Source organism: Variovorax sp. Root411 (genome assembly GCF_001425205.1).
GTDB lineage: Bacteria > Pseudomonadota > Gammaproteobacteria > Burkholderiales > Burkholderiaceae_C > Variovorax.
The window spans coordinates 303,657-415,122 of sequence record NZ_LMDW01000020.1; the positions used below are offsets into that span (position 1 = coordinate 303,657).

Sequence of the window (111,466 nt, forward strand, 5' to 3'; positions counted from 1 at the left end):
TCGGTGCGCAGATACCAGAAGGCGGACACGATGGCGGCAAGAAACAACAGCACGGCCGCCATCGGCGCGAGCATGGCGACCGCGTCCTGCAGCACCGGCGTCTGCCGGCGCCACCACCTGCGCCACCAGGACAGGGGCGAGGCATTCACGGCACTGCGGGCAACTGCCAGCGGAGAGGAAAAGGGCATGGTCCGAGTTTAGGTGAAGCCCTTCGGAAACGACGGCAAAGCAACCTCGGCCTGGGCTTGCGCGCGGTTTTGCGCAGGGCAAACGCCAACTGAAAATATCACATTAAGAAATCGCAACGCACTATTTGAAATTTCAATGTTTCTATGCGAAACTCCGCCGCGTTCGCTGCACAGCGCACTTAAATTACAGCCACAGCCCTAAAAGGAGAGACAAGCATGTCGGCAAATCCCGAGAACCTGTTCGGCTCGGCCGCAAACGATGCGGACGCCCAGGAGACCCGTGAATGGATGGATGCACTGTCCTCCGTCATCCAGAGCGAGGGTCCGGAGCGGGCCCACTTCCTTCTCGAGCAGCTGCTCGAACATGCCCGCCAGAACACGGTCGACATGCCGTTCTCGGCCAACACAGGCTATGTCAACACCATCGAGCCCTCGCAGGAGGCCCGCAGTCCCGGCAACCTCGAGATCGAACAACGCCTGCGCGCCTACATGCGCTGGAATGCCATGGCGATGGTGGTCAAGGCCAACCGCATCCACCCGCCCGAAGGCGGCGACCTCGGCGGCCACATCGGCTCCTTCGCTTCGCTGGCCAGCATGTTCGGTGCCGGCTTCAACCACTTCTGGCACGCCGAGAGCGAGAACCACGGCGGCGACCTGCTCTACATCCAGGGCCACGTCTCGCCCGGCATCTATGCCCGCGCCTACCTCGAAGGCCGCCTCTCCGAAGAGCAACTGCTCAACTTCCGCCAGGAAGTGGACGGCAAGGGCCTGTCGAGCTACCCGCACCCCAAGCTGATGCCGGAGTTCTGGCAGTTCCCGACCGTCTCGATGGGCCTGGGGCCGCTGATGGCGATCTACCAGGCGCGCTTCCTCAAGTACCTGCATGCACGCGGCATCGCCAACACCGAGAACCGCAAGGTCTGGGTGTTCTGTGGCGACGGTGAAATGGACGAGGTGGAATCGCTGGGCGCCATCGGCCTGGCGGCGCGCGAGAACCTCGACAACCTGATCTTCGTCATCAACTGCAACCTGCAGCGCCTGGACGGCCCGGTGCGCGGCAACGGCAAGATCATCCAGGAACTGGAAGGCGAGTTCCGCGGTGCCAACTGGAACGTCGTCAAGCTGATCTGGGGCAAGGGCTGGGACGCCCTGCTCGAAAAGGACCATGACGGCGCGCTGCGCAAGATCATGATGGAGTGCAACGACGGCGACTACCAGGCCATGAAGGCCAACGACGGCGCCTACGTGCGCAAGAACTTCTTCGGCCGCGATCCGCGCACGCTGAAGATGGTCGAGCACATGACCGACGACGAGGTCTGGAGCCTGCAGCGCGGCGGCCACGACTCGCAGAAGGTGTACGCCGCCTTCCATGCCGCTCAGAACCACAAGGGCCAGCCCACTGTGCTGCTCGTCAAGACCGTCAAGGGCTTCGGCATGGGCAAGATCGGCGAAGGCAAGAACACGGTCCACCAGACCAAGAAGCTCGGCGACGAAGACATCAAGGCCTTCCGCGACCGCTTCAATATTCCGATTCCTGACAGCCAGATCGCCGAGCTGCCGTTCTACAAGCCGGCCGACGACACGCCGGAAATGCGCTACCTGCACGAGCGCCGCAAGGCGCTCGGTGGCTACCTGCCGCATCGCCGCGCCAAGGCCGACGAGAGCTTCACGGTGCCTTCGCTCGACACCTTCAAGTCGGTGATCGAGCCCACGGCCGAAGGCCGCGAGATATCAACCACGCAGGCCTACGTGCGCTTCCTCACGCAGCTGCTGCGCGACAAGGCGCTGGGCCCGCGCGTCGTGCCCATCCTGGTGGACGAGGCCCGCACCTTCGGCATGGAAGGCTTGTTCCGCCAGATCGGCATCTACAACCCGCACGGTCAGCAGTACACCCCGGTCGATAAAGACCAGGTCATGTACTACAAGGAAGACAAGGCCGGCCAGATCCTGCAGGAAGGCATCAACGAAGCTGGCGGCATGTCGAGCTGGATCGCGGCGGCCACGTCATACAGCACGAACAACCGCATCATGGTGCCGTTCTACGTGTACTACTCGATGTTCGGCTTCCAGCGCATCGGCGACCTGGCCTGGGCGGCCGGCGACATGCAGGCGCGCGGCTTCCTGCTGGGCGGCACGTCGGGGCGCACCACGCTGAATGGCGAGGGCCTGCAGCACGAAGATGGTCACAGCCACATCCTGGCCAACACCATCCCGAACTGCGTGAGCTACGACCCGACCTTTGCGCACGAAGTCGGCGTGATCTTGCATCACGGCCTGAAGCGCATGGTAGAGAAGCAGGACAACGTCTACTACTACCTGACGCTGCTCAACGAGAACTACGCGATGCCCGGCCTCCAGCCCGGTACCGAAGAGCAGATCATCAAGGGCATGTACCTGTCGAAGCAGGGCCCCGCGCTCAAGGCCAAGGCACCGACCGTGCAACTGCTGGGCAGCGGCACCATCCTGCGCGAAAGCTTTGCCGCGCAAGAACTGCTCGAAAAGGACTGGGGTGTGTCGGCTTCCGTGTGGAGCTGCCCGAGCTTCAACGAACTCACGCGTGACGGCCAGGACGCCGACCGCTGGAACCTGCTGCACCCGGACCAGACGCCGCGCGTGCCCTTCGTGGCCGAGCAGCTGGCGCCCAGCACCGGCCCGGTGGTCGCCTCGACCGACTACATGAAGGCCTATGCCGAGCAGATCCGCCCCTTTATCCCGAAGGGCCGCACCTACAAGGTGCTGGGCACCGACGGCTTCGGCCGCAGCGACTTCCGCAACAAGCTGCGCGAGCACTTCGAGATCAACCGCCACTACATCGTGGTGGCTGCGCTCAAGGCGCTGAGCGAAGATGGCACCGTGCCGGTGGCCAAGGTGGTGGAGGCGATCAGGAAGTACGGCATCAATGTCGACAAGGTCAACCCGCTCTACGCCTGACCCTCAACAATCAACGAACGAAACGTCGCCTCAGGGCGGGAGACAAACGATATGGCAGCAGTGGAAGTCAAGGTGCCGGACATCGGCGATTTCGATGAAGTCGCGGTGATCGAGGTGCTCGTGAAGGTGGGCGACACGGTCAAGGCCGAGCAGTCGCTCATCACGGTGGAGTCGGACAAGGCATCGATGGAAATTCCGTCGTCGACGGCCGGCGTGGTCAAGGAGCTGAAGGTCGAGGTCGGCAGCAAGGTGAAGGAGGGTTCCGTGGTCCTCGTGCTCGAGGCCGAAGGAGCGGGTGCTGCAGCAGCACCGGCCCCGGCGCCTGCTGCGGCGGCTCCCGCAGCTGCCGCGCCGGCACCTGCTGCAGCGGCACCCGCGCCGGCGGCTGCACCGGCCGCCGCGGGCCCGGTCGAGGTCAAGGTGCCCGACATCGGCGACTTCAAGGACGTCGCCGTCATCGAAGTGCTCGTAAAGGTGGGTGACGCGGTCAAGGCCGAGCAGTCGCTCATCACGGTGGAGTCGGACAAGGCATCGATGGAAATTCCGTCGTCGGCTGCGGGCGTGCTCAAGGAGCTCAAGGTCAAGGTGGGCGACACGGTCAACATCGGTGACCTGATCGCGGTGCTCGAAGGCGCTGCAGGGGCTGCTGCTCCGGCGCCGACCCAGGCAGCGGCTGCCGCAACGGCAACCGCAACCGCCAGTGCACCCGCACCGGTTGCTGCATCGGCGCCTGCAGCCACCGCTGCTCCGGCGCATCAGCCGACGGTCGCTCCCAGCGCCAGCCTGCCGCACGCCTCGCCCTCGGTGCGCAAGTTCGCGCGCGAACTCGGCGTGCCGCTCGAAGAGGTCAAGGGCTCCGGTCCCAAGGGCCGCATCACGCAAGAAGACATCCAGGGCTTCACCAAGGCCGTCATGAGCGGCCAGGCCAGCACCAAGGCCTCGGCGGCCAAGGCGCCGGCCGGTGGTGGCGACGGCGCTGCGCTGGGCCTGATCCCATGGCCCAAGGTCGACTTCACGAAGTTCGGCACGATCGAACGCAAGGACCTGTCGCGCATCAAGAAGCTCAGCGGCGCGAACCTGCACCGCAACTGGGTGATGATCCCGCACGTCACCAACAACGACGAAGCCGACATCACCGAGCTCGAAGCCTTCCGCGTCTCCACCAACAAGGAGAACGAGAAGTCGGGCGTGAAGGTCACGATGCTGGCCTTCGTCATCAAGGCGGTGGTTGCAGCGCTGAAGAAATTCCCCGAGTTCAACACCAGCCTGGACGGCGACCAGCTCGTCTACAAGCAGTACTACAACATCGGCTTCGCGGCGGACACGCCCAACGGCCTCGTGGTGCCGGTGCTGAAGGATGCCGACAAGAAGGGCATCCTGCAGATCAGCGCCGAGATGGGCGAACTCGCCAAGAAGGCGCGCGACGGCAAGCTCGGCTCGGCCGACATGCAGGGCGGCTGCTTCTCGATCAGTTCGCTGGGCGGCATCGGGGGCACGCACTTCACGCCGATCATCAACGCTCCCGAAGTGGCCATCCTCGGCCTCTCGAAGGGCCAGATGAAGCCGGTGTGGGACGGCAAGCAATTCGTGCCGCGCCTGACGCTGCCGATGTCGCTGTCGTACGACCACCGCGTGATCGACGGCGCCCTGGCTGCGCGTTTCAACGCCTACCTGGGCCAGGTGCTCGCGGACTACCGTCGAATCCTGCTATGACCACCGTAGTGGCCGTCCGCAAGGGCGGCCAGGTCACGATGGCAGCCGATTCTCTGGTGACCTTCGGCGATACGCGGCTTTCGCACCGCGCCGAGGCGAACCAGAAGATCTTCACCGTCGAGGACGCGGCAGGGCAGAGCCTGTTCGCCGTGGCCGGCGCTGCCGCGCACTTCCTGGTGCTGCAGCACGCGCTGGCCGCGCAACCGCGCGAGCAGTTGCTGTTCGGCAGCAAGCACGAGATCTTCCGCACCTTCACGATGCTGCATCCGGTGCTGAAGGACATGTTCTTCATGCAGACCAAGGAAGACGAGCACGAGCCCTACGAGTCGAGCCAGTTCACGATGCTGATGGCCAACCAGAGCGGCATCTACGGCATCTACAGCTACCGCGAGGTGTTCGAGTTCAAGGAGTTCTGGGCCATCGGCTCGGGGCGCAGCTTTGCGCTCGGCGCCATGCACGCGGCCTATGACATCAAGTCGCGCAACTCGCGCGACGTGGCGGAGGCGGGCATTGCCGCCGCCTGCGAATTCGATCGCAATTCGGCCCCACCGGTCGACGTTCTCACACTCAAACTGAAAGTGTCCAAATGAGCGAACAACAAATCAAGGTGCCCGACATCGGCGACTTCGACGAAGTGGCAGTGATCGAGGTGCTGGTCAACGTAGGAGACACGGTCAAGGCCGAGCAGTCGCTGATCACGGTCGAATCGGACAAGGCCTCGATGGAGATTCCGTCGTCCGCTGCCGGCGTGGTGAAGGCGCTGGCCGTGAAGGTGGGTGACAAGGTCAAGGAAGGCTCGGTGGTGCTGACGCTGGAGGTGGATGGTGCTGCGGCTGCTGCGCCCGCTCCGGCGCCTGCCGCGGCAGCCCCCGCATCCAAGGCAGCGCCCGCGCCGGCCCCCGCTTCGGCGGCCGCGGCCGTGTCGAGCTACGGCGGCAAGGTCGATGTCGAATGCGACGTGATCGTGCTCGGCGCCGGCCCCGGCGGTTACTCGGCCGCCTTCCGTGCCGCTGACCTGGGCCTGAAGGTCGTGCTGATCGAGCGCTACGCCACCCTCGGCGGTGTGTGCCTGAATGTCGGCTGCATCCCGTCGAAGGCGCTGCTGCACGTGGCTTCCGTGATAGACGAGGTGAAGCATTTCGCCGACCTCGGCGTGAGCTTCGCCGCCCCGACGGTCGACCGCGCCAAGCTGCTCGGCCACAAGAACAAGGTGGTGGGCAAGCTCACTGGCGGCCTCACGGCCATGGCCAAGATGCGCAAGGTGACGGTGCTGCGCGGTGTCGGCAATTTCATCGACCCGTACCACCTCGAGGTGGAAGAAACCTCTGGCACGAGCTGGGACACCACCGGCAAGAAGCAGACGGTCAAGTTCCGCAACGCGATCATCGCGGCCGGCTCGCAGTCGGTGAGCCTGCCGTTCATGCCGAAGGATCCGCGCGTGGTCGATTCCACCGGCGCGCTCGAGATGGGAACCGACCCCAAGCGCATGCTGATCCTGGGCGGCGGCATCATCGGCCTCGAAATGGGCACGGTGTATTCCACGCTCGGCGCGAGACTGGACGTGGTCGAGATGCTCGACGGCCTGATGCAGGGCGCTGACCGCGACCTCGTGAAGGTTTGGCAGAAGATGAACACGCCGCGCTTCGACAACATCATGCTCAAGACCAAGACGGTCGGTGCCGAAGCCACGAAGGAGGGCATCAAGATCACCTTCGAGGGCGAGAACGCGCCGAAGGAACCGCAGGTCTACGACCTCGTGCTGCAGGCCGTGGGCCGCAGCCCGAACGGCAAGAAGATCGGCGCCGACAAGGCCGGTGTCACGGTGAGCGATCGCGGCTTCATTCCGGTCGACATCCAGATGCGCACCAACGTGCCCCACATCTTCGCCATCGGCGACATCGTGGGCCAGCCCATGCTGGCGCACAAGGCGGTGCACGAGGCGCACGTGGCGGCCGAAGTCATCGCCGGCGAGCAGAAGGGCGACAAGGAGTTGTCCAGCGCCGCCTTCAATGCCCGCGTGATCCCCAGCGTCGCCTACACCGACCCCGAAGTGGCGTGGGTCGGCCTCACAGAGGACCAGGCGAAGGCCGAGGGCATCAAGGTCAAGAAGGGGCACTTCCCATGGACGGCCTCGGGCCGCGCCATTGCCAACGGCCGCGACGAGGGCATCACCAAGCTGCTGTTCGATGCCGAAACGCACCGCATCCTCGGCGGCGGCATCGTCGGCACGCATGCCGGCGACATGATCGGCGAGATCGCGCTGGCCATCGAGATGGGCGCGGACGAGATCGACATCGGCAAGACCATCCACCCGCACCCGACGCTGGGCGAAAGCATCGGCATGGCGGCGGAAGTGGCGCACGGCACCTGCACGGACCTGCCGCCGGCGAAGAAGGCCGCATGAGCCAGGGCGCTATCGAGCGCCCATGAAAAAATCCCGCCGAGGCGGGATTTTTTTCGTCCTGAGTTTGGGAGGGCTCAGTTGCCGGTATTGGCGACAGCCGCAGCCTTGACTTCTTCCGTCGATCCGGCGAGCACGCGGCGGGCACCGTCGAAGCGGTGTTGCCAATAGCTTCCGTTCATGTCTTCCACGCGGACTTGGGCGCCGGAGCGGGGCGAGTGGATGAACTTGCCTTCGCCGACGTAGATGCCGACATGGCTGAAGGCGCGGCGCATGGTGTTGAAGAACACGAGGTCGCCGGGCTTGAGCTGGCTGCGATCGATCTTCTCGGTGGCGGCGGCTTGCTCTTCGGCGCGGCGCGGGAGCATGTGGCCCACGGTCTGGTTGTACATGGCGCGAACGAAGCCGCTGCAATCGAAACCCGATTCCGCGGTGTTGCCGCCGCGGCGGTATGGAACGCCGAGGAAGCCGATGGCGGTCACCACCAGATCCGAAGTGCGTTCGGTGACGGTCTGGCGAACTTGCTTGAGCTGTCCGATGATGCCCTTGTCGGCGAGCATTCGTGCCAACTCGTCATCGGTCTTGTCCTGTTGAGGGGCCGCATGAACGGCGACGGCAAAAAGAAGGGACACGGGTAGGACGAAAAAACGCATGGCGCGTAGGATATTGATGACGCGCGGTTATGTCAATTTAAACAGAATTAGCGAATGCCTTTGTAAGTTATTGATTTACATGAAAAATTTCAATCCAGGCAAAGAAAAAATGTAACGGCGAACGTTTATGGCCCATAAGCGGTTGACCGCGAACGAGCCCTCGGACTTCAGGCTGATCGACGCTCTCGCTGGAATCAGTCGTTATTTATCGTCAAGATCGCGCTAACTTCACGGAAAAGCCATGAATTTGTCGCGCTTATCACTTTCGGCTTCTCTTCGTCTCTGGACTTTTGTCACGGTAATCGGTTTCTGCGCCACCGCCGCGGCGCAGATGAGGCCTGAAACAGTGGCTACCGGTCTTGAAAACCCGTGGGGCGTCGCCTTCCTTCCGGGTGGCCGTTTCGTGGTGACGGAGCGGCCCGGCCGCCTCCGGCTGGTCGGCGCCGACGGGAAGATCGCGGCGCCCATCGCGGGCTTGCCTCCCATCGCGGCGGGTGGGCAGGGCGGCTTGCTCGACGTGCTGGCCGACTCCGACTTCGAGAAAAACCGCACTCTGTACTTCTGCTTCTCCGAACCCGATGCCGGCGGTTCGGCCAACAGCACCGCGCTGGCCCGCGCCACTCTGTCGGCCGACGGCACGAAGCTCGAGGAACTGAAGATCATCTTCAGCCAGCAGCCCCAGGTCGCGAGCCGCAACCACTTCGGCTGCCGCATCGTAGAGGCGCGCGATGGCACGCTGTTCCTTACGCTGGGCGACCGCTTCAGCCGCAAGGAAGACGCGCAGAAGCTGGACAACCACCTGGGCAAGATCGTGCGCATCGGCAAGGACGGCATGGTGCCGAAGGACAACCCCTTCGTCGGCAAGGCGGGCGCGCTGCCCGAGATATGGAGCTACGGCCACCGCAACGGGCAGGGCGCCACGCTCGCGCCCGACGGCCGCCTCTGGATGACCGAGCACGGGCCGCAGGGCGGCGACGAAATCAACGTTCCGCAGGCCGGCCGCAACTACGGCTGGCCCGTCATCACCTACGGCGAGAACTACGGCGGCGGAAAGATCGGCGATGGCACCACGGCCAAGGAGGGAATGGAGCAGCCGCTGCACTACTGGGTGCCGTCGATCGCGCCGGCCGGCATGGCGTTCCTGACCAGCGACCGCTACGGCGCGGCGTGGAAGGGCAACCTGTTCGTGGGCTCGCTCAAGTTCGGCTATCTCGACCGCATCGAGCTGAAAGGCGGCAAGGTGGTCGCCGAACACAAGCTGCTGGCCGAGGGCCGCGCCCGCATCCGCGACGTGAAGCAGGGGCCGGATGGATTGCTCTACGTGCTCACCGACGAAGCCGACGGCAAGCTGCTGCGCCTGCGGCCGAACTGAGTTCGGCGCGGATTTTCAGCCGGGGCAGCCCGGCAGCGGCAAGGTCGGCAGCATCCGGCGCCAGAGGCGGTTCCACTCAGGCCAGTCATGGCCGCCTTCTGTCGTGAAGACGCGCTCGGGCGGCAGCACGTTCGCCAGTAGCCGGTTGCTGAAGGCAAAGCGGTCGTCCACGCCGTAGCCCAGATAGAGCGGCGGCCGCGCGCCTGCCGCGTTCGTGAAGCCCGCGTAACCGCGCAGCCATTGCCAGAGCTGCGTCTCGTTGGGCGTTCGCGGAGGGCTCGCGGCCGGGTCGACCAGCGGCCCGTTCCACCTGGCGAGGCCGCCCGCGTTGGCGATGTCTGCGCCGAGCGTGCGCTCGCCGAGGTAGGGCGCGAGCGTCACCAGCCCCGCGAGTTCGCCGGGGTGCGTCTGCGCATAGAGCATTCCGCCGAAACCGCCGAGGGAAATGCCGACGAACCAGATGTGGCGGTAGCCCTGGCTGCGCGCCGGCGCGACCACGTCGGCGCTCAGGCGGTCGAGGATGGTCTTGTCGTTGAAGTAGCCGAGATGCGCGTCGACCAGCATCACGTCCGCCGCGACGCGATTCTCCCGAACGGCGCCGACGAAGCCCTCGCGCGCGAACTCGTCGGGCGCCGAGTAGGCGCCGGGAAGCATGACCAGCAGCGTGTCGACCTCGCCCCGTGCGCAACTGCTCTTTTCGAGCGAAGTCGCCATTGGCGCCACGGCCTTGCGCAGGCCGCCGCAGGCCACGGCGAGCAGCGCGGCACCGAGGCCCAGCGCCGCGAGCCACGCCCGCTTGGAGAACAGCTTCATGCGCCGCAGTTTAGGCGTGCATCGATGCCGGCAGATGGCCCGTGCCGGCGGGCGCACGCTGAGAGAGCCCGATGCGGTGCTTTCAGTGGTACGGTTCAGCCCAACTCAACCGATCCCTGAAAGACACCGCTCATGCTGCTCGACGCCTCGCTCTCCCAGCTCGTTCTGGTCGACTACCAGGCGCGGCTGATGCCGGCGATCTTCGAGGGCGAGGCCGTCGCGCAGAACGCTGTGCGGCTCGGCAAGATGGCGCATCTGTTCCAGGTGCCGGTGTTCGGCACCGAGCACAACCCCTCCAGCCTCGGCGAAAACCTGCCCGACATCCGTGCGCTGTGCCAGCGCACCTTGTCGAAGATGCATTTCAGCGGCGTGGAGGAGGGCTTGGGCGAGTGGCTACGCGTACCGGCCAAGGCGCCGCAGGGCAACGCGCGCAGCCTGCCCAAGCATCTGCAAAAACCCGCGGCTGCGGCCGAGGAGCGCAACAGCATCGTGATCGCCGGCTGCGAAGCCCATGTCTGCCTGCTGCAGACCGCGCTCGACCTGCTGGAAGACGAGTTCGAGGTCTGGGTCGTGACCGACGCCTGCAGCTCGCGCACCGAGCGCAACCGCGACGCGGCCTTCGACCGGTTGGCTGGCGCCGGCGCCGAACTCGTGACGACCGAGATGGTCGGCTTCGAGTGGCTGCGCACGGCGGAGCACCCCGAATTTCCTGAATTGCTTTCGCTCGTCCGGTAGCTGCATCTGCGGCCGGAGGCAGGGCTCGGCCGGATTGTTCCGGCCGTCAGCTTGCTGCAAGATCAATCTCCATAATTATGAATTCAGTTTTGGCGGTGCCGCCAGACCCGAATGAATAACAGGAGCCACGTCCAGATGAGCCGCTACGAAGAGTTCTATCGCCAATCCGTCGACGCGCCCGAGGCCTTCTGGGCCGAACAGGCGAAGCTGATCGACTGGCAGACCCCTGCGCAACAGATCCTGGACGCCAGCCAGCCACCTTTTGCGCGCTGGTTCGTCGGCGGCACGACCAACCTGTGCCACAACGCGGTCGATCGGCATCTGGCCGCGCGGGGCGATCAGCCCGCGCTGGTCTTCGTCTCCTCCGAAATCGGCGTCGAGAAGAGCTACAGCTTCGACGAGTTGCATGCCGAGGTGCAGCGCACCGCCGCCAGCCTGATCGAACTTGGCGTGGGCAAGGGCGATCGCGTGCTCATCTACATGCCGATGATTCCCGAGGCCGCCTTCGCGATGCTGGCCTGCGCGCGCATCGGCGCCATCCACTGCGTGGTGTTCGGCGGATTCGCCAGCGGCTCGCTGGCCACGCGCATCGAGGACGCCGAGCCCAAGGTGATCGTGAGCGCCGATGCGGGCTCGCGTGGCGGCAAGGTCATTGCGTACAAGCCCTTGCTCGACGAGGCGATCCGGTTGTCGAAACACAAGCCCTCGGCGGTGCTGCTTACGGACCGCGGCCTCGCATCCATGGACCTGACTGCCGGCCGTGACCACCTGGCCGCCGAACTCAGGCGCAAGCACCTCGACGCCAAGGTGCCCTGCACATGGCTCGCCTCCACCGACATCAGCTACACCATCTACACCAGCGGCACGACCGGCAAGCCCAAGGGCGTGCAGCGCGACGTGGGCGGCTATGCGGTCGCGCTGGCCGCGAGCATGAAGCACATCTTCGACGGCCGGCCCGGCGAAACCTACTTCTCCACCAGCGACATCGGCTGGGTGGTGGGCCACAGCTACATCGTCTACGGCCCGCTCATCGCGGGCATGGCGACGATCATGTACGAGGGCCTGCCCACGCAAGGCATCGACCGGCAGCCCGACGGCGGCATCTGGTGGCGGCTCGTCGAAAAGTACAAGGTGACGGTGATGTTCAGCGCCCCCACCGCGGTGCGCGTGCTCAAGAAGCAGGACCCGGCGCTGCTGAAGAAGTACGACCTGTCGAGCCTGCGCGCGCTGTTTTTGGCGGGCGAGCCGCTCGACGAGCCCACCGCACGCTGGATCAGCGAAGGCCTGGGCGTGCCGATCATCGACAACTACTGGCAGACCGAATCGGGCTGGCCGATGATCACCATCGCCAACGGCGTCGAGGCCAAGTCCAGCAAGTTCGGCAGCCCGGGCGTGCCGATGTACGGCTACCGCATCAAGATCCTGCACGAATCGACCGGCGAGGAACTGACCGCCCCGAACGAGAAGGGCGTGGTGGTGGTCGAAGGCCCGACGCCGCCCGGCTTCATGCAGACCGTGTGGAAGGACGACGCGCGCTTCGTCAACACCTACTGGAAGAGCGTGCCCGGCAAAATGGTCTATTCGACCTTCGACTGGGGCATCCGCGACGAAGACGGCTACTTCTACATCCTCGGTCGCACCGACGACGTGATCAACGTCGCGGGCCACCGCCTCGGCACGCGCGAGATCGAGGAGAGCATCTCGGGCCATGCCAACGTGGCCGAGGTCGCGGTGGTCGGCGTGGCCGACGCGCTCAAGGGCCAGGTCGCGATGGCCTTCGTCGTTCCCAAGGACGGCAAGGCCGTGGGCGACGCCGATGCGGCTCTCAAGCTCGAGGGCGAGATCATGAAGATGGTGGCCGACCAGCTCGGCGCACTGGCGCGGCCAGCGCGCGTGCGTTTCGTGAGCGGCCTGCCCAAGACCCGCAGCGGCAAGCTGCTGCGCCGTGCCATCCAGGCCGTGTGCGAGCAGCGCGATCCGGGCGACCTGACCACCATCGACGACCCCGCCACGCTGCAGCAAATCAAGCAGTTACTTTCTTCTGACTGAATGAGCAGGCGAGGGGTTGCGAAGCCTCTTTGGGCCGTCATATGGTTGACGTGGCACAATGCCAAGGTACTCAGGCCCTTCCCCAGCCACAGTCGCATCCGCCAATCGGTTCAGCCGTGTCGCGGAAGGTTTCTTAACCAGCTAGTGCTTCCTTCAGGGAAGCGAAGGTCAGCGGATCATGAGCGATTCTTCTACGCCCTCGGCGTACACAGCCTATCAAGGCAACACCTACCTCTTCGGTGGCAATGCGCCCTATGTCGAAGAGATGTACGAGAACTACCTCGCCAACCCAGGCAGCGTGCCCGACAACTGGCGTTCGTATTTCGACGCGTTGCAGAACGTTCCCGCCGTCGACGGCACCAACACCCGCGACGTTCCGCACCTGCCGGTCATCAATGCTTTCGCCGAACGTGCGAAGCAGGGCACGACCAAGGTCGTGCAGGCCAGCGGAGCCGACTCCGAACTCGGCCGCAAGCGCACCGCGGTCCAGCAACTGATCGCCGCCTACCGCAACGTCGGTGCCCGCTGGGCCGACCTCGATCCGCTCAAGCGCGCTGAGCGTCCTTCGATTCCGGAACTCGAACCCTCGTTCTACGGCTTCACCGACGCCGACCTCGAGACGGTGTTCAACACCAGCAACACCTTCTTCGGCAAGGAGACCATGTCGCTGCGCGACCTGCTCAACGCCTTGCGCGAAACGTACTGCGGCACGATGGGCGCCGAGTACATGTACACCACCGACCAGAACCACAAGCGCTGGTGGCAGCAGCGGCTCGAAAGCGCCCGAACCAACCCCAAGCTCAGCGCCGAGCAGAAGAAGCACGTGCTGAACCGCCTCACGGCCGCTGAAGGCCTCGAGCGCTTCCTGCACACCAAGTACGTCGGCCAGAAGCGCTTCTCGCTCGAAGGCGGCGAAAGCTTCATCGTCGCGATGGACGAGCTGATCAACCAGGCCGGCGCCAAGGGCGTGCAGGAAATCGTGATCGGCATGGCCCACCGCGGCCGCCTGAACGTGCTGGTCAACTCGCTCGGCAAGATGCCGGCCGACCTGTTCGCCGAGTTCGACCACACCGCCCCCGAAGACCTGCCCAGCGGCGACGTCAAGTACCACCAGGGCTTCAGCTCGGACGTGACCACCCCCGGCGGCCCGGTGCACCTGAGCCTTGCGTTCAATCCCTCGCACCTCGAGATCGTGAATCCCGTGGTCGAAGGCTCGGTGCGCGCCCGCATGGACCGCCGCGGCGACCCGCTGGGCAAGCAGGTGCTGCCCGTGATCGTGCACGGCGACGCCGCCTTCGCAGGCCAGGGCGTCGTGATGGAAACGCTGGCGCTGGCCGAGACCCGCGGCTACTCCACCGGCGGCACGGTGCACATCGTCATCAACAACCAGATCGGCTTCACCACCAGCGACCCGCGCGACAGCCGCTCGACGCTGTACTGCTCGGACATCGTCAAGATGATCGAAGCGCCGGTGCTGCACGTGAACGGCGACGACCCCGAAGCCGTGGTGCTCGCCACCCAGATCGCGCTGGACTTCCGCATGGAATTCCAGAAGGACGTGGTTGTCGACATCATCTGCTTCCGCAAGCTGGGTCACAACGAGCAGGACACCCCGTCGCTCACCCAGCCGCTCATGTACAAGAAGATCGCAGTCCACCCCGGCACGCGCAAGCTGTACGCTGAAAAGCTGGCTGCCCAAGGCCTGGGCGACACGCTCGGCGACGACATGGTCAAGGCGCAGCGCGCCGCCTTCGACGAAGGCAAGAACACCGTCGACCCGGTGCTCACCAACTTCAAGAGCAAGTACGCCGTCGACTGGAGCCCGTACCTCAACAAGAAGTGGACCGACGCCGGCGATACCGCCATTCCCTCGAGCGAATGGAAGCGCCTGGCCGAGAAGATCACCGCCGTGCCGCAAGGCTTCACGGTGCACCCGCTCGTGAAGAAGGTGCTGGACGACCGCGCAGCCATGGGCCGCGGCGACGTGAACGTCGACTGGGGCATGGGCGAGCACATGGCCTTCGCATCGCTGGTGGCCAGCGGCTACCCGATCCGCCTGTCGGGTGAAGACTCTGGCCGCGGCACGTTCACGCACCGCCACGCCGTGCTGCACGACCAGAACCGCGAGAAGTTCGACACCGGCACCTACACGCCGCTGGAGAACGTGGCCGACAACCAGGCCCCGTTCGTCGTGATCGACTCGATCCTGTCGGAAGAAGCCGTGCTTGCATTCGAATACGGCTACGCGTCTAACGACCCCAACACGCTCGTGATCTGGGAAGCCCAGTTCGGCGACTTCGTGAACGGCGCGCAGGTCGTGATCGACCAGTTCATCGCTTCCGGCGAAGTGAAGTGGGGCCGCGTCAATGGCCTCACGATGATGCTGCCGCACGGCTACGAAGGCCAGGGCCCCGAGCACAGCTCGGCTCGCCTGGAGCGCTTCATGCAACTGAGCGCCGACACCAACATGCAGGTGGTGCAGCCGACCACGGCCAGCCAGATCTTCCACGTGCTGCGCCGCCAGATGGTGCGCAACCTGCGCAAGCCGCTGATCATCCTCACGCCCAAGTCGCTGCTGCGCAACAAGGACGCGACCTCGCCGCTGTCCGAGTTCACCAAGGGCAGCTTCCAGACCGTCATTCCCGACAGCAAGGGCCTGAAGGCGGAGAAGGTCAAGCGCCTGATCGCCTGCTCGGGCAAGGTCTACTACGACCTGGCCAAGAAGCGCGAAGAGCAGGGCACCGAAGACGTGGCGATCATCCGCGTCGAGCAGCTCTACCCCTTCCCGCACAAGGCCTTCGCTGCCGAGATCAAGAAGTACCCGAACCTCGTCGACGTGGTGTGGTGCCAGGACGAGCCGCAGAACCAGGGCGCCTGGTTCTTCGTGCAGCACTACATCCACGAAAACATGCAGGACGGCCAGAAGCTCGGCTACTCCGGCCGTGCCGCCTCGGCATCGCCAGCGGTGGGCTACTCGCACCTGCACCAGGAACAGCAGAAGGCGCTCGTCGATGGCGCGTTCGGCAAGCTCAAGGGCTTCGTGCTGACCAAGTAATCAAAAGCCTCTTTTCACACGAACACCCTGAAGAAAAAATCGGAGCTCACTCCAAATGTCTATCGTAGAAGTCAAAGTCCCCCAGCTTTCCGAATCCGTGGCCGAAGCCACCATGCTCACGTGGAAGAAGAAGGCCGGCGAAGCCGTCGCCATCGATGAAATCCTGATCGAGATCGAGACTGACAAGGTCGTGCTGGAAGTGCCCGCGCCCTCGGCTGGCGTGCTGGCCGAAATCGTGCAGCCCGATGGCGCCACCGTGGTGGCCGATCAGCTGATCGCCAAGATCGACACCGATGGCAAGGCTTCGGCCGCCGCACCGGCGGCTGCGCCTGCCGCGGCTCCGGCTGCCGCCGCGCCTGCACCGGCAGCTGCTGCCGCCGCCACCGGCGGTTCGAAGGCCGACGTGGCCATGCCCGCCGCCGCCAAGCTACTGGCCGACAACAACCTGAAGACCAGCGACGTGGCCGGCACCGGCAAGGATGGCCGTGTCACCAAGGGCGACGTGCTCGGCGCGGTCGCTTCGGGCGCCAAGCCCGCGGCCACCATTCCCGCACCGGCTGCCAAGCCCGCACTGCCGCAAGTCGCCGCGCCTACCCGTGCGCCCGACCTGGGCGAGCGCCCCGAGCAGCGCGTGCCGATGAGCCGCCTGCGCGCCCGCATCGCCGAGCGCCTGCTGCAGTCGCAATCGACCAACGCGATCCTGACGACCTTCAATGAAGTGAACATGGCGCCCGTCATGGAACTGCGCAAGCGCTTCCAGGACAGCTTCACCAAGGAACACGGCGTGAAGCTCGGCTTCATGAGCTTCTTCGTGAAGGCCGCGGTGCACGCACTGAAGAAGTACCCGGTGATCAACGCCTCGGTCGACGGCAACGACATCCTGTACCACGGCTACTTCGACATCGGTATCGCCGTCGGTTCGCCGCGCGGCCTGGTGGTGCCGATCCTGCGCAATGCCGACCAGATGAGCTTTGCCGACATCGAGAAGAAGATCGCCGAGTTCGGCAAGAAGGCACAAGACGGCAAGCTGGGCATCGAAGACATGACCGGCGGCACGTTCTCCATCTCGAATGGCGGCACCTTCGGCTCGATGCTCTCGACCCCGATCATCAACCCGCCCCAGTCGGCCATCCTCGGCGTGCACGCCACCAAGGACCGCGCCGTGGTCGAGAACGGCCAGATCGTCGTTCGCCCGATGAACTACCTCGCCATGAGCTACGACCACCGCATCATCGACGGCCGCGAAGCCGTGCTGGGCCTGGTCGCCATGAAGGAAGCGCTGGAAGACCCGTCGCGCCTGCTGTTCGACATCTGATCCGGGAGAAAGAACCAGATGGCAAACAAGCAATTCGACGTCGTCGTCATCGGCGGCGGCCCCGGCGGCTACATCGCGGCGATCCGCGCCGCGCAACTCGGCTTCAACGTGGCCTGCATCGACGAGTGGAAGAACGGCAAGGGCGGCCCCGCACCGGGCGGCACCTGCACCAACGTCGGCTGCATCCCCTCGAAGGCGCTGCTGCAATCGTCGGAACACTTCGAGCAGGCCGGCCACCACTTTGCCGACCACGGCATCAAGGTCGAAGGCCTGGGCCTCGACATCGACAAGATGCTGGCCCGCAAGGACCAGGTCGTGAAGCAGAACAACGACGGCATCCTGTACCTGTTCAAGAAGAACAAGATCACGTTCTTCCATGGTCGCGGCTCGTTCGTGAAGACCGACGAAACCGGCTATGAGATCAAGGTGGCGGGCGCGGCCGAGGAGTCGATCAGCGGCAAGCACGTCATCGTGGCCACGGGCTCCAATGCCCGCGCGCTGCCGGGCACGCCGTTCGACGAGGAGAACATCCTCTCGAACGACGGCGCTCTGCGCATCGGCGCGGTGCCGAAGAAGCTGGGCCTGATCGGCTCGGGCGTCATTGGCCTCGAAATGGGTTCGGTGTGGCGCCGCCTCGGCGCGGAAGTCACGGTGCTCGAAGCACTGCCGACCTTCCTGGGCGCCGTGGACGAGCAGATCGCCAAGGAAGCCAAGAAGGCCTTCGACAAGCAGAAGCTCAAGATCGAACTCGGCGTCAAGGTCGGCGAGATCAAGTCGTCGAAGAAGGGCGTGAGCGTCGCCTGGACCAATGCCAAGGGCGAAGCCCAGACGCTGGAAGTCGACAAGCTGATCGTGTCGATCGGCCGCGTGGCCAACACCATCGGCCTGAATGCCGAAGCCGTGGGCCTGAAGCTCGACGAGCGCGGCGCCATCGCCGTCGATGACGACTGCAAGACCAGCCTGCCCAACGTCTGGGCCATCGGCGACGTGGTGCGCGGCCCGATGCTCGCGCACAAGGCCGAGGAAGAGGGCGTTGCCGTGGCGGAGCGCATCGCGGGCCAGCATGGCCACGTGAACTTCAACACGGTTCCGTGGGTGATCTACACGAACCCCGAGATCGCGTGGGTCGGCCAGACCGAGCAGCAGCTCAAGGCCGCGGGTCGCGCCTACAAGGCCGGCACCTTCCCGTTCCTTGCGAACGGCCGCGCACGCGCGCTGGGCGACACGACCGGCATGGTCAAGTTCCTGGCCGACGCAGCGACCGACGAGATCCTGGGCGTGCACATCGTGGGCCCGCAGGCCAGCGAGCTGATCTCCGAAGCCGTCGTGGCGATGGAGTTCAAGGCGAGCGCCGAGGACATCGCGCGCATCTGCCATGCGCACCCGTCGCTGTCGGAAGCCACGAAGGAAGCGGCACTCGCCGTGGACAAGCGCACGCTGAACTTCTGATCTCCCGGTCTTTCTTTTGACCAGCGTCAAACAGGCCTATGAGGCGGAACTCGCTGCGCGCGGGTTCCGCAGCGATCCCGCGCAACTTCACGCCGTGGAGGCGCTGGATCGCTGTGCCAACGAGTGGGCCGAATACAAGGCCCAGCGGTCGAACGCGCTGAAGAAGTTCATCAACCGGCCTGAGCTTCCGCGCGGCGTCTACATGTACGGTGGCGTCGGACGGGGCAAGAGCTTCCTGATGGACCTGTTCTTCAACGCGGTGCCGCTGCGGCGCAAGACGCGCCTGCACTTTCACGAGTTCATGCGCGAAGTGCACCGCGAGCTGCGCGAGCTGCAGGGCACGGTGAACCCGCTCGACGAGTTGGGGCTGCGCATATCGAAGCGCTACAAGTTGATCTGCTTCGACGAGTTCCACGTGGCGGACATCACCGACGCGATGATCCTTCATCGGCTGCTGGTGTCGCTGTTCGAGAACGGCGTGGGCTTTGTCACTACCTCGAACTTCAAGCCCGACGACCTGTATCCCGGTGGCTTGCACCGCGACCGCATCCTGCCGGCCATCGCGCTCTTGAACGAGAAGCTCGAAGTGCTCAGCGTCGACAACGGCACCGACTACCGGCGCCGCACGCTCGAGCAGCTGCGCATGTACCTCACGCCGAACGATGGCGCCGCCGAGAAGGAGATGCGCAAGGCCTTCGACAAGTTGGCCGAGACGGCCGACGAAAGCCCGATCCTGCACATCGAGCAGCGCGAGATCCGCGCACTGCGCAAGGCCGGCGGCGTGGTCTGGTTCGACTTCAAGACGCTGTGCGGCGGTCCGCGCTCGCAGAACGACTACCTCGAGATCGCCAGCCAGTTCCACACCGTGCTGCTGTCCGACGTGCCGCACATGCCGGTGCGCATGGCCTCGGAAGCACGCCGTTTCACATGGCTGGTCGACGTCTTGTACGACCGGCGCTGCAAGCTCATCATGTCGGCTGAGGTTCCGCCCGAGGCGTTGTACACCGAGGGGCCGCTGTCGCATGAGTTTCCGCGCACGGTCTCGCGGCTCACCGAAATGCAATCGAGCGAGTTCCTTGCCCTTGAACGCCGCATCGTCGACACCCGACTCACATGAAAAAAATCGCTCTTGCCCTGCTGATGACGCTGGCCAGCCTTCCGCTGTGGGCGCAGTCCAACGCCGCCACGGGCAATGCCGACCTCGAGGCCGAAAAGCGACGGCTTTCCAGCGAGCGCGAGGCCATCGAGAAGCGTTTTGTCGGAGAGCGGGCCGCCTGCTACAAGAAGTTCGCGGTGGAAGACTGCCTGCGCGAGAGCCGGGGCCGGCGCCGCAAGGAAACCGACAACATCAAGCGGCAGGAAACCGCGATCAACGACATCCTGCGCCAGCGCAGCGGCGCGGCCGAGTTGCAAAAGCTCGACCAGAAGGCCGGCACCCAGCGCCCGCAGGACACCCGCGAGAAGCAGGAGGAGTCGATCCAGGGCCAGAAGGACCGCGAGCAGCGCGCGGCCGACCACGCGGCCAGCCGCGCCGCCACAGCCGCCGATGCGGCCGAGCGCGAACGCCAGTTCCGGTCCAAGCAGCAGGCCCATTCCGACGAGCAGGCCAAGGCCGCCCAGCGTCAGGCCGAGGCGCCCGCTGCCGTCAAGCGTTTCGAAGACAAACAGAAGCGGGCCGAAGAGCACAGGGCCAGCCGCGAGCGGCAGAACGCCAACCGCAGCAAGCCGCGCGCGGCGCCGCTGCCGCCGCCGCCGGCCGCACCCTGAGCGGGGCAAGAAGGCAGGGCGCCGCTCAGGCGGCTGTCGCCGGCAGCGGATCGAACTTCAGGACGACAATCGAGATGTTGTCGCCCGTGCCCCGGGCTCGGCGGCGCGCTTCACCCACCAGGATTTCGACCGCATCGCGCGGCGGCTGTGCGTACAGCACGCTCGCCAGCTCTTCGGGGCTGAAGTAATGCCACAGTCCGTCGCTGCAGGCCATCAGCAGGTCGCCCGGTTCCATCTTCGGAATGTAGTAGGGGTCGATGGGCGGCGGCGTGGTCGTCATGCCCAGGCAGCCGAGCAGGATGTTGCCCTGCGGATGAACGTTGGCCTGGGCCTCGGTGATCTGGCCTCGGTCGACCAGCACCTGCACGTACGAATGGTCGCGCGTGCGCTTGACGAGCTGCCCGTCGTGGAAGTGATAGATGCGCGAGTCGCCGGCATGGATCCAGGCGCAGTCGCCCTTGGGCGTCATGAGGAAGGCCGCGAGCGTGCTGTGCGGTTCCTGTTCGCTGGAAACCGCGGTGAGCTTGATGACCGTGTGCGAGTCTTCGAGGATCTGCTTCAGCACGGCTTCGGGGTCGTCGCGGCTTGGCAGGTAGCGGGTGAAGAGCTGGCGTGCCGTCATCAGCACCTGGTCGGAGGCCTTGCGCCCGCCGCTGCGCCCGCCCATGCCGTCGGCCACGATGCCCAGCACGCAGCCAGGCACGCGCGGATGGCTCATCATCAGCACCTGGTCTTGTTGGTACGGGCGGTCTCCCTTGTGGAGTCCGGTGGCCGCGGCGAGTCGAAAGCCTTGGGTCATGAGGCATATGCGCCGAAGCGCGTGTTTTCTGTCTTCTCGGAGATTCGTGTCAGGACGTATTATCGAATGAACACGCGCCGCGAAAACCTCGCAGCCGCTCCCCACCGTTGGACTCCAATCTTCACTCCCTTTCCCGCCAACTGATCGAATTGCGCATCGAGCATGCCGATCTCGACGCCACCATCGACCGGCTGGCCGAGGGCTCGCCGCAAGACGAGCTGCTGCTGCGGCGCCTGAAAAAGCGCCGCCTCGCACTGCGCGACCAGATCGCGCGCCTCGAAAACGACCTCGATCCGAAAGAGCCGGCGTGACGGGGGTGCTCGAAGACCAGGTGCGCGACGCCTTCGCGCAGGACGGCGCGCTGTCGCGTGCCGCCGAGCAGTTTCGCGAGCGCTCGGGTCAGACCGAGATGGCGATGGCCGTGGCCCGCACCATCGACCAGGGCGGCGTGCTGGTGGTCGAGGCGGGTACTGGGGTAGGCAAGACTTTTTCGTACCTCGTGCCGGCCCTGCTGAGCGGCGAGCGCGTACTGCTCTCGACCGCCACCAAGACGCTGCAGGACCAGCTGTTCGGCCGCGACCTGCCGCGTCTCGTCGAAGCCTTCGGCCTGCCGGTGCGCACCGCGCTGCTCAAGGGGCGCGGCAGCTATCTGTGCCTGCACCGGCTCGACCTGGCGCGCCACGATGCTTCATTGCCTGAACGCGGCAGCTTGCGCACGCTCGCCAAGATCGAGCAGTGGTCGAAGGCCACGCGCACCGGCGACCTTGCCGAGTTGCCGGGGCTGGACGAGCGCTCGCCGCTGATCCCGCTGATCACCTCCACGCGAGAGAACTGCCTGGGCGCGCAATGCCCGCAGTTCAAGCCCTGCCATGTCAACCTGGCGCGGCGCGAGGCGCTGGCGGCCGACATCGTGGTCATCAACCACCATCTGTTCTTTGCCGACCTCGCGGTGCGCGAGACCGGCATGGCGGAGCTTCTGCCGACCGTGAGCGTGGTGGTGTTCGACGAAGCCCACCAGCTCAACGAAACCGGCGTGCAGTTTCTTGGCGCACAGCTCGGCAGCGGCCAGGCGCTCGACTTCGCGCGCGACATGCTGGGGGCCGGCTTGCAGCATGCGCGCGGCCTGGTCGACTGGCAGCAACTGGTCGCCGCGGTCGAACGGGCCGCGCGCGAACTGCGGCTCGTGGTCGGCAAGCAATGGCCGGGTGCCAAGCTGCGCTGGCTGGGCGCCTCGCCCGAAGGTGTAGCTCCCGATGCGTGGCAGCGCGCGCTGGACGACCTGCTGCAAGCGTTCGAGCTGTCGGCCGAGGGGCTCGCTACTGTCAGCGAAATCTCGCCCGATTTCGTCCGGTTGCACGAGCGGGCCCGCCAACTCGCGAAGCGCATCGCGCGCTTCGCCCTGCCATGCGAGATCGATTCGGTGCGCTGGGTCGATGTGGGCTCGCAGCTGCGGCTCATTGAATCGCCGCTGGACATCGCCGACGCCATGCGCAAGAGGGTGCTCAAGATCGCCGAGGCAAACCCCGATGCGGCCGATGGCGACGACGAGGATCTCGACGGCTATGGCGAGCGGCCGGCGCGCGAGACGGCGGCGCAGCAAGATGGCGGCCGCGCCTGGGTCTTCACCTCCGCAACGCTGGGCGACGAGCCCACGCTGCGCTGGTTCACCGAGCCCTGCGGCCTGCAGGATGCGGAAGTGCTGCGCGTGCAAAGCCCGTTCGACTATGCCTCGCAGGCCGCGCTCTATGTGCCGCGTGCGTTTCCCAAGCCCAACGATCCGTCGCACAGCCAGCGCGTCGCTCAACTGGCCGCGCACGGCGCGACCCAGCTTGGAGGCCGCACGCTGGTGCTGACGACCACGCTGCGCGCACTGCGCACCATCGGCGATGCGATGAAGCAGCAGTTCGAACTGCTCGATGCAGAAGTGCGGCCCGAGGTGCTGGTGCAGGGCGAACTGCCAAAGCGCGTGCTGATGGACCGCTTCCGCGAAGGCGCGAGCGCCGGGCGCGCGGGCTGCGTGTTGGTGGCATCGGCCTCGTTCTGGGAGGGCTTCGACGCACCGGGCGATGTGTTGCAACTGGTGGTGATCGACAAGCTGCCGTTCCCGCCGCCGAACGATCCGCTGGTCGAGGCGCGCTCACAGCGCCTTGAAGCGCAGGGGCGCAGTTCGTTTGCCGACTATTCGCTGCCCGAGGCGGCCGTGGCGCTCAAGCAGGGGGCGGGGAGGTTGATCCGGCGCGAAACCGACAGCGGCGTATTGGCGATCTGCGATACACGGCTGGTGGCCATGGGCTACGGCCGCCGGTTGCTGGCGGCGCTGCCATCGATGCGGCGGCTCGAAAACGAATCGGATTTCGAGGCCGCGCTGGACGCACTCAAGACCTAGGGGTTACCAGAGCTTCCACCAGGGATCGTCCTTGCCCTTGAAGCCGTTCGCGAGGTAGGCGCTCTTCGGATAGTTGGTGGTCAGCACGCGTTGGGTGTCGTCGCGCAGGTCCTTCATGCCGAGAGCGTCGTACGACTTCACCATGATGTACAGGGCTTCTTCGAGCGCCGGCACTTCGCGGTAGTCGGCCAGCGCGACCTGGGCGCGGTTGATGGCCGCCAGGTAGGCGCCGCGCGAATAGTAGTAGCGCGCCACGTGAACCTCGTACTGCGCGAGCGAGTTCACGATGTAGTTCATGCGCTGGCGCGCGTCAGGGGCGTAGCGCGACTCGGGGAAGCGCGTGACGAGGTCCTTGAACGACTCGAAAGATTCCTTGGCGGCCTTCTGGTCGCGCTCGGACAGGTCCTGGCGCGTCATGAACGCGAACATGCCGAGGTCGTCGTTGAAGTTGATAACGCCCTTGAGGTAGAGCGCGTAGTCCAGCGCGGGGCTCGCCGGGTGCAGCTTCATGAAGCGGTCGATGGTGGCGATGGCGTTCGCCTTTTCGCCCGACTTGTACTGTGCGTAGGCCTTTTCCAGTTGCGCCTGCTGAGCGAGCGGCGTGCCGGCGGCGCGGCCTTCGAGCTTCTCGTAGAGCGGCACAGCCTTGTCGTAGGCGCCCGATCCGGCCTCGTCCTTGGCTTCCGAATAGATACGGTTGGGGCTCCAGTTGGCGGTCTTGTCGACGGAGGTCGACGAGCACCCAGCAGCCAGCAGAGCCGCGGCGCTGAGCGCGATCCAGGCGGGGACCGATAATTTGGCGCGAAACATCACATACGGCTTTCGTGAAACAGTTGCCCTCAATTATATCGACCGACCCTTTGGGCAATACCCCTGAGGCGCTGGAGGTGCCCGAGTTCGAGGAGGGCGCCGATCCGATCGAACCCAGCGAGCAGCGGCCCTTCGTCATCGATCCGGCCCAGCACGGCCAGCGGCTCGATCGCGCGCTCGCTGCGCTGGTGCCCGAGTTTTCCCGCAGTTACCTGCAGCAACTGATCGAGGCTGGCGCTGTCGAGCTGCAGGGCCGCATGCTGACCAAGGTCTCGGCCACCGTCAAGGCGGGACAGGCCGGCCGCATCGAGCTTCGTCCCACGCCCCAGAGCCAGGCCTTCCGGCCCGAACCGATGGACATCGTCACCGTGCACGAGGACGAACACCTGCGCATCGTCGACAAGCCCGCCGGCCTGGTCGTGCATCCGGCGCCGGGGCACTGGAGCGGCACGCTGCTCAATGGCTTGCTGGCGCTGGACCCGAAGGCCGTGCTGCTGCCGCGCGCCGGCATCGTGCACCGGCTCGACCGCGACACCAGCGGCCTGATGGTGGTGGCGCGCACCCGGGCCGCCATGGATGCGATGGTGGCGCTGATCGCCGCGCGCGAGGTCAAGCGGCAGTACCTGGCCATCGGCCACAAGCCGTGGGAGGGCGCCGCGGGCCGGCAGGTCGACGCCCCCATCGGGCGCGATCCGCGAAATCGGCTGCGCATGGCCGTGGTCGATCTCGAGCGGCATGCGGGCAAGACGGCGCGCACGCTGATCGAGCGGCTCGACAGCAACACCGAAGGCTGCGCCGTGCGCTGCACCCTCGAAACCGGGCGCACCCACCAGATTCGCGTGCACATGGCGTCGATCGGCCATCCGCTGGTGGGCGATGCGCTCTACGGCGGGGCGCCGGCTGCCGGGCTGTCGCGCCAGGCGCTGCATGCATTCAGGCTGGCCTTCGTGCATCCCGTCACACAAGCGGCGCTGGAGTTCCGCTCGCCGCCGCCCGCCGACCTCGTCGGGGCTTTGCAGTCCTGGGGGCTGGATTACAATCGTGCCTGACGGCCCGAGGGCCGCGCCGGTCACCCGAGGCCGGCCTTGCGTTGCATTTGCCGCGTGCCTGCAGCGCCTACTCCTTTCATCCTTCTGAACAAGCGCCCCGAGGCGCCTTTTCCCGGATAACGCGAACCATGAATACGGCGGATGCCAAGCGCATTCTCGAAACCGCCTTGATCTGTTCGAGCCAGCCGTTGCCGGTGCGCGATATGCGCGTGCTGTTCGACGACGAGCTGGGTGTGGACACCATCAAGGTGCTGTTGCTTGAATTGCAGGAAGACTGGGCGCAGCGCGGCCTGGAGCTGGTGAGCGTGGGCAGCGGCTGGCGTTTCCAGAGCCGACCCGAGATGCGCGACCATCTCGATCGCCTGCACCCCGAGAAGCCGCCGCGCTACACGCGCGCCGCACTCGAGACACTGGCCATCATTGCCTACCGGCAGCCGGCCACGCGCGGCGACATGGAAGACATCCGTGGCGTGACGATCAACTCGCTGATCCTCAAGCAGCTGGAAGACCGCGGCTGGGTCGAGGTCATCGGCCATCGCGAAACGGTCGGCCGCCCGGCGCTGTACGCGACCACGCGCCAGTTCCTCGACGACCTGGGCCTCGCCTCGCTCGACCAGCTGCCCCTGATCGAAACGCCCGCGCAGCAGGCCGCGCTGGTCGATGCGCTCGAGCGGGCGTCCGGCGAGCAGCAAGGGTTGCCCATGGATGCCGCGCCCGAGACCGAGGCGCTGGTAGAGGGCGATGCGGATGCCTCTGGCATGGCCGAACTGGAGTCCGCCGCCGCCGAAACCGCCGAGGCGCAGTTTGCCGAGAACGCCGTAGACGCCGAATCTCCCGCCGAACCCGAGCTCGCGCCAGAACCCGAAGTCATATCCGAGCCCGAGCCCGCCCAGGCGCCGTCGCCAGAACCCGATGCCCCGTCCCAGGACGAGGCCGACCCCCACGCTCCCTCTCCCGGAAAAACCCCATGAGCACAACCGACACCGAAGACGCGGCGATGCTGCCGGCCGAGCCCGAAGTCAAAAAGAAGAAAAGGGCGGCTGCGTCCAAGAAGGCTGCAGGTGGTGCTATTGAATCGGTAGCGCCGGAGGCGGCTGCGCAAGAAAGCGCCGCACCGGTGGAGGCCGAGGCGCCCAAGAAACCGAGAGCGCCTCGCAAGAAGAAGCCGGTCGAACCGTCCGTGGCGGATGACGCGGTGGCATTGCCTGACGCGCAGCCCCCCGAGGCGATCGCGCCGGCGGTCGTCGCCACCGAGGAGGCTCCGGTTGTCGCCTTCGCCGCTGAAGAGGCCCGCAATCCCGCACCGGTCGAAGCCGATCGCCAGAACAGCGATGACGGCGAAGAAGAGCGGGATGAAGACGAGGACGAGGAAGAGCCTGACGAGGAAGAAGACGACCTCGACCGCGCCCGCCGTGCCGCCGAGCGCGAGCAGCGCAACGCGCCGCCGCCCGAGCCGATCCGTTTCTCGGACGTCATCTCCGGCCAGTTCGACGCCGACGAAGAAAGCCCCGAAGTCCCGCCGCTCAAGCGCGTGCTGCTGCCCGAGGCGGATTCGCCCAAGCTGCACAAGGTGCTGGCGCAGGCCGGCCTCGGCTCGCGGCTCGAGATGGAGCAGCTGATTCTCCAGGGCCGCATTTCCGTCAACAACGAGCCGGCCCACATCGGCCAGCGCATCCAGTACGGCGACCAGGTCAAGATCAACGGCAAGCCGATCCGCTACCGCATCGCACCCCCGCCGCCGCGCGTGATCGCGTACCACAAGCCCGTCGGCGAAGTGGTCACGCATGACGATCCGCAGAACCGCCCGACCGTGTTTCGCAAGCTGCCGCGCCTGCAGCAGGGCAAGTGGCAGTCGGTCGGCCGCCTCGACCTGAACACCGAAGGGCTGCTGCTGTTCAGCAGCTCCGGCGATCTGGCCAACCAACTGATGCATCCGCGCTTCGGTCTGGAGCGCGAGTACGCGGTCCGCGTGCTGGGCGCGCTCACCAGCGAAGAAAAGCAGAAGCTGCTCGACGGGGTGCGCCTCGACGACGGCATGGCGCAGTTCGGCACCATCGAGGATGGCGGCGGCGAAGGCTCGAACTGCTGGTATCGCGTGACCATTTCCGAAGGCCGCAATCGCGAGGTGCGCCGCCTGTTCGAGTCGGTGGGCCACGCGGTCAGCCGGTTGATTCGCATCCGCTACGGCGCCATGGTGCTGCCGCGCGGCCTGAAGCGCGGCGCCTGGATGGAACTCGACGAACGCGATATCCGCGCGCTGTTCCAGGCCTCCGGCGGCGCAGTTGCCCGGCCCGGACCGCAGCAGCGCGGCCCGGGGCAGGAGGGCGGTGGCGGCAATGGCCGAAACGGGCGCAACAAGAAGCGCCGGGGCAATCGCAATGGTGGTGGCGGCCAACCCCCGCGCGACATGCGCGATGCTCGCGACGAAGGCAGCCGCGAGGCGCCGATCCCGAATCCGCTGGGCGATGGACGTCCGCCGCGCGGTGACCGGGGTGGCCGTCCCAATCGCAGCGGTGGCAACGGCGGTCCGCCCCAGGGGCAGGGACGCCGCGGCAACAGCGGCAACCGCCAAGGCGGCGGCAATCGCCCGCAGGGCGACGACCGTCAACCGAGCGGCGCCAACCAGCCCGATCCGATGAAGACCTCGCTGGGCTACATCGGCGCCGACAGCTTCTCGCGCCAGCGCAAGGAGCAGCGCGGAGGCCCGCGTCGTGGTGGAGGCGGGGGCGGCGGTGGTGGCGGCTTCGGCGGCCAGGGCGGCCAAGGCGGCGGCCGCCGCCGCGGGCGCTGAAAGCCAGCCGTCGGTGCGCGGCCTTTCGCGGGGTTTTCACCAATCCGAAAGGCTGCGCCGGTTAAAATCAGAGGCTTTGTCGACATGTGATGCAACAAGCGCGTTGCAGCTGTGACAAAACACTTCAAAATCAAAGCTCCAGGAAGCATTTCAATGGCTATCGAACGTACCCTTTCCATCATCAAGCCCGACGCAGTTGCCAAGAATGTCATCGGCAAGATCGTTTCCCGTTTTGAAGCTGCCGGCCTCAAGGTCGTCGCCGCCAAGCTGGTGCACCTGTCGCGCAACGAAGCCGAGCAGTTCTACGCCGTGCACAAGGAACGTCCCTTCTTCAAGGATCTGGTCGAGTTCATGATCTCGGGCCCCGTGTTCGTGCAAGCACTCGAAGGCGACAACGCCATCGCCAAGAATCGCGACCTGATGGGCGCCACCGATCCCAAGAAGGCCGCTGCCGGCACCATCCGCGCCGACTTCGCCGACAGCATCGACGCCAACGCCGTTCACGGTTCGGACGCTCCCGAAACCGCTGCGAACGAAATCGCTTTCTTCTTCGCCGGCCTCAACGTCTACGCACGCTGAAGCTGTCTGCCGATCGATTCCATGACCACGGCCAATCTGCTCGATTTCGATCTCGAGGGGTTGGCTGCGTTTTGCGAAAAACTCGGCGAGAAGAAATTCCGCGCCACGCAACTGTTCCGCTGGATTCACCAGCGTGGCGCCAGCGACTTCACCCAGATGACCGATCTGGCCAAGTCGCTGCGCGAGAAACTCGCGACCACCGCGCGCGTGGAGGCCCTGCCGGTCATCACGCAGCACGAATCCAAGGACGGCACGATCAAGTGGCTGTTCGACGTCGGTGACGGCAATGCCGTCGAGGCCGTATTCATTCCCGAGGACGACCGCGGCACGCTGTGCGTGTCGTCCCAGGCCGGCTGTGCGGTCGGTTGCCGCTTTTGCTCGACAGGGCATCAGGGCTTCAGCCGCAACCTCGGCACGGGCGAAATCGTCGCCCAGCTGTGGTTTGCCGAACACTTCCTGCGCAAGCATTTGAAGCGTACAGAGCGCGTCATCTCCAACGTGGTGATGATGGGCATGGGCGAGCCGCTGCAGAACTACTCGGCACTCGTGCCCGCACTGCGCACCATGCTCGACGACAACGCCTACGGGCTGTCGCGCCGCCGCGTGACGGTGTCGACCTCCGGCGTGGTGCCGATGATCGACCGCCTGGGCGCCGATTGCCCGGTGGCCATGGCCGTCTCGCTGCACGCGCCCAACGACGCGCTGCGCGACGACCTCGTGCCGCTCAATCGCAAGTACCCGATCGCCGAACTGCTCGAGGCCTGCAAGCGCTACCTTGTGCATGCGCCGCGCGACTTCATCACCTTCGAGTACTGCATGCTCGACGGAGTGAACGACCAGCCCGAGCATGCGCGGCAGCTCATCGAACTGGTGCGTACGCACGACATCTCGTGCAAGTTCAACCTGATCCCGTTCAACCCATTTCCGGCGTCGGGCCTGCTGCGCTCGCCGCAGCCGCGTGTACTGGCATTCGCCAGGACGCTGAGCGAAGCCGGCCTCGTGACCACCGTGCGCAAGACGCGCGGCGACGACATCGACGCCGCCTGCGGCCAGCTCGCCGGCGACGTCAAGGACCGCACCCGTGCGGCCGAGCGCATGGCCCAGCGCCGCGCGGCGGAGCGTCCCATTGTTTTTCATCCGGTCCGCAAGACCGCCCCCCAGGAGCACTGAACCGATGAGCATGGCCATTCCGATGACGACCGCGAGCGTGCAGCGGATGCTGACTGTGGGTTTCGCGGGCGTTGCCATGGCGTTCCTGCTTGGGGGATGTGTGAACACGCGCACCACCACCACCAGCCTGGCCGACACCAGCTCGGGCAAGGGCGCCGAGATCGTCACGGAGTCCGACGAAACCAGCCGGCAGCGACGCGCGCGGCTGCGCATGGAACTGGCCTCCGGCTACTTCGAGCACGGCCAGACCACCGTCGCGCTCGACGAGATCAAGCAGGCGCTCGCCGCCGACCCCAACTACGCCGATGCCTACAACCTGCGCGGCCTGGTCTACATGCGGCTCGATGACGCCGCCCTGGCCGAAGACAGCTTCCGCCGCGCCATCGCCATCAATCCGCGCGACCCCAACACGCGTCACAACTACGGCTGGCTGCTGTGCCAGCAGAACCGCTACGGCGATGCGGCCGCGCAGTTCACCGAAGCCCTGGCCGTGCCGAGCTATGCGGACCGTGCCAAGACGCTCATGACGCAGGGCGTGTGCGAGCTCAAGGCCGGCCAGCGGGTCCAGGCGGAGCGCAGCCTCATGCAGGCCTACGAGATCGACGCCGGCAATCCGGTGGTCGGCTTCAACCTGGCTTCGTTGCTGGCGCAGCGCGAAGAATGGTCGCGCGCGCAGTTCTACATTCGCCGCGTCAACAACGGCCCCTCGGCCAGCGCCGAGACGTTCTGGCTCGGCATCAGGATCGAACGAAAGCTGAACAACCGCGAGGCAGTCGCGCAGTTGGGAGGCCAATTGCAACGACGCTTCCCCCAGTCGCGGGAGGCAGCAGCGTACGAGCGCGGGAATTTCAATGACTGATCGGGTTTCGGAGTTCGGCACTTCCGCAGCGCAACCGCTGGAAGAAGGCGACATCACGCACAAGACGGCCGGCGACCTGCTGCGCGAGGCGCGGGAGGCCCATGGCCTGCACATCGAGATGGTGGCTGCCGCACTGAAGGTGCCGCCGCAGAAGCTCATGGCGCTTGAAGCGGACGATATCGCCTCGCTGCCCGATCCGGTCTTCGCTCGTGCGCTGGCGAGCAGCGTCTGCCGCGCGCTGCGCATCGATCCGATGCCCGTGCTCGCGAAGCTGCCCAGTACGCAAAGGGTGTCGCTGGCCGAAGCCGATCGCACTCTCCGAACGAACATCGCCTCGAACACGCCGCGCTGGAACAGCAACGGCCGCTCCAGCGGGCTGCCTTCGCGTGCGCTGCTGATCGTGGTTGTGCTGCTGCTGGTCGGCGCGGGTGCGTTGTTCTGGTTGCCGCAATCGGTGTTCGACCAGATCGGCGCCTCCGTGTCGCGACTGACGGCGCATGGCGAATCCAATGAAGCGCCCGCACCCGCGAACGGGCCGGCTTCGTCGGGCGAGACCGGCGCCGTCGCCGAGAACGTGCCCGTGCAGGCGGTGGCTCCGAGCGGCCCGGTGGGCATGGCTCCAGCCGCCAACCCCGGCGCGCCTGCCGCCCCAGCAGTACCGGCCGCCACTGCCCCCGTCGTTGCGCCTGTGGTGGCTGCCGCCAGCAGCCAGCAACTCGTTTTCGTGGCGCGTGAAGAGTGCTGGGTCACCGTCACCGAAGCCGGCGGCAAGCAACTGCTGCGCCGCAGCCTGCAGGCCGGTGAAACGGTCGGCTTGTCGGGCACGCTGCCGCTGTCCGTCGTGGTCGGTCGCGCGTCGAGCGTCGATGTACAGGTGCGCGGCCAGCCCTACGATCTGAAGCCCTTCACCAAGGGCGGTGGCGTGGCGCGCTTCGAGGTGAAATCATGACCGGCGATTGCCTCCCGCTTCCCATCGAATCGGCCGCGCCCAAGGCGCGCCGCTCGCGCCAAGCCAGCGTGGCCTGGGGTCAGCGGGTGGTCACGGTGGGCGGCGACGCTCCCGTGCGCGTGCAGTCCATGACCAACACCGACACCGTCGATGCCGTCGGCACCGCGATCCAGGTGAAGGAGCTGGCCATTGCCGGCTCCGAAATGGTCCGCATCACCGTCAACACGCCCGAGGCCGCTGCGCAGGTGCCCTACATCCGCGAGCAGCTCGACCGCATGGGCATCGACGTGCCGCTGATCGGCGATTTCCACTACAACGGCCACCGCCTGCTGACGGACTATCCAGCTTGCGCCGAGGCGCTGAGCAAGTACCGCATCAACCCCGGCAACGTGGGCAAGGGCGACAAGAAGGACAGGCAGTTCGGCCAGATGATCGACGCGGCCATGCGCTGGAACAAGCCCGTGCGCATCGGCGTGAACTGGGGCAGCCTCGACCAGGAGCTGCTCGCCAGCCTGATGGACACCAACAGCCAGCGCGCCGAGCCCTGGGACGCCAAGCAGGTGATGTATGAGGCGCTGATCACCTCGGCCATCGAGTCCGCGAAGCTGGCCGAGTCGATGGGCATGAGCGGCAACCAGGTCATCCTGTCGTGCAAGGTGAGCGGTGTGCAGGACCTGATCTCGGTCTACCGCGAACTGGCCAGGCGCTGCGACTATCCGCTGCACCTGGGCCTTACCGAGGCTGGCATGGGCACGAAGGGTACGGTGGCTTCGGCCACGGCGCTGTCGATCCTGCTGCAGGAAGGCATCGGCGACACGATTCGCGTGTCGCTCACGCCGCAGCCGGGCGAGTCGCGCACGCAGGAAGTGCTGATCGCCAACGAAATCCTGCAGGCGCTGGGCCTGCGCGTGTTCGTGCCGAGCGTCACCGCCTGCCCGGGCTGCGGCCGTACCACGAGCACCACGTTCCAGGAACTGGCCAAGCAGATCGACGACTACCTGCGCCTGCAGATGCCGGTCTGGCGCAAGAAATATCCGGGCGTCGAGACGCTGAAGGTGGCTGTCATGGGCTGCATCGTCAACGGCCCCGGCGAGAGCAAGCACGCCGACATCGGCATCAGCCTGCCCGGCACCGGTGAGGCGCCTGCCGCGCCGGTCTTCATCGACGGCGAAAAGGCACTCACGCTGCGCGGCGACAATATCGCCAACGAGTTCCACCAGCTCGTCGAAAACTACATCGAAAAGCGCTTTGGCGGCGAACACGCTGCCCTGGCCTGACACCTCCGCAGACCCATGGCTGAAAAACTGAATGCCGTCAAAGGCATGAACGACATATTGCCGCCCGAATCGGCGCGCTGGGAGTGGCTCGAAGCCACCGTGCGCGACCTGATGGGGCGGTTTGCGTATCGCAACGTGCGCACACCGATCCTGGAGCACACGGCGCTGTTCGTGCGCGGCATCGGCGAGGTGACGGACATCGTCGAGAAGGAGATGTACGCCTTCGAAGACCGGTCGGACAAGCACGGGCAGGCCGAGCATCTGGCGATGCGGCCGGAGAACACGGCCGGCCTCGTGCGCGCCGTGATCGAGCACAACATGCTCTACGAGGGCCCCAAGCGCCTCTGGTACACGGGGCCGATGTTCCGCCGCGAAAAGCCGCAGCGTGGGCGTTTCCGCCAGTTCCACCAGATCGGCGCGGAAGCGCTCGGCTTTGCCGGGCCCGACGTCGACGCCGAGCTGATTCTGCTGGCCACCGCGCTGTGGAAGGCCATCGGCCTGACCGATGTGCGCCTGGAGCTCAACAGCCTCGGCCAGCCGGCCGAGCGCGCGGTGCACCGCGCCCAGCTCATCGCTCACTTCGAGCAGCACGCCGACAAGCTCGACGAGGACGGCAAGCGCCGGCTGCACAGCAATCCGCTGCGCATCCTCGACACAAAGAATCCGGCGATGAAAGAGGTGGTCGAATCGGCACCGAAGCTGATCGATTTCCTTGGTGCCGGATCGCTGGCGCACTTCGAGGGGCTGCAAGCCATCCTCAAGGCCAACGACATCGCCTTCACGATCAATCCGCGCCTGGTGCGCGGGCTCGACTACTACAACCTCACGGTGTTCGAGTTCGTGACCGACCGTCTCGGTGCGCAGGGCACGGTGTGCGCCGGTGGCCGCTATGACGACCTGATCGCACAGATCGGCGGCAAGCCCGCGCCTGCGGTCGGGTGGGCCATCGGTGTCGAGCGCGTGCTCGACCTGCTGAAGGAGCAGGGCGCTGAAGTGCCCGCGCCGGTGCCTGATGCCTATGCCATCGTGCCCGACGCCGCATCGATGCCCGCCGTGCTGCGCGCGCTGCAGCAACTGCGCGAAACCGGCGTGCGCGTGCAGATGCACGCCAGTACGGCCGAAGGCCTTGCGAGCTTCAAGGCGCAGATGCGAAAGGCGGACGCCAGCGGTGCCACCTACGCCCTGATCTTCGGCGCCGATGAACTTGCACGCGGCGAAGTGACTCTCAAGGCGCTGCGCGACGGAAGCGGTGCGCAGACCTCCCGGCCACTTGCCGAAGTGGCCGCCTGGGCCGCCACCCTACAATCGCCGGCTCCCAACATCTGACAGCGCATGGCAACCCATCTCGACCTCGAAGAACAAGAACAGCTCGACCAGCTCAAGCATTTCTGGAATACCTACGGCACCCTGATCACCTGGGCCGTGCTGCTCGTCGCCGGCGCCTTCGTGGCCTGGAACGGCTGGCAATGGTATGGACGCAACAAGGCGGCGCAGGCCTCTTCGCTCTACGACGAAATCGAGAAGACCGCGCAGGCCGGCGATCCGGCACGCATCGCGCTCGTGCTCGACGACATGAAGAAGCGCTTCTCGGGCACGACCTACGCGCAGCAGGCCGGCCTGCTGGTCGCCAAGACGCTGTACGAAAAGGGCAATGCCGCGGGCTCTCGCGCCGAACTCGAATGGGTTGCGCAGAACGCCGTCGATCCGGGCTACAAGGCTATTGCCAGGCTGCGGCTGGCGGCCGAACTGCTCGACAGCAAGTCCTACGACGATGCGATCAAACAGCTCGACGGCAGCGTGCCCAAGGAATTCGAACCGCTGGTGGCCGACCGCAAGGGCGACATCTACCTGGCCCAGGGCAAGCGCGCCGAGGCGCAGGCCGAATACCGCAAGGCCTGGACCGGTCTTGGCGCCACCTCCGACTACCGCCGCCTGGTCGAAATCAAGCTCAATGCGGTCGGTGTCGACCCGAAGAGCCTGGCGCCAGTCGTCACCGTCACACCCGCAGCCCCCAAAACTCCCTGACCGCATATGAATTTCAAGCGTTTCATGCCTGAATCGACCGCCCTGCGCGCGGGATCAGCTCTTGTTTTGGTGGCGTTCCTCGCCGCCTGTTCGGGCAGCAGCAAGCCGAAGCCGGAGGAGCTTGCCGCCAATCCGGCCCTGATGGGCGTGCGCCAGGCCTGGACGGTGCGCATCCCCGAGGTCAAGTTCCCTCTCACCACCGACATCAGCGGCGACACCGTCACCGTGGCCGGCAGCGACGGCACGGTGATTGCCATCGACGCCCGCGCCGGCCGCGAAACCTGGCGCGCCAGCGCCGGCGCGCCGCTGGCAGCCGGTGTAGGCAGCGACGGGTCGATGGCCGCGGTCGTGACCACCGGCAACGAACTGGTCGCCATCGAGAATGGCAAGATCCTGTGGAAGCAGAAGCTCTCAGCCCAGGCCTTTACCGCACCACTGGTGGCAGGGCGCCGCGTGTTCGTGCAGACCGCCGACCGCAGCATCAGCGCCTGGGACGGCCAGAGCGGCCGCCGCCTCTGGATCCAGCAGCGCACGGGTGAAAACCTCGTGCTGCGCAAGTCGGGCGTGCTGATCGCCGTGGGTGACACGCTGGTCGCAGGCATCGGCGGCCGCCTGGTGGGCATCAACCCCGCCAACGGCACTTCGCGCTGGGAATCGCCCATTGCGGCACCGCGCGGCACCAACGACGTGGAGCGCCTGGTCGATCTGACCGGCAGCGTGAGCCGCTTCGGCGACACCATCTGCGCCCGTGCGTACTACGCCAGCGTAGGCTGTGTCGAGACCGTGCGCGGCTCGCTGGTCTGGAGCAAGCCCGCCTCGGGCGCCGACGGCGTCAGTGGCGACAGCGGTTTTGTCTACGGTACCGAGTCCGACGGCAGCGTCGTCGCGTGGCGCCGTGCCGACGGCGAGCGCGCCTGGCAGATGAGCCGCTTGAAGAACCGCAACCTCACCGCGCCGCTGGCCGTGGGCCGCTCGCTGATCATTGGCGAAGACACCGGCACGCTGCACTTCGTTTCGCGTGAAGATGGCGCGCTGCTCAATCGCGTCACGCCCGATGGCTCGGCCATCACCGTCACGCCGGTGCTGGCCGGCAACACGGTCGTGGTCGTGACTGCCAAGGGTGGCGTGTTTGGCTATCGCCCTGAATAACTCTTTCTTTTTCCTTTTCTCTTTCCAAGGCCCGACCATGAAAACCGCGCCATCGAAAGGCCGGCCATGAAGCCGGTCGTGGCCCTGGTCGGGCGGCCCAACGTTGGCAAGTCGACCCTCTTCAACCGCCTGACCCAGACGCGCGACGCCATCGTCGCCGACTTCGCCGGCCTCACGCGCGACCGCCACTACGGCAATGGCCGTCTGGGCAAGCACGAGTTCATCGTCATCGACACCGGCGGCTTCGAACCCGACGCGGGCAGCGGCATTTACAAGGAAATGGCCAAGCAGACGCGGCAGGCCGTGGCCGAGGCCGACGTGGTGATCTTCGTCGTCGACGCTCGCGAGGGCCTGTCGGCGCAAGACCACGACATCGCCAACGAATTGCGCCGCCTCGGCAAGCCTTGCGTGCTGGCGGCCAACAAGGCCGAAGGCATGCACGACGGCACCAAGCTGGTCGACTTCTACGAACTCGGCTTCGGCGACGTGCATGGCGTATCTGCTGCGCACGGGCAGGGCATGCGCGACCTCGTCGAACTTGCCCTGGAGCCGCTGAACCTGCCCGATCCCGACGACGAGACGGACGAGGACGAGGTCAATAAGCCGATCAAGCTCGCCGTGGCCGGACGGCCCAACGTGGGCAAGTCGACGCTGATCAACACCTGGCTCGGCGAAGAGCGCCTGGTGGCCTTCGACATGCCGGGCACCACGCGCGACGCGATCTCCGTGCCCTTCGAGCGCAACGGCCAGCGCTTCGAGCTGATCGACACGGCTGGCCTGCGCCGCAAGGGCAAGGTGTTCGAGGCGATCGAGAAGTTCTCGGTGGTCAAGACGCTGCAGGCCATCGAGTCGGCCAACGTGGTGCTGCTGCTGCTCGACGCCACGCAGGGTGTGACCGACCAGGACGCACACATCGCCGGCTACATCCTCGAAAGCGGCCGCGCGGTGGTGATCGCCATCAACAAGTGGGACGCGGTCGACAGCTACCAGCGCGAGCAGATCCAGCGGCAGATCGAGACCCGGCTGCCGTTCCTGAAGTTCGCGGCGCTGCATTTCATCTCGGCCATCAAGCGCCAAGGCCTGGGCCCGGTGTGGCAGGCGATCGCACAGGCCCACAAGTCGGCCACGCGCAAGATGTCGACGCCGGTGCTGACCCGCCTGCTGCTGGAGGCGGTGCAGTTCCAGGCGCCCAAGCGCGGCGGCATGTACCGGCCCAAGCTGCGCTATGCGCACCAGGGGGGCATGAACCCGCCGGTGATCGTGATCCACGGCAATTCGCTGGAGCACGTGACAGAGGCGTACAAGCGCTTCCTCGAGGGGCGTTTCCGCAAGGAGTTCGACCTGGTGGGTACGCCGCTGCGAATCCAGTTCAAAAGCTCGGCGAACCCGTTTGCCGACAAGGATGACTGAGGCGGTGCGGGTCTTGGCGGCCGATGGCGGCCGTTGACTTGCTGCCGTCACTGAAGTTCCGCCTTTTGAGAGACGTTATTTTCTCAAGGCTTTTGAACCCGATTGCTGCGGCGCAGAAACCCTGTGTTAAGGTCATCTCTCCAACAACTACTCTTGAACACGGAGAATATCGTGAGCAATAAAGGGCAACTTCTGCAAGACCCGTTTCTGAACACCCTGCGTCGTGAGCACGTGCCGGTTTCCATTTATTTGGTGAATGGCATCAAGCTGCAGGGCCAGATCGAGTCTTTTGACCAGTACGTCGTGTTGCTTCGCAATACGGTGACGCAAATGGTCTACAAGCACGCCATTTCCACCATCGTGCCGGGTCGTGCCGTCAACTTCTCGGCTAACGAGAACGAAGACGCCGCAGCCTGATCGCGCGGAGCGCGGCAGCCCCTGCTGCCGCGCTTTTTCCCAATTTCTGATCCCGCTTGTCTGAACTGATCCCCCGCCAGGAAGGCGCCGCCGTTCTCGTCGGCGTCGATTTCGGGCTGCCCCATTTCGACAGCGAACTCGAGGAACTCGGCCTGCTCGCGCAGACCGCGGGCCTGACGCCCGTCGCCCGGCTTGCGTGCAAGCGCAAGGCGCCCGACGCGGCCCTGTTCGTTGGCAGCGGCAAGGCCGAAGAAATCAAGGAGCTGGCTGCCCTGTACAGGGCCAGCGAGGTCATCTTCGACCAGGCCCTGAGCCCCGCGCAGCAGCGCAACCTCGAGCGCCAGCTCGATATCGCGGTCTACGACCGGACCTTCCTCATCCTTGAAATCTTCGCCCAGCGTGCGCGTTCGCACGAAGGCAAGCTGCAGGTCGAGTTGGCTCGCCTGCAGTACCTCAGCACGCGGCTGGTGCGCCGCTGGTCCCACCTGGAGCGCCAGACCGGCGGTGCAGGCGTGCGCGGCGGCCCGGGCGAGAAGCAGATCGAACTCGATCGCCGGATGATCGGCGAGTCGATCAAGCGCACGCGCGAGCGCCTTGCCAAGGTGCAGAAGCAGCGCGGCACCCAGCGCCGGCAGCGCGAGCGACGCGACACCTTCAACATCTCGCTGGTGGGCTACACCAACGCGGGCAAGTCGTCGCTGTTCAATGCGCTGGTCAAGGCCCGCGCCTATGCGGCCGACCAACTGTTCGCCACGCTCGACACCACCACGCGCAACCTCTACCTGGGCGACGCCCGGCGGCAGGTGTCGATCTCCGACACCGTGGGTTTTATCCGCGACCTGCCGCACGGGCTGGTCGATGCCTTCAAGGCCACTTTGCAGGAGGCGGTCGATGCCGACCTGCTGCTGCACGTGGTCGATGCCTCCAACCCCCACTACCCCGAGCAGATGGCCGAGGTGCAGACGGTGCTGCGCGAGATCGGCGCCGACACCGTGCCGCAACTGTTGGTATTCAACAAGCTCGACGCTCTTGAAAGCGCGCAGCATCCGCTGCATCTGCAGGACGAGATGGAAATCGACGGCGTTCAGGTCCCCCGCATCTTCCTCAGCGCCAAGAGCGGCGAGGGCGTGCCGCTGCTGCGCGCCGAGCTCGCCCGGCAGTCGGGTTCCGTAGCCGATACGATGACCCCTGAGGCAGACGCTGAATTGCACGATGCAACCGATTGATTGGGCACAATCCCGCCACTGACAAGAGAACGAAGCGAATGAATTCAAAGCCAGCGCGGAGAGGGTTTCTGGGCATGTTCAACCTGAACGACGGTCGATGGGGTCGCGGCGACGAGCCGTCTTCCAGCGGCAGCCGCCCCCCCGACGCCAATCCTCCGGGTGCACCGACCCCGCCGCCTTCGAGCAACGGTGGCAACAACGGCAACAACGACAATCGCCCTCGCGGACAGGGCCCCAACCAGGGCCCTCCCGACCTCGATGAGCTCTGGCGCGACCTCAATCGCAAGCTTGGCGGCTTCTTCGGTGGCAAGGGTGGCGGCAATCGCCCCAACGGCAGTGGCGGTGGTGGCGGCAACGGCTACAGACCCGACATGAAGAACGCAGGATTCGGCCTCGGCCTCGTGGCGGCGGTGGTAGTCCTGATCTGGCTCGGCACCGGCTTCTTCATCGTGAACGAAGGCCAGCAGGCCGTCATCACCCAGTTCGGCCGCTACAAGAGCACCGTGGGCGCCGGTTTCAACTGGCGCCTGCCGTATCCCATCCAGCGCCACGAGGTGGTGGTGACCACGCAGATCCGTTCCGCCGACGTCGGCCGCGACGCCATCGTGCGTTCCACGGGCCTGCGCGAGTCGGCCATGCTGACCGAAGACGAGAACATCGTCGAGATCAAGTTTGCCGTGCAGTACCGCCTGAGCGATCCGCGTGCCTGGCTCTACGAGAGCAAGTCGCCCGCCGACACCGTCGTGCAGGTGGCCGAGACCTCCGTGCGCGAGGTGGTCGGCAAGATGAAGATGGACGCCGCGCTGGCCGAAGAGCGCGATCAGATCGCGCCGCGCGTGCGCACGCTGATGCAGACCATCCTCGACCGCTACAAGATCGGCGTCGAAGTCGTCGGCATCAACCTGCAGCAGGGCGGCGTGCGTCCGCCCGAGCAGGTGCAGGCCGCGTTCGACGACGTGCTCAAGGCTGGCCAGGAGCGCGAGCGCACCAAGAACGATGCGCAGGCCTATGCCAACAACGTGGTACCGCTCGCCACCGGTACGGCTTCGCGCCTGAAGGAAGAATCCGAGGCCTACAAGGCGCGGATCGTGGCGCAGGCGCAGGGTGATGCCGGCCGCTTCAGTGCGGTGCTGGCCGAATACCAGAAGGCCCCGCAGGTGACGCGCGATCGCATGTACACCGATGCCATGCAGCAGATCTACGCCAGCACGACGAAGGTGCTGGTCGACAGCAAGCAAGGCTCCAACCTGCTGTACCTGCCGCTCGACAAGCTCATGCAGCTGAGTGGCAGCAACGCTGCCACGCCGGTCGACGCGGCCAGCCCGAACGTTGCGGGCACAGCACCGGCCCAGTCCTCGGTGATCCCGGTGGCACCTGCGACGAACGACGCGCGCGCCCGCGATGGCCGCTCGCGTGACCGCGACGTGCGTTGAAAAAGGCCCGAAAGAATATGAACAGAATCGGATTCATTGCAACGTCGATCCTCGTGCTGCTGGTGCTGGCAAGCTCGACCCTCTTCGTGGTCGACCAGCGGCAGTTCGGCGTGGTCTATGCGCTTGGCCAGATCAAGCAGGTCATCACGGAGCCCGGCCTCAACTTCAAGCTGCCGCCACCGTTCCAGAACGTGTCGTACATCGACAAGCGCCTGCTGACGCTGTCGAGCGTGGACACCGAGCCGATGCTCACCGCCGAGAAGCAGCGCGTGGTGATCGACTGGTACGTGCGCTGGCGCATCAGCGACCCGCAGGCTTACATCCGCAACGTCGGCCTCGACGAGAACGCCGGTGCGATGCAACTCAACCGCGTGGTGCGCAATGCGTTCCAGGAAAACATCAACAAGCGCACCGTGCGCGACCTGATCTCGGTGCGCCGCGAGGCCTTGATGGCCGACGTGCAGCGCGAGGTGCTGTCGGTGGTGAAGGGCGCCAAGCCCTGGGGCGTGGACGTGGTCGACGTGCGCATCACGCGTGTCGACTACGTGGAAGCCATCACCGAATCGGTCTACCGCCGCATGGAAGCCGAGCGCAAGCGCGTGGCCAACGAGCTGCGTTCGACCGGCACGGCCGAAGGCGAGAAGATCCGCGCCGACGCCGACCGCCAGCGCGAAGTGATCGTGGCGAACGCCTACCGCGACGCCCAGAAGATCAAGGGCGAGGGCGATGCCCAGGCGGCTTCCACGTACAGCGAGGCCTTTGGCCGCGACCCGCAGTTCGCTCAGTTCTACCGAAGCCTCGAAGCCTACAAGCAGAGCTTCAACAAGAAGAGCGACGTGATGGTGCTCGATCCGTCCTCGGACTTCTTCCGCGCCATGCAAGGTTCGGGTTCGAACACCAACGCTTCCCGTCGTTGATTCGCAGCCGCCCTCAGGAGCCGTGAGCGCCGACACTTTCTGGAGCGCGCTGGCGCTCGTCCTGGTGATCGAAGGCATCCTGCCTTTCGTCTCGCCGGGAGGGTGGCGGCGCGGCTTCGGCCAGCTCATGCAGCTGCGCGACGGCCAGCTTCGTTTCTTCGGACTTTGCAGCATCCTGCTGGGTTTGCTACTGCTCTGGATCTTGGGGTAGCGCGGTCCCGGTAGAATTCCGGTTTAACCACGCCCTCGATCCCCATGTCCGCCTGGGTCCTCCCGGATCACATTGCCGATGTGCTGCCCTCAGAGGCGCGCCACATCGAAGAACTTCGACGCCAGCTGCTCGATACCGCCCGTGGCTATGGCTACGAGCTGGTGATGCCGCCGCTGCTCGAGCACCTCGAATCGCTGCTCTCGGGCACCGGCGAGGCGCTCGACCTCCAAACCTTCAAGCTCGTCGACCAGCTCTCCGGCCGCAGCATGGGCCTGCGTGCCGACACCACCCCCCAGGTGGCGCGCATCGATGCCCATCTGCTGAACCGCGACGGCGTGGCCCGCCTGTGCTATTGCGGCCCGGTGCTCCACACTCGGCCCGACCGCCCGCACGCCACCCGTGAGCCGCTGCAGTTCGGCGCCGAGATCTACGGCCATGCCGGGCTCGAGGCCGACACCGAAACCCTGCTGCTGGCGCTCGACTGCCTCGACGCCGCCGGTCTGCGCGAAGGCGTGATCGTCGACCTGGCCGACGCCCGCATCGTGCGTGCGCTGTTCGCCGGCGTGCCGGTCGATGCCGCGTCGCTGGCCCGGGTGCATGCCGCGCTGGCCGCCAAGGACGCGAGCGAGCTCGATTCGCTCACCAAGGACTTCCCCGCCGCCTCACGCGAAGGCCTGCGCGCCCTGGTCCAGCTGTACGGCGACGCGTCGGTGCTCGATGAGGCCACCAAGGCCCTGAAGGGCACGCCTGCCGTGGGCGCCGCGCTGGCCGGCCTGAAGCAGCTCGCTGCCGGCCTTCAGGGCGTGGCCGGCCGCCAGATCAGCTTCGACCTGGCCGACCTGCGCGGCTATGCGTACTACAGCGGCATGCGTTTCGGGATCTACGTGCCCGGCGCGGCCGATTCGCTGGTGCGCGGCGGCCGCTACGACGAAGTGGGAGCCGTGTTCGGCCGCAACCGTCCGGCCGTCGGCTTCAGCCTCGACGTGCGCGAGCTGGTCGGCGTGCTGCCGGCCCGCCCGCTGCGCGCCGCCATCCGCGCGCCCTGGAGCGACGCGGCCGGCCTGCGTCAGGCGATTGCCCAATTGCGCAAGTCCGGTGAAACGGTAGTCTGCGTGCTGCCGGGCCATGGCAGCGAAATCGATGAATTCCACTGCGACCGCGAGCTCGTCGAGCAAGCAGGGCAGTGGAGTGTCCGAGCGATCTGAATTTTTGAAGTAATGGAACGAGCATGAGCGTAACCACCGGAAGAAACGTGGTCGTCGTCGGCACCCAGTGGGGCGACGAAGGCAAAGGCAAGCTGGTCGACTGGCTGACGGAAAGCGCCCAGGGCGTGGTCCGTTTCCAGGGTGGCCACAACGCGGGCCACACGCTGGTCATCAACGGTGTGAAAACCGCGTTGCACCTGATCCCGAGCGGCATCATGCGGCCCGGTGTCAAGTGCTACATCGGCAACGGCGTGGTGCTGTCGGCGGCCAAGCTGTTCGAGGAAATCGAAGGGCTGGAGAAGGCTGGCGTCGAGGTGCGTTCGCGTCTGCGCATCAGCGAGGCTTGCCCGCTGATCCTGCCGTTCCACGCCGCGCTGGACATCGCGCGCGAGGCCTACCGCGAAAAGGGCGGCATCGAGAAGATCGGCACCACCGGCCGCGGCATCGGCCCGGCCTACGAAGACAAGATCGCGCGCCGCGCACTGCGCGTGCAGGACCTGAAGCACCCCGAGCGCTTCGCCACCAAGCTGCGCGTGCTGCTCGACCTGCACAACCACGTGCTGACGCAGGTGCTGAGCGCGCCGGCCATCGATTTCGACGAAGTCTTCAACGAAGCGATGAGGCACGCCGAGCTGCTCAAGCCCATGATGGCCGACGTCTCGCGCGAACTGAACGACGCGAACAAGAACGGCGCCAACCTGCTGTTCGAAGGCGCGCAGGGCACGCTGCTGGACGTCGATCACGGCACCTATCCGTACGTCACCTCCAGCAACTGCGTGGCCGGCAATGCCGCCGCCGGTTCGGGCGTGGGCCCGGGCATGCTGCACTACATCCTCGGCATCACCAAGGCCTACTGCACGCGCGTGGGCGGCGGTCCGTTCCCCACCGAACTCGACTGGGCCACGCCCGGCACCCCGGGCTACCACATGAGCACGGTGGGCGCCGAAAAGGGCGTGACCACCGGCCGCAGCCGCCGTTGCGGCTGGTTCGATGCCGCGCTGCTCAAGCGCTCGGCGCAGGTCAACGGCCTGTCGGGCCTGTGCATCACCAAGCTCGATGTGCTCGACGGCCTTGAAAAGCTCGAGCTGTGCACCGGCTACGAACTCGACGGCGAAATCACCGACATCCTGCCGATGGGCGCGGACGAGATCGAGCGCTGCACGCCGATCTACGAAACCCTCGAAGGCTGGACCGAGAGCACGGTCGGCGTCACGCAGTACGACAAGCTGCCGGTCAATGCGCGCCTGTACCTGCAGCGCATCGAGCAGATCACCGGAGTGCCGATCCACATGGTGTCGACCAGCCCGGATCGCGACCACACGATCATGATGCGCCACCCCTACTTGGCCGACTGAAGAGGAAAAAAGACCCATGTTGACCGAAGACGGCAAGCATCTCTACGTCAGCTACGACGAATACCACAACCTGATCGAGAAGCTCGCGATCAAGGTGCACCAGTCGGACTGGCAGTTCGACACCATCCTGTGCCTGGCGCGCGGCGGCATGCGCCCTGGCGACGTGCTCTCGCGCATCTTCAGCAAGCCGCTGGCCATCATGTCGACCAGCTCGTACCGTGCCGACGCAGGCACGGTGCAGGGCCATCTCGACATCGCACGCTTCATCACGACACCCAAGGGCGAGATCGCTGGCAAGGTGCTGCTGGTCGACGACCTGGCCGACTCGGGCCATACGCTGCACGCTGTGATGGACATGCTGCGCAACAACTACAAGCCGATCACCGAACTGCGCAGCGCGGTGATCTGGACGAAGGCACTGTCGACCTTCACGCCCGACTACTCGGTCGAATACCTGGCGACCAACCCCTGGATCCACCAGCCCTTCGAAGGCTACGACTCGCTCGGCGCCGAGAAGCTGATCGAGAAGTGGTCGGTCTGATCTCTCAGCCGGCGCCGCCGAGCATCTCGGCATAGCGCCGCTGCATTTCTTCCGGCGTCAGCTTCTCGATGCTGTGCCCCACGTTCCAGCGATGGCCGAAGGGGTCGCGAAAAACGCCGGAGCGTTCCCCGTAAAACTGATCCTGCGGTGCCATGTCGAGCGTGGCGCCTGCAGCGACTGCGCGCGCCACCAACGTGTCGGCATCGTCCACATGCAGGTGCAGCGTGACGGCCGTGCCGCCCAGCGTCTTCGCACTGTGGATGTTGAATTCGGCGAATTCGTCCGAGATCATCAGGATCGCGCCGTTGTGGAAGTCCAGCTCCGCGTGGCCGAATGCGCTGCTGACATGCCCGCTGCGCAGCCGCGATAGCATCCACCCATGAGCAAGCCTTCCACGACCCTGATCCACCACCCCTACGTTCCGCCCGCCACCTTCGCCGCGCCGCAGCCCGGCGTGTTCAAGGCATCGACGGTGTTCTTTGCCGACGTGGCCGCCATGCGCGCGCGCGACTGGCGCACCAAGGCCGGCTATACCTACGGCCTGCATGGCACGCCCACCACCTTCACGCTGGAAGAGCGCCTGGCCACGCTCGAAGGCGGCGCCGAGTGCCTGCTCGTGCCCAGCGGGCTGGCGGCCATCTCGCTGGTCTCGTTCGCTTTCCTCAAGACCGGCGACGAGGTGCTGATCCCCGACAACGCCTACGGACCCAACAAGGCGCTTGCCACCGGCGAACTGGCGAACTTCGGCATCACCCATCGCCTGTACGACGCGATGAATCCGGCCGACCTCGCGGCCAAGCTGTCGGACCGCACGCGGCTGGTCTGGGTCGAGGCGGCCGGCTCGGTGACGATGGAGTTTCCCGACCTGCCTGCGCTCGTGAACGTCTGCCGCGCGCGCGGTGTGATGACCGCGCTCGACAACACCTGGGGCGCGGGCCTGGCCTTCGCGCCCTTCGATTTCAACGGCAGCGGGCAGGGCGTCGACATCTCGGTGCACGCGCTCACCAAGTACCCGAGCGGCGGCGGCGACGTGCTCATGGGCAGCGTGACAACGCGCGACGAGCGGCTGCACCGCGCGCTCAAGCTCACGCACATGCGCATGGGTTGGGGCATCGGCGTGGGCGACGTGGAAACGCTGCTGCGCTCGCTGCCCAGCATCGCGCTGCGCTATGCCGCGCACGACCGCGCGGCGCGCGAACTGGCCGGCTGGCTCAATGGCTGCGAGGAGATTGCGCAGGTGCTGCACCCCGCGCTCGAAGACTCGCCGGGCCACACCCACTGGCGTGCGCTGTGCGGCGCCACCGACCTCGCGGCGGGCCTGTTCTCGGTGGTATTCGACGAGCGCTACAGCACCGAGCAGGTCGATCGTTTCTGCGACAGCCTGCGGCTGTTCCGCCTCGGCTATTCGTGGGGCGGACCGATCAGCCTCGTGGTGCCTTATGACATCGGCCTGATGCGCGACGCCGGCGTGGCGCGCTGGCCTTACAAGGGCACGCTCGTTCGTTTTTCCATCGGCCTCGAAGACGTCGAAGACCTGCGCGCCGACCTTCAGCAGGCCTTGGCGCGGATGTAAAAAATCGCTTCCTGATCCTTGGGGGCGCCACGGGGTACCCCATGAGGTACCGTCTCGAGACTGCGGCGTTATCGCTTACAGTAGGCCACGTGCAGTCACCCTGACTGCCTCGCCCAAGGAGAAGCAGTGGCAACACCCAATTACGGCTACGAGAAGCGCCAGAAAGAGCTGGCCAAGAAGAAAAAGAAGGAAGACAAGCTCCGGGAAAAGGCGAACCGCAAACTCAGCCCGAGCAGCGACGGCCTGGCGCCCGGAGACCCGGAAACCGACGTGGCCTCGCTCGAACGCGATCCACCCACGGTGCCCGAGTTGCCCACCAAGAACGGTTGATCCGCTCCTGGAACGTCGATCAAGAAGCCGCCGCAGGCCTGTGCCTGCGGCGGCTTTTTTTCCATTATTTGGGCAGCAGCTTGCGCAGTTCGGGCCAGACGTTGTCGAGCAGTTGCGGCTGTGCCGCGGCGGTCGGATGGATGCGGTCGGACTGGAACAGCGAGAGCGCATCGGGCGCATCGGCCACGCCCTTGAGCAGGAAGGGAACGAGCGCGGACTTGGTGGTGCCCGCCACCTTGGAGAACACTGCCTCGAAGCGCCGCGTGTAGTCGCCGCCATAGTTGGGCGGCACCTGGATGCCGACGATCAGCACCTTCGCGCCCGCAGCCTGCGCGGCCCTGGCGATCTGCAGCAGGTTGCTTTCCGTGTCCGCGAGCGGCAGGCCGCGCAGGGCGTCGTTGGCGCCGAGCTCGATCACCACGTGGCTGGGCTTGTGCTGCGCAAGCAGCGACGCAAAGCGGGCGCGCCCACCGGAGCTGGTGTCGCCGCTGATGCTGGCGTTGACCACCGTGGCCGCGATCTTCTGCTGCGCAAGCCTTTTTTCCAGCAGGGGCACCCAGCCTTCGCCGCGCTTGAGGCCGTACTCTGCGCTCAGCGAATCGCCGAGCACCAGGATCACCGGCTTGCCGGTTGCCACAGCCTGGGCCTGCGCCGCGGCCGTCCATATCCCCGCGCTGCCGAGCGCGGCGGTGGTCAAGATAAAGTCACGTCGATTCAAAACCAGAGCCTTTCCATGTCCCAACCCCCGTCTGATGCCATTGTCGCCGTCGAGCATGTCTTCAAGTCCGTCACCGACTCGACCGGCACGCTGGACATTCTGCAGGACATCGATTTCACCCTCGGCGCGCGGGAAACCGCCGCCATCGTCGGCGCCTCGGGCTCCGGCAAGAGCACCTTGCTGTCGATCATCGCGGGGCTGGACACGCCCACGCGCGGCACGGTGCGCATCGCCGGCGAGGACATCTTCGCCATCGACGAGGACGAGCGCGCAGCGGTCCGGGCGCAGCGCGTGGGCTTCGTGTTCCAGAGCTTCCAACTGCTCGGCAACCTCAGCGCGCTCGAAAACGTGATGCTTCCGCTGGAGCTGGCCAACCGCAAGGACGCCCGCAAGGCAGCCACCGAAATGCTCGGCCGCGTCGGGCTCGGCCAGCGGCTCGGCCACTATCCCAAGGTGCTCTCGGGCGGCGAACAGCAGCGCGTGGCGCTGGCCCGCGCCTTCGTGGTCCAGCCCGCGCTGCTGCTGGCCGACGAGCCCACCGGCAGCCTGGACTTCGCAACGGGCGAGCAGGTGATGCGGCTGATGTTCGACCTCAACCGTGAACTGGGCACCACGCTCGTGCTCGTCACCCACGACCGCGGAATTGCGGCGCGGTGCGAGCGGCGCATCACGATCGAGGCCGGGCACGTCGCGCTTAATGAAAAAGTGGCTCTGGCGCCCGCATGACAAGCGCAATAAGCTATCAAATAAATAGCGAGTCAACTCGAGGAGATAGCCATGGAGGAACTTCCGCCGGACGCCGTCCTGGCGCTGCAGCGCGGCAGGATGATCGAGGCCATCAAGATCGTGCGCAATCGCACGGGCGTGGACCTCAAGTCGGCCAAGGAAGCCGTCGATCGCTACGCCGACCGGCAGGAAGCAGGGGATGGCGATGCTCCGTGCGGCCGCGGTGCGCCCGCTGCCGCAAGGCAGGACCGCGGCTTCGCGGCCATGCCGTCCACCGCGCTCGCGGCGCTGGCGCGGGGCAACAGGATCGAGGCCATCCGCCTCACCCGCGAGGCCACCGGCCTGAGCCTGGCCGCGGCCAAGCGGCTGGTAGACAACCACGAGGATCCGTCGGGCATCGGCTTCGGCCCCTTGACCCGGCACATGCCCCGATGCTCGATGAACGAACCGGGCCGGGTGCATGGCGATGGCTACAAGTGGCTGCCGACGTTGGTCATCGTGATGGCCGCGCTCATGATCTGGCTGTATTTCGGCAGAGGGACTTGAACCGATGATCGTTCCCCAGTTCTGGGCGGAAGGCCGCATCCAGGAGCGTGTCGCGGGCAAGCAGTTCACCGTGCGCCGCTACGGCTGGTCCGACGAGAGCCCGATCGCCGCGCAGGCGCATGCCGACCAGCGCACGCGCGACGCCTTCGACCGCATCGTCCACCAGGGCGAGAAGCTCGAACGCCGCGAACGCAAGGTGCCCTACAACGGCGCCGACGGCATGCCGATCCGCGAGGAAATCGTCGAGCGCCATGGCGACACCGTCATCACGCGCAACACTTACGGCGCGCGCTGCCTCAATACGCCCGATGTGCTGTTCGTCGACATGGATTTCGAGGAGCCCCTGCGCGGCAGCGTGTTCGGCTTTGCGCTGGTGCCGGCGCTGATCGCGGGCGTGGTCGGCGGCTGGGCCGCCAAGACCTGGCTGGGTGGATTGGTCGCGGCTATCGTGGTGTTCGCCGTGGCCTGGGTCATCGGGCAGCGCAAGAAGCGCGGCGAGCCCAGCGGCAACCCCGTGCCGGAGAAGCAGGCGGCCGAGCGCATCGCGCGCTTCATGCAGCAGCACCCCGACTGGAACCTGCGCATCTACCGCACGCCCGCGGGCTTCCGGGTGCTGGCGATGCACGATGTCTTCAGCCCGTCCGACACCGCGGTGGCCGACTGCTTCCAGGCGCTGGGCGTCGACAAGGTCTACGCGCGCATGTGCCGCAACCAGAACTGCTTTCGCGCCCGGGTGAGCGCCAAGCCCTGGCGCATCGGCATCGGCGACCACATGCGGCCCCGGCCGGGCGTGTGGCCGGTGTCGCCCGACAAGCTGCCCGCACGCGACGCCTGGATCGCGCGCTACGAAAAGGCCGCCGAAGGCCATGCCGCCTGCCAGTACCTGGAGAGCGTTGGCAATGGCGGGAAGGTGCATCCGAGTGCGCTGGCGGTGCAGGAGCTGCACGACGAGCGCACTCGCGCGCTCAGCGGTTTGCCGTTGGCCTGACCGAGCCTGGGGTAGGGATAATCAGGGGATGTCTTCTCCCAAAGTGATCTTCGGCTTCCATGCCGTGGGCGTGCGCATCAAGACCGCGCCGAAATCGGTGCTCGAAGTGATGTTCGACGCCAGCCGGCGCGATGCGCGCATGAAACAGTTCATCGCGCGTGCGCAGGAAGCCGGCGTGCGGCTGGTCGAGGCCGACGGCCTGCGGCTGTCCAAGCTCAGCGGCAGCCACGGCCACCAGGGCGTGGTGGCGCGCGTGGAGCCCGCCGCGCAAATCCATTCGCTCGACGAACTGCTCGAAGGCCTCGAAGAGGCCGGCACCGTGCCCCTGCTGCTGGTGCTCGACGGCGTGACCGATCCGCACAACCTCGGCGCCTGCCTGCGCGTGGCCGACGGCGCGGGCGCGCACGCGGTCATCGCCCCCAAGGACCACGCGGCCGGCATCAATGCCACCGTGGCCAAGGTGGCGAGCGGCGCGGCCGAGACGGTGCCGTACTTCATGGTCACCAACCTCGCGCGCACGCTGAACGAACTCAAGGAGCGCAACATCTGGTGCGTGGGCACCAGCGACGACGCGCCGGGCACGATCTACCAGAGCGACTTCAAGCGCCCCCTGGCGCTGGTGCTGGGCGCCGAGGGCGAAGGCATGCGGCAACTTACGCGCAAGACCTGCGACGAACTGGTGAGCATCCCGATGGCCGGCGCGGTCGAGAGCCTGAACGTCTCGGTGGCGAGCGGCGTGTGCCTCTACGAGGCGATGCGCCAGCGCGGCGCCTGAGCGTCTCTCCGGCTAGTTCCTCGGCAGCGGGCCACCCTTGCGGTGGAAGTAGACAAGTTCCGCCACCCGCCGCATCTGCGGCGTACCCAGCAAGTGGTTGAACACCCAGTCGCTCTGGAAATGGTCGAAGGCCCAGCGCAGCGTGCGCTTGAGGCGAAAACCGGGGTAGCTGCGCACGAACCACGTGGCGGGGTCGCCGGCTTCACGGCGCACGAAGCGCGCCACCGCCTCGCCCGCGCGCTGGCCGTGCAGCAGCGCCGTGTGGATGCCGCCTGCCGTCACCGGCGACACCATGCCGGCCGCGTCGCCCACCAGCAGCGCCCGTTCCCGCGCCACCACCGGCAGCACGCCACCGCACGGGATCATGCCCGCGCGCACCGCGACCGGCGGCGCTTCGCCTGGCGTGACCACGGGTGCGATCTTGCGCAGTAGCGGGTCGAGCTTCAGCGCCCCGGCGTCGCTGCGCACCATGCGACGCGCCAGCCCGATCTGGCTCACGCCCACCCCTTCGAGCGCCCAGCCGATGTAGCCGGGCGCGAGCTGGCGATCGACGAAACAATGCAGCAGGCCGGGTGCCATGCGTGCACCCTGGTATTCGTGCTCGACGCCGTAGAGAAAGCGCGTGTTGCGCGACAGGCCCAGTGCCTTGGCAACACGCGAATGCGGGCCGTCGGCGCCCACGAGGTAAGTAGCGGTGATGCATGCGCCCTGTGTCACAGGCACCTCCCACCGGCCGTTGACCCACAGCGCCTGCTCGAGCAGCGTGCCAAGCTGCACGTCCACACCGCAGGAGCGCGTCGAATCCACCATCCAGTCGAGCAGCGCCGGCGCGTCGGTGGCCCAGAACCAGTAGCCCGGCGCATGCAGGTCGACATGGCGCATGTTGGGGGCGTAAAGCCGCACCCCTTCGATGCGTCGCACGAGCGCGGGCGGCACCTCGGCCAGCCATGGAACGCTGTCGACCGCGTCCTTGACGATGATGCCGGTGGTGTGGAGCTTGGCGCCGGCGCTGGTCTTCTTCTCCAGCACCCTCACGCTGAGGCCCGCAAGGGCGGCGGCCCGTGCACAGGCCAGGCCGGCAAAGCTTGCGCCCACGACGAGAAGATCGACCTTGACGCTGCCTGAACCGTTGCCCGCTATGGGCACCGGGGCCGGCTCGGCGGAAGAAGAAGAGGCGGGGGGAGAAAAGAAACAGGAAGAGGTATGCATGGGCTGCTGACTTGAAGCAATGCGCACCGCGTTCTGCGATGCGCATGCGAAGTTAGCAACCCTCTGTGCGTGCGGCGTGAAGCCCGCGTGAACTCAGGAAGGATCCTTGCTGCGCGTGCGGCTCACTGCGCTGAAGATGCCGATGCCCAGCAGGATCACCAAACCGATGCCAATGTAGAGCGAGGGTACGCCGGCAACGGATGCACCCCAGGCGACGCCGCCCAGGAAAATCAAGAAACCGATCAGGTAGAGCGCGAAAGACATGGTCGTTCCTTCGAAGAGCCGAGATGCCTTGAAGTATTCCGAGCGGCGCCGCCCGCTGCACCGGTGCGCGCCTACTGTGCGTGTGGGAGCTTGCCTACCCTGTGGGTGGGACGGTCGACACCGAAATCGCGGCAATCGCCGGGTGCGAGCTGGAAGTGCTCGTCGCCGTAGTTATCCTCATATATCGAACAGCATTCCCGCGAGGAACACCATGCGTCTCATCCCCTGCACCGAAGAAGCCCACGCCACCGCGATCCTGGCCATCCTCAACGAGGCCATCGTTGCCTCCACGGCGCTGTACGACTACAAGCCGCGCACGCCCGAGAACATGGTCGCGTGGTTCGCCACCAAGCGCGCCAACGGATTCCCGGTGGTCGGCGCCGTGGACGATGCAGGCAAGCTGCTGGGCTTCGCAAGCTATGGCGCTTTCCGCGCCTTTCCCGCCTACAAGTACACGGTGGAGCACTCGGTCTACGTCGACAGCGCGCACCGCGGCGAGGGCCTGGGCCGCACGCTGATGGAGGCGATCATTGCCGAGGCGACCGCGCGCGACGTGCACGTGATGGTCGGCGCCATCGATGCCGCCAACGCCGGCAGCATCGGACTGCACGAGCGCCTTGGCTTCGAGCATTCGGGCACCGTGCGGCAGGCCGGCTTCAAGTTCGGCCGCTGGCTCGACGTGGCCTTCTACCAGCGCATTCTTGCGACGCCGCTGAACCCGGTGGACGGCTAGACCAGCGTGTAGAAGCGCATCATCACTTCGGCAGGGTGTCGAATACCGGCGCCGATGAACATGCGCTCGTTGATCCACCGCAGCGAAGGCGACGCGGTCTCGAAGCGCGGGCTGCAGCGGAAGTACACCTGCGACGGATCGACCGGTTCGCCGCGCAGCAGCCTGCCCATCACCTCGGGCGAGGCCGAGCGCACTGCGTGGTTCTGCACGTAGACCAGATCGCCCGCATCGGTCTCGAGGCCGTAGCGCGCATCGAGTTCGGAGTGCGTGTCGCTCACGATCAGCTGGAAGTCGCTGCCGCCCGGCAACACGCGCGCGCGCCAGCCGTGGCCGATGGCCTCGCCCCCAGTGATCGGCACCACGCGGCGCAGCCCGCGCTGGCTGCTGCCCAGCACCTGCGGCAGGCCCACCTCGACGCGCAGGTCGGCGAAGTGCTCGAGCGCAGGGGCTGCGATGGAGTCGAACACGCTCATTGCCGTTGGCCGTTCAGGCTGCGGGTTGGGTTTCGGCGCTGGCGCGGTCGAGCATTTCGACGGTGCCTGCGTCGAGCTTCAGCTGCGTCGCGATCACGAGCTCTTCGAGCTGCCCGATGGAGGTTGCGCTGGCGATGGGCGCCGTCACGCCCGGCCGCGCGATCTGCCACGCAATGGCGACCTGGCCCGGCTTGGCGTTGTACTGCTGGGCCACCTTGTCGAGCGCGTCGAGAATGCGCAGGCCGCGCTCGTTGAGGTATTTCTTGGTGGTGTTGGCGCCGCGCGCGCTCTTGGCCGCATCAGCCTCGGTGCGGTACTTGCCCGTGAGGAAGCCGGCCGCCAACGCGTAGAAGTTGATCACGCCCACCTCGCGCTTCAGGCACAGCGGCTCCAGCGCGTCCTCGAACACGGCGCGGTCGTACAGGTTGTACAGCGGCTGCAGGCTTTCATAGCGCGCGATGCCCAGGCGCTCCGACACGTCGAGCGCCTCGGCCAGCCGCGGTGCGCTGTAGTTCGAAGCGCCGATGGCGCGGACCTTGCCTTCCTTGATCAGCTTGTCGAAGGCGCCGAGCGACTCCTCGAGCGGCGTGTTGGCATCATCGTCGTGCGACTGGTAGAGGTCGATGTAGTCCGTCTGCAAGCGCTTGAGCGAGGCCTCGACGGCTTCGCGGATGTAAGCGGGCGACAAGCCCGACTTGCCTTCGCCCATCGGCTTGCCGACCTTGGTGGCCAGCACCACGCGGTTGCGCTTGCCGCTCTGCTTGAGCCATTTGCCGATGATGGTCTCGGACTCGCCACCGGTGTGGCCCGGCACCCATGCCGAATAGACGTCGGCGGTATCGACGAAGTTGAACCCCGCGTCCAGCCAGGCATCGAGCAGCTTGAACGACGCCGCTTCGTCGACGGTCCAGCCGAACACGTTGCCGCCGAAGGCGAGCGGAGAAACCTGGAGGCCGGAGCGGCCGAGTGGGCGAAGTTGCGACATGTCGAGGTGTTCCTGAGTAAACGAAGGAATGCGAAAGATGAGAGCGGTCAGACGAAGCCCACGGCGCCCAGCACCGCTCCGGCGCCGAGCAGCCAGAGCAGGTGGATGCGCGTGCGCCAGACGATAAGCGCGGTCGCGCCGCTGAGCAGCCACAGGTGCCATGCAGGCGCATTGCCCGCATGGTTACCTGCCGCCAGCACCCAGCCGGTGGCGATCAGCAGGCCCACGACCACGGGGGCCATGCCCTGCTTGAAGGCGCGCACCTCGCGCCGTGTGCGGTTGCGGTGGCCCCAGCGCGTGGCGAAGTAGGTGAGGGTGGTGCTCGGCAGCATGATGCCGACCATGGTGACCATCAGCCCGAAAAAACCCAGCAGCCAAGCCGAGGGCCCGGCCCCGATGCCGCCGCCCGCGTTGAGCCCCACGTTCCAGCCCATCAGCGCCACGAACAGCACGTTGGGTCCGGGCGCAGCCTGCGCGATGGCAACGGAAGAGCTGAACTGCGCATCGGTGAGCCAGCCGTTCTGGGCCACGAGGTAGCGGTGCATGTCAGGCACCGTGGTGATGGCGCCGCTGATCGACAGCAGCGACAGCAGCATGTATTGCCCGAACAGCGCCAGCCAGTCGTGCCATTGCATCGCGATGCTCATGCGGGGATTTTCTTCCAGGTCCACACGCAGGCCACGCCGCCCACCACCAGCAGCACCCAGCCGAGCGGGATCTTGAGCACCACGATGGCCACGAACACCAGCGCCATGAAGGCGAGGCAGGCCGCGAAGCCCAGGGGGTGCTTGCGCAGCTGCGGCACCAGCTTGATGCCGGTCGCGGCGATCAGCCCACCCGACACCGCGCCCATGCCGCGCAGCGCCGCCGCCACCTGCGGGTTGCCGGCGTAGTGCGCGTACAGCACGGCCAGCGCAAGGATGACGACCAGCGGAATGGCCAGCATGCCAGCGACGGCGGCGAGCGCTCCGCGCAGGCCGAAGTAGCGGTCGCCGATCATCAGGCCGAGGTTGATCACGTTGGGCCCAGGCATCACCTGCGCCACGGCCCAGTCTTCGAGAAACTGCTCGGGCGTGAGCCATTTCTTCTTCTCGACCATCTCGCGCTGGACGATGGCGAGCACGCCGCCAAAGCCCTGCAGCGCGAGCCAAGTGAACGAAAGGAACAGGTCGCGTGGCGATCGGGGCTGGGCGGCGGGGGGAGACGGGTGCATGTGGAGCGATTATCGTAGGCAGGCTTTCAACTCGCCGGGCATCGGACTGACACGGCGCCGGGCGGCTTCACGGAGACACTTCCGCATGCTCATGCAACTGCGCGCACTCTTCAGTCTTTGCCAGAGGGCCTTCAATTCCTGGTCGAACGACTATGCGCCAAGCATGGGTGCGGCGCTGGCGTACTACACGGTGTTCTCGATCGCGCCGCTGCTGCTGATCGTGATCTCGGTGGCCGGCCTGGTGTTCGGGGAAGAGGCTGCGCGCGGCGAAATCTTCGCGCAACTCGCCGGGCTCATGGGCGCACAGGGCGCGGCGGCGGTGCAGGGCATGCTGCAGGCCGTCAACAAGCCGGCCGAGGGCATCGTCGCCACGGCGATCGGCCTCGGGCTGGTGGTAGTGGGCGCCACCACCGTCTTCGGTGAGCTGCAGGATGCGCTCGACCGCATCTGGCGCGCGCCGGCCCGCGTCGAGAACAAGGGACTGTTCAACATGCTGCGCGTGCGGATGCTGTCGTTCGGCATGATCATGGGCATCGGCTTCCTGCTCATGGTGTCGCTGGTGGCGAGTGCTGCGCTCGCGGCCCTGGGCAAGTGGTGGTCGCCGGTGTTCGGTGCGTGGGAGACCACGGCCCAGGTCGTCAACTTCGTGTTCAGCTTCGCGATGGTCACGGTGATCTTCGCGATGATCTACAAGATCATGCCGCGTGCCAAGGTCGAGTGGAGCGACGTGTGGGTGGGTGCGGCGGTCACTGCGCTGCTCTTTACCGTGGGCAAGCACCTCATCGGTCTGTACATCGGCAAGAGCAGCGTGGCCTCGGGCTACGGGGCAGCGGGCTCGCTGGTGGTGGTGCTGGTGTGGGTGTACTACTCGGCGCAGATCTTCCTGCTGGGAGCCGAGTTCACCTGGGTCTATGCGCGCACCTACGGCTCGATGAAGGACGCCAAGGGCGCGGGCGACCTGAATCCGTCGCCGACGCGCGAAGCGCCGCTGCCGCACAACGACGCCTGAGCGTCAGCCGGCAAAGCCGCCTTCGTCGAGAAAGCCCTGTTCTTCCGCCGTGCTGCTGCGCCCGAGCATCCCGTTGCGGTGCGGGAAGCGGCCGAAGCGCGCAATGATGTCGCGGTGCAGCACCGCATAGCGCTGCGTGTTGGCGTCGAGCGCCGCGTTGAGTTCGACCGAGCGTTCCTGCTCGGCCAGCATCTCGGAGTGCATGAAGGGCAAGTAGAAGAAGGGGCGCAGCGCCGGCTCGCACTGCCGGTCGAAGCCCGCAGCTACGGCCTGCTTCGCCACGGCCAGCGCCTTGCCGTCGGTGGCCAGCATGTGCGGATTGCCGCGCCAGGTGTTGCGAGGGAACTGGTCGAGCAGCACCAGCAGGGCCAGTGCGCCTTCGGCATCGGAGGTCCAGTGGTCGAGTTCGCCGCGGGCTGCTGCCTGATGGGCTTGCGAGAAGCGGGCGGCGAAGTCGGCGTCGAAGGCGTCGTTCTTGGCAAACCAGCGGCCGGGGCCGGCTTCGCGCCAGAAATCGGCCACGTCGCGGGCGCTGGGGAGGGCATTGGAAGTCATCGCCGCATTCTCTTTCAGCCGCCTGGGAACCATCAAAGTCGGGGTGGTGGCCGACAAGACAAGACGCGCGGCGCTGCCTATGCTGTGGAGGTTTTCATAACTCAGGAGATCAAGCTCATGACCAAATATGGCACCCTTTTGCGCGCAGCCGTCGTCACCGCGGTGGCCAGTGCCGCGCTGGTCGGCTGCGGAATGATGTCGAAGTCGAATGTCGCGAGCTTCAGCGGCGCGATGAACGCAGCCAGCGAAGTCCCGCCCAACATGACGCGCGGCAGCGGCATGGCCGAGGCCTGGCTCAACCGCGACACCAACGTGCTCAAGTACAAGATCACCTACACCGGCCTGAGCGGTCCGGCCACCATGGCGCATTTCCACGGCCCGGCCGCCGCCGGCGCCAATGCCGGCGTGGTACTGCCCTTCGCCAACCCGGCGAGCCCAATCGAAGGCCAGGCCACGCTCACGCCGGCACAGGCCGCCGACCTGGCCGCGGGCAAGTGGTACGCCAACGTGCACACCGCGGCCAACCCGGGTGGCGAGATCCGCGGACAGATGCTGCCGAAGATGTGACATCGTTCCAGGGGCACAACGGCCCCTGGTCAGGTTGGCGTCGCGGGGCTGGTGTCAAATGAACGAATGACGACACCACCCAATAAGAAAATCCGTGCCGCCTCCAAACCCCTCGACCCATTCGCTTCGCGCCGCGAAGACATGCGCACCGCCCGCAAGGCGCTGGTGCTGCAGGGCGGGGGTGCGCTCGGCGCCTACCAGGCCGGCGTGTATGCAGCGCTCAGCGAAACCGAACTGCAGCCGCACTGGATCGCAGGCGTTTCCATTGGCGCCATCAACGCAGCGCTGATCGCGGGCAATGCGCCCGAACGCCGGGTCGACCGGTTGCGCGAGTTCTGGCACCTGGTGTCTTCGGGCCCTTCACAGCGCCTGCCTTCATGGCTCGGCGACCGGGCAACGCAGAACCAGTACAGCGCGACGATGGCCTCGCTGCTCGGCATTCCCGGCTTCTTCGAACCTCGCTACTCGCCGGCCTTCCTGATGGGCGGCGCGGCGCCGCTGCTGAGCTACTACGACACCTCGCCGCTGAAGGCCACGCTCGAGCGGCTGGTGGACTTCGACCGCATCAATGCCTGCGAAGCGCGCTTCAGCGTGGGCGCGGTCAACGTGCGCACCGGCAACTCGGTGTACTTCGACAACACGCGCCAGCGCATCGGGCCCGAGCACATCATGGCCAGCGGCGCGCTGCCGCCGGGCTTCGCGCCGGTGAGCATCGACGGCGACGATTACTGGGACGGCGGCATCGTGTCGAACACGCCGCTGCAGTACGTGCTCGACACGCACCCGCGCTCCGAGTCGCTGGTGGTGCTCCAGGTTGACCTGTTCAATGCGCGCGGCGAGATGCCGCGCACCATGGCGGGCGTGATGGAGCGGCAGAAGGACATCACGTATTCGAGCCGCACCCGCATGAACACCGACGCGCTGGCCGCCAACATGAACCTGCAGCAGGCCATTGCCGACCTGATCTCCAAACTGCCGGCCAGCCTGCGCAACGACCCCAGCGTGCTCGCGGTGCAGTCGCAGCTCACGCACGAACCGATCGACATCTTCCACCTGATCTATCGCGACAAGCCCTACGAGCTGGAGTCGAAGGACTACGAGTTTTCGCGCGCCGCGGTGGAAGAGCATTGGGAATCGGGCGCGCGCGACATGCGCAATACGCTGGCCCATCCCGAGACCCTGCGCGCCGATGCCACGGTCAACGGCGTGACCACCTTCGACCTCGGCGAACACGGTTCGGGGCGCGTCAAGCGGCCGGGCCTGTCGCGATGACGATGAAGATGCCTCGATTCAGCCGCGGCTAAGAAACCGGCGCCAGACTGGCTGCCACTTCAACAGGAGGAATGTCCATGAACATTGAAGACGTGCGGCGAACGGCATTCGCGATGCCGCTGACCAGTCCCGCTTTTCCGCCCGGCCCGTACCGGTTCGTGCGGCGCGAATTTCTCATCGTCACCTACCGCACCGACATGGACGCTCTGCGCGCCGTGGTGCCCGAGCCGCTCGAAGTGGTCGAGCCGCTCGTGAAGTACGAATTCATCCGCATGCCCGACTCCACCGGCTTTGGCGACTACACCGAGTCGGGCCAGGTCATTCCGGTGCAACTGCGCACCGCCAGGGGCGTGGAGAAGGGCGCCTACGTGCACGCGATGTACCTCAACGACCATCCGCCCATTGCGGGCGGGCGCGAGCTCTGGGGTTTTCCGAAGAAGCTGGCCTCGCCGGTGCTCGACTACGAGACCGACGTGGTGGTCGGCACGCTCGACTATGGCAAGGTACGCGTGGCCAAGGCCACGATGGGCTTCAAGCACCGCGCGCTCGAGCCCGGGCCCATCCTCGCGGGCATCGCGCAGCCGAACTTCCTGCTGAAGATCATTCCGCACGTCGACGGCACGGCCCGCATCTGCGAGCTGGTGCGCTATCACATGGTCGACGTGACGCTGCACGGCGCGTGGGCCGGCCCGGCTTCGCTCGAACTGCATCCCCATGCGCTGGCGCCGGTGGCCGACCTGCCGGTGCGCAAGGTTGAATCTGCGGTGCACTACATCGCCGACATGACGCTGGCGCTGGGCACCGTCGAGCACGACTATCTCGCCTGATTCCTGCAGCCTCTTTCCCACCCAACCCTCATTCAAGGAACTCACCATGCAACTCAAGGACAAGGTCGCCTACATCACCGGCTCGGCCAGCGGCATCGGCAAGGAAATCGCCATCCTGTTCGCACAGGAAGGCGCGAAGATCATCATTGCCGACCTCAACAAGGAAGCGGCCGACGCTACCGCGGCCGAGCTCAAGGCCACGGGCGCGCAGGCCATCGGTGTGGCCGTCGACGTGACCAACGAAGACCAGGTCAATGCCTCGGTCGAAGAGGGCGCTGCAGCCTTCGGCGGCATCGACATCCTCATCAGCAACGCCGGCATCCAGATCGTTCACCCGGTGGAAGAATTCAGCTTCGCCGACTGGAAGAAGATGCTCGCCATTCACCTCGACGGCGCCTTTCTCACCACCAAGGCCTGCCTGAAGCACATGTACGCGCAGGGCCGCGGCGGCAGCGTGATCTACATGGGCTCGGTGCATTCGAAGGAAGCCTCTCTGCTGAAAGCGCCTTACGTGACGGCCAAGCACGGTCTCATCGGGCTGGCCAAGACTGTCGCGAAGGAAGGCGCCAAGCACAACGTGCGCGCCAACGTGATCTGCCCCGGCTTCGTGCGCACGCCACTGGTCGAGAAGCAGATTCCCGAGCAGGCCAAGACGCTGGGCATCAGCGAGCAGGAAGTCATCAAGAACGTGATGCTGAAGGAGACGGTGGACGGCGAATTCACGACCACGGAAGACGTGGCGCGCGTGGCGCTGATGTTCGCGGGTTTTCCGACGAATGCGTTGACCGGCCAGTCGCTGGTGGTGAGCCACGGCTGGTTCATGCAGTAAAGGTGTATTTCTCCCTCCCCTCCGGGGGAGGGTTGGGGTGGGGGCACGACGGCCTTCACTTCATCAAGGCGCTCGTTGGGCGCTGCCCCCATCCCAGCCTTCCCCCGGGAGGGGAAGGAGCAAGACCCCAACTTACAGCTTCAGCTCCCAGGTCTCGCCCACCTGCGGCGCGCCGTAGCCCTCGTGCGGCTCCGACTTGGTCAGCCGGAAGCCGCGCTTCGCATAGATGCCGCGCGCGGCCGACAGGCAGCTGTTGGTCCACAGCACCATCTTCCTGTAGCCCTTGCGGCGCGCGAAGGCGATGCATTCGTCCACCAGCTTGCCGCCCAGGCCCAGCCCGCGCGCGGCGGGCGCCAGGATCAGCATGCGCAGCTGCGCCACCGTGGCCGACTTGCGCACCACGAAGATCGCGCCTACGCGCTCGCCGTTGAGCTCGGCGATCCAGCAGCGCTCCCACTCGGGCTGGAACTTGAGCAGGAACTCGCTCGCGATGCCGGCCACCAGAGCCTCGAACTCGCTGTTCCAGCCGTACTCGCGCGCATAGATTTCGCCGTGCTGCTGCACCACCCAGCCGATGTCGCCGGGCGCCGGGTCGCGCAGCACGGCCGCCGGAAGCTTCGCGGGCGGCGCCTCGGAGTCGAGCAGCGACTGCATCGTGCCCATGGCCTGCACCAGCTGCTGGCGCTGGGCCGGCGCCAGCGGGGCGAGCAGGGCGGCGGCTTCTTCGCGCGATTTCTGTTGCAGCGGCGCGAATGCGGCATGGCCGGCGTCGGTCAGGCGCAACACGCTCTGGCGCGCATCGCGCGGATGCGGCTCGCGCGAAAGCCAGCCCTCGTTCTCGAAGCGGCGCAGGATGCGGCTCATGTAGCCCGCATCGAGCCCGAGGTCGCGGCCGATCTCGCTGGCGACGGCCGTTTCACGGTGCGCCAGCTCGTACAGCACGCGCACGTCGGTCAACGACATGGCGCTGCCGAGGTAAGGGTCGAGGGCACCGATGCGGCGCGTGTAGAAGCGGTTGAACTGCCGGATTGCCTTGACGGCAGCAGGGTCGACGGTTGGAGATGGGGTGGACATGATTGACATTGTCATTAAATTATTTGACTTGGGCAATCAATTGAAGGCCTTCCGGCGGCCGGGTCACAGGATGTTTGTCGCGACAGCCAAGGTGGAAAACCCTAAAATCGAGGGTTGCCCACAATGGCGCCCGCATGGCGCTGTCAACTCCCACCGATGAACGCCCCCGTCGACGTCTCCCTTTTTGCGCGCGCCGCCAAGCCGCTGACCAGCTACCGAAAGTACTGGGCGGTCCGTTTCGGCACGGCCAAGTTCCTGCCGACCTCGCGCAAGGAAATGGAAGCGCTCGGCTGGGACAGCTGCGACATCATCGTGGTCACCGGCGACGCCTACGTCGACCACCCCAGTTTCGGCATGTCGGTCATCGGCCGCATGCTGGAGGCGCAGGGCTTTCGCGTCGGCATCATCGCCCAGCCTGACTGGCAGAGCGCGGAGCCCTTCAAGGCACTGGGTAAACCGAACCTGTTCTTCGGCGTGACCGCCGGCAACATGGATTCGATGATCAACCGCTACACCGCGGACCGCAAGATCCGAAGCGATGACGCCTACACGCCCGGCGACGTCGGCGGCTCGCGCCCCGACCGCGCGGCCATCGTGTATTCGCAGCGCTGCAAGGAAGCCTGGAACGACGTGCCGATCATCCTCGGCGGCATCGAAGGTTCGCTGCGCCGCATCGCGCACTACGACTACTGGTCGGACAAGGTGCGCCGCTCGATCGTCGTCGATTCGAAGTGCGACCTGCTGCTCTACGGCAACGCCGAGCGAGCCATCGTCGAGATCGCTCATCGCCTGGCCGCCAAGGAGCCGGTGCAGCAGATCACCGACGTGCGCGGCACCGCGTTCGTGCGGCGCGAAACGCCCGAAGGCTGGTTCGAGATCAATTCCACCAGCGTCGACGAGCCCGGCCGCGTCGAGGCGCATGTCAACCCGTACCTGATGGTGTCCGACCAGGCCAAGGCCAACGGCGCCACCTGCGCGAAGGAAGACGAGGCCGAAGCCGTCGCAAAGGCGGCACAAGCTGCTGGTTCGGTCGTCAACCCCGCCATCAAGCCGCTGAACTTCGTGCCCAACCCGGCGCTGGCCGTGCGGGCAAGAATCAAGGTTCCGCCGCGCGACCATTCGGTGATCCGCCTGCCGTCGTACGAGCAAGTGCGCAGCGACCCGGTGCTCTATGCCCACGCCAACCGCGTGCTGCACCTCGAGACCAACCCCGGCAACGCCCGCGCGCTGGTGCAGGCGCACGGCGAGGGCGCCACGGCGCGCGACGTGTGGATCAACCCGCCGCCCATTCCGCTGACCACGGCGGAAATGGACCATGTGTTCGACCTGCCATACGCGCGCAGCCCGCATCCGCGCTACGCCGACGAGAACGGCAGCCACGACGGCGCGACCAAGATCCCCGCGTGGGAAATGATCCGCTTCAGCGTGAACATCATGCGCGGCTGCTTCGGCGGCTGTACCTTCTGCTCGATCACCGAGCACGAGGGCCGCATCATCCAGAGCCGCTCAGAAGACTCGATCATCAAGGAGGTCGAGGCCATCCGCGACTCGGTCAAGGGCTTCACCGGCACCATCTCCGACCTGGGCGGCCCCACGGCCAACATGTACCGCATCGGCTGCAAGTCGCCCGAGATCGAATCGGCCTGCCGCAAGCCCAGCTGCGTGTACCCGGGCATCTGCCCGAACCTCAACACCAACCACGACCCGCTCATCAAGATCTACCGCCGGGCGCGTGCGCTCAAGGGCATCAAGAAGATCCTCATCGGCTCCGGCCTGCGCTACGACCTGGCCGTGCAGTCGCCCGAGTACGTGAAGGAGCTGGTGCAGCACCACGTCGGCGGCTACCTGAAGATCGCGCCCGAGCACACCGAGCAGGGCCCGCTCACCAAGATGATGAAGCCCGGCATCGGCAGCTACGACAAGTTCAAGCAGATGTTCGAGAAGTACTCGGCCGAGGCTGGCAAGAAGCAGTACCTCATTCCGTACTTCATTGCCGCGCATCCGGGCACCAGCGACGAGGACATGATGAACCTCGCGATCTGGCTCAAGAAGAACGGCTTCCGCGCCGACCAGGTGCAAACGTTCTACCCGAGCCCGATGGCCACGGCGACGACGATGTACCACACCAACAAGAACCCGCTGCGCAAGATCACGCGCGAGAGCGAGACGGTGGACATCGTGCGCGGCGACAAGCGCCGCCGCCTGCACAAGGCCTTCCTGCGGTATCACGACGCCAACAACTGGCCGCTGCTGCGTGAGGCGCTCAAGAGCATGGGCCGCGCCGACCTGATCGGCAATGGCAAGCACCACCTCATTCCAACGTGGCAGCCGCTGACTGACGGCGGCTACACCAGCGCACGGCGCAAGAATTCGACGGCCGCACCGGCCGTGGCCAAGGCTGCGCCGGTCAAGCTGACGCCGGTGAAGCCTTCAAAGGGCCGCATCCTCACCCAACACACCGGCCTGCCGCCGCGCGACAACGGTTCGGGTCCGGCCTCGCGCAAAGCCGCCGGCCCGGTGCGTGGCAGCATCCGCAAGCCGCGCTGAGCAACCTTACAGAGCCGGCACGAGCTTGCCGACCCAGGCTCCCACGGTCGCCATGTGCGCCAGCACCGTGGTCCAATAGACCGCCATGAAGTTCGTCTTGCTCACCTTGTGGCGAAACAGCTTCTGCGCGATCCACGCGCCCGGCCAGCCCCCGATCAGCGAGAGCAGGTGCAAGGTGTTCTCCGCAGTGCGCCAGCGGCCCGCTTCAGCCGCGTTCTTGTCGAAACCGTAGACGAAGAAGGTCAGCAGGCTGAGCAGCAACAACACGCCGAGCGCGATCGGCGGGATTCGCCCAGTCCACACGCCGTAGCCGAGTAGCCCGGCGTAGCCGATCAGCAGCAGTGTCATCGGCAGCGAGGAAGAGACCGAAGAGGAAGAACGGCGTTGCGGTTGCTGCGGCCGCTGTTGTGACCGCTTCTGTTGTGCACCTGCCGCTTGAACCGCCACCGCGCGCGGCCCCTTGCCACCCACATGGATCTCCTCGAAATTCAGCCTCATGCCGATCTGCGGCGCAGCGCTTCGGTCGGTGAAGTCGCGCAGGTGCACGAACACATCGGCGGAAATTTCGGGGCAGCGGATGAAGCCGAAGCCCCGTTCCTTCTCCCATCGAACGAGTGTGCCCTGACGTTTCATCGGCGGGATTCTCGCTGTTATGCGTACTGCATCTCGCCGTTCCCGAACGACCAGTTCTCCTTCGCCACCTCGACGAGGTTGATGAACACGTCTTCGCGCCGGATGCCCAGCTGGCCGTGCAGGTCGTCGGCCACTCGCTTGTAGAAAGCCTTCTTCATCTCCGTCGTGCGACCCTGGTTCAGCGTGACCTGGATCAGCACGAAGCCCGGCGAATACACCACGCCGAGGTAGCTCGCCGGATGCACCAGCTCGTGCGCGGCGTGGCGCGTGATGACCTGGAACTTGTCGTGCTCCGGCACGTTGATGGTGTCCCGCATGGCCTGGTAGACGACATCGCCGATGGCTGGGCCCAGGGCTTCGGGGCTGTTGTTGGAAAGCTCGATCCGAACGAGTGGCATGTGCTGTTCCTCGAAAGAAGTGTGGGGGCCTAAGATACGCGACATGGCTCAGCACCGTTCTCCTCCCTCCGCGACCCGCAGCTGACGCGCGCTTTTCAAGCGCCGCGCTCAGGCCCGCAAGTGGTCGCCGCCGTTCGTGCCCCTTGGGCCGGCCGGTGGCTCGGATGGTCACGCCCGCTCCCCGAATCCGATCCCGAACCGATCGGCCATGGCGGGCGTCATGGAGAAAGAACTTTCACAATGAACGCAAGAACGTCTGCCGCCCTGGCCTGGGGCGGCGTGCTGCTGGCCGGCGCCCTGTGGGGCGCGGGTGCGCTGGTGGCGCAATTCCTTATTGATGGCGGCATCGCGCCGCAGAGCCTGTCGCTGGCGCGCTTCGCCCTCGGGCTGCCGCTGCTCTGGTGGCTGCATTGGCGCACGCCCGCGATGCCCGGTGCCGGCTGGGCCGATCTGAGCAGCCGGGAGCGCCTGCAGATGCTGGCCACCGGCGCGGCCATGGCGCTCAACGTGAGCTGCTGGTTCGTAGGCATCGTGCATCTGGGGGCGGCGCTGCCGACCGTCATTTCGATCTGCTGCGCGCCGGTGATCGTCGCGCTGGTATCGGTGCTGCGAGGCTATGAGCACCTCGGCCGCAGGCTGATCGCAGGGCTGCTGCTCGCGTTGGCGGGCGTGCTGCTGCTGGTGATGCCCACCGGAGGATGGGGCCCGCTGGCGCCGGGGCACGCGGCCGGCGTGGCCTGGTCGCTGGGCTCGGCCTTCTGCTATGCGATGGTGGTGCTGGGCAACGCGCGCATGCCTGCGCGGGTGCCCGCCGTCAGGGCTTCGGCCTGGGGCATGACGGTGGCGGCGCTGTGCATGCTCGCTGTCGCGTGGCCCTCCGGCATCACCTGGCCGGTCGGGGCCGCGCAATGGCTGGGCGTGGGCTACACGGGCGTGGTGACGACCTCGGTCGCCTACCTGGCCTTCGCATGGGGCGCGCGGCGCCTGTCGCCGACTGCGGCGGTGGTCGGCACGCTGATCGAGCCGCTGGTGGCCGCCTTGCTGGCCGCGGCGTTGCTCGCGCAGCCGATGACGCCGCGCCAGTGGGGCGGAGCCTTGCTGCTGGGAGGTGCGATGCTGCTGTTGGTGCGGCGCAGCAAGCCCTTGTTGTCCGATTGAATCGTCCGATTCAAGGCAAGGGCGGGGCACTCCGCTGTATGGTGTGGTCCATGAGCAGTTTTCCCTCCCTGCCGGCTTCATGGACGCGCACCCTGGCCGGAGCGCTGCTGCTCGCGGCCTCGCTGCAGGCGCTTGCCGCCGCACCGGAAAACTCTTCCGCCCAGGCGCTGCGCGCCACGTACCAACGCTTGAGCGACAAACTCGACCACAGCAGTTTCGGGCGCCCCGTGCAGCTCGATTCCATGGAGACGCCCGACGGCCTGCAGGGCGATGTCTACGCCGTGGTCGAGCATCCGCTGTCGGCGATCAGCGCAACGCTCAAGGGGCCGGCCCACTGGTGCGGCGTGCTGACCCTGCACATCAACAACCGTCGCTGCCGCACGGCCAGCGGCCCGCAAGTCGGCGAAATGCTCATGCTCTACGTGGTGCGTCGCTACGACAAGCCGATCGACCAGGCCTTCGAGCTGCCGTTCGTCTACCGGGTCACCAGTGCCACGCCCGAGTACATGTCGGTCGAGCTCACGGCCGAGAGCGGTCCGCTGGGCACCAGCAATTACCGTGTCACGTTGCAGGCCGTGGCGCTTGACGAGCGCAAGAGCTTCCTGCATTTCAGCTACAGCTACGACCACAACGCGATGGTGCGGCTGGGCACCATGGCCTACTTGGCGACTTTCGGCAGCGACAAGGTCGGCTTCACCGTGGTGGGCAAGACGCCGGAAGGGCAGCCCGAGTACATCCGCGGCCTGCGCGGGTTGGTGGAGCGCAACGCGATGCGCTACTTCCTGACGCTCGACGCCTACCTCGCCGCGCCGGGCCCCGACCAGGCCGAGCGCCGTCAGCGCCGCTGGTTCGCGGCGGTGGAGCAGTACCCGCGGCAGCTGCACGAAGTGGACCTCGCCACCTACCTCGCGCTCAAGCGCGAGGACAGGCAGCGCGACGGGCCGGCGCGCTGAATCAGCCGGCCAGCGTGAGCAGTGGCACGTCGCGCGTGCGACTCATGGCTTCGAGTTCGGCGCGCGTGCGGGCCGCGAGCCAGGCGGCCAGCGCCTCGTGCGTGGCCGGCGTCGTCATATCGCGCGAGGCGATTCCCGCGGCCTCGCAGAGCCGCGCCGCGAAATGCGGCTCCAACGCGGCCACCGCCACGCGGCCGTCGGCGCAAGAGTAGACGCGGTAGCCGGCATGCGCGCCGCCGACCGTGCCCGAGGGCTGCGTCAGGCCCCAGGTGCGGGGCAGGGCGAGCCAGTCGGCCGAGGCGTTCAGCGCCACTTCGAAATACGCGCCGCCGGCCTTGCGGGACCGCCGCAGCACGGCCTTCAGCACCGCCTCGCTCGCGAGCAGGGCGCCGCCCATGTCGGCATAGAGCGTCGGCGGCAGCTCTATGCCGGTGACGAGCCCGCTTTCGGCGAGGTAGGTCAGGTCGTGGCCCGGCTCCTCGGCGCGCTCGCCCGGCGCGCCGACGATGGCCACCTGCGACAGCGCGGGGTAGCGCGCATGCAGCGTGGCCCAGTCGAGCTTCAGCTTGCCGAGCGCGGAAGGGCGGAACGAGGTGAGCAGCACATCGGTCGTCGCGAGTTCGGCGTGCAGCTGCTGCTGCCCGGCCTCGGTCTTGAGATCGACGGCGCGGATCTCGATGCCCGCATGCAGCGCGGCATAGGCGGGCCGGTTGTATAGCCCCATCGGATCGCCGCCCGGCGGCTCCAGCTTGAGGCAGGTGGCGCCCATTTCACGGCAGCGCAGCAGCGCGGCGGGGCCGGGGAGGTTGAGCGCGAGGCTCACGACGCGCACGCCCTCGAGCGGCGTGGCATGGTCGTTGGCGGGGCTGGCTGAACTCGGCATCGGCGTCTTGTCTCCGGGAAACTTGTTCCGCGCATTCTCACCCCCCGGCCCGAAGCTACTTTCCGCAAGCCGCCGCCGCGTCTCGCGCGTAGCATCCGCAGGTGGCAGCCACTACCTCGCCGCTGCCTCAACGACAAGGAGATGAACCATGTTTGAAGCTTCCCTCATGAGCGGCCGGCGCATCCTCGTGACCGGCGGCGGCACGGGCCTTGGCCGCGCGATGGCCGAGCATTTCCTGAGCCTGGGCGCCGACGTCGCCATCTGCGGCCGGCGCCAGTCGGTCTGCGACGAGACCGCGGCCGAGTGGCGACAGCAGTTCCCGGACAGGCGCATCGACACCTTCGGCGTCGACATCCGCATCGCGCAGCAGGTCGACGAGATGGTCGAGAGCCTGTTCCAGAGCGGTGGCCTCACGGGGCTCGTCAACAACGCGGCGGGCAACTTCGTCTCGCCGACCGAGAACCTCTCGCCGCGCGCCTTCGACGCCATCGCCAACATCGTGTTCCATGGCAGCTTCTACGTGACGCAGGCGGTGGGCAAGCGTTGGGTGGCGCAGGCCAAGTCGGGCGAGTGGAAGCCGGGCGATGTCTTCCGCAGCGTGATGAGCATCATCGTCACCTGGGTGGACAACGGCAGTCCCTACGTCGTGCCCTCGGCAATGAGCAAGGCCGGCATCGAGGTCATGACCAAGTCGCTGGCGGTGGAGTGGGCGCGGCACGGCATCCGGCTGAACGCCGTCGGCCCCGGCGAGATTCCGACCGAGGGTATGAGCAAGCGCCTGAACCCCGGCGAGGAGCCCGGCGCGCGCAGCAAGCAGAGCAATCCGATGGCGCGCACCGGCCGCATGAGCGAGCTGCAGAACCTCGCGTCCTTCCTGATGGCACCTGGCCAGTGCGACTGGCTCACGGGGCAGAGCATCATGATGGACGGCGGCAACGCGCTGGCCACCGGCGGCAACTTCTATGAGCTGCGCCAGTGGAGCGACGCCGACTGGCTGGCCGCGCGCGAACGCATCGAGGCGCAGAACCAGAAGGACAAGGCGCAGCGCTGATGCATTGCCCGTGGGGCGGGGTTCGACCCGCTCAGTCCGCGATGTCCGCGCCGCGCTCGGCCAGCAGGCTGCGCAGCACGGAGCGGTGGCAATGCGATTCGTCCTCGCAGTAGCAGCCCACCGAAAGCGAAGTGCTGTGCGACAGCGCGGCGAGCAGGTCGAGGCTGCGGCTCGCGTCCGACTCGGCCATCTCGGCCTTGAACTTGCGTACGAAGGCGTTCCACTGCGCGGGCGATTCCGCCTTCTGGGCTTCCTGCGCCTGTTTCATCGTCTCGACGGAGGGCGCGAGGTTCGGGTACCACACGTCGTACCAGTTCTGCGAGGCGAATTCGGTCTTCGGAACGCCGCGCGGCGAGCGGCGTACGGTGCCTACGCGCAGGCCTTCGTCGGGCGCGCGCGGGGTGCCGAGGCGGACGATGCGGATGCTCATGGTGGGTTCCCCTTTTCTCTGTTTGTCTCAGGTGCCGACGATACCGCCGTCGCGCCGGCGAATCGCCAGCGTCGCGGAGCGCGGCCGCGCGCTGCCCGGTGCGGGGCCGTCGGGCCAGGCGCTGTTGGGCTTCGTGTCGCCGTCATCACGAGCTTCGCCCGGATGCTGGATGTTGACGAACAGCGTGCGCCGGTCGGGCGTGACCACGCAGCCCGTGATCTCGCAGCCGTTCGGCCCGGTGAGAAAGCGCTTGATGCGGCCCGAGGCCGGGTCGGCGCACAGCATCTGGTTGTTGCCCAGGGAGGTGTAGGGCGGCTTGCCCAGCACTTGGCCGCTCAGGTCGGTCTGGATCCACAGCAGGCCGCCCTTGTCGAAGTGCAGGCCGTCGGGGGCGCCGAACATGTCGGCCTCGTTCGATGGATAGCGCGCGCCGCTGCCGGACTGCGCGGGATCGCCCGCGAGCGCGAAATGGTCCCAGGCGAAGCTGGTGCTGGCGGCGTCGCTGCCATCTTCGCGCCAGCGCAGGATGCCGCCGAACAGGTTGTTGGCGCGCGGGTTGGCCGCGTCGGGGCCGGGCTTGCCGGCGTCGCCACGCTGGCTGTTGTTGGTGAGGGTGACGTAGACCTCGCCCGACTGCGGGTGCACGGCGATCCATTCGGGGCGGTCCATCTTCGTGCCGCCGACGATATCGCCCGCCAGCCGCGCATGGATCAGCACCTCGGCCTGGTCGGCGAAGCCGCCGGCCGCATTCAGGCCGTCGCGGCCATGCACGAGTTCGAGCCAGCGGCCGCGGCCACCGGTGTCGTAGCGCGCCACGTAGAGCGTGCCATCGTCGAGCAGGTGGCGGTTGGCTGCGCGCGCGGCGGCGTCGGTGCCGGGGCGCACCTTCTCTCGGCTGATGAACTTGTAGATGTATTCGAAGCGCGAGTCGTCGCCCATGTAGACGACCAGCCGGCCGTCTCTGGCGACGGTGCAGGTGGCGCTCTCCTGCCGCTTGCGGCCGAGCGCGGTGCGCTTGATGGGCGTGGCCGTTGGGTCGAAAGGATCGATCTCGACCACCCACCCAAAGCGGTGCGGCTCGTTCGGATGCCGGCTCAGGTCGAAGCGCTCGTCGTGGCGCCAGTACTCCACCCATTGCGAGCCTGCCACCGTGCCGTAGCGGCGCTGGGCGACCGTCGCGTCCTGGGCGGCCTCCTTCGGACCGCCGAAGTAGCCATGGAAGTTTTCCTCGCACGTGAGGTAGGTGCCCCACGGCGTGACGCCCATGGCGCAGTTGGCAAAAGTGCCGAACACCGCGTCGCCTGCCGGGTTGGCGGCGGTGCGCATCAGCGGCGTGCCCGCGGCCGGACCCGTGATGCGCATCGGCGTGTTGCCGTGCACGCGGCGCGCGAAGGGCGAGGGCTGCACCTGCTGCCAGCCCTGCGTGCCGAGCCGGATCTCGATCACCGAGACGCCCATGGCATGCAGCGACTTGCGCACCTTCTCGGCGGTCCATGCCTTCACGCCGTCGGTGTGCAGCAACTGCTCGTCGGTGTATTCGTGATTCATCACCAGCAGGCCGCGGTCGCCATTCGCGTCGAGCGCGAAGAAGTGCATGCCGTCGTGGTGCATGCCGGCCTGCACGGCCTGGTCGTTGGCACTGTTGCCGGCGTCTGGCGCGAAGGCCGGCATTTGGCCCGCGATGCCGGTGGGCGTGCCCCAGGGGTAGAGCAGTTGCCATTCGTACCCGGGCGGAACCACGACGCCATCGTGCAATGAGGCCGGCACGCCGGTAAAGCCCAGCACGTCGCCATGTGGCGCGGACGGGGAAGGCGCGGCGCAGCCCTGGTCGAACAGCGCTACCACGGCGGCGGCCGAACCCGATTGAATGAGAAAGCGGCGGCGGTCCAGAGGCATGGCAGAAGGTGTTGTGCAGGCGACAGGCGCCATCATCGCCGAGTGCCATGCCCGGCGATACTGGCGCAGAACCCATCCCGGAGACATCGAATGACCGACCGCATCGAATCGACCCGACACGCCGACGGTGTGGTGGAACTGCAGCTCGCTCGCGCCGACAAGATGAACGCACTCGACCCCGCGATGTTCGACGCACTCATCGAAGCCGGCGAGGCGCTGCGTGACGACAAGGCGGTGCGTGCCGTGGTGATCTCGGGCCGCGGCAAGGCCTTCTGCGCGGGGCTGGACATGGCGTCTTTCGAACGCATGCAGCAGGGCGCGGGCTCCGATGTGCTGGGCGAGGGTGCGGCCGGCGCCGACCTGCTGGTGCGCACGCATGGCATCTCGAACGCCGCGCAGCAGGTGGCGATGGTCTGGCGCGAGGTGCCGGTGCCGGTCATTGCGGCCGTGCATGGCGTGGCCTTCGGCGGTGGGCTGCAGGTGGCACTCGGCGCGGACATCCGCATCGTGGCGCCCGACACCAAGCTCTCGGTGATGGAAATCAAATGGGGCCTGGTGCCCGACATGGCCGGCATGGTGCTGATGCGCGAACTCGCCCGCAGCGACGTGGTGCGCGAACTCACCTTCACGGGCCGCATCTTCTCGGGCGAGGAGGCCCTTAGCATCGGCTTCGCCACCCGCGTTGCGGCCGATCCGCTGGCCGAGGCGCTGCAGATGGCGCACGAGATCGCAGGCAAGAGCCCCGACGCCATCCGCGCCGGCAAGCGGTTGCTCAATGCGTCGGCCTCGCACAGTGCAGCCGAACTGCTGATGGCCGAATCGGTCGAGCAGAAGGCACTGATCGGCAACCCGAACCAGCTTGAGGCCGTGAAGGCCAACATCGAGCGGCGCATGCCGCAATTCAGCGCTCCGGCCTGATCCACAACTGGCTTGCGGCCCTGACCCTGGTGCAGGGGCTGTCCCCAGTGTGCCGCGCCTGCCGTCGCCGTGGCGGCCTTCAAGTCGCACCCAACCAGCCCAAAACACGCGAAGAGCTCTTCCGGGCGTCTTTATGTAAGAATAAAGTAGTTGTTTTAAAGAGAGAAGAAGAGGGAATGGAGGCAGTTTGTGTGCAGAAGGTCACGTCTTCCCCTCTGATGGCTTCCACAAAGAGTGGATGCTGGCAGCGCACTAATTAACAATCGAACGCTTTGCTTAGCGACGGCGATCCTGCATGTCGACGACCACGTTTTTTTGCAACCTCAGCGTGCCCATCCTGGTGGGCGAGGATCGCTACAAGTACATCCCCATCGTGGGGGTCTTCCGCAGCATTCCATTCGATCAAGTCGATGAATGGGTAATGCACCCCGACGGCGGGCCCCGCAGCGACCGCGAATTGGCGGCCGAAGTTCTTGTCGAGATCCGCAAGCCACTCGGTTCGAGTGGACGCACAGCGCCGCACGCTTTCGATGTGGGAGACATCCTGCAGCTCGACCGCGCCGCCGCGATTGTGGTGTCCACCTTCCTTGCGGCGCTTCCGCGCGTCTGACGCCTCTGTGTCGGCCCCGGGACGCCTATCGCTTGCCGCGCGCGTCCACCGGCCAGATGGCGACCAGCGTGCCGCCTTCGACCACGTGATACGCGTCATGAAGGTTGACCGTCGGATCGCAATGCGGCGTAACGAACTCCACGCGCGCGCCCAGCGCGGGCCGCTGTGCCTGCGAGCCCTGGGGCGGCATCAGCTTGCCGTGCTCGTCGCCGAAGAAGGCATAGCGGCTCGCAGCGTCGACGCCTTTGGCCACCAGCGGCACGCCGCTGTCGGTCGAGAAGCACTTGGTGCCGCCATCCACCGTCACCCAGCCGGTCGCATTCGTGCTGACCACTGCCGTCTGCACGAACAGCGAGACCTCGAAGGGCGACGGCTGCCCGTCGCTGGCGAGCACCTGCGTGTACTCGGCATCCATGAACACATACGAGCCTGCCTGCAGTTCGGTGAACGCGTTCTCCTGCGAATCCAGATCGTGGGTGCCGGTGCCTGCGCCGGTCACGATGTCGAAGTGCAGGCCCTGCCGCTTCGCCGCCGCGACAATGGCCGCCACCGTTTCGCGCAGGCCGGCCGCCGCCGCGCTGCGCTCGTCGCGCGACACGATGTGCTGCAGGTTGCCCGCATAGGACTGCAGCCCGCGCAGCCGCAGGCGCGGCTCGGCGGCCACGAGCGCCGCGAGTTCGAGCACCTTCGCCTGCGTGGCTGCGCCGGTGCGGTTGTAGCCCGCGCCGTAGTCCACCAGCACGTCGAGCGGGTGTGTGAGTTCGCTCGCGGCACGCGCCAGATCGGCCAGGTTCTGCGGGTTGTCGACCACTACCATCACGTCGCCCGGGCGCGCACGCTGCGCCAGCCTGACGAGCCGCGAGATCTTGCTCGGCGTGACGGCGGGCGAGGTAATGAGCACGCCCGGAATGCCGCCCTGGACCATCACCTCCGCCTCGCCCAGCGTGACGCAGCTCACGCCGATGGCGCCCGCCGCAACCTGGCGCCGCGCGATCTCGACCGACTTGTGCGTCTTCACGTGCGGGCGCAGGTTGATGCCGCGCGCCTTGGCGAAGGCGGCCATGCGTTCGATGTTGCGCGTCATTGCGGGCAGGTCGATCAGCAGGGCGGGCGTGTCGAGCAGGTGGCGGCCACCGGGAACGCCGATCAGCGGCGCGTTGACTTGCAGCAGGTCTTGGGGCATCGAGAAAAGCCTTTGAAGGGGAGAGGGCGCGAAAAATGAGCCAGTGTTTCGCGCGCGAATGATCGCACCGAATGCCTGCCTGGCGCAGGACGCCAGAGACGGAAATGTCCTTACGCCGGATGCGATCGGCTGTGATGTGGGGGGCGACGCAACGCCAGCCACCACAGCAGCGCGGCATTGACTGCCCAGCTGCCTGCCAGCAGCATCAGCGCCGTGTTCGCCACGCCGGGTGACAGGTCCAGCGTCAGCAGGCTCAGCGACCATGGCAGTCCGCCCACGACGGCGGCGAGCAGGCCCGCTTCGCTCTCGGGCGCGGCGACGCAGGCCAGGGTGCACGCGGCGCCGGTGACCGTGTAGATCAGTGCGGCGACGCGCCATCCGACGCGCGCGGGCGGCCGTGAATTTGCAGTGGGCATGCCTCGAGCATCGCCGATTCCGCATCAAGCTGCGAAGGCTTGTTGCGCGAAGGGGCGTAGTTTTCTGCCGTGCTCGGCGGCTTCTTCGGCTTGTCACTTGAGCGTTCCACCATCTGAACATCCCGCGGCTGTCAGCGAGGAGCGGCCTTGGCTGACACGCCCTGCGAAGCGGGACCGTGAGATTGGACTTGCCAGGGAGTCTGCGCAGGTTCGCGCGGACTTTGCAGCGTGCTCCCCGGCCGGATCGACAACAAGACAGGGATTCACATGGTCGAGTATTTCCGAGTAGGTCTTCCCTACATTCGAATGCGCTTCAAGGTGCCGGCGCGGCGCGGCAGCAGGGTCGAACTCGATGGGCGTTTCGGGATCATTTCCGGTGCGAGCGGCGAGTATCTGCTGGTGAAATTCGACGGCGAATCCGCAGCAGCCGTCGTCCACCCCGTCGAGCTCAATTACGTGGAGGCGGGAGAGGCGATCGAACCCGCGCCGCCGTCGATTCCGGAGGGTGCAGAGAACGCGCTCTGACAGGCCCTGGCGAGGGTTAATCCCCGAGATTTTTGTCTGCGGCAGGGCTATCTTGCCTGCGCGACCAGCTGCTGGCGAGCCGTGCCTGCCTACGCGCAATGGCTGGCGATCGTGGCCGATTCAACGAGGATGTGTGCCAAAGTCGGGTATGAGCTCCAGACACCATAGCTGCGAAAACACATAGTGTTTCGCCGGCCATCCATCATCTTCCGGACGACGGCTTTCGTGGCCGTGGTTTGCCTCACCCTCGTGGCGCTCGACTGCTGGAACAGCTGGCACTCGCGCATGGTCCTGCTGCGGCAGATGAGCGTCGCGGCGTCGAATCTCGCGCGCGCAATGGCGCAGCAGGCGGAAGACACCATCAAGCAGGCCGATACGGCGCTGGTCGGCATCGTCGAGCGCATCGAACATGACGGCGCGGAGCCGGCGACCATCGAACGGCTTCGCAAGGTGCTTGCCTTGCAGGTAGCCGAACTCCCCCAGCTCGATGCGATTCACGTCTATGACAAGGACGGAAATTGGGTCGCAAATTCCAGGCAGACGCCGTCGCAGAATCTGAACCTGAACAATGCGAGCCGAGAGTACTTTCTATTTCATCGAGAGCACGAGGAGCGGGGGCCGCACATCGGCATTCCGGTGCAAAGCCGAACCAACGGAAAGCTGCTCGTTCCCGTCTCCCGGCGCATCAACAATGCGGATGGCAGCTTCGCCGGCGTGGCGCTCGCGACGATCGATATCGACTTCTTCATGAAGTTCTACGACAGCCTCGACATAGGCCGCGCCGGCGCGGTCGCGCTGGTCCTCGAAACCGGGACGATGATGACGCGCCGGCCGTACAGCGCCGACATGGTCGGACGGAACATGCTGGAAACCGGGCTCTTCCGCGCATACGTTGCACAAGGTCCGACAGGAACGGCCGAAGTCTTGTCAGCGCAGGACGGCGTCACGCGCCTGAACAGCTTTCGGCGTCTCGACAACTATCCGCTGTTCGTTGCTGCGGCACTTTCGAAGGATGAGATCCTGGCCGCATGGTGGCAGGACACGCTCTGGCATACGGCAGGCATCATTCTCATGACGTCGATCGTCGGCTTCGTCGGATGGCGGCTGGTGAAGCAGATGGAACTGCGAAACAAGAGCGAGGCCGAACTGCGGCGGGCGCGCGACGCGCTGGAAACGCTCAACAAGACCTTGAATACGCTCGCCATGGAGGACGGTCTCACCGGATTGGCAAATCGCCGCCAGTTCGACGTGACGCTCGACAGCGAATTCAGCCGGGCCATGCGCGATGCGAGCACCCTGGCGCTCATCATGATCGATGTCGATTGCTTCAAGCAGTACAACGACATCTATGGACATGCGGCCGGCGACGAGTGCCTGCAGACGATCAGCCGCACGATCGCCAGCCTCGCTTCGCGCCGTCCGGGAGACCTCGCGGCCCGCTACGGCGGAGAGGAACTCGCAGTGCTGCTGCCGCATACCGATGTGGCTGGCGCCGTCATCCTGGCGGAAAGAATCCGCAGCGCGGTTCGCGACCTGGAAATCGTGCACGCCGGTACGCCCGACGGTTTCGTGACGCTGAGTGCCGGTGTCGAGGCGCTCAGCCCTGCGGTCACCAAGGGCCCGCCGAAGGCGTTGATCCAGGCAGCCGACAAGGCGCTGTACGAGGCCAAGATGGGGGGGCGGAACCGCGTTTGCACGACGATGCGAAAGGCGGCCTGAGGGGCCCTTGATCGCGCGAATTCCCCCAGGAGGTATTCCTCACGGTCCTTCGCTCGACTTCCTGCAGGTGGTCGTGGCCAAGATTCAGTTCTTCGGCTCCGGCGCTCCTGCCCACGGCAGGCGCTTTGTCATGAGCGGTAGCAGGAGCGGCGGGGCGTTTGTCTCGGTGGAGAAGGTGCGGACCGCTCATGTGCGCGTGCAGCGCAGCTTCTACAGTGAATTCACGGCGGAACGTTTTGTCCCCAAACGGCAAGCTCTCCCTTTCTTGCCGCGGTGACCTCCTACGAAAGCTGTATTGCGCGAGGCGAAGCCTCGGGATTTACTGGCGCCCCAAAAACGCCGAGGAGAACATCGATGGGAAAGTCCACATATCACAAAGCAACGGTGACTTTGAAGCTGCCGTTCAAGATCGCCCCCGATGCAGAACTGATAGCACTCCGAGACGCCGGCATCCCAGTCGACGATCTGGGCGTCGCGGCGTCAGGTTTTCTGTACATGAGGACAACCAGCGACTACCGTTCCCACATCTTTCGATGGTTCGCAGGAAGGCGGGACGGGCGCCCATGAAAAAGCCGTACCCGTTCACCCGAAGTGGGTCCTCTTGGTGCCTTGTGGGGCTTCGTGGAGCATTAAATTGGCCCCGGAGGGGATCGAATCTTCTGTTGGTAGGTGCATGAACACTTGGTTTCCTGCGCTTGGTCCCTGGAAGTACCGACAGAAATACCGGCGAATCCATCTGCCTTGACGGATGTGGCTGATTTTCCACAAGCAATGTTCTGGAGATGTTGATCGGCGGACCTCTGACTCAGTGGGGTTGGCGGCTCACAGCCAGATGCGGCACTTCACCGGTGAGCGGCACACGCCACCGTTGATCAAGGCAGAGCAATTGAATCGCCCCGACGCCATTTCCAACGGCTCAAAGGTGTCTAGGGAAGTCATGCACAGCCCAACTGGCGGATCGTCGCCCCGGTGCGCTTCCCCAGCTTGACGTAGAGCTCGACGGCCCGTACTCGATCTTCGTATGAATACATGAACTACCTCCAAAGGTAGTCCAAGAAATCCGCCGCACCCCCCAACACGCGCTCCATGCTCGACACCGTCTGTATAGCGATTCCCAAGCGCTCTGGCGCTCGCTCCTGTGTGGGAATGACTAGCGCTGCAGCGGTTAGCGATCGCCCGATTCACGGAACCCATGTATCGCCGCTGCGGTTCGTATGCCGCTGCTTGTTGCATCAGCGCAATGACAAAAAATACCTCGTGGGTCCCAAGTCTTTTCATCCCGTGGTGCTTGCTGCACGTAGCTTCAGTAAAGCGTAAACCTCGTCGATTGTTGGCGTAACGATTTGCGCGACATCTCGCATGCTCGTAAACGATTCGAGGATTGGGGCGTACTCAAGTGGTCGACCATTTTCAAGATCCTGCAGCATGGACATCTTGTGATTGGGCGCCGAGAGCGGGGCCGACATCCGCTCTTCGATGGACAGCGGCACGGTGCCGCCGAGCGCAGACGCGACGGCGTCTGCCTCGTCCATCATGCGCCGGGCGAGCAAATGAACGCTGGGATCCCGGGCGAGGGTCCCCCAGGTCGCCATGGTCAAAACCGCCAATGGGTTCCAACAAAGGCTGCTGATCATCTTGTGCCAGATCCAACTGCGTATGTCGGAGACCACCGGCGATTCGAAGCCTGCCCGCGACATGACCTCGGACAACCGCGCAGCGCGAATGGATCTCGTGCCATCGGGCTCGCCGATGGGAAGTCGCGCATAGCTGCCGGTTTGTCGAACGACGCCTGGTCCCGGGCTCTCTGCAGCAACGCGAAACACACAGCCCAGGACCCGTGTCGGGCCGATGGCATTCCACTGTGCCTGGCCGGGGTCGATGGTTTCGAGATGACGATCTCGGTGGGGTCCGGAAAGTTCGTGAAAATACCAGAAGGGAATGGTCGTGGTCGGAGGGATGACTACTGTCTCCGGACCAATCAACTCGGCGATACCGCCCAGCGATGGCGTGAATTGCTGCGATTTCACTGTCACGAACACGTAGTCCTGAACACCAAGCTCCCGAGGATCCCCAGTGACCGCAACGGCGACGCGTTCACAAGATGTGCAGTCGACGATCTGCAAACCGTTGCGTCGAATTGCATCGAGCGTGGCACCACGAGCGACGACGCTCACGTCGACGCCCTTCACCCGGGCAAGACGGGCCGCGATCAAGCCACCGATGGCGCCGGCGCCGAAGACACAAATCTTCATCGTGCGGTCCTTGGCTCAGGACGGCGCGAGATGCCGCATGAGTTCGCTCACGCGAGGGATCTGCTCCAGCATGAGAGCGGCGTCGGCTGCCTGGTGCCGTTGTTCGTAGCCCAGCCATCGCGATGCGTTATGGCTGAACTTCTCTCGCAGCTCTTCGTCCGTCAGTTCGAATCCCGGGCGTGGAGTACCGCGTGCGAACGATGCTTTTGCCACATGGGTGTGCCCGTCCACCGTGACTTCGATGCTGCCCAGGATCATCAGCTTGTCAGCCAATGGTTTGCTGGTGTAGTCGGGATGGACCTCGCAGGTTACCCGCTGCATGAAGTCGCGCACCGATGGCGAAGACATCGCTTCGTGCTCCTGCCATTCGACGCCGATGGGAATCCCGTGAGCGGCCATGGCGATGCTGTAGGCCGCGCTGAACTGTGCGTCGATGGCGTTGCGGACATCCTTGTTCTGCAGGTGGGGCTTCTCGCTGTATGCGGACGCGCAAATCCTGACTTTCTCGATCTGATCCGCGGTCCAGTGATGTTCCGCAAGCAACTGGTAGAGGAGATCGAGCGCCGTGTGAACCACTCGACAGCTCGGGTATGGCTTGTATTGCTGTTCGAGCAGCGCCCATTCATCGCCGAGACCCGGCAGGACCTTCTCGGGCATCCACACCTCCGAACCCGTGAAGCGCCAGAAGCCACTGGGCCCATCGAAAAGGGTGGTATCTCCCTCATAACCAGCCTCCGCCAGCAAGGCCGAGACGATCGCGCCCGTGCTCTGCCAGCCCGCTGTACCGTACTTGGACATCGGCGCGGGCAGGCTGTATGAAAGCTTCGAATGCGTCGGAACCTGTGTATGGTGACCAGCCAGCCCCAAGGCGTGGGCCATGCGGGCAGGGTCGAGCGCCATCAGCCGACCCACGCCGGCCGCCGCGCCCAGGTTGTAGCGGGATCCCCCGTAGGGGTCGGTCCAGCGATAGCTTTGATGTCCCTGTTCATCGCGCACCGTCTGGACCATTGGCGACATGCCGCGCGTGACACGCATCGCGATCTCGGTGCCCACCGCCAATGCGAGGATGAGATCCTTGCCTGAGGCATCCTGCGCTTCTGCCATGGCGAGAATGGCTGGAACGACATAGGGGGCGACATGGCCTCCTGGAATGAACAAGGCATCGTAGTCCAATGCGTTGATCAGTTCGCCGTTGGCGAGAGCAGCATTCGATGCGGAGACCTTTCCGTGTGCCCCGAGGATGGTCGCTTCGGGGCGTCCCCCCAGTCGCAGTGAAACATCGGTGCACAGCCGCCCTTTGTCGATGGCCTGGGCTGCGATCGCGACTCCGATCGAATCGAGCAGCATCCGCTTTGTTTCTCGTACGACGGTCTGCGGTAGATCCTCGAAGCGGATCTTGCTCGCAAAGCTCGCGAAAGTATTCATGACTTCAGACATTGTCAGCTCCTGGATCCGTGATGTCCCGTTGCAGCCCCGTGCCGGTGGCATCCGGCGACTTGCTCCGCCGGTACTTCTCGACGCGCACTTTCATTCCAGAGTGATGTTCGCGCTCTTGATGATCTTTGACCACTTGACGGTGTCCTGTTGAATGAGGTCTGCCAATGCCTTGGAGGAACTGGACGCGGCATCGAGATAGGTGGATGCCAGCCGGGTTTGAATCTGGGGATTTGCTAGCAGGGCCGCGAGCTCGCCATTCAGGCGAGTCACGACAGGCTCGGGTGTTCCCGCGGGTGCCAGGATCGCGAACCAGCCACTGGCGTTGTAGCCGGGCAAACCCGTTTCATCCAACGTCTTGATGTCGGGCGTGATGCTCGAGCGCTTGTTGCCCAGTGCCCCGATGACCTTGATCCTGCCCGTCTTGATCTGCGGGATGGCGGTACCCGTGTCCATGAATGCCAAGTCGATCTCGCCAGACATGAGCGCGACCAGGGCCGGACTGCTGCCGCGATAGGGAACATGCACGATGTCCGTCCTGGACATGGACTTGAAAAGTTCGCCCGCCAGGTGCAATGCCGTACCTTGCCCGCCGGAGCCGTAACTGAGCTTGCCAGGCTGCTTGTGTGCCAATGCAATCAGTTCCGTGACATTGTTAGCCGGCAACCGGGTACTGGCCACGAGTACCAACGGCGTGTTGCCGATGAGAGAGATGGGTGCGAAGTCCTTCGTTGGCTTGTAGGGAAGGTTCTTATACAGGGAAGGGTGGGCTGTGAGGCCTCCAGACGACGCGAGCACCAGGTTGTATCCGTCCGGTGATGACTTGGCGATGGCATCGATGGCGATACCGCCCCCCATGCCCGTACGGTTATCCACAATCACGGGCTGGCCAAGCTTCTCACCAAGTGCGGGCGCGAGGACGCGTGCGACCAGATCCGTGCTGCCGCCTGGGGGAAAGCCGACCACGAGGCGTATCGCTTTCGTGGGGAAGGCAGATCCGGTCTGCGCGGATGCCTGAGGCGCCACTGACGCAAGAAAGGGGGCCAGCGCCATGCCAATCAATGTGCGGCGGCGGTCGGAGAAATTTTCTGTTTTCACAAGGATCCTTTGATAGCTGTCTTTACACGGGCGACTTGTCTCCGGGCGCGTCTCGCTGCCGGGACGCCCGGACGCTCGACTGCAGCGGTCGGAGAATTCGCTCCATGAGGGCGGCCGCCTGTGAATCGCGAGTGCCTTCGCGTCGGCGCGTCTACTCCGGGCGGGCTGGTGCGGCTTCAGCTTGCAATGCGCGCATCCGGATAGTCTCCGATCAACATAGTTGAACGTATAATTATCTGTTGAATGATACGCGCAGGATTGCCTAGGTGTCAAGGCGAGGGAGGAAGGGGGCGCGGACTTTGTGATGGGGAGGGTGTTGAACGAACGCGATGTATCGCCGCAGTACGCATTCGCCGCCATGAAAAAACGATCGCCGGTTACCGAGCTTGGTGAGGCTGGATGGGCATCGTTCGGACTGCAAGCTGCGGCCGGTGCTGCATGCCCACTGCACTGCGGTCCCCGGCCCGCGCGCGTCGGGCTGGGGAATGGGGCGGCTATCGCTCGCCGATGGCGCGAATGACTTCTTCTGCCAGTTGCTCGGCGGACTGAGGATTCTGCCCAGTGACGAGATTGCCATCCACGACGACATGCGAGTGCCATGGTGCCTCACTCTCATAGAGCGCTCCGGCATCGCGCAGGCGGTCTTCGAGAAGCCAGGGTGCGTTCGCAGCGAGTCCAACCTGAGTCTCTTCCACGTTACTGAATCCCGTGACACGACGCCCCTTGAAAGCCCATTGCTGCGCATCACCTGCGCTCAGCAGGCCGGCTTGTCCATGGCAAAGCGCCGCGACGACAACGTCTGGCCGAGCCGCCGCCTGGGCGAGCAGTTTTCCGGTGGCACGATCGACTGCGAGGTCCTGCATGGGACCGTGGCCACCGGGCAGAACGACGGCCTCGTACTTGCCGATGTCCTGATCTTCCACTTGCAGTGGCGAGGCGAGCTCCCGAGCCAGGCTTTCCAGATAGGTCGTCATGGCGGCCACCTTGGCTTCATCGCCACCGTTGACGGCCGCGGACATCCGCGTGTCGTCGCGGATGACCCCGAGGCGGAATGCGCGGCTGTTATCGAAGGGCTCGGTTTCGGACAGTTGCCGGCCCACCTTGCGCTGCCGCATCTTTGGGCAGGCAGGCTCATATCCGTTGCCACGGGACTCTACCCAGCGCCTTCGACCATGTACGTCTATCGGCCGCATCGCACACCGGTTCCGGCACGGATACGCCTGGTGTTCGATGCGCTGTGCGCGGCGCTTGCTTCCAGCGAGACACCAGCCAGTCTCGCGCGAGCCTGACGATCGGAAAGGGGCGGCGCTGGAACCGGCCGAGCCGCTGCGCGGTCAGCCGCTCAGATTGAAGCAGTTCCTCCAAGGGCGGCCGTTGCTCGCGCACAGCTTTCGAGCAGCGCCTTCACGTGCGGCCCGTTTGGCCGCACGTCGAGTGTCGTGCGCGATCCGATCAGGCTCAGCGCGAAGCGCACTTCGCCGGTCCAGTCGCGAATAGGGGCCGCGACGGAGGCATAGCCGGTGCCGTCGGCGCGCTCCATGCTGGCGTAGCCCGCGGTGTCCAACTCGTGCTGAGCTTCCGCGCGAAACGCCTGCGCATCCATGCCGTGCGCCTTGGCTTCCTGTTGCAACAGCCGCCGTGTCTCGGCCGTCGGCAGGCTGCCGACGAACACCTTTCCTGCCGCCGTGGCCAGGATATCGATCAAGCCGGTGCGCATCTGGAATGCGCTGCGAAGCTCGCCATCCTGCTTGAACAAACTCACCGGCCCGTCTGCCGTCCAGGACGACATGGCCGCGTGCTGTTTCGTGGAATCGCGTAGGACGCCGACTTCAAGGCGGACTTGGTCGAAGCCGTCGAGCTGGGCGATCGCGGCCATTCCGAGACGCAATGCGCCCGGGCCGAGCTTGTAGTGCCCCGGCTTCGAGTCGACGGACGCCAATCCCGTTCGCACGAGGCTCACGAGATAGTTGTTCGCGGCACTCCCCGTCATCTCCGCGCGCGTGGCGATCTCCTTGAGGGGAAGCGCCTGCCGGCTCGAATGCAGTGCGAGCAGGACCCTGAATGCCACCTCGACCGACTGGATGCCGCGTCGCTCGTTCTTTTCTTCCATGTTCTAGCCACTGATAGGGGTTTCGAAGTGTACGCCCCCGGTATTGACACATTCGGATCGGCGCTACACAATACAACAATACACCATGCATTCAACAATAATGAATGGAGACGAACGTGAAACAGACATGCTTTGAGGAAATGGTCGACGTGGGGCCGGACAGGCGCAGGCGAGCGACGCTCGCGGGCGCGGTGCTGGCGATGTTGCCCGGAGCCGGTTGGGCCCAGGGCGATTCGCTGCCAGAGCCGTTCCCAAAGAAGGTGGTGACCTTCGTCATGCCGGGGCCCGCGGGGGGCGGCCCCGACCTCGTGGCACGCAAGCTCGGAGATCTGTTGGGCGCACAGTGGAAACAGCCCGTGATCGTCGACAACAAGCCCGGCGCGACCGGTGTGATCGGCGCCGAGTCCGTCGCCCGCGGTGAGGCGTCCGGACATCGGTTGCTTTTCGCATTCACCGCGCTGGTGCAGGCCCCCGCGGTTTTCGCAAAGGTGCCCTACGACCTGGAACGCGATTTCGCGCCTGTGATGCAGGTGGCCAACGCACCGGTGGTGCTTGCGGTGCGCGCCGACTCTCCGATCCGTTCGGTGGCGGACTTCGTGGCGGCTGCAAAGAATCCCGACAAACCCATGTCCTACGGCTCGTTCGGCACCGGCTCGAGCTATCACATCTACGGCGAGGCATTGAAGCGTGCTCAGAAGCTGCAGATGCTGCACGTGCCGTACAAGGGCGAAGCCCTTGCATTGCAGGACCTGCTGGGTGGCGCCATCGATGCGACCTTCGTCTCGGTCGGTACCGCGGGCCCGCAGATTCGAGCCGGGAAGATCCGGCCTCTGGCCATCGTCGCGCCCACACGAAGCACCGTGCTACCCGATGTGCCGACGTTCCGCGAAGCGGGCGTCGCGGGCCTCGATGCGGTGGGCTGGTTCGGTGTGCTGGCGCCGGCGGGCACGCCCCCGGCGGTCGTGCAGAAGATCGCTCAGGACCTTCGTGCCGCCGTCCTGGACAAGTCGGCCTCCGCACGGCTTCAGGAGCTCGGCTTCGAGCCGGTCTCCGAAAGCGATCCAGTCCGCTTCAAGGCCTTCGTGCAGGCGGAAGCCATCCGCTGGAAGAAGCTCATTGCCGATGCAGGCGTGAAGCCCGAGTAACGAGCAGGAGAGCACCGATGGAAATCAACAAGATTCAAAGCGTTTACACCGTCGTGAACGACATGGACAAGCTGCTCGACTTCTACAGCAAGGTCTTGGGCAATCGCCCCAAGTTTCGCGACGCAGACCGCTGGGCGCAATTCGGCGTTGGCAATACCAACTTTGCGCTGAGTTCGCGAGCCGAGGCGGCCCCTCGAGCAACAGCGAGCGTGATCGTCTTCGAGGCGGAGAGTCTCGAGGGGGTACGCGAAGAGATCGTGGCGGCTGGCGGCGTTCTCGTCGCCGAGAGAAACATGGGAGCGCACGGCACGGTATTGAGCTTCACCGATCCCGAAGGTCACCCGTTCCAGGTCTTCTCCAAAAAAACACCCGCGTCCGCATCGCCTACCAGCCAACAGAAAGGCCAATCATGAAATTCGGCATCTTCGACCAGAACGACCGTAGCGGTCGCCCGCTGGCACAACAGTATGAGGAGCGCATGCAGCTCGCCGAACTGTATGACAAGCTCGGTTTCCACTGCTACCACATGAGCGAGCATCACGCGACGTCGCTGAGCACCACGCCTTCCCAAAGCGTGCTGTCGGCCGCGCTGATCCAGCGCACGCGCCAGCTGCGCATCTGTCCTCTGGTCTACCTGCTGCCCGTGCATCATCCGATGCGCCTCGCGGAGGAGATCTGCATGCTCGACCACATGAGCAACGGCCGGTTCGAGTTCGGCATCGGCAAGGGCGCATCGCCGCATGAGCTGGCAGCCCTCGGAGTGGACGCTGCCGACGCGCAGGGCCGCTACGCCGAGTCCTTCGACATCATCAAGCGATTCTTTGCATCCGAGACGCTCGATTTCCAGGGCAAGCACTGGAAGTTCGATGACGTGCCGGTCGAGATGAAGCCGCTGCAGAGGCCTCATCCGGCAGTGTGGTATGCCCTGGCGTCGCCGGACTCCGCCGCGTGGCCGGCTCAGCAGGGGATGAACATCGTCTGTGGCGGTCCGGTCGCGCGCATCCGCGCCATCACGGACCGTCTGCGGGAAGAGTGGACCAAGGCGCACGGCGAGGAGGCGCGCGAACCGCTGATCGGGGTCAACCGCTACATCGTCGTGGGCGAGTCGGACGAGGCGGCGCTTGCCATCGGACGGCAGGCATGGCCGACCTTCTACGAGAACTTCATCAAGCTCTGGCGCAAGCATGGAACGGAGCCCGTCAACGCGAAGCTGCCTCCGAATTTTGATGACCTCGTTGCCACGGGCCATGCCGTGGTGGGTGCCGCCTCCACCGTGCGCGCGGAGCTCACGCGCCAGTTGGAGGAAGGCAACCTCAACTACCTCATTGGCAGCTTCGTGTTCGGCAGCATGCCGCACGCCGACGCTGTGGCCTCGATACAGCGTTTCGCCGCCGATGTCATGCCGGCGCTGCGCGAGATCGAATCCGTTGCCGTATAGCGGAGGCCGCCATGTCTAACGAACCGCGATTCGATGGCAAGGAACTGCGACGCGTCCTGGGCGCGTTCGTCACGGGCGTGACGGTCGTCACCACCGTCGATGCCGAAGGCCGCCAGTGGGGGCTGACTGCCAATTCGTTCAGCTCCGTCTCACTGGACCCGCCCCTGGTCTTGTGGAGCCAGTCCGTCCGTGCGCCCAGTCATCCCGCGTTCTCGGGCGCAGGGCGCTTTGCGATCAACATCCTCGCCGAGGATCAGATCGAGCTATCCAACCGATTCGCAACATCGGGCATCAACAAGTTTGAGGGTGTGGACATCGACGCCGGCGAAGGCGGCGTGCCGCTCCTGCGTGGCTGCAGCGCCTGGCTGGAGTGCACCGTGGAATCGAAAATCCCGGGCGGTGACCATGTGATCTTCGTCGGCGAGGTGCGCAGCGTTCGGCGCAACGAGCGCCGGCCCCTGGTGTTTGGCGGGGGGCAGTATCTAGTTGCCGACGCGCACGACCTTGGAAAGCCGCCTCCCGGTCTTGGAAGCACCGTCCAGTCGCAGTTGCACGCCGCGCGCATCGGAGCAAGAGCCATGACGCGCTTGTCGGAGGATTTCAACGAGACCATGGCACTCTCGGTCTGGGGCAACCATGGTCCGACCGTGACCGCGTGGCAACCATCTAAGACGCCAGTGAGCGACAGCTTGCCCATGGGATTGGCCTTGCGTGTCACGTCGACCTCCACCGGTCTGGCGATGGCGGCGTATCTGCCCCCGGAAGCAACGCGCTGGCTCATCGATGCGGAACTGGACTACAACGCTGCCGAGCAGAACGGAGGGCCCGTCGATGAAGAGCAGCTGACGCGGTTGCTCGACGAGGTTCGCGTCCAGGGCATTGCCACTCGGCCGCCCGGCGCTTTCTATGGCAGCGAGCGATTGGTGAATGCCATCAGCGTGCCCGTGCTCGATGCGAGCGGTTGCGCGGTCATCGCATTGACGGCGATTGGCGACGCGAACCGCTTCCCGGGGGCGCGCAGCCCGCTCGGCGATGCCCTGAGGCAGACAGCCGCGGATCTCTCGCTGCGCCTAGGATTCCAGCCGGACGCAAATGCAAATCCACATGCCAAGAAGCCTGACCTGGCCGCGGCGCAATAGGTATTCACATGTTCAGTTCTGAAGACGCACGCCTCCTGGCGCAGCCCTTGCCACCTCTTCGCTGCGTCGCGACGGTTTCGCCCGTGTATGCGGCGGGTCACGGCGTCATGGAGTACCGCGAGGCGGGCACAATGGACAAACCGGTGCTATTGCTGCTGCACGGCATCGGCTCCAGTTCCGCTGGCTATCGTGCACAGCTCGCGGGGTTGCAGTACCTCTATCGGGTGATCGCGTGGAACGCGCCAGGTTTCGGCGAAAGTACGCCTCTGGCGGATCCCCAGCCGGACAGCGGTCAATACGTGGAGGCAGCCCTCGCGTTCCTGCGAGCGATCGGTGTCCAGCGCCTCGCCGGCCTCGTGGGCAGCTCATGGGGCAGTGTTATCGCGGCGGATTTCGCCAGGTCATCCGATGTTCCGGTGGGGATGCTCATACTCTCCGCGCCGAACACGGCGCGTGCCCTGTCTCAGCCTGAACATGAGCGTGACGCCATACGTGCGGCCACGGTGAAGGCAGGCCTCGCGAGTTTTGGCCAGGATCGCTCGGCCATCGCCGACAAGCTGCTTGCCTCGAATGCGTCGCCGGAAGTTCGCGCGCAGACGATGCGGCTGCGAGACGCCGTGACCCCCGGGGGATGGGAGCAGGCCATGAACATGCTGTTCACTGTCTATACGCCGAAGATTCTGCCGGATGTAAAGGCACCAGTCACGCTGATCGTCGGTCGCGAAGACAAGGTGGCACCCGAGAGCGAACATGCTGCTGTCCTGAGTGGTGTGCGACCGGACGCACGGCTCTACACGCTCGACCGCGTGGGCCACATGCCCAAGCTCGAAGCGCCATCGGCCTTCAATGAAATCGTGGACCGCCGTATCGCGTGGTCCGAGCAGAAGACTTGAGCGGGCGCTCAGGCCGAGCAATCTCCAATCGCGGCGCCAAGCCGTTCCTCTCCACGTGCCCCATGGCCGCGCGCCTGTCGCGCCGGCAATGCGGGCTTGCGCGGAAAAAAGAAAGCAAGTTGATGACTCACCCCGATACCGCCTTTGCCGCCGAACTGGATGCGGCGGAGATTGCATACCTGCAGGCCTGGCAGGGCCGCTCGGAGACCTTGGCGGACGAGATCACCGGTGCGCCCGTCGCGGCCTTGTCGGCGACATTGGACCGGGCAGATCCCGAGCCGCTGATCGGCACCGACCTGCCACCACTGTGGCACTGGCTCTACTTCCTGCCGCGTCATCGTCAGAGCGAACTGGGGCCTGACGGCCATGCGAAACGGGGAGGATTTCTGCCGCCGGTTCCGTTGCCGCGACGGATGTGGGCAGGAGGCCGACTCAAATGGCAGCCCCACAATTGCTTGCGCGTTGGTGAAAGTGCCGAGAGATCTTCCCGCATCGAATCGGTGCTGCACAAGAATGAACGCAGCGGGGAGCTGGTCTTCGTGCTCGTGCGGCACGAACTGCACAACGCACGAGGCCTTGCCCTGAGCGAGGAGCACGACATCGTGTATCGCCCCGCGCCGCGACCCGGTGCTGCGCCCGTGGTGCCGACATTGGCGGAAACAGGCGCGGCCTGGCAGCGCGAAGTCGTCCCGGACGACGTGCTTCTGTTTCGATACTCTGCCTTGACCTTCAACGGGCATCGCATCCACTACGACCGCCAATACGTCACGCAGACCGAAGGTTATCCCGGCCTGATCGTGCACGGCCCCTTGATCGCGACGTTGCTCGTCGATCTCGTGCGCCGCAATCTGCCCGGCAGCACGCTGGAGTCATTCGAGTTTCGCGCGGTCCGACCGACTTTCGATCTGCATCCTTTCAGGCTCAATGGCCAGCCTTTGTCCGACGGGAAGACCGTGCGACTATGGGCTCAGGACCACGAAGGCTTCCTGACGATGCAGGCTACGGCCGTCGTGGCCTGAACGGGGCTGAGAAGCATGAGCGACAGATACCACGACATTCGCGACGCCGTGCGCGACCTTTGTCGACAGTTCACGGATGCATACCACCGCGAGATCGATGCCAGGCGGGGCTATCCGGAGGCCTTCGTCGACGCTGTTGCGAGCGCTGGCTGGATGGCCGCGCTGATCCCCAGCGAATACGGTGGCTCGGGCCTTGGCCTGGCAGAGGCCAGCGTGATCATGGAAGAGATCAACCGTAGCGGCGGCAACTCCGCCGCCTGTCACGGCCAGATGTACAACATGAACACGCTGCTGCGCCATGGCTCGGAGCAGCAGAAGGCTTTCTACCTCCCGCGCATCGCATCGGGTGAGTGGCGCTTGCAGTCCATGGGGGAACCGAGCCGACAACTGGCACCGACACCACGAAGATAAAGAGCACTGCGATCAGGAAAGACGGCCGCTACGTCGTGAATGGCCAGAAGGTGTGGATCAGCCGCGTGCAGCATTCCGACTGGATGATTTTGCTCGCCCGTACCACACCGCTGGCCGACGTAAGAAAAAAATCCGAAGGCATGTCGATCTTCATGGTGGACCTCCGGGCAGCCGAGAGAAGCGGCATGACCGTCCGGCCCATTCCCAACATGGTCAACCACGAGACCAATGAACTGTTTTTCGAGAACCTGGAGATTCCCCAAGACAACCTGATCGGCAAGGAGGGCGAAGGCTTTAAGTACATCCTGGACGGGCTGAATGCGGAGCGCACGCTGATTGCCGCCGAATGCATCGGCGACGGCTACTGGTTCATCGATCGGGTGGCATCGAGCGATGGATTGGCCCCACCCCAAGTGCTCGTCAATTCACGGGGCCGGTTACGAGGGAGCAGATTCCAGGTGGCCATGTCAGACGGTCGGTTTCTTTGGCGGCACTCCGTAGTAAGCATGGAACGCATGGGCAAAGCTGGCATAGCTGCTGTACCCCACGCTCCTGGCAATGTCGCTGATCGAAAGATGGCCGCCGTCTAGCAGTGTCTTCGCTTCCCGCATTCTCAGCGCGTGGGCAAAGGCATTAGGCGTGGCTCCAAAGCGCGCCTTGAAGCCCGCTGTGAGCATGTTGCGATTGAGCCCGACCTTCTGAGCCAGCTCGTCGACGGTCGGGGGGGTGCTGAGCGTGCGCCGATAAATTTCAGCTGCGGCCCCGATGGCCTGTTGAGTGGCTTCCCACCTGTGGATGCGGCCGGGGCCTCTCGCGCCGGCTATCGAATGCAGTTGAGCGACGACGTTGCAGAGGATCTCCGTTACTTTGGCGGCCACGTAGAGACTGTTGAGGGGTTCCTTCATTCGGCACGAAAGAATCTCTTGCGCAGCAACGATGTTCGGTCCTTGAGTTGCGAGCTCGATCGCGACGGGCATCCCTCGCGCGGATTGAAAGAGAGGCACATAGTCGGTAGGCACCATGTCAGGCTGCAGACCGTAGCGTGAGAGGAAATGCCGCCTGTCACAGGCGATCCAGATCCCTTGCAGCTTCTGGCCTGCATTGGTCACCGACAGAGATTCGGGTAGGTTGGAGATGGAAGTCATGGACGACTCGACGATTTGTGATCGAACGGCGCTCCAGCGCATGTAAGTGCCCGCCAGCATGATCTGCACGCACACCATGTCCGCACGTTCGATCATCAGTTCGTAGGGCAGCAGCGTCTCGTAGTCCATGACGTGAAGCAGCGTTCCCTCATCGACCCGACGATAGCGATGATCTTCGGTCCGATAGAGCCCCTCCAGAGGTCCCAGTACTTCGCTTCCCGCCACCGAAGGCTGCCATCGAAGCTGTCTTCGAATTTGCTCAAGGTCGATTGACAGAGCCCTGCGGTTCTTCGGTCGACTGGAGTGCGGAGGCATGCGCGAGATCACACGTCAAACGGCACTCGCTGTCAACTTGTTCAAAAAGATGATGAACAAGGAAATGAAGTTGCTCACACTTTGATTGCCAAGGCGCATTCGATTTCATCACTAGATGTGTGAAAGCTTCACACGGGCACTAGTTCACGCGCGACGGATGCCTGCCGTCTTCAACAATCTGCCCTGTTCTGTCGTGAGCGCCAGTAGGTACGAACGGCCCGCGCTCAAGACCCCTGGCACACGGATGCGGGTCGCGTGCGTGGGCTGAGCAAGCCTGGACACCCGGCTTCATCCCGAATCAGGTCGCCGCCGCAAGCAGTGTCGAAGTGCGCTCCATTGAATCTTCGCACTCTCACCTCGCAATTTCATTAATCGATTTCTTGCACTCTTATGAAAAAGACTCTCATCGCCGTTCTTGTCATCTTCACGCTTGGATTGTCGGTTGCCGTCGCGCAAACCACCTGCCCCAACCCCACCACGACCAGCGGTAGCGGCGGCGGTAACAACGGCAACGGCAACGGGCAAAACAACTGATTCCGCTGGCGGGAAATACCACATTATGAAACTCTCTAGCTTTTTCGCTGTTGCGCTTCTCGCGGCGCTCGCCCTCCCTGCGCTCGCGCAGACCTCGACCTCTGACTCGTACAACTATCCGAACTCGAACGCGTCCGTCTATTCGCCCGTCGATGTGAGCGTCGATCCGTGCAACCCGAGTCAGGCGACCAGCACGAGCACCAGCACCGCCACGGGCGGCAACCAGCGCCAGCAGCAGGCCAACACCAGCACGAACGCCAACTCGGCGACTGGCGGTGCTGGCGGCGCCGGCACTGCAACGGGCACGAACACCAGCACGAACACGGCTTCCGGTGGCTCCGCAACCGGTGGCAAGGGTGGTGCAGGCGGCGTCTCGAACGTCACCGTCAATGCAGGCGGCTCAACGGGCGCGGCCGGCTCCGGCTCCAGTGCCCCCGGCAACCTGTCGCTGTCGAACACGAACGTGCAGGAGCGCACCACGGTTTGGGCTCCGGTTCTCCATGGTCAGGCCGCCGCGCCGCTGGCCGCCGCGAATATGGTAGTCACGCCGATGGTCTGCGGCCCGCGCGTGCGGGTCGTTCGCCGGCCGGTCCTGGGTAAGCGCTTCGGCGTGCTGGGCGGGCAGAGCGACGTAGAGCAAGGCGAAGACGACGACATCGAGCCGGCGGACGCCCCGTTCGTCGAGATTGACGGGAAGCTTTACGGTCATCAGGTGACGCAGTACGCGGCGGTCCTCGGCACGTCCTCGTCCGGCAGCTTCTCCATCGGCGGCTACGGCTCCAGCGGCAACGGCGCGCAGGGTGGTGCGGCGCAGAGCGGCCAGCTCCAGCAGATCAGCAGCCGCTTCTACGTGCGCGATTGCCTGATGGCTGTGGCGCAACCTGCGGTCAAGCTCGTCGAGACCAAGGCGATTCGCGAGTGAGCCTCATCGTCGTCAGCCTCACTGCCGCCACCATCTGTTTCGCCGGCCAGTGTCACCACGCCCTGGTCGGCAAGGACACACCCGTAGGCATCTTCCCGCTCACGCAGCGGATCGTTCAGGCCGAGGGCTATGGCGGCGATGTCCTGCAGTTCAAGGAGACGGCTCGCGAGGTCTTCGCTGTGCACAGGGTCTGGCTCGGCAACCCGACGCAGCACCGGCTCGAACGCCTGCGCGGCCCGGCCGCCGGGCGCCGTGGCATCACGGGTGGTTGCATCAACGTTGCACCCGAGGTCTACGACGCGCTGGTGGGTATGACCGAATTGAAGGTGACTTGGTGACGAAGTTTGGCCAGCTTTGAGCTCGATGGCCCGGCGTGACTCAGTTTGCAAAACAAGTTTGCACGGCAAACCATCGCCACCATCGCGTAATAGTCCGCCCAAGGCCGTCGTTAACGATCGAGGGTTTAGGGCGTGACGTCGACGATGTGCTGGAACAGAGCGAAGGCGACGCGCCAAGCCCGACGCGACGGTGGCCGCCGACGGCTCCGAGGCCGCGCTGCAATGCGAGCTTCGACCGGTGCAGCGCGACCGAGAGCCTGGCCAGCGCGAGTGATGCCCAGCGCGGGCTGCGTGGCTGCCACCGGCGCCGCAGCTAGGGCCCTCTGAATCGGTCCCGACAACGCTGCCGCACGCGCCAGCGGCCGCGCACCCCACCCGATCGCCGACAGTGAGCTTCCGCCCGTCGCAGGGCCCAGGCCGCCCGCGAATCCCCATTTTCCGTAGTGGCCGCATGGCAATCACTCGCCTATAAGCGGCGTATGAGGATGAGAACACTGACCCTTACGATCTTCACGTGCTGCGCGCTGGCGCTTATCAGCGCCTGACGGGCCTGTCGTTGCGCGACTGCCCACATTGCAAGCGCGGCCAGATGGTGTGCATCGAGTCGTTCCTTGCGGGAGCGCAACTACGTGGGCCGCCGAGCGTGGCATCGTGAATGCTCGGCCCCAACCTCTGCGCTCTCCTCGCGACGCCGATCGCGAAGCGCCGGTCCTGCGTGCGTCTATCGGATGTGCGGTCCTGCGCCAACCTGGTCGCCTTCGCTCGCTGGCACCGATGGCGCTGCCGGCTGCGCAAGTGGCCGGAATCCGAGCTTCGGCAGGCGAACTCGCGATCCCTTGTAGTGCCGCGATCGCTGGTATCTCCGCACTGCGAAGACCCGTCGTCTTCATTCAATTCCCATAACACGCCACCACCGAGCGGCGCCTTAGTCCAACGGGATCTTTAGCCTACCGGTCGCGGGGAAATCTCGCGACTCCGGCCCACGCCTGCTCGCCGCGCCCGCCAGGCTAAAGACGCTCTTCATAATGTTGCGCGCAACATTACTGGACGAGCTGGGTTACCTGCCGTTCGAGGCTAACGCCGCGCATCTGTTCTTCCAAATGGTGAGCAGGGCGCTATGAACGCGGCTCGATGCTGGTCACCAGCAACCGCTCGGTTGCCGAGTGGGGAGCCGTGTTCGGCGACGCCGTGGTGGCCACCGCGATCCTGGACCGGCTGCTGCACCACAGTCATGTCATCACGATACGTGGCGACAGCTACCGGCTCAGATCGAAGCGCCGCGCTGGCCTGGTTAACCAGGCCAGCGCGAAAGACGCAGTCACGACAGATTGATCAACAACCCGGGGGNAGGCGCTATGAACGCGGCTCGATGCTGGTCACCAGCAACCGCTCGGTTGCCGAGTGGGGAGCCGTGTTCGGCGACGCCGTGGTGGCCACCGCGATCCTGGACCGGCTGCTGCACCACAGTCATGTCATCACGATACGTGGCGACAGCTACCGGCTCAGATCGAAGCGCCGCGCTGGCCTGGTTAACCAGGCCAGCGCGAAAGACGCAGTCACGACAGATTGATCAACAACCCGGGGGGCAGTTCTTCATGTCGCCAGGGGGGCAGCTCCTGATGTCGCTTGACAGTGGATTCGCGCTGTGATGGCTTGTGTCACTGCTTGCCGGCGCGGATGGAGGGGACAAGAGACGGTTCTTCCATGCCCGCTCAAGGACGCACAGTCAAAGCTGGGTTGCGGGCCGGCACAGGTCTGATGCAGCGCTGAGACGCTTTTGGAAGTGAGATGCCGCGCGCCATCAGGCCGTCCCGTCAGTTTTCAGAGGCCTCTCAAAAGTCCTAGTTGTTTAAGGTGGCACCTCGTTGCACGCTAGGAGCAGATCCATGCGTAAGACGATTTTGAGAGGAGGCTGCCGCTGGGTCGAACAGCGATTTTCGAGCCCTGAGCAGTGCACTTTCACTCTGGCGTGGGCACTGGTTCTGCTTCCATTCGGCTCTTCAAGCGAGGCACTCATCTCAAACAATGCGCGGCTTGAAGGCACGGCACCCATAAAGGATCTGTCATGCAACTCGAACACCACGTTGACGCTCGCGAGCTTGTTCCGCCGAATGTCGGCGCACCTGCGTTCTTTCGCTTGTCTGACGTGATTCGCATCACTGCATTGAGTCGTGCCACCGTGTACCGAAGAATTGCCGAAGGCAAGTTCCCGCCACCGATACATATAGGAGTGCGCACCTGTCGTTGGCCGCGCGCGGCACTTCAACAGTGGATCGAGGATCCGGAGAGCTATTCGAGTACACCTCTATCGCCGAAGCCTTGAGCTAGGCGCATGCGCCGCTCCGGTCGACAGTAGCTGCCGCACGACTAGCCAAGCCGTTCTCTGGAACCACGGGGGTCGTGATGCGCCACGCGCCTCATCGCGTTTCGCAGGTTTCGCAGGCGGCGCGCTGCGTGATGATCGGACCTCAGGTGCTTTCGTCGGCGAGCTTCCAGATGCGTTCTTTGATGTGCTTGCCCTTTGCCGGCATGGGTGACACCCCTCAGCAGTTCGAGGATCGAGTCGGCTCCCGCCGAGTCCTGCCCGATCACGTGCGCGCCCTGCCAGAACAACACGCCCGCGCCATGCTTGGGGTTGCAGCCCAAGTCACCGATTCCTAGCTGGCTCTTCTGCCAACTGCCTGGTCGGCAATGGCGCACAAATTGCGTCTATTCGGCGCGCAATTTGTCGAGATAGTTTGCCCACGTCACCATCATCTTGCGGCGCTGGTCTTTGAACTTCGCACGGTTGTAGGCAGTGCCGAGCGGCCCGCGCTTGCCATGGGCGAGTTGCTCTTCGATGACCTCGGGGTCGATATGGAGTTCCTCAACCATGATCGTGCGAGCCATCGCGCGGAAGCCGTGCGCGGTCATCTCAGTATTGTCGAATCCCATGCGACGAAGCGCGGTGTTGATCGTGTTGTCCGACATCGGCCGCTCGCCCGTTAGTAGGCTCGGGAAGACGTAGCGACCATTTCCTGTGAGCACCTGCATGCGCTTCAAGGACTCTACGGCCTGCGGCGCTAGCGGAACCAGGTGCGGCTCGCCACTGAGTTTGGCCTGCTTGGTTCTCTTCATCGACGCGGCGGGGATAGTGAGCAAAGCGCCTTCGAGATCCACCCAGGCCCACTCCATTGCGCGAATGTTTCCGGGCCGTTGGAAAAGCAAGGCGGACAGCAGCAGCGCCTCTTGCGTGGCCGGCAGGCCGTGATAGCTGTCGATCGCGCGCATCAGCGCCGCGGCCTTCTCCGGCTTCAGCACCGCGGCCATGTTCTTCACGATGACTGCGCCTAAAGCATCGCGCAGCTTCGTCGCCGGATCGTCTTCACACCGCCCCGTGGCAATGCCATAGCGAAACACTTGGCCCGCGTACTGGCGAAGGGACACAGCCGTCTCATTGAGTCCTTTGCTTTCGACCCGCCGCAACGGCTCTAGCAACACGCGTGCCGTGATTTCGCGTAGCGGCAGACCGCCGATCCATGGGAACAGATTGCTCTCTTGCAGGCGCAGCCACTTCGCGCTATGGGCCTCGCTCCATTCCTTCTGCTTGATCGCATGAAACTCGCGCGCCACGAGTTCGTAGGTCGTGATCGCGCTAGCGCGGACGCTCGCCTTGTCGAGTCGCCGGCGCTGCGTCGGGTCGGCGCCGGTCTGAAGCACCTTGCGCGCCTCCTCCCGTGCGGTTCGTGCATCCTTGATTTTGATTGTCGGATAGCTGCCGATAGCCAAGCGCTTCTCTTTGCCATCGAAGGTGTACTTCCAGAACCAGCGTTTCGACCCGTTGGACGCGACCTCTAGGTAGAGATTACCGCCGTCGGCGAAGCGCGCGCGCGCCTTGTCGATGGGGCATGACGCGTTCTTGCAAGCGACTTCTGTGAGCATAGATAGGGGAACAGGCTTCTCAACCGAAGGCAAAAGCGCCTTCGTTCCCCGTGTTGTACCCCTTCATCCGGTGCGCTGCAATGAGCGAACATGAGAGGTCACGAGAGAAGTCCTGGAGCTAAGTCGTTGATCCGACTAGCTTTTGAGTCAACATGAGAGAACATGAGTGACTAACTGGAGCGGGTGAAGGGAATCGAACCCTCGTATGAAGCTTGGGAAGCTGCCGTTCTGCCATTGAACTACACCCGCATCGCAAGTCGTTGATTTCAAACGACTTTTTAGAGGCCGAAACCGCATGATGGTCAGAGTTCGGCGGGGCAATTCTATCCACACTTTCGGCTTCCCCTGCGCAACTGGTGGCCGCCAACTGCCGATAGGAATTTTCACCAATGAGCCCTTTAATAGTCAGGTAAAAGTCAGAAAACAGTTTCAGCATTGCGTTCGAAAGTATTACTTCTGTTCGTGGACTCCGCCCCGACCTCGGCTCAGGGCAGGAGCCCAAAAAGCGATCCGGAGGGTGCGATGCGCTTGACCAGCTTGAATTGGGTCGGAACTTCGGAAACGATGTTTCGCGTGTGGGCGGACAATCCTGACCGCTTCTCTACCCAGAGGATCACGCCGATGCACCACAACTTTCACGAGCATCCCCTGTTTCAGGTGCCCGAACTCGTGAAGCTCGGGATGGAACTCTCGAAACTGGACCAATGCAGGTTCATGAACCCGGACAGGACGGTCGCGTCCACGCTCGCGCACGACAGCCGGCATCCGGATGGGCGCAGCATCGAAGAATTCTTCCAGCGCATGGAGGAGCCGGGTTCGTCGGTTTCCTTCTACAACATCGAGGTCATCCCCCGCTATCAGGCCCTGCTGATGTCGGTGGTGAACTCGATGCGCTCGCTCGTCGAGCGCGAGCAGCCGGACATCTTCAGGGTGAACGGATTCGTCTTCTTCTCTGCGCCGCCATCCGTGACGCCCTTTCACATCGATCGCGAGAACAACTTCTGGCTGCAGTTGCACGGGCGCAAGACCCTCAACGTCTGGGATCACCGCGATCGCACCATCGTGCCGGCCGAAGCCGTGGAGGACTTCATCGTCACGCAGTCGCTCAAGAAAGTGCGCTTCGACGAAGCGTTCTTGCCGCGCGGGCTGGAGTTCGATGCGCAGCCGGGAGATGCCATCTACTTCCCGAGCACCTCGCCCCACATGACGAGATCCAAGGCCGGCGGGACTGCCCCTGGCGATCGCCTGTCGATCTCGATCGGGGTGACCTTCTACACCGCAGCCACGCGCGAGGTCGCCCGCATCCATCAGGTGAACCGGCTGATGCGCAAGTGCGGCCTGTCTCCCTCGTATCCGCGGGAATCGCCCACCGCGGACGCAGTCAAGTCGGCCGTCGGCGGCATGGTCGGCGCAGGGCGCGCCAGTCTCGGCGCCGCGCGGGCCCGGTTCATCAGCATGACGACGGCGCGACGTTTCAAGCACACGCCGCCGCCGGGCTCCTACTGAAGAACTGGCCTGCGCGGGGCCACTCCCTCCTGCTCGAACTGTGGGGGCATGCCCTTCGAGTTCGCCCCCCCGCGGGGGGCTGGCACCATATCGAGCATGAAATTCAAACTCACCAGGCTGGCCGTCCATCTGCTCCTCGTCGCGGCAGCCGGGTCCTCCGCCGCGGGAACGATCGTGTGCGCGCCGGCTTCGAACAGCGCAGGGCCGGCTCCCTGGATCCGCAGGATCTCGATCGACGAGCACTCTCGCACCGTCAACATGGACGTCGTTCGCCAGAGGACGAAAGACACGGACACCATGGGCAAGATGAGGGCCGAACTGCTGAGCATGGACGAGACCCAGGGCGGCGAGCCGGTCTATGTGTTCAACGCCATTCCCACTGCGAGTGACGAAGTCACGCACCTCTTCAAGCTGTTCAAGGCGGGAGAATGGCGCCTGCTACGTGCCGGGGTGACGTTCGTCGGCAAGGTGCCGGCACTGCGAACGATCGAGACAAGCACGGTCCTGGATTGCAAGCGGTCGGACATGGGGTAGCTCCGCCGCGATCGGAAACGCCGCAACGAAAGCAGGTAACCCGAAGGTAGGCTTGTTCCGACAGACTTGAAGGCTGGTGCGGAGGAACATGGCTTCCTACCGCACCCTCGCGGAAAGGAGCTTGAAATGACGTTCGACTTCTTGTTTCGCCCGAGTCACACCGCGTATCTCCGGCGCGCGGCGGCTCTTCTGGAAGAGGCGCAGATGGCGCGCATCGAGCATCAGGCTGCGGCAGAGCATCACAGTGCCCTCGCCAGGATGTACGCCGAACGCGTCAGGCGTCTCGAGAATGAGCTCTATCGCCAGCCGCAGAATGTGGCGCACGGAATGCCCGCCGAAGGCGCCGCCCCCGACGAGCGGCCGCAGTTGTATTCACTGGACGGAACCCGCAAGCCCGGGCTGACCTCGGCGACCTGAGGCAGGAGGCGGCCCCTGGGCCATGTGTTGGATGAGCCCAAAAAAACACCCGCCGAAGCGGGTCGGAGCAGCCCGTGGGCGCACGCTCCAAGCACTGACCGAGAGCTCTTCTTTTATGCGGCCCTGTTGCGTGACAGCATCGGTATCGTCGGTGCTCCCCTGGGGCCTGGGTGTCAGCCAGAAATAGGTAGTCGCCGTAGGACACGCATAAAAACGTGAACTATTTGGCAGTATTTTTCGGCTGGGAGACTGATAGGGCCGATTCGGCCAGACCTGTTCGTCCCAAGTGTCGGCCCCGTCCGACAACGCGGCGGCACATGAAGCCCTAGATTTCGCGGGCTCGCTTCGAAGTGCGAGTTCTCTGTGCGTGACAGCACCCGAGAGGTTCAAACCCAGCCCCGTGCTGGGTTTTTTTTGTGCCGCGTCTTCTTCTGCGTTGTGCCCACGGAATCCATCAACGCAGGAACACGTGCCGCATGAACTGCATGATCGGGTACTGGATCACCGTCTGCACCTTTGCCGGCAGTTCCAGTGGCCGCATCAGCATCTTGAGCGTGTGGCCGGGGCTCAGGTTGGCGCGGATCGCGCTGTTCATGTCCGCGCTCAATTGCTGCACGTAGGCCGTGTCGGCGGCGCGGCCGGGCGAGCGCGTCTTCACCACATGGCGGATCGCGCACTCGGCATCTTCGCTCTTGAGTTCGAGCGTGCGGCGGCCGATGGTGCCCATCACGCGCAGGCGGCCCAGCCTTTCCTGCTCGCGGTAGCGGCGGAAGAAGCGGTAGAAGTGCTTGTAGTGGTTGACCTCGTCGGTCGCGATGCGGGTCGCCAGGTCCTGCAGCACGGGCTCGTCGGTGCTGCGCGCCATGGCGCGGTAGTAGGTAGCGGTGCCGGTCTCGACCACGCAACGGGCGGTCATTTCGAGGGCGCGGGTCGGGGCCAGCAACTCGACCTTGCAGTAGGTCGCATATTCCTCCAGGAAGCCCTGGTAGGCGACATCCCATTCGAACTCCGGCCATACGTGGCGGACATATGCGCGCAGGGCCCTGCCGTGCTGCAGTTCCTCGAGTTCCCAGTGGTTCGACAACCAGTCGGTGACCTCGTCGTCGCCACGGAAAAAATCGACCAGGTTGTGTGTGTAGAGGTCCGAGCCGCTCTCGACGAAGGAGGCGGAGGTCACCAGGTAGAAGAGATTTTCGTCCGGGCGCACCTTGTCGAGCGCGATGCGCGAGAAATCCAGGTCTTCGATCTTCCAGTGCTGTTCCGCCTCTTGGCTTGCCATTCGAGCTCCTTGATCTTGTGTCCGTACAAGTACGGATGGCGCCGGCCGTATTTGGTTCGCTTCTTTTGCGCCAAGTCACATATTAGCCGTGGCCTCCGGATCGTGCAGCTTGCGAGGCGGCGCGGGCGCATGGCCAAACCTATAATTGTTTGTTCAAGCAAATCAAGCAGTTAGGCCGGTTCGCCGCAGTGGGTTCGACATGAGGGTCGCCATCGCCGCGCCGCCCTCGACAGAAGACGAATCCAAAGATGAGCCAGCCCACATTCACGGTCGCGGACATCCGCAAGACCTTTCTCGATTTCTTCGCCTCCAAGGGCCATACGGTGGTGGCCTCCAGCTCGCTGGTGCCGGGCAACGACCCGACCCTCATGTTCACCAACTCGGGCATGGTCCAGTTCAAGGACGTGTTCCTGGGCGAAGACAAGCGCAATTACGTGCGCGCCGCCTCGGTCCAGGCCTGCCTGCGCGCCGGCGGCAAGCACAACGACCTCGAGAACGTGGGCTACACCGCGCGCCACCACACCTTCTTCGAGATGCTGGGCAACTGGAGCTTCGGCGACTACTTCAAGCGCGAATCGCTGAAGTGGGCATTCGAACTGCTGACCGAGGTCTACAAGCTGCCGGCCGAAAAACTCTGGGCCACCGTCTACATCGAGGACGACGAGGCCTACGACATCTGGACCAAGGAAATCGGCCTGCCGCCCGAGCGCGTCGTGCGCATCGGCGACAACAAGGGCGGGCGCTACATGTCCGACAACTTCTGGATGATGGCCGACACCGGCCCCTGCGGCCCGTGCTCCGAAATCTTCTTCGACCACGGCCCAGAGATCCCCGGCGGCCCGCCCGGTTCGCCCGATGAAGACGGAGACCGCTACATCGAGATCTGGAACAACGTGTTCATGCAGTTCGACATGCAGCCCGACGGCTCGGTCAAGAAACTGCCCGCACCCTGCGTCGACACCGGCATGGGCCTGGAACGTCTGGCCGCGATCCTGCAGCACGTGCACAGCAACTACGAGATCGACATCTTCGACGCGCTCATCAAGGCGGCAGGCCGCGAGACCGGCACGCAGGATCTCGCGAACAACTCGCTCAAGGTGATTGCCGACCACATCCGCGCCACCTCGTTCCTGGTGGCCGACGGCGTCATTCCGTCGAACGAAGGCCGCGGCTACGTGCAGCGCCGCATCATCCGCCGCGCCATTCGCCACGGCTACAAGCTGGGGCAGAAGAAGCCCTTCTTCCACAAGCTGGTGCCTGACCTCGTGAAGCTCATGGGCGATGCGTATCCCAAGCTGGTGGCCGATGAAAAGCGCATCACCGATACCCTGAAGGCCGAGGAAGAGCGCTTCTTCGAGACGCTGGCCAACGGCATGGAAATCCTCGACGCGGCGCTGGCCGGCGATGCCAAGGTGCTGCCGGGCGAAGTCGCCTTCAAGCTGCACGACACCTACGGCTTTCCGCTCGACCTGTCGGCTGACGTGTGCCGCGAGCGTGGCGTGAGCGTCGACGAGGCCGGCTTCAACGCCGCCATGGAAAAGCAGAAGGCTGCGGGCCGCGCGGCCGGCAAGTTCAAGATGGACCGCAACGTCGAATACGCCGGTGCGGGCAACATCTTCACCGGCTACGACCACCTGGAAGAAAACGCCAAGGTCGTGGCGCTGTACTTCGAAGGCGCTGCCGTTCAGGAACTGAAGGAAGGCCAGCCCGGCATCGTCGTGCTCGACACCACGCCTTTCTATTCCGAGAGCGGCGGCCAGGTCGGCGACCAGGGCGTGCTCGTTGCCGAAGGCGTGCAGTTCGGCGTCGAAGACACGCAGAAGATCAAGGCCGACGTGTTCGGCCACCACGGCACGCAGACCCAGGGCACGCTCAAGGTCGGCGACGCGGTCAAGGCCGCGGTCGACACCGCCCGCCGCGCCGCCACCATGCGCAACCACTCGGTCACCCACCTGATGCACAAGGCCCTGCGCGAAGTGCTGGGCGACCACGTGCAGCAGAAGGGCTCGCTGGTCGATGCCGACAAGACCCGCTTCGACTTCGCGCACAACGCGCCGGTCTCGCACGACCAGATCGTCGAGATCGAGAAGCGCGTCAACGCCGAGATCCTCGCCAACGCGCCGACCCAGGCTCGCGTGATGGACATGGAGTCGGCCCAGAAGACGGGCGCGATGATGCTGTTCGGCGAGAAGTACGGCGAGACCGTGCGCGTGCTCGACATCGGCACGAGCCGCGAACTCTGCGGCGGCACCCACGTGGGCCGCACGGGCGATATCGGCCTCTTCAAGATCGTCAGCGAAGGCGGCGTGGCCGCCGGCGTGCGACGCATCGAAGCGGTCACGGGTGCCAACGCGCTCACCTACTTGCAGGACCTCGAATCGACCGTGCACAGCGTGGCCGCCACGCTCAAGTCGCCGGCCGCCGAGCTGCAGGGCCGGCTCACGCAGGTGCTCGAGCAGGTGAGGGCGCTGGAGCGCGAAGTGGGCGCGCTCAAGGGCAAGCTCGCGTCGTCGAAGGGCGACGAGCTCGTCTCGCAAGCCGTGGACGTCAACGGCATCAAGGTGCTGGCCGCCAAGCTCGATGGCGCTGATGCCAAGACGCTGCGCGACACCATGGACAAGCTCAAGGACAAGCTCAAGACTGCCGCCATCGTGCTGGCCGCCGTCGACGGCGACAAGGTGCAGATCGCGGCCGGCGTCACGGCCGACAGCGTGGGCAAGGTCAAGGCCGGCGAGCTGGTCAACTTCGTGGCACAGCAGGTCGGCGGCAAGGGCGGCGGCAAGGCCGACATGGCCATGGCCGGCGGCACCAACGCGGCGGGCCTTGCGGCCGCGCTGCAGTCGGTGCAGGCCTGGATTGCGGAGCGCGCCTGACGCTCCGCCCGCCTCGAACCGCACAAGCACTTCATGCCAGACGCAACCCCCGGTGAAGTGCTCGTGATGGGGGCAGGCACCATCGGGTGCTTCATCGGCGGCAGCCTTGCGGCGGCCGGCGTGCCCGTCACTTTCGTCGGCCGTCCACGCATGCTGGACAAGCTCGCGGCGCATGGCCTGACGCTCACCGACATCGACGGGGCGACGCGCAGGCTGCCTGCCGAAAAATTGCGGCTGTGCGACCAGGTCCCGGTGGGTGCGCGGCCTTCGCTGGTGCTGCTGTGCGTGAAGAGCGGCGCCACTGCCGCGGCGGCCGGCGAGCTGGCTTTTGCATTGCCCGCGGGCACCACGGTGGTCTCGCTGCAGAACGGCATCTCCAATTCCGCGGCCGCATCGCAGACCGGCCCCTCGCTGAATGTGCGGGCCGGCATGGTGCCGTACAACGTGGCCGAGATCGGCCCCGGCGCCTTCCATCGCGGCACCGCTGGCCGGCTGGCCGCGGAAGACGATGCGGCGCTGCGCCCCTGGCTGCCCGTGTTCGAGCGCGCCGGCGTGCCGATCGACCTGCATGCCGATCTGCTGCCCGTACAGTGGGGCAAGCTGATGCTCAATCTCAACAATTCGGTCAACGCGCTCTCGGGCCTGCCGCTGCGCGAAGAGCTGATGCTGCGCGGCTACCGCCGCTGCTTCGCGTCGCTGATCGAGGAGGCGTTGGACATCCTCAAGGTCGCGGGCGTCGCACCGGCGCAGGTCGCTGCCGTTCCGGCGCACCGGCTGGTCAACCTGCTGCGCCTGCCCGACTGGCTGTTTCGCATCGTTGCGGCGCGCATGCTGCGCATCGATGCCAAGGCTCGCTCCAGCATGGCCGACGACCTTGCGCTGGGCCGCCGCACCGAGATCGACTCGCTCAGCGGCGAGGTCGTGCGCCTCGCGCAGGAGCACGGCCTGAGCGCGCCGCGCAATGCGCGCATGGTCGCGTTGCTCGATGCCTGGCCGCAGAGCCCCAAGCGCTGGACGGCACGGCAATTGCAGGATGCGCTTGGCCTGTAGCGCTTAGCCTGTACCCTCGGCTGCGTTGCAGCAGCTTTCAAAGGGTTGTTCTCATGCAGGTCCTGATTCTCGGCAGCGGTGTCATCGGCACCTCGATGGCTTACTACCTGGCGCGTGCCGGGCACGAGGTGACGGTGCTGGAGCGCCAGCCGGCGCCCGCACTCGAAACCAGCTTCGGCAACGCGGGGGAGGTCTCGCCCGGCTACTCGGCGCCGTGGGCCGGGCCCGGCGTGCCGGTCAAGGCCATCAAGTGGATGCTGATGCGGCACAGCCCGCTGGTCATCAAGCCGATGCTCGATCCGGCCATGTGGCGCTGGGGCCTTGCGATGCTGCGCAACTGCACGCAGGCGCGCTACGAGATCAACAAGGGCCGCATGGTGCGGCTCGCCGAGTACAGCCGCGATTGCCTGAAGGCGCTGCGCGCCGATACCGGCATCGCCTACGACGAGCGCATGCAGGGCACGCTGCAGTTGTTCCGCACGCAGCAGCAGCTCGACGGCACCTCGAAAGACGTCGAAGTGCTCAAGGCCTCCGGCGTGCCCTACCAGGTGCTCGACCGCGAAGGCTGCGTGCAGTACGAGCCCGCGCTTGCAGGCGTGAAGGACAAGTTCGTGGGTGGCCTTCGCCTGCCGGGCGACGAGACCGGCGACTGCTTCAAGTTCACGCAGGCACTCGCCAAGCTGGCGGAGGCCGAGGGCGTGAAGTTCAGGTTCGGCGTGAACATCCAGGCCATCGAGCACGATGCAGTCAAGGGCGTGACGGCTGTGCGCACCGATGCCGGCGGCTTCACCGCCGAGCGCTACGTGGTCGCGCTCGGCAGCTACTCGTCCGCGCTGGTCAGGCCGCTGGGCATTCGCCTGCCGGTGTACCCGGTCAAGGGCTTCTCGATCACCGTGCCCATCTCCGATGCCGGCGGCGCACCCGAGTCGACCGTGATGGACGAGACCTTCAAGGTGGCCGTCACACGGCTTGGCAGCCGCATCCGCGTCGGCGGCACCGCGCAGCTCTCGGGCTTCGACCTGCGCCTGGACGCGCGCCGGCGCGACACGCTCGAACACGTCGTGACGGACCTGTTCCCCCGCGGCGGCAACGTGCGCGACGCCTCCTTCTGGACCGGCCTGCGCCCGATGACGCCCGACGGCACGCCGGTGATCGGCGCCACCCGAATTCCCAACCTGATGCTGAGCACCGGCCACGGCACCCTTGGCTGGACCATGGCGGCCGGCACCGGCCGCGTGATGGCCGACCTGATCGCGGGCAGGGCGCCCGAGATCGACATGGAAGGTCTCACCGTGGCGCGCTACGGCGGCTGAGCGGCAACCGCGCTTTCCAATCCCGCAGGGCGGCCCGCAAAGGCCGCCCTGTTTTCGTTGCATTACAAGAACTAGGGTTTCTACTTAGTCATGAAGTTTGTCTTCCTCGGTATTCTTCGTGGCGTTCCATTAATAAATCGTTGTTTCTTTAGTGAAACAAATCCACGATCCCACGGACCCGATGAAACACACACGCCGTCATGTCTTTGCCGCTGCCATTTCCCTGGCGGCCGCTTGCGCCACCGGACTCGCCTGGGCAGACAGCTACCCGAGCAAGCCGATCACCCTGGTCGTCGCCTATCCGGCCGGTGGCGACACCGACGCATTGGCGCGGCTTTTCGCCGAAAAGCTGTCGACGCGCGTCGGCCAGCCCGTGGTGGTCGACAACCGCCCCGGTGCCAGCGGCATCATCGGCAGCGCCTACGTGTCGAAGGCCGCGCCCGACGGCTACACGCTGCTGCTCGCGCCCAGCACCTTCTCGATCGCGCAACTGGTGCTGAAGACGAACGGCTCTTCGGGCTACGACGTGCTGAACGGCTTCACGCCGATCGTGCAGACCGGCAGCCAGCCGCTGTTTCTCGTGGCCGCCGGCGGCAGCGGCTTCGCGAGCGTGAAGGATGCGGTGGCCGCCGCGAAGGACGGCAAGTCGCTGAGCTATGCGAGCCCGGGCAGCGGCTCGCCGATGCACATCCTCGGCGAGATGTTCGCCCGCACCTCGGGCGCGAGCCTCTCGCACGTGCCGTACAAGGGCGTGGCCCCCGCGGTCAACGACGTGCTGGGCGGCCATGTGCCGGTCACCTTCATCACGCTCGGCCCCGTGGCGCCGTATTTCGCCAACGGCAAGATGCGCCCGCTGGCCGTGGCCTCGGCCCAGCGCTCGCCGCTCGCGCCCAACGTGCCGACGCTGGCGGAGCTGGGATACAAGGACGTCGAGGTCGCGGCCTGGAACGGCCTCTGGGGCCCGCGCAACCTGCCGCCCGAGATCGTGAAGATGCTCAACGGCCACTTCAACGAGATCCTCAAGATGCCTGACATCGCCGCGCGCATGGCGGTGCTCGGCACCACGCCCGTGGGCGGCGGCGCCGACGTGCTCGGCAAGACCAACGCCGCCGACTACACGCGCTTCGGCAAGGTCATCAAGGAACTCGGCATCCAGGCCGACTGAACCACGCATCCCATGTCCGAACTCAAAGCCATTCCCGATCCCTCAAGCCTGCAGGCACTGCTGGCCGAACTGCCCGCCAACCTGCTGGCGGGCCGCCGCGTCCTCGTGACCGGCGGCGCACGCGGCCTGGGGCTTGCCTTCGCGCAGTGCATCGCCGCGGCGGGCGCGAGCGTGGTGCTGGCCGACATCCTCGGCGAGCTGGCCGACACCGAAGCGAAGGCGCTGCGCAAAGCGGGCCGCATCGCCCACGCGCTGCCGGTCGACCTGTCGAACCCGGGCTCCATCGTGGCCTGCGCCGATGAAGCTGTCCGACTGCTCGGCGGCCTCGACGGACTCGTGAACAACGCCGCCATCACCAACTCGGGCGGGCGCGACGCGCACCAGCTCGAGATCGACATGTGGGACCGCGTGATGAACGTCAACGTGCGCGGCAGCTGGCTCATGGGCCGCGCCTGCCGGGCCGCGCTGGCCGAAAGCGGCCGCGGTGCCATCGTCAACCTCGCGTCCGACACCGCACTGTGGGGCGCGCCCAACCTGCTGGCCTATGCGTCGAGCAAGGGCGCCGTCATTGCCATGACGCGCTCGCTGGCACGCGAATGGGGCGGCGACAACATCACCGTCAACGCCGTGGCACCGGGCCTCACGCTGGTCGAGGCCACCGAGTACGTGCCGATGGCGCGCCACCAGAAATACCTCGAAGGCCGCGCCATTCCGCGCGAGCAGCAGGCCGCCGACGTGTGCGGCGCGACCCTGTTCCTGCTTTCCGGCCTCTCGCGCTTCGTGACCGGCCAACTGCTTGCCGTCAACGGCGGCTTCGCGATGCACTGAACGAATTTTTCCGACCAAGGAGTACACCCGATGAGCGATCTGTCCGAACAGCAAAAGATCACCGATGGCAGCAACAGCCTGGCGCAGCCCGAAGGCGCGAGCCTCGCGGAGTGGATGAACACCCGCATCGCGCGCTACGAAACCCGCAAATACGACTGGGATGCGCTGAAGTTCCAGGCCGACTTCGACCCCAAGTTCCGCCGCGCCCAGATGCGCTACGTGGGCACGGGCGGCACCGGCGTTGCGAAGGACGTCAACACCGTGCCCGCCGAGAACTTCACCTTCTCGACCATGGTGATCCCCGCCGGCCACGAAGGCCCGCCGCACTTGCACACCGACGTGGAAGAAGTGTTCTTCCTGATCCGCGGCAAGCTCAAGGTGGTGATCGAGAAAGACGGCGAGCGCTTCGAGACCATCATGACCGACCGCGACCTGATCTCGGTGCCGCCCGGCGTGTACCGCGAGGAGATCAACATCGGCGACGAAGACGCGCTGATGTGCGTGATGCTCGGCGCGAAGAAGCCGGTCACGCCGACGTACCCTGCCGATCACCCGCTGGCCAAGATCAAGCGCTGAGCGAGCCGGCCATGAACGACGCAATCGCTTCCGACCTGACGACCTTGCCGGCCTCCGAGCTGACGCGGCTCGATGTCCGCTTTCCGGCCCGCCATGTGGCTGTGGGCGGCGGCGCCGTGGTGTCGGTGCGCGAATACGGCCAGGGGCCGGTGGCCGTGTGCCTGCACGGCATCGGCTCGGGTGCGGCGTCGTGGCTCGACACCGCCGCGTTGCTGGCGTCGCAGGCCCGCCTGATCGCGTGGGACGCGCCGGGCTACGGCGAGTCGACGCCGCTCGAAGCCGCTGCACCGACTGCCGCTGACTACGCGGCGCGGCTGAGCGCCTTGCTGGACGCACTTGCCATCGATTCGTGCGTGCTCGTTGGCCACTCGCTCGGCGCAATCACCGCTGCGTCGGCCGCGCGCAGCGACAAGCGCATCCGCCGCCTCGTGCTCGTCAGCCCGGCCATCGGCTATGGCGCGCCGTCCCGCGCGGAAGCCCGCGCCAAGGTCCGCACCGAACGTCTCGCCACGCTCGACGAACTCGGCATCGCCGGCATGGCCGCGAAGCGTGCGGGCCGGCTCGTGTCCGACAAGGCGAGCGACCACGCCCGCCGGTGGGTGCGCTGGAACATGGCTCGCCTCAACGACCATGGCTACCGCCAGGCCGTCGAGCTGCTGTGCAACGCCGACCTGCTGGCCGACCTGCCGCCGCCGATGCCGGTGCGCGTGGCTTGCGGCGCGCTCGACGTGGTCACGCCGCCGGCGTCGTGCGCCGAGGTTGCGCGCCAGTGCGGCGTGACGCTCGAATTGTTGGACGATGCGGGGCACGCCGGCTATGTGGAGCAACCGCAGGCCGTCGCCACGCTGCTGCGCGAATCGCTCGCCGGCTGACCGCAATACACACAGACAAGAAATTCAAGGAAAGAACAGGCATGGCCACCAACGACAAGGAAGCGATGGAAGAGGGCGCCGACCGCTACAACGTGCCGGCGCTGGAGCGCGGCCTGCGCGTGCTGTGCGAGTTCAGCCGCGAGAGCCGCACGCTCTCCGCCCCCGAACTGGCCCGCCGCTTCGACCTGCCGCGCTCGACCGTGTTCCGCCTGCTCACGACGCTGGAGAACATGGGCTTTCTCGAACGCGCCGAGGGTGGGCGCGACTACCGCCTGGGCCTGGCCGTGCTGCGCCTGGGCTTCGAATACCTCGCCTCGCTGGAACTCACGCAACTCGGCACGCCGCTGCTCAACCGCCTGTGCGACGAACTGCGCACGCCCTGCAACCTGGTGGTGCGCGACGGCCGCTCCATCGTCTACGTGGCCAAGGTCGCGCCGCCCACGCCTTTCGCGAGCTCGGTGACGGTGGGCACGCGGCTGCCGGCTCATGCCACGGTGCTCGGCCGCATCCTGCTCGAAGACCTCACGCTGCCGCAGCTGCGCGCGCTCTACCCCGAGGACAAGCTCGAAACCTTCTCGCCGAGCACGCCCAAGACCGTGAACGAACTCTTCGACATGGTGCAGGCCGACCGCCAGCGCGGCTATGTGCTGGGCGAGGGCTTCTTCGAATCGAACATCTCCAGCATCGCCGCGCCGGTGCGCGACCACAGCGGCCACATCGTGGCGGCGCTGGGAGCCACCGTCACCTCGGACCACATCGACGAGAGCCGCATGGACGAGATGGTGCTGCGCGTGCGCGGCACGGCGGACGAGATCTCGGGCCTGCTGAACTATTCGCCCGCGCGCGCCGCAAAAGTGGTGCCACTTCGCAGCGCCTGACAGTCATGACGACGCATTCGTCTTCCCTCCTTGCTGCCGACGCATTGGCCGGCCGCGTGGCCGTGGTCACGGGCGGCTCGTCGGGCATCGGCCTCGCGACCGTCGAGCTGCTGCTCGGCTGCGGCGCGGCCGTTGCGCTGTGTGGCCGCAATGCCGAACGGCTCGACGCGGCCGTGGCCGGCCTGCGCAAGCGGCACCCGGATGCGAAGCTCTTCGCGCAGGCCTGCGACGTGCTCGACGCCAACTCGGTGAAGGCATTTTCCGCCGCCAGCGAGGCCGCGCTCGGCCCGGCCTCGATGCTCGTCAACAACGCAGGGCAGGGCCGCGTCTCCACCTTCGCCGACACCGACGATGCGGCCTGGACCGAAGAGCTCAACCTGAAGTTCTTCTCCGTCATCAACCCTACGCGTGCCTTCCTGCCGCAGCTCGCGGCGCAGCGCGCGGTGCTGGGCGACGCGGCCATCGTCTGCGCCAACTCGCTGCTCGCGCGCCAGCCCGAGCCGCACATGGTCGCCACCTCGGCAGCGCGCGCCGGCCTGCTGAACCTCGTGCGCTCGATGGCCACCGAGTTCGCGCCGCAGGGCGTGCGCGTCAACGGCATCCTGATCGGCCTCGTCGAGTCCGGCCAGTGGCGCCGCCGCTTCGAGGCGCGCGAAGACAAGTCGCAGGACTGGGCTGCCTGGAGCGGCCAGCTCGCGAAGAACAAACACATCCCGCTGGGTCGCCTGGGGCTTCCGACCGAAGCCGCGCGCGCGATCCTTTTTCTTGCTTCGCCCTTCGCGTCGTATACGACGGGCAGCCACATCGACATTTCCGGAGGCCTTTCGCGCCATGCATAACCCCAACAAAACCGTCACGGTCGGCGCAGTCGTTGCCGCCTTCCTCGAGCAGTGCGGCGTCAAGGCAGCCTTTGGCGTGATCTCGATCCACAACATGCCGATCCTCGATGCCTTCGCGCAGCGCGGCACGATCCGCTTCATCTCGGCGCGGGGCGAGGCGGGCGCAGGCAACATGGCCGACGCCTATGCGCGCTCCACCGCCAGCCTGGGCGTGTGCATCACCAGCACCGGCCCGGC

General features: G+C 65.6%; 110 protein-coding genes, 1 tRNA gene and 2 pseudogenes (2 of these 113 only partly in view). 82 read left to right on the plus strand and 31 right to left on the minus strand.

The window, feature by feature from the left end:
* A protein-coding gene (locus ASC92_RS25905; RefSeq protein WP_056521622.1) for a PAS domain S-box protein crosses the window boundary here: on the minus strand, positions 1-188 show its 5' portion. Its footprint begins 2,353 nt before the window's first position; only the first 188 of its 2,541 coding nucleotides appear in the window; the start codon lies at positions 186-188; its stop codon lies off the left edge, out of view.
* A gap of 216 nt (positions 189-404) precedes the next feature.
* Between ASC92_RS25905 and aceE the strand changes: the two genes are divergently transcribed.
* The 4 genes from aceE to lpdA (ASC92_RS25925) are packed head-to-tail and all read left to right on the plus strand — an operon-like array spanning position 405 to position 7,236.
* Positions 405-3,119: a pyruvate dehydrogenase (acetyl-transferring), homodimeric type gene (gene aceE / locus ASC92_RS25910; protein ID WP_056521625.1), complete on the plus strand. Its 2,715-nt coding sequence runs from the start codon at positions 405-407 to the stop codon at positions 3,117-3,119.
* A 51-nt stretch (positions 3,120-3,170) separates the two neighbouring features.
* Positions 3,171-4,832, plus strand: a complete 1,662-nt coding sequence (gene aceF / locus ASC92_RS25915; RefSeq protein ID WP_056521628.1) for a dihydrolipoyllysine-residue acetyltransferase — start codon at positions 3,171-3,173, stop codon at positions 4,830-4,832.
* Positions 4,829-5,422, plus strand: coding sequence for an MFS transporter (locus ASC92_RS25920; protein WP_056521631.1), 594 nt, complete (start codon positions 4,829-4,831; stop codon positions 5,420-5,422). Before aceF ends, ASC92_RS25920 begins: the two co-directional genes overlap by 4 nt.
* Positions 5,419-7,236: a dihydrolipoyl dehydrogenase gene (lpdA, locus tag ASC92_RS25925; protein WP_056521635.1), complete on the plus strand. Its 1,818-nt coding sequence runs from the start codon at positions 5,419-5,421 to the stop codon at positions 7,234-7,236. Before ASC92_RS25920 ends, lpdA (ASC92_RS25925) begins: the two co-directional genes overlap by 4 nt.
* Before the next feature lie 74 nt (positions 7,237-7,310).
* On the opposite strand, the gene ASC92_RS25930 is transcribed toward lpdA (ASC92_RS25925), so the two are convergent.
* A complete protein-coding gene (locus ASC92_RS25930) occupies positions 7,311-7,886 on the minus strand; it encodes a C40 family peptidase (protein WP_056521638.1) in 576 nt (191 codons plus the stop codon).
* A 241-nt stretch (positions 7,887-8,127) separates the two neighbouring features.
* Between ASC92_RS25930 and ASC92_RS25935 the strand changes: the two genes are divergently transcribed.
* On the plus strand, positions 8,128-9,258 hold the full coding sequence (locus ASC92_RS25935) for a PQQ-dependent sugar dehydrogenase (protein ID WP_056521639.1): 1,131 nt from the start codon (positions 8,128-8,130) through the stop codon (positions 9,256-9,258).
* A 15-nt stretch (positions 9,259-9,273) separates the two neighbouring features.
* Here the strand turns inward: ASC92_RS25935 and ASC92_RS25940 are convergent, their stop codons facing one another.
* Positions 9,274-10,071 (minus strand): alpha/beta fold hydrolase, encoded by a 798-nt coding sequence (locus tag ASC92_RS25940; RefSeq protein ID WP_082519727.1) that lies wholly within the window; start codon positions 10,069-10,071, stop codon positions 9,274-9,276.
* 132 nt (positions 10,072-10,203) lie between these two features.
* On the opposite strand from ASC92_RS25940, the gene ASC92_RS25945 reads away from it, so the two are divergent.
* The 7 genes from ASC92_RS25945 (at position 10,204) to ASC92_RS25975 (ending at position 20,441) form a co-directional block, all read left to right on the plus strand.
* Complete coding sequence (locus ASC92_RS25945; RefSeq protein ID WP_056521642.1) at positions 10,204-10,806, plus strand: isochorismatase family protein; 603 nt, start codon at positions 10,204-10,206, stop codon at positions 10,804-10,806.
* A 111-nt stretch (positions 10,807-10,917) separates the two neighbouring features.
* Complete coding sequence (locus tag ASC92_RS25950; protein ID WP_082519728.1) at positions 10,918-12,855, plus strand: propionate--CoA ligase; 1,938 nt, start codon at positions 10,918-10,920, stop codon at positions 12,853-12,855.
* Between the two features lie 178 nt (positions 12,856-13,033).
* Positions 13,034-15,910: a 2-oxoglutarate dehydrogenase E1 component gene (locus tag ASC92_RS25955; protein ID WP_056521647.1), complete on the plus strand. Its 2,877-nt coding sequence runs from the start codon at positions 13,034-13,036 to the stop codon at positions 15,908-15,910.
* Positions 15,911-15,965: 55 nt separating this feature from the next.
* On the plus strand, positions 15,966-17,225 hold the full coding sequence (gene odhB / locus ASC92_RS25960) for a 2-oxoglutarate dehydrogenase complex dihydrolipoyllysine-residue succinyltransferase (protein ID WP_056521650.1): 1,260 nt from the start codon (positions 15,966-15,968) through the stop codon (positions 17,223-17,225).
* 18 nt (positions 17,226-17,243) lie between these two features.
* The gene (gene lpdA, locus ASC92_RS25965; RefSeq protein WP_056521653.1) at positions 17,244-18,674 is read left to right on the plus strand and encodes a dihydrolipoyl dehydrogenase; all 1,431 of its coding nucleotides are present in this window, start codon (positions 17,244-17,246) and stop codon (positions 18,672-18,674) included.
* A gap of 16 nt (positions 18,675-18,690) precedes the next feature.
* Positions 18,691-19,791 carry a cell division protein ZapE gene (gene zapE / locus ASC92_RS25970; RefSeq protein WP_056521656.1) on the plus strand — a complete coding sequence of 367 codons (1,101 nt, stop codon included), beginning with the start codon at positions 18,691-18,693 and terminating at the stop codon, positions 19,789-19,791.
* A complete protein-coding gene (locus tag ASC92_RS25975) occupies positions 19,788-20,441 on the plus strand; it encodes a hypothetical protein (RefSeq protein ID WP_056521659.1) in 654 nt (217 codons plus the stop codon). Before zapE ends, ASC92_RS25975 begins: the two co-directional genes overlap by 4 nt.
* A gap of 25 nt (positions 20,442-20,466) precedes the next feature.
* Here ASC92_RS25975 and ASC92_RS25980 read toward each other — a convergent pair whose 3' ends face one another.
* Positions 20,467-21,240, minus strand: coding sequence for a PP2C family protein-serine/threonine phosphatase (locus tag ASC92_RS25980; protein ID WP_056521662.1), 774 nt, complete (start codon positions 21,238-21,240; stop codon positions 20,467-20,469).
* 107 nt (positions 21,241-21,347) lie between these two features.
* On the opposite strand from ASC92_RS25980, the gene ASC92_RS25985 reads away from it, so the two are divergent.
* A complete protein-coding gene (locus ASC92_RS25985; protein ID WP_007828249.1) occupies positions 21,348-21,551 on the plus strand; it encodes a YdcH family protein in 204 nt (67 codons plus the stop codon).
* Complete coding sequence (locus ASC92_RS25990) at positions 21,548-23,626, plus strand: ATP-dependent DNA helicase (RefSeq protein WP_056521666.1); 2,079 nt, start codon at positions 21,548-21,550, stop codon at positions 23,624-23,626. Before ASC92_RS25985 ends, ASC92_RS25990 begins: the two co-directional genes overlap by 4 nt.
* 3 nt (positions 23,627-23,629) lie before the next feature.
* Here the strand turns inward: ASC92_RS25990 and ASC92_RS25995 are convergent, their stop codons facing one another.
* Positions 23,630-24,436, minus strand: coding sequence for an outer membrane protein assembly factor BamD (locus ASC92_RS25995; RefSeq protein ID WP_056521669.1), 807 nt, complete (start codon positions 24,434-24,436; stop codon positions 23,630-23,632).
* 50 nt (positions 24,437-24,486) lie between these two features.
* Here ASC92_RS25995 and ASC92_RS26000 point away from each other — a divergent pair, with 50 nt between their 5' ends.
* The 20 genes from ASC92_RS26000 (at position 24,487) to ASC92_RS26095 (ending at position 44,999) form a co-directional block, all read left to right on the plus strand.
* The gene (locus tag ASC92_RS26000) at positions 24,487-25,485 is read left to right on the plus strand and encodes an RluA family pseudouridine synthase (protein ID WP_056521673.1); all 999 of its coding nucleotides are present in this window, start codon (positions 24,487-24,489) and stop codon (positions 25,483-25,485) included.
* Positions 25,486-25,613: 128 nt separating this feature from the next.
* On the plus strand, positions 25,614-26,456 hold the full coding sequence (scpB, locus tag ASC92_RS26005) for an SMC-Scp complex subunit ScpB (protein ID WP_056521676.1): 843 nt from the start codon (positions 25,614-25,616) through the stop codon (positions 26,454-26,456).
* Positions 26,453-28,276, plus strand: coding sequence for a pseudouridine synthase (locus ASC92_RS26010; RefSeq protein ID WP_056521679.1), 1,824 nt, complete (start codon positions 26,453-26,455; stop codon positions 28,274-28,276). Before scpB ends, ASC92_RS26010 begins: the two co-directional genes overlap by 4 nt.
* Before the next feature lie 153 nt (positions 28,277-28,429).
* The gene (gene ndk, locus ASC92_RS26015; RefSeq protein WP_056521682.1) at positions 28,430-28,855 is read left to right on the plus strand and encodes a nucleoside-diphosphate kinase; all 426 of its coding nucleotides are present in this window, start codon (positions 28,430-28,432) and stop codon (positions 28,853-28,855) included.
* Between the two features lie 21 nt (positions 28,856-28,876).
* Entirely contained in the window at positions 28,877-30,025 is a 1,149-nt protein-coding gene (gene rlmN / locus ASC92_RS26020; RefSeq protein WP_056521684.1) for a 23S rRNA (adenine(2503)-C(2))-methyltransferase RlmN, read from the plus strand.
* A gap of 4 nt (positions 30,026-30,029) precedes the next feature.
* Positions 30,030-30,884, plus strand: a complete 855-nt coding sequence (gene pilW, locus ASC92_RS26025) for a type IV pilus biogenesis/stability protein PilW (RefSeq protein ID WP_056521687.1) — start codon at positions 30,030-30,032, stop codon at positions 30,882-30,884.
* Positions 30,877-31,833, plus strand: a complete 957-nt coding sequence (locus ASC92_RS26030; RefSeq protein WP_056521690.1) for a helix-turn-helix domain-containing protein — start codon at positions 30,877-30,879, stop codon at positions 31,831-31,833. Before pilW ends, ASC92_RS26030 begins: the two co-directional genes overlap by 8 nt.
* Positions 31,830-33,110 carry a flavodoxin-dependent (E)-4-hydroxy-3-methylbut-2-enyl-diphosphate synthase gene (ispG, locus tag ASC92_RS26035; protein ID WP_056521693.1) on the plus strand — a complete coding sequence of 427 codons (1,281 nt, stop codon included), beginning with the start codon at positions 31,830-31,832 and terminating at the stop codon, positions 33,108-33,110. Before ASC92_RS26030 ends, ispG begins: the two co-directional genes overlap by 4 nt.
* A gap of 15 nt (positions 33,111-33,125) precedes the next feature.
* Positions 33,126-34,436, plus strand: a complete 1,311-nt coding sequence (hisS, locus tag ASC92_RS26040; RefSeq protein WP_056521698.1) for a histidine--tRNA ligase — start codon at positions 33,126-33,128, stop codon at positions 34,434-34,436.
* A 6-nt stretch (positions 34,437-34,442) separates the two neighbouring features.
* Positions 34,443-35,135: a YfgM family protein gene (locus ASC92_RS26045; protein ID WP_056521702.1), complete on the plus strand. Its 693-nt coding sequence runs from the start codon at positions 34,443-34,445 to the stop codon at positions 35,133-35,135.
* Between the two features lie 6 nt (positions 35,136-35,141).
* Positions 35,142-36,284, plus strand: coding sequence for an outer membrane protein assembly factor BamB (gene bamB / locus ASC92_RS26050; protein ID WP_056521705.1), 1,143 nt, complete (start codon positions 35,142-35,144; stop codon positions 36,282-36,284).
* A 66-nt stretch (positions 36,285-36,350) separates the two neighbouring features.
* Positions 36,351-37,694 (plus strand): ribosome biogenesis GTPase Der, encoded by a 1,344-nt coding sequence (der, locus tag ASC92_RS26055; protein ID WP_056521707.1) that lies wholly within the window; start codon positions 36,351-36,353, stop codon positions 37,692-37,694.
* 171 nt (positions 37,695-37,865) lie between these two features.
* On the plus strand, positions 37,866-38,111 hold the full coding sequence (gene hfq / locus ASC92_RS26060) for an RNA chaperone Hfq (RefSeq protein ID WP_056522177.1): 246 nt from the start codon (positions 37,866-37,868) through the stop codon (positions 38,109-38,111).
* 56 nt (positions 38,112-38,167) lie between these two features.
* Complete coding sequence (gene hflX / locus ASC92_RS26065) at positions 38,168-39,337, plus strand: GTPase HflX (protein ID WP_056521710.1); 1,170 nt, start codon at positions 38,168-38,170, stop codon at positions 39,335-39,337.
* 74 nt (positions 39,338-39,411) lie between these two features.
* Entirely contained in the window at positions 39,412-40,770 is a 1,359-nt protein-coding gene (hflK, locus tag ASC92_RS26070) for an FtsH protease activity modulator HflK (protein ID WP_056521713.1), read from the plus strand.
* 17 nt (positions 40,771-40,787) lie between these two features.
* Positions 40,788-41,687, plus strand: a complete 900-nt coding sequence (gene hflC / locus ASC92_RS26075; RefSeq protein WP_007828296.1) for a protease modulator HflC — start codon at positions 40,788-40,790, stop codon at positions 41,685-41,687.
* 22 nt (positions 41,688-41,709) lie between these two features.
* Positions 41,710-41,898 (plus strand): DUF2065 domain-containing protein, encoded by a 189-nt coding sequence (locus ASC92_RS26080; RefSeq protein ID WP_042672606.1) that lies wholly within the window; start codon positions 41,710-41,712, stop codon positions 41,896-41,898.
* Positions 41,899-41,942: 44 nt separating this feature from the next.
* A complete protein-coding gene (locus tag ASC92_RS26085; protein WP_056521716.1) occupies positions 41,943-43,103 on the plus strand; it encodes an ATP phosphoribosyltransferase regulatory subunit in 1,161 nt (386 codons plus the stop codon).
* A 23-nt stretch (positions 43,104-43,126) separates the two neighbouring features.
* Entirely contained in the window at positions 43,127-44,458 is a 1,332-nt protein-coding gene (locus tag ASC92_RS26090; RefSeq protein ID WP_056521719.1) for an adenylosuccinate synthase, read from the plus strand.
* Between the two features lie 16 nt (positions 44,459-44,474).
* Positions 44,475-44,999, plus strand: coding sequence for a phosphoribosyltransferase (locus tag ASC92_RS26095; RefSeq protein WP_056521721.1), 525 nt, complete (start codon positions 44,475-44,477; stop codon positions 44,997-44,999).
* A 4-nt stretch (positions 45,000-45,003) separates the two neighbouring features.
* On the opposite strand, the gene ASC92_RS26100 is transcribed toward ASC92_RS26095, so the two are convergent.
* Positions 45,004-45,372 carry a VOC family protein gene (locus ASC92_RS26100; RefSeq protein WP_321164600.1) on the minus strand — a complete coding sequence of 123 codons (369 nt, stop codon included), beginning with the start codon at positions 45,370-45,372 and terminating at the stop codon, positions 45,004-45,006.
* A 6-nt stretch (positions 45,373-45,378) separates the two neighbouring features.
* Here ASC92_RS26100 and ASC92_RS26105 point away from each other — a divergent pair, with 6 nt between their 5' ends.
* Positions 45,379-46,572: a PLP-dependent transferase gene (locus ASC92_RS26105; RefSeq protein WP_056521724.1), complete on the plus strand. Its 1,194-nt coding sequence runs from the start codon at positions 45,379-45,381 to the stop codon at positions 46,570-46,572.
* Positions 46,573-46,698: 126 nt separating this feature from the next.
* Positions 46,699-46,902, plus strand: coding sequence for a hypothetical protein (locus ASC92_RS26110; RefSeq protein ID WP_056521727.1), 204 nt, complete (start codon positions 46,699-46,701; stop codon positions 46,900-46,902).
* A gap of 64 nt (positions 46,903-46,966) precedes the next feature.
* Here the strand turns inward: ASC92_RS26110 and ASC92_RS26115 are convergent, their stop codons facing one another.
* Complete coding sequence (locus ASC92_RS26115) at positions 46,967-47,599, minus strand: arylesterase (protein WP_200936042.1); 633 nt, start codon at positions 47,597-47,599, stop codon at positions 46,967-46,969.
* Between the two features lie 36 nt (positions 47,600-47,635).
* On the opposite strand from ASC92_RS26115, the gene ASC92_RS26120 reads away from it, so the two are divergent.
* Genes ASC92_RS26120 through rlmB form a run of 4 tightly spaced genes read left to right on the plus strand, consistent with a single transcriptional unit; the run spans position 47,636 to position 50,655 of the window.
* Positions 47,636-48,346 carry an ABC transporter ATP-binding protein gene (locus tag ASC92_RS26120; RefSeq protein ID WP_056521733.1) on the plus strand — a complete coding sequence of 237 codons (711 nt, stop codon included), beginning with the start codon at positions 47,636-47,638 and terminating at the stop codon, positions 48,344-48,346.
* A gap of 51 nt (positions 48,347-48,397) precedes the next feature.
* On the plus strand, positions 48,398-48,892 hold the full coding sequence (locus ASC92_RS26125) for a hypothetical protein (protein WP_056521735.1): 495 nt from the start codon (positions 48,398-48,400) through the stop codon (positions 48,890-48,892).
* A 4-nt stretch (positions 48,893-48,896) separates the two neighbouring features.
* Positions 48,897-49,880, plus strand: a complete 984-nt coding sequence (locus tag ASC92_RS26130) for a hypothetical protein (protein WP_056521739.1) — start codon at positions 48,897-48,899, stop codon at positions 49,878-49,880.
* Between the two features lie 28 nt (positions 49,881-49,908).
* A complete protein-coding gene (rlmB, locus tag ASC92_RS26135; RefSeq protein WP_056521742.1) occupies positions 49,909-50,655 on the plus strand; it encodes a 23S rRNA (guanosine(2251)-2'-O)-methyltransferase RlmB in 747 nt (248 codons plus the stop codon).
* A gap of 12 nt (positions 50,656-50,667) precedes the next feature.
* On the opposite strand, the gene ASC92_RS26140 is transcribed toward rlmB, so the two are convergent.
* Positions 50,668-51,864 carry an NAD(P)/FAD-dependent oxidoreductase gene (locus ASC92_RS26140; RefSeq protein WP_056521744.1) on the minus strand — a complete coding sequence of 399 codons (1,197 nt, stop codon included), beginning with the start codon at positions 51,862-51,864 and terminating at the stop codon, positions 50,668-50,670.
* A gap of 93 nt (positions 51,865-51,957) precedes the next feature.
* Positions 51,958-52,128, minus strand: a complete 171-nt coding sequence (locus tag ASC92_RS29145) for a hypothetical protein (protein WP_056521747.1) — start codon at positions 52,126-52,128, stop codon at positions 51,958-51,960.
* Between the two features lie 211 nt (positions 52,129-52,339).
* On the opposite strand from ASC92_RS29145, the gene ASC92_RS26150 reads away from it, so the two are divergent.
* A complete protein-coding gene (locus ASC92_RS26150) occupies positions 52,340-52,861 on the plus strand; it encodes a GNAT family N-acetyltransferase (RefSeq protein ID WP_056521750.1) in 522 nt (173 codons plus the stop codon).
* On the opposite strand, the gene ASC92_RS26155 is transcribed toward ASC92_RS26150, so the two are convergent.
* The 4 genes from ASC92_RS26155 to ASC92_RS26170 are packed head-to-tail and all read right to left on the minus strand — an operon-like array spanning position 52,858 to position 55,532.
* Positions 52,858-53,334, minus strand: coding sequence for a DUF3237 domain-containing protein (locus tag ASC92_RS26155; RefSeq protein WP_056521753.1), 477 nt, complete (start codon positions 53,332-53,334; stop codon positions 52,858-52,860). The genes ASC92_RS26150 and ASC92_RS26155 overlap by 4 nt on opposite strands.
* A 13-nt stretch (positions 53,335-53,347) precedes the next feature.
* Positions 53,348-54,319, minus strand: a complete 972-nt coding sequence (locus ASC92_RS26160) for an aldo/keto reductase (RefSeq protein WP_056521756.1) — start codon at positions 54,317-54,319, stop codon at positions 53,348-53,350.
* 47 nt (positions 54,320-54,366) lie between these two features.
* A complete protein-coding gene (locus ASC92_RS26165) occupies positions 54,367-54,966 on the minus strand; it encodes a chromate transporter (protein WP_056521759.1) in 600 nt (199 codons plus the stop codon).
* Positions 54,963-55,532, minus strand: a complete 570-nt coding sequence (locus tag ASC92_RS26170) for a chromate transporter (protein WP_056521762.1) — start codon at positions 55,530-55,532, stop codon at positions 54,963-54,965. Before ASC92_RS26170 ends, ASC92_RS26165 begins: the two co-directional genes overlap by 4 nt.
* A gap of 85 nt (positions 55,533-55,617) precedes the next feature.
* On the opposite strand from ASC92_RS26170, the gene ASC92_RS26175 reads away from it, so the two are divergent.
* Complete coding sequence (locus tag ASC92_RS26175; protein WP_200936043.1) at positions 55,618-56,541, plus strand: YihY/virulence factor BrkB family protein; 924 nt, start codon at positions 55,618-55,620, stop codon at positions 56,539-56,541.
* Positions 56,542-56,544: 3 nt separating this feature from the next.
* Here ASC92_RS26175 and ASC92_RS26180 read toward each other — a convergent pair whose 3' ends face one another.
* On the minus strand, positions 56,545-57,096 hold the full coding sequence (locus ASC92_RS26180; protein WP_056521764.1) for a DUF924 family protein: 552 nt from the start codon (positions 57,094-57,096) through the stop codon (positions 56,545-56,547).
* Between the two features lie 117 nt (positions 57,097-57,213).
* Here ASC92_RS26180 and ASC92_RS26185 point away from each other — a divergent pair, with 117 nt between their 5' ends.
* The 4 genes from ASC92_RS26185 (at position 57,214) to ASC92_RS26200 (ending at position 60,591) form a co-directional block, all read left to right on the plus strand.
* Positions 57,214-57,663, plus strand: coding sequence for a CHRD domain-containing protein (locus ASC92_RS26185; protein WP_056521767.1), 450 nt, complete (start codon positions 57,214-57,216; stop codon positions 57,661-57,663).
* Positions 57,664-57,804: 141 nt separating this feature from the next.
* A complete protein-coding gene (locus tag ASC92_RS26190; RefSeq protein WP_414820434.1) occupies positions 57,805-58,935 on the plus strand; it encodes a patatin-like phospholipase family protein in 1,131 nt (376 codons plus the stop codon).
* Positions 58,936-59,012: 77 nt separating this feature from the next.
* Positions 59,013-59,762, plus strand: coding sequence for an acetoacetate decarboxylase (locus ASC92_RS26195; protein ID WP_056521773.1), 750 nt, complete (start codon positions 59,013-59,015; stop codon positions 59,760-59,762).
* Positions 59,763-59,808: 46 nt separating this feature from the next.
* Entirely contained in the window at positions 59,809-60,591 is a 783-nt protein-coding gene (locus tag ASC92_RS26200) for a 3-hydroxybutyrate dehydrogenase (protein ID WP_056521776.1), read from the plus strand.
* Between the two features lie 132 nt (positions 60,592-60,723).
* On the opposite strand, the gene ASC92_RS26205 is transcribed toward ASC92_RS26200, so the two are convergent.
* The gene (locus tag ASC92_RS26205) at positions 60,724-61,674 is read right to left on the minus strand and encodes a helix-turn-helix domain-containing GNAT family N-acetyltransferase (protein WP_235506019.1); all 951 of its coding nucleotides are present in this window, start codon (positions 61,672-61,674) and stop codon (positions 60,724-60,726) included.
* 147 nt (positions 61,675-61,821) lie between these two features.
* Here ASC92_RS26205 and ASC92_RS26210 point away from each other — a divergent pair, with 147 nt between their 5' ends.
* Positions 61,822-64,212 (plus strand): YgiQ family radical SAM protein, encoded by a 2,391-nt coding sequence (locus tag ASC92_RS26210; protein ID WP_056521782.1) that lies wholly within the window; start codon positions 61,822-61,824, stop codon positions 64,210-64,212.
* 6 nt (positions 64,213-64,218) lie between these two features.
* Here ASC92_RS26210 and ASC92_RS26215 read toward each other — a convergent pair whose 3' ends face one another.
* Both ASC92_RS26215 and ASC92_RS26220 read right to left on the minus strand, forming a co-directional pair.
* A complete protein-coding gene (locus ASC92_RS26215; protein WP_056521785.1) occupies positions 64,219-64,845 on the minus strand; it encodes a DUF1294 domain-containing protein in 627 nt (208 codons plus the stop codon).
* A 17-nt stretch (positions 64,846-64,862) separates the two neighbouring features.
* On the minus strand, positions 64,863-65,243 hold the full coding sequence (locus ASC92_RS26220) for a tautomerase family protein (RefSeq protein WP_056521787.1): 381 nt from the start codon (positions 65,241-65,243) through the stop codon (positions 64,863-64,865).
* Positions 65,244-65,483: 240 nt separating this feature from the next.
* Between ASC92_RS26220 and ASC92_RS26225 the strand changes: the two genes are divergently transcribed.
* Both ASC92_RS26225 and ASC92_RS26230 read left to right on the plus strand, forming a co-directional pair.
* Positions 65,484-66,401, plus strand: a complete 918-nt coding sequence (locus tag ASC92_RS26225) for a DMT family transporter (protein ID WP_056521790.1) — start codon at positions 65,484-65,486, stop codon at positions 66,399-66,401.
* 50 nt (positions 66,402-66,451) lie between these two features.
* Entirely contained in the window at positions 66,452-67,354 is a 903-nt protein-coding gene (locus ASC92_RS26230; protein ID WP_056521793.1) for a hypothetical protein, read from the plus strand.
* A 1-nt stretch (position 67,355) separates the two neighbouring features.
* Here the strand turns inward: ASC92_RS26230 and ASC92_RS26235 are convergent, their stop codons facing one another.
* Positions 67,356-68,237, minus strand: coding sequence for a CoA transferase (locus ASC92_RS26235; RefSeq protein ID WP_056521794.1), 882 nt, complete (start codon positions 68,235-68,237; stop codon positions 67,356-67,358).
* A gap of 148 nt (positions 68,238-68,385) precedes the next feature.
* Here ASC92_RS26235 and ASC92_RS26240 point away from each other — a divergent pair, with 148 nt between their 5' ends.
* The gene (locus ASC92_RS26240; RefSeq protein ID WP_056521797.1) at positions 68,386-69,288 is read left to right on the plus strand and encodes an SDR family oxidoreductase; all 903 of its coding nucleotides are present in this window, start codon (positions 68,386-68,388) and stop codon (positions 69,286-69,288) included.
* 31 nt (positions 69,289-69,319) lie between these two features.
* Here the strand turns inward: ASC92_RS26240 and ASC92_RS26245 are convergent, their stop codons facing one another.
* Together ASC92_RS26245 and ASC92_RS26250 are read right to left on the minus strand one after the other, a co-directional pair.
* A complete protein-coding gene (locus ASC92_RS26245; RefSeq protein ID WP_056521800.1) occupies positions 69,320-69,718 on the minus strand; it encodes a DUF488 domain-containing protein in 399 nt (132 codons plus the stop codon).
* A 27-nt stretch (positions 69,719-69,745) separates the two neighbouring features.
* Positions 69,746-71,614, minus strand: a complete 1,869-nt coding sequence (locus tag ASC92_RS26250; protein WP_056521804.1) for a PhoX family protein — start codon at positions 71,612-71,614, stop codon at positions 69,746-69,748.
* A gap of 90 nt (positions 71,615-71,704) precedes the next feature.
* On the opposite strand from ASC92_RS26250, the gene ASC92_RS26255 reads away from it, so the two are divergent.
* Both ASC92_RS26255 and ASC92_RS26260 read left to right on the plus strand, forming a co-directional pair.
* Positions 71,705-72,532 (plus strand): crotonase/enoyl-CoA hydratase family protein, encoded by an 828-nt coding sequence (locus ASC92_RS26255; RefSeq protein ID WP_056521808.1) that lies wholly within the window; start codon positions 71,705-71,707, stop codon positions 72,530-72,532.
* Between the two features lie 295 nt (positions 72,533-72,827).
* The gene (locus ASC92_RS26260; RefSeq protein WP_056521810.1) at positions 72,828-73,142 is read left to right on the plus strand and encodes a hypothetical protein; all 315 of its coding nucleotides are present in this window, start codon (positions 72,828-72,830) and stop codon (positions 73,140-73,142) included.
* A gap of 25 nt (positions 73,143-73,167) precedes the next feature.
* Here the strand turns inward: ASC92_RS26260 and ASC92_RS26265 are convergent, their stop codons facing one another.
* Positions 73,168-74,325, minus strand: coding sequence for a DSD1 family PLP-dependent enzyme (locus ASC92_RS26265; protein WP_056521813.1), 1,158 nt, complete (start codon positions 74,323-74,325; stop codon positions 73,168-73,170).
* 110 nt (positions 74,326-74,435) lie between these two features.
* Positions 74,436-74,741, minus strand: coding sequence for a hypothetical protein (locus ASC92_RS26270; RefSeq protein WP_056521816.1), 306 nt, complete (start codon positions 74,739-74,741; stop codon positions 74,436-74,438).
* A gap of 267 nt (positions 74,742-75,008) precedes the next feature.
* Here ASC92_RS26270 and ASC92_RS26275 point away from each other — a divergent pair, with 267 nt between their 5' ends.
* The 3 genes from ASC92_RS26275 to ASC92_RS26285 all read left to right on the plus strand — a co-directional run bounded on the left by ASC92_RS26275 (position 75,009) and on the right by ASC92_RS26285 (position 77,262).
* On the plus strand, positions 75,009-75,266 hold the full coding sequence (locus tag ASC92_RS26275) for a hypothetical protein (protein WP_056521818.1): 258 nt from the start codon (positions 75,009-75,011) through the stop codon (positions 75,264-75,266).
* Between the two features lie 183 nt (positions 75,267-75,449).
* On the plus strand, positions 75,450-76,985 hold the full coding sequence (locus ASC92_RS26280) for a sensor domain-containing diguanylate cyclase (protein WP_056521821.1): 1,536 nt from the start codon (positions 75,450-75,452) through the stop codon (positions 76,983-76,985).
* 7 nt (positions 76,986-76,992) lie between these two features.
* Entirely contained in the window at positions 76,993-77,262 is a 270-nt protein-coding gene (locus ASC92_RS26285; RefSeq protein WP_056521824.1) for a hypothetical protein, read from the plus strand.
* A gap of 997 nt (positions 77,263-78,259) precedes the next feature.
* Here the strand turns inward: ASC92_RS26285 and ASC92_RS26290 are convergent.
* The 4 genes from ASC92_RS26290 to ASC92_RS28365 form a co-directional block, all read right to left on the minus strand.
* Positions 78,260-79,237: a 2-dehydropantoate 2-reductase gene (locus ASC92_RS26290; protein WP_056521827.1), complete on the minus strand. Its 978-nt coding sequence runs from the start codon at positions 79,235-79,237 to the stop codon at positions 78,260-78,262.
* 15 nt (positions 79,238-79,252) lie between these two features.
* Positions 79,253-80,674 (minus strand): MmgE/PrpD family protein, encoded by a 1,422-nt coding sequence (locus tag ASC92_RS26295; protein ID WP_056521829.1) that lies wholly within the window; start codon positions 80,672-80,674, stop codon positions 79,253-79,255.
* A 90-nt stretch (positions 80,675-80,764) separates the two neighbouring features.
* A complete protein-coding gene (locus ASC92_RS26300) occupies positions 80,765-81,769 on the minus strand; it encodes a Bug family tripartite tricarboxylate transporter substrate binding protein (protein WP_235506010.1) in 1,005 nt (334 codons plus the stop codon).
* Positions 81,770-82,263: 494 nt separating this feature from the next.
* The gene (locus ASC92_RS28365; protein WP_235506011.1) at positions 82,264-82,884 is read right to left on the minus strand and encodes a type 1 glutamine amidotransferase domain-containing protein; all 621 of its coding nucleotides are present in this window, start codon (positions 82,882-82,884) and stop codon (positions 82,264-82,266) included.
* Between ASC92_RS28365 and ASC92_RS29510 the strand changes: the two genes are divergently transcribed.
* Positions 82,834-83,058: a hypothetical protein gene (locus tag ASC92_RS29510; RefSeq protein WP_235506021.1), complete on the plus strand. Its 225-nt coding sequence runs from the start codon at positions 82,834-82,836 to the stop codon at positions 83,056-83,058. The genes ASC92_RS28365 and ASC92_RS29510 overlap by 51 nt on opposite strands.
* A 53-nt stretch (positions 83,059-83,111) precedes the next feature.
* Here ASC92_RS29510 and ASC92_RS26310 read toward each other — a convergent pair whose 3' ends face one another.
* On the minus strand, positions 83,112-83,879 hold the full coding sequence (locus ASC92_RS26310; protein ID WP_056521839.1) for an IclR family transcriptional regulator: 768 nt from the start codon (positions 83,877-83,879) through the stop codon (positions 83,112-83,114).
* Between the two features lie 116 nt (positions 83,880-83,995).
* On the opposite strand from ASC92_RS26310, the gene ASC92_RS26315 reads away from it, so the two are divergent.
* From ASC92_RS26315 to ASC92_RS26345, 7 genes and pseudogenes are all read left to right on the plus strand, one after another.
* Positions 83,996-85,024: a Bug family tripartite tricarboxylate transporter substrate binding protein gene (locus tag ASC92_RS26315; RefSeq protein ID WP_162245745.1), complete on the plus strand. Its 1,029-nt coding sequence runs from the start codon at positions 83,996-83,998 to the stop codon at positions 85,022-85,024.
* 17 nt (positions 85,025-85,041) lie between these two features.
* On the plus strand, positions 85,042-85,437 hold the full coding sequence (locus ASC92_RS26320) for a VOC family protein (RefSeq protein ID WP_056521845.1): 396 nt from the start codon (positions 85,042-85,044) through the stop codon (positions 85,435-85,437).
* The gene (locus ASC92_RS26325; protein ID WP_056521847.1) at positions 85,434-86,462 is read left to right on the plus strand and encodes an LLM class flavin-dependent oxidoreductase; all 1,029 of its coding nucleotides are present in this window, start codon (positions 85,434-85,436) and stop codon (positions 86,460-86,462) included. Before ASC92_RS26320 ends, ASC92_RS26325 begins: the two co-directional genes overlap by 4 nt.
* 11 nt (positions 86,463-86,473) lie before the next feature.
* Positions 86,474-87,601, plus strand: a complete 1,128-nt coding sequence (locus ASC92_RS29615) for a flavin reductase (protein ID WP_082519733.1) — start codon at positions 86,474-86,476, stop codon at positions 87,599-87,601.
* A gap of 8 nt (positions 87,602-87,609) precedes the next feature.
* Complete coding sequence (locus tag ASC92_RS26335; RefSeq protein ID WP_056521850.1) at positions 87,610-88,494, plus strand: alpha/beta fold hydrolase; 885 nt, start codon at positions 87,610-87,612, stop codon at positions 88,492-88,494.
* Between the two features lie 122 nt (positions 88,495-88,616).
* Positions 88,617-89,513, plus strand: a complete 897-nt coding sequence (locus ASC92_RS26340; RefSeq protein ID WP_056521853.1) for an FAS1-like dehydratase domain-containing protein — start codon at positions 88,617-88,619, stop codon at positions 89,511-89,513.
* 15 nt (positions 89,514-89,528) lie between these two features.
* A pseudogene (locus ASC92_RS26345) lies at positions 89,529-90,307 on the plus strand (acyl-CoA dehydrogenase family protein); the annotation flags it as partial.
* An 84-nt stretch (positions 90,308-90,391) separates the two neighbouring features.
* On the opposite strand, the gene ASC92_RS28375 reads toward ASC92_RS26345, so the two are convergent.
* Positions 90,392-91,198 (minus strand): helix-turn-helix transcriptional regulator, encoded by an 807-nt coding sequence (locus ASC92_RS28375; protein ID WP_162245746.1) that lies wholly within the window; start codon positions 91,196-91,198, stop codon positions 90,392-90,394.
* Between the two features lie 576 nt (positions 91,199-91,774).
* On the opposite strand from ASC92_RS28375, the gene ASC92_RS28810 reads away from it, so the two are divergent.
* The 6 genes and pseudogenes from ASC92_RS28810 (at position 91,775) to ASC92_RS28380 (ending at position 95,501) form a co-directional block, all read left to right on the plus strand.
* Positions 91,775-91,918 carry a hypothetical protein gene (locus ASC92_RS28810; protein ID WP_157609138.1) on the plus strand — a complete coding sequence of 48 codons (144 nt, stop codon included), beginning with the start codon at positions 91,775-91,777 and terminating at the stop codon, positions 91,916-91,918.
* Positions 91,919-91,943: 25 nt separating this feature from the next.
* Entirely contained in the window at positions 91,944-92,840 is an 897-nt protein-coding gene (locus ASC92_RS26350) for a hypothetical protein (RefSeq protein WP_056521856.1), read from the plus strand.
* Positions 92,837-93,178 (plus strand): hypothetical protein, encoded by a 342-nt coding sequence (locus tag ASC92_RS26355; RefSeq protein WP_056521859.1) that lies wholly within the window; start codon positions 92,837-92,839, stop codon positions 93,176-93,178. Before ASC92_RS26350 ends, ASC92_RS26355 begins: the two co-directional genes overlap by 4 nt.
* Before the next feature lie 1,131 nt (positions 93,179-94,309).
* Positions 94,310-94,510 (plus strand): ATP-binding protein, encoded by a 201-nt coding sequence (locus ASC92_RS26360; protein ID WP_200936045.1) that lies wholly within the window; start codon positions 94,310-94,312, stop codon positions 94,508-94,510.
* A 16-nt stretch (positions 94,511-94,526) separates the two neighbouring features.
* Positions 94,527-94,748, plus strand: a pseudogene (locus ASC92_RS26365) (ATP-binding protein); the annotation flags it as partial.
* 495 nt (positions 94,749-95,243) lie between these two features.
* A complete protein-coding gene (locus tag ASC92_RS28380; protein ID WP_082519735.1) occupies positions 95,244-95,501 on the plus strand; it encodes a helix-turn-helix transcriptional regulator in 258 nt (85 codons plus the stop codon).
* A gap of 386 nt (positions 95,502-95,887) precedes the next feature.
* On the opposite strand, the gene ASC92_RS26375 is transcribed toward ASC92_RS28380, so the two are convergent.
* Complete coding sequence (locus tag ASC92_RS26375; protein ID WP_056521865.1) at positions 95,888-97,099, minus strand: tyrosine-type recombinase/integrase; 1,212 nt, start codon at positions 97,097-97,099, stop codon at positions 95,888-95,890.
* A 175-nt stretch (positions 97,100-97,274) separates the two neighbouring features.
* Positions 97,275-97,348 (minus strand) — tRNA-Gly (locus ASC92_RS26380).
* A 213-nt stretch (positions 97,349-97,561) separates the two neighbouring features.
* Between ASC92_RS26380 and ASC92_RS26385 the strand changes: the two genes are divergently transcribed.
* From ASC92_RS26385 to ASC92_RS26395, 3 genes are all read left to right on the plus strand, one after another.
* Positions 97,562-98,605, plus strand: a complete 1,044-nt coding sequence (locus ASC92_RS26385; protein ID WP_235506012.1) for a cupin domain-containing protein — start codon at positions 97,562-97,564, stop codon at positions 98,603-98,605.
* A gap of 96 nt (positions 98,606-98,701) precedes the next feature.
* On the plus strand, positions 98,702-99,139 hold the full coding sequence (locus ASC92_RS26390) for a hypothetical protein (protein WP_056522184.1): 438 nt from the start codon (positions 98,702-98,704) through the stop codon (positions 99,137-99,139).
* Positions 99,140-99,265: 126 nt separating this feature from the next.
* On the plus strand, positions 99,266-99,556 hold the full coding sequence (locus ASC92_RS26395; RefSeq protein ID WP_056521870.1) for a hypothetical protein: 291 nt from the start codon (positions 99,266-99,268) through the stop codon (positions 99,554-99,556).
* A gap of 454 nt (positions 99,557-100,010) precedes the next feature.
* Here ASC92_RS26395 and ASC92_RS26400 read toward each other — a convergent pair whose 3' ends face one another.
* Positions 100,011-100,835 carry a ferritin-like domain-containing protein gene (locus ASC92_RS26400; protein ID WP_056521874.1) on the minus strand — a complete coding sequence of 275 codons (825 nt, stop codon included), beginning with the start codon at positions 100,833-100,835 and terminating at the stop codon, positions 100,011-100,013.
* 248 nt (positions 100,836-101,083) lie between these two features.
* On the opposite strand from ASC92_RS26400, the gene alaS reads away from it, so the two are divergent.
* The 10 genes from alaS to ASC92_RS26450 form a co-directional block, all read left to right on the plus strand.
* Complete coding sequence (gene alaS / locus ASC92_RS26405) at positions 101,084-103,708, plus strand: alanine--tRNA ligase (protein ID WP_056521877.1); 2,625 nt, start codon at positions 101,084-101,086, stop codon at positions 103,706-103,708.
* A gap of 33 nt (positions 103,709-103,741) precedes the next feature.
* On the plus strand, positions 103,742-104,758 hold the full coding sequence (locus tag ASC92_RS26410) for a 2-dehydropantoate 2-reductase (protein WP_056521880.1): 1,017 nt from the start codon (positions 103,742-103,744) through the stop codon (positions 104,756-104,758).
* Positions 104,759-104,811: 53 nt separating this feature from the next.
* Positions 104,812-106,071: a D-amino acid dehydrogenase gene (locus tag ASC92_RS26415; RefSeq protein ID WP_056521883.1), complete on the plus strand. Its 1,260-nt coding sequence runs from the start codon at positions 104,812-104,814 to the stop codon at positions 106,069-106,071.
* A 181-nt stretch (positions 106,072-106,252) separates the two neighbouring features.
* A complete protein-coding gene (locus ASC92_RS26420; RefSeq protein ID WP_056521887.1) occupies positions 106,253-107,236 on the plus strand; it encodes a Bug family tripartite tricarboxylate transporter substrate binding protein in 984 nt (327 codons plus the stop codon).
* Between the two features lie 12 nt (positions 107,237-107,248).
* Complete coding sequence (locus tag ASC92_RS26425) at positions 107,249-108,064, plus strand: SDR family oxidoreductase (RefSeq protein ID WP_056521890.1); 816 nt, start codon at positions 107,249-107,251, stop codon at positions 108,062-108,064.
* A gap of 30 nt (positions 108,065-108,094) precedes the next feature.
* Positions 108,095-108,640, plus strand: coding sequence for a cupin domain-containing protein (locus tag ASC92_RS26430; RefSeq protein ID WP_056521895.1), 546 nt, complete (start codon positions 108,095-108,097; stop codon positions 108,638-108,640).
* A gap of 11 nt (positions 108,641-108,651) precedes the next feature.
* A complete protein-coding gene (locus ASC92_RS26435; protein WP_056521897.1) occupies positions 108,652-109,512 on the plus strand; it encodes an alpha/beta fold hydrolase in 861 nt (286 codons plus the stop codon).
* Between the two features lie 41 nt (positions 109,513-109,553).
* Positions 109,554-110,390, plus strand: a complete 837-nt coding sequence (locus tag ASC92_RS26440; protein ID WP_056521900.1) for an IclR family transcriptional regulator — start codon at positions 109,554-109,556, stop codon at positions 110,388-110,390.
* Between the two features lie 5 nt (positions 110,391-110,395).
* A complete protein-coding gene (locus ASC92_RS26445; RefSeq protein WP_056521902.1) occupies positions 110,396-111,229 on the plus strand; it encodes an SDR family oxidoreductase in 834 nt (277 codons plus the stop codon).
* Positions 111,222-111,466 carry the start of a thiamine pyrophosphate-binding protein gene (locus tag ASC92_RS26450; protein WP_056521905.1) on the plus strand. 1,453 nt of this gene lie beyond the right edge of the window, so the window shows 245 of its 1,698 coding nt (coding positions 1-245); the start codon lies at positions 111,222-111,224; the stop codon falls past the right edge of the window. Before ASC92_RS26445 ends, ASC92_RS26450 begins: the two co-directional genes overlap by 8 nt.

Bases quoted from the DNA above. Each gene is read 5' to 3' on its own strand.
- ASC92_RS26090 (WP_056521719.1), top strand. From the start codon at position 43,127: ATGAGCGTAACCACCGGAAGAAACGTGGTCGTCGTCGGCACCCAGTGG.
- ASC92_RS25995 (WP_056521669.1), bottom strand. From the start codon at position 24,436: ATGTTTCGCGCCAAATTATCGGTCCCCGCCTGGATCGCGCTCAGCGCC.
- ASC92_RS26030 (WP_056521690.1), top strand. From the start codon at position 30,877: ATGACTGATCGGGTTTCGGAGTTCGGCACTTCCGCAGCGCAACCGCTG.
- ASC92_RS26290 (WP_056521827.1), bottom strand. From the start codon at position 79,237: ATGAAGATTTGTGTCTTCGGCGCCGGCGCCATCGGTGGCTTGATCGCG.
- ASC92_RS28810 (WP_157609138.1), top strand. From the start codon at position 91,775: ATGAAAAAGACTCTCATCGCCGTTCTTGTCATCTTCACGCTTGGATTG.
- ndk (WP_056521682.1), top strand. From the start codon at position 28,430: ATGGCTATCGAACGTACCCTTTCCATCATCAAGCCCGACGCAGTTGCC.
- aceF (WP_056521628.1), top strand. From the start codon at position 3,171: ATGGCAGCAGTGGAAGTCAAGGTGCCGGACATCGGCGATTTCGATGAA.
- ASC92_RS26085 (WP_056521716.1), top strand. From the start codon at position 41,943: ATGTCCGCCTGGGTCCTCCCGGATCACATTGCCGATGTGCTGCCCTCA.
- ASC92_RS29615 (WP_082519733.1), top strand. From the start codon at position 86,474: ATGTCTAACGAACCGCGATTCGATGGCAAGGAACTGCGACGCGTCCTG.
- ASC92_RS25930 (WP_056521638.1), bottom strand. From the start codon at position 7,886: ATGCGTTTTTTCGTCCTACCCGTGTCCCTTCTTTTTGCCGTCGCCGTT.
- ASC92_RS26335 (WP_056521850.1), top strand. From the start codon at position 87,610: ATGTTCAGTTCTGAAGACGCACGCCTCCTGGCGCAGCCCTTGCCACCT.
- pilW (WP_056521687.1), top strand. From the start codon at position 30,030: ATGAGCATGGCCATTCCGATGACGACCGCGAGCGTGCAGCGGATGCTG.
- ASC92_RS26160 (WP_056521756.1), bottom strand. From the start codon at position 54,319: ATGTCGCAACTTCGCCCACTCGGCCGCTCCGGCCTCCAGGTTTCTCCG.
- ASC92_RS26150 (WP_056521750.1), top strand. From the start codon at position 52,340: ATGCGTCTCATCCCCTGCACCGAAGAAGCCCACGCCACCGCGATCCTG.
- ASC92_RS26295 (WP_056521829.1), bottom strand. From the start codon at position 80,674: ATGTCTGAAGTCATGAATACTTTCGCGAGCTTTGCGAGCAAGATCCGC.
- ASC92_RS26200 (WP_056521776.1), top strand. From the start codon at position 59,809: ATGCAACTCAAGGACAAGGTCGCCTACATCACCGGCTCGGCCAGCGGC.
- ASC92_RS26220 (WP_056521787.1), bottom strand. From the start codon at position 65,243: ATGCCACTCGTTCGGATCGAGCTTTCCAACAACAGCCCCGAAGCCCTG.
- ASC92_RS26350 (WP_056521856.1), top strand. From the start codon at position 91,944: ATGAAACTCTCTAGCTTTTTCGCTGTTGCGCTTCTCGCGGCGCTCGCC.
- ASC92_RS26250 (WP_056521804.1), bottom strand. From the start codon at position 71,614: ATGCCTCTGGACCGCCGCCGCTTTCTCATTCAATCGGGTTCGGCCGCC.
- hflC (WP_007828296.1), top strand. From the start codon at position 40,788: ATGAACAGAATCGGATTCATTGCAACGTCGATCCTCGTGCTGCTGGTG.
- ASC92_RS25935 (WP_056521639.1), top strand. From the start codon at position 8,128: ATGAATTTGTCGCGCTTATCACTTTCGGCTTCTCTTCGTCTCTGGACT.
- ASC92_RS26235 (WP_056521794.1), bottom strand. From the start codon at position 68,237: ATGCCGAGTTCAGCCAGCCCCGCCAACGACCATGCCACGCCGCTCGAG.
- ASC92_RS25950 (WP_082519728.1), top strand. From the start codon at position 10,918: ATGAATAACAGGAGCCACGTCCAGATGAGCCGCTACGAAGAGTTCTAT.
- scpB (WP_056521676.1), top strand. From the start codon at position 25,614: ATGAATACGGCGGATGCCAAGCGCATTCTCGAAACCGCCTTGATCTGT.
- ASC92_RS26215 (WP_056521785.1), bottom strand. From the start codon at position 64,845: ATGAAACGTCAGGGCACACTCGTTCGATGGGAGAAGGAACGGGGCTTC.
- ASC92_RS26430 (WP_056521895.1), top strand. From the start codon at position 108,095: ATGAGCGATCTGTCCGAACAGCAAAAGATCACCGATGGCAGCAACAGC.
- ASC92_RS26140 (WP_056521744.1), bottom strand. From the start codon at position 51,864: ATGCATACCTCTTCCTGTTTCTTTTCTCCCCCCGCCTCTTCTTCTTCC.
- ASC92_RS26445 (WP_056521902.1), top strand. From the start codon at position 110,396: ATGACGACGCATTCGTCTTCCCTCCTTGCTGCCGACGCATTGGCCGGC.
- ASC92_RS26195 (WP_056521773.1), top strand. From the start codon at position 59,013: ATGAACATTGAAGACGTGCGGCGAACGGCATTCGCGATGCCGCTGACC.
- ASC92_RS26435 (WP_056521897.1), top strand. From the start codon at position 108,652: ATGAACGACGCAATCGCTTCCGACCTGACGACCTTGCCGGCCTCCGAG.
- ASC92_RS25945 (WP_056521642.1), top strand. From the start codon at position 10,204: ATGCTGCTCGACGCCTCGCTCTCCCAGCTCGTTCTGGTCGACTACCAG.
- ASC92_RS26185 (WP_056521767.1), top strand. From the start codon at position 57,214: ATGACCAAATATGGCACCCTTTTGCGCGCAGCCGTCGTCACCGCGGTG.
- rlmN (WP_056521684.1), top strand. From the start codon at position 28,877: ATGACCACGGCCAATCTGCTCGATTTCGATCTCGAGGGGTTGGCTGCG.
- ASC92_RS26325 (WP_056521847.1), top strand. From the start codon at position 85,434: ATGAAATTCGGCATCTTCGACCAGAACGACCGTAGCGGTCGCCCGCTG.
- aceE (WP_056521625.1), top strand. From the start codon at position 405: ATGTCGGCAAATCCCGAGAACCTGTTCGGCTCGGCCGCAAACGATGCG.
- ASC92_RS26310 (WP_056521839.1), bottom strand. From the start codon at position 83,879: ATGGAAGAAAAGAACGAGCGACGCGGCATCCAGTCGGTCGAGGTGGCA.
- ASC92_RS25975 (WP_056521659.1), top strand. From the start codon at position 19,788: ATGAAAAAAATCGCTCTTGCCCTGCTGATGACGCTGGCCAGCCTTCCG.
- ASC92_RS26100 (WP_321164600.1), bottom strand. From the start codon at position 45,372: ATGCTATCGCGGCTGCGCAGCGGGCATGTCAGCAGCGCATTCGGCCAC.
- ASC92_RS26400 (WP_056521874.1), bottom strand. From the start codon at position 100,835: ATGGCAAGCCAAGAGGCGGAACAGCACTGGAAGATCGAAGACCTGGAT.
- ASC92_RS26340 (WP_056521853.1), top strand. From the start codon at position 88,617: ATGACTCACCCCGATACCGCCTTTGCCGCCGAACTGGATGCGGCGGAG.
- ASC92_RS26415 (WP_056521883.1), top strand. From the start codon at position 104,812: ATGCAGGTCCTGATTCTCGGCAGCGGTGTCATCGGCACCTCGATGGCT.
- odhB (WP_056521650.1), top strand. From the start codon at position 15,966: ATGTCTATCGTAGAAGTCAAAGTCCCCCAGCTTTCCGAATCCGTGGCC.
- ASC92_RS26360 (WP_200936045.1), top strand. From the start codon at position 94,310: ATGCTGGTCACCAGCAACCGCTCGGTTGCCGAGTGGGGAGCCGTGTTC.
- ASC92_RS26165 (WP_056521759.1), bottom strand. From the start codon at position 54,966: ATGAGCATCGCGATGCAATGGCACGACTGGCTGGCGCTGTTCGGGCAA.
- ASC92_RS26010 (WP_056521679.1), top strand. From the start codon at position 26,453: ATGAGCACAACCGACACCGAAGACGCGGCGATGCTGCCGGCCGAGCCC.
- ASC92_RS26275 (WP_056521818.1), top strand. From the start codon at position 75,009: ATGGTCGAGTATTTCCGAGTAGGTCTTCCCTACATTCGAATGCGCTTC.
- ASC92_RS26255 (WP_056521808.1), top strand. From the start codon at position 71,705: ATGACCGACCGCATCGAATCGACCCGACACGCCGACGGTGTGGTGGAA.
- ASC92_RS26265 (WP_056521813.1), bottom strand. From the start codon at position 74,325: ATGCCCCAAGACCTGCTGCAAGTCAACGCGCCGCTGATCGGCGTTCCC.
- ASC92_RS26120 (WP_056521733.1), top strand. From the start codon at position 47,636: ATGTCCCAACCCCCGTCTGATGCCATTGTCGCCGTCGAGCATGTCTTC.
- ASC92_RS26395 (WP_056521870.1), top strand. From the start codon at position 99,266: ATGACGTTCGACTTCTTGTTTCGCCCGAGTCACACCGCGTATCTCCGG.
- ASC92_RS26230 (WP_056521793.1), top strand. From the start codon at position 66,452: ATGAGCAGTTTTCCCTCCCTGCCGGCTTCATGGACGCGCACCCTGGCC.
- ASC92_RS28375 (WP_162245746.1), bottom strand. From the start codon at position 91,198: ATGGACTACGAGACGCTGCTGCCCTACGAACTGATGATCGAACGTGCG.
- ASC92_RS26155 (WP_056521753.1), bottom strand. From the start codon at position 53,334: ATGAGCGTGTTCGACTCCATCGCAGCCCCTGCGCTCGAGCACTTCGCC.
- ASC92_RS26170 (WP_056521762.1), bottom strand. From the start codon at position 55,532: ATGCACCCGTCTCCCCCCGCCGCCCAGCCCCGATCGCCACGCGACCTG.
- der (WP_056521707.1), top strand. From the start codon at position 36,351: ATGAAGCCGGTCGTGGCCCTGGTCGGGCGGCCCAACGTTGGCAAGTCG.
- bamB (WP_056521705.1), top strand. From the start codon at position 35,142: ATGAATTTCAAGCGTTTCATGCCTGAATCGACCGCCCTGCGCGCGGGA.
- ASC92_RS26045 (WP_056521702.1), top strand. From the start codon at position 34,443: ATGGCAACCCATCTCGACCTCGAAGAACAAGAACAGCTCGACCAGCTC.
- hisS (WP_056521698.1), top strand. From the start codon at position 33,126: ATGGCTGAAAAACTGAATGCCGTCAAAGGCATGAACGACATATTGCCG.
- ASC92_RS26105 (WP_056521724.1), top strand. From the start codon at position 45,379: ATGAGCAAGCCTTCCACGACCCTGATCCACCACCCCTACGTTCCGCCC.
- ASC92_RS26270 (WP_056521816.1), bottom strand. From the start codon at position 74,741: ATGCCCACTGCAAATTCACGGCCGCCCGCGCGCGTCGGATGGCGCGTC.
- ASC92_RS26130 (WP_056521739.1), top strand. From the start codon at position 48,897: ATGATCGTTCCCCAGTTCTGGGCGGAAGGCCGCATCCAGGAGCGTGTC.
- ASC92_RS26175 (WP_200936043.1), top strand. From the start codon at position 55,618: ATGCTCATGCAACTGCGCGCACTCTTCAGTCTTTGCCAGAGGGCCTTC.
- rlmB (WP_056521742.1), top strand. From the start codon at position 49,909: ATGTCTTCTCCCAAAGTGATCTTCGGCTTCCATGCCGTGGGCGTGCGC.
- ASC92_RS26210 (WP_056521782.1), top strand. From the start codon at position 61,822: ATGAACGCCCCCGTCGACGTCTCCCTTTTTGCGCGCGCCGCCAAGCCG.
- ASC92_RS26095 (WP_056521721.1), top strand. From the start codon at position 44,475: ATGTTGACCGAAGACGGCAAGCATCTCTACGTCAGCTACGACGAATAC.
- ASC92_RS25920 (WP_056521631.1), top strand. From the start codon at position 4,829: ATGACCACCGTAGTGGCCGTCCGCAAGGGCGGCCAGGTCACGATGGCA.
- lpdA (WP_056521635.1), top strand. From the start codon at position 5,419: ATGAGCGAACAACAAATCAAGGTGCCCGACATCGGCGACTTCGACGAA.
- ASC92_RS28380 (WP_082519735.1), top strand. From the start codon at position 95,244: ATGCAACTCGAACACCACGTTGACGCTCGCGAGCTTGTTCCGCCGAAT.
- ASC92_RS26180 (WP_056521764.1), bottom strand. From the start codon at position 57,096: ATGACTTCCAATGCCCTCCCCAGCGCCCGCGACGTGGCCGATTTCTGG.
- ASC92_RS29145 (WP_056521747.1), bottom strand. From the start codon at position 52,128: ATGTCTTTCGCGCTCTACCTGATCGGTTTCTTGATTTTCCTGGGCGGC.
- ASC92_RS28365 (WP_235506011.1), bottom strand. From the start codon at position 82,884: ATGCGGCAGCGCAAGGTGGGCCGGCAACTGTCCGAAACCGAGCCCTTC.
- alaS (WP_056521877.1), top strand. From the start codon at position 101,084: ATGAGCCAGCCCACATTCACGGTCGCGGACATCCGCAAGACCTTTCTC.
- hflK (WP_056521713.1), top strand. From the start codon at position 39,412: ATGTTCAACCTGAACGACGGTCGATGGGGTCGCGGCGACGAGCCGTCT.
- ASC92_RS26240 (WP_056521797.1), top strand. From the start codon at position 68,386: ATGTTTGAAGCTTCCCTCATGAGCGGCCGGCGCATCCTCGTGACCGGC.
- ASC92_RS26390 (WP_056522184.1), top strand. From the start codon at position 98,702: ATGAAATTCAAACTCACCAGGCTGGCCGTCCATCTGCTCCTCGTCGCG.
- ASC92_RS26205 (WP_235506019.1), bottom strand. From the start codon at position 61,674: ATGTCAATCATGTCCACCCCATCTCCAACCGTCGACCCTGCTGCCGTC.
- ASC92_RS26245 (WP_056521800.1), bottom strand. From the start codon at position 69,718: ATGAGCATCCGCATCGTCCGCCTCGGCACCCCGCGCGCGCCCGACGAA.
- ASC92_RS26320 (WP_056521845.1), top strand. From the start codon at position 85,042: ATGGAAATCAACAAGATTCAAAGCGTTTACACCGTCGTGAACGACATG.
- ASC92_RS25980 (WP_056521662.1), bottom strand. From the start codon at position 21,240: ATGACCCAAGGCTTTCGACTCGCCGCGGCCACCGGACTCCACAAGGGA.
- lpdA (WP_056521653.1), top strand. From the start codon at position 17,244: ATGGCAAACAAGCAATTCGACGTCGTCGTCATCGGCGGCGGCCCCGGC.
- ispG (WP_056521693.1), top strand. From the start codon at position 31,830: ATGACCGGCGATTGCCTCCCGCTTCCCATCGAATCGGCCGCGCCCAAG.
- ASC92_RS25955 (WP_056521647.1), top strand. From the start codon at position 13,034: ATGAGCGATTCTTCTACGCCCTCGGCGTACACAGCCTATCAAGGCAAC.
- ASC92_RS26190 (WP_414820434.1), top strand. From the start codon at position 57,805: ATGCGCACCGCCCGCAAGGCGCTGGTGCTGCAGGGCGGGGGTGCGCTC.
- ASC92_RS26410 (WP_056521880.1), top strand. From the start codon at position 103,742: ATGCCAGACGCAACCCCCGGTGAAGTGCTCGTGATGGGGGCAGGCACC.
- ASC92_RS26125 (WP_056521735.1), top strand. From the start codon at position 48,398: ATGGAGGAACTTCCGCCGGACGCCGTCCTGGCGCTGCAGCGCGGCAGG.
- ASC92_RS26225 (WP_056521790.1), top strand. From the start codon at position 65,484: ATGAACGCAAGAACGTCTGCCGCCCTGGCCTGGGGCGGCGTGCTGCTG.
- ASC92_RS26420 (WP_056521887.1), top strand. From the start codon at position 106,253: ATGAAACACACACGCCGTCATGTCTTTGCCGCTGCCATTTCCCTGGCG.
- ASC92_RS26375 (WP_056521865.1), bottom strand. From the start codon at position 97,099: ATGCTCACAGAAGTCGCTTGCAAGAACGCGTCATGCCCCATCGACAAG.
- ASC92_RS26260 (WP_056521810.1), top strand. From the start codon at position 72,828: ATGTCGACGACCACGTTTTTTTGCAACCTCAGCGTGCCCATCCTGGTG.
- ASC92_RS26425 (WP_056521890.1), top strand. From the start codon at position 107,249: ATGTCCGAACTCAAAGCCATTCCCGATCCCTCAAGCCTGCAGGCACTG.
- ASC92_RS25940 (WP_082519727.1), bottom strand. From the start codon at position 10,071: ATGAAGCTGTTCTCCAAGCGGGCGTGGCTCGCGGCGCTGGGCCTCGGT.
- ASC92_RS26440 (WP_056521900.1), top strand. From the start codon at position 109,554: ATGGCCACCAACGACAAGGAAGCGATGGAAGAGGGCGCCGACCGCTAC.